We start from the raw sequence: 115343 nt of genomic DNA on the forward strand, positions 1-115343 counted from the left end.
GGCGGCCGGGGCCCGCGCCCTGGTCCTGACGGTGGACGCCCCCTACGTACCGCCGAGGGCCACGTCCGGGCTGCCGCTGCCGCTGCCCGAGGACGACGAGCTGTGCCGCGCGGTGGGCGTGGGGACGCGGCTGCCGGGCTGGGAGCAGGACCCGTCGCTCGGCCTCGACGCCATCGGGCGGCTGCACCGCATGTCGGGCGGCCTGCCGGTGCTGGTCAAGGGCGTGCTGCGGGCCGACGACGCGCGGGCGTGCGTGGCGGCGGGCGCGGCCGGCGTGATCGTCTCCAACCACGGCGGCCGGCAACTGGACCGGGCCGTGGCCCCGGCGGACGCCCTGCCCGCGGTCGTGGCGGCGGTCGGCGACGAGGTCCCGGTGCTCGTCGACGGCGGGGTGCGCACCGGCACCGACGTCCTGGTGGCCCTAGCCCTGGGCGCGCGGGCGGTGCTCCTCGGCCGCCCGGTCGTGTGGTCCCTGGCCCTGGGCGGCGCCGCGGGCGTGACCGCGCTGCTCGACTCGTACCGTACGCAGCTGTCGACGGCCATGGGCCTGGCGGGCTGCGCGCGGGTCACGGACATCGGCCCGGACCTGCTGTACGGCGGCGCCTGAACCGCCTCCGCCCGCGCACCGCTGCCGTCTCCCGGCCGGCCCCGGCCCCTGGGGCGGCGGCGGGCGGGGCGGCCCGGGCTTGCCCGGTCAGGGGCTGCCGAGTTCGCCGGTGAGGCGGCGGTGGAGGTCGGCGCTGGGGGCGTTGAGGCCGGTGATCTCGACGGTCTTGCCGCGCTGGGCGTACTTGTTCTCGATCGCGTCGAGGGCGGCGACGGAGGAGGCGTCCCAGATGTGGGCGGCGGAGAGGTCGATGACGACCCGGTCCGGGTCGCCCGCGTAGTCGAACTGTTCGACGAGGTCGTTGGAGGAGGCGAAGAACAGCTCCCCCGTGACCCGGTAGACGACGCGCCGGCCGTCGGCGTCGGGGACGGCCGCCACCTCGGCGAGGTGGGCGACCCGCTTGGCGAAGACGACCATGGCGGTGATCGATCCGGTGACGACGCCGACGGCGAGGTTGTGGGTGGCGACCACGGCCACGACCGTGACGGCCATGACGGTGAGTTCGCCGGCGGGCATGCGGCGGAGAGTCTTCGGGGCGACGGAGTGCCAGTCGAAGGCCGCGATCGACACCATGATCATGACGGCGACGAGCGCGGCCATGGGGATCTTGGAGACCACCGGGCCGAAGACGACGCACAGCACCATCAGGAACGCGCCGGAGAGGAAGGTGGAGAGGCGGGTGCGGGCGCCGGAGACCTTCACGTTGATCATCGTCTGGCCGATCACCGCGCAGCCGCCGATGCCGCCGCAGAACCCGGTGACGATGTTCCCGATGCCCTGGCCGATGGATTCGCGGGTCTTGTCGGAGGGCGTGCCGGTGATGTCGTCCACCAGCTTCGCGGTCATGAGGGATTCCATGAGGCCGACCAGCGCCATCGCGAAGGCGTAGGGGGCGATGGTCGTCAGGGTGTCCAGGGTGAACGGCACGTCGGGCAGGCCCGGCACGGGCAGGGCCGAGGGCAGGGCGCCCTTGTCGCCGACCGTCGGGACGGCGATCCCGGCGCCCACGGTGAACGCGGTCAGGGCGGCGATCGAGACGAGTGGGGCCGGCACGGCGGTGGTGATCCTCGGGAAGAACACGAGGAGGAGCAGCCCGGCCGCGATCAGCGGATAGACGGGCCACGGCACGTTCCGCATCTCGGGGATCTGCGCCATGAAGACCAGGATCGCGAGGGAGTTGACGAAGCCGACCATCACCGAGCGCGGGATGAACCGCATAAGCCGGGCCACCCCCAGCGCGCCGAGCACGATCTGGAAGACCCCGCCGAGGATCACCGCCGCGATCAGGTGGCCGAGGCCGTGCTCGCGGTTGAGGGGTGCGATGACGAGGGCGACGGCCCCGGTCGCCGCGGAGATCATCGCCCGCCGGCCGCCGACGACCGAGAGGGTCACGGCCATGGTGAACGAGGCGAAGAGGCCGAGCGCCGGGTCCACGCCCGCGATGATCGAGAACGAGATGGCCTCGGGGATCAGCGCGAGGGCGACGACCAGGCCGGCGAGGATCTCGGTGCGCCACACCTTCGGGTCGGAGATCCAGTCGGGCTTGAGCCGGCGCGGGCGCGCGGCGGGGGACACGGTGGCGGGGGAGGGCAAAGGAACGGACACCTGTCGGGGAGCGGGACGGCGGAGGGAGAGAGGGGGAGGAGGGGAAACCCAGAGCCTCGGCCTCGTACGGCGGGGGCGGAACGGCGGTGTCACGGCCCCTGGCCTCCGCCGAGTCTAACGGGGCGGGGTTGACCCCCGAGGGAGGGCGGCATAGCGTCACCAGCGGGCTGAGCGAGCGCTTAGGAGGGGCCACGTGAAGGCTGAGGCCGGTACGGAACCGGTGCGCGGAGCCGGTACGGAGCCGTCGGCGGGCGGGGCCGGTACGGGCCCCCGGGCCGCCGCCCCCGCCCCGTGGGCCGCCCGGCTGACCGCCGACGGTGCCCCCTTCGCCGTACGCGACGGGGTGTACGCCTCCGGGCCCCGCACCCTGCGCGAGTTCGTGGAGGCCGTCTGGGCCTACGGGGACCGGGTCTTCCTGGTGTCCGAGGACGCCCGCATGACGTACCGGGAGTTCTTCGACGCCGCCTGCGGCCTCGCCCGCCGGCTCGTCGGGGAGTACGGGCTCCGCCCCGGCGACCGGGCCGTCGTCGCCCTGCGCAACCACCCCGAGTGGCAGGTCGCCTTCTGGGCGGCCCAGCTCGCCGGGCTCGTCGCCGTTCCCCTCAACGCCTGGTGGACCGAGGACGAGTTCGCCTACGCGCTCGACGACTGCGCGCCGCGCGTCCTGCTGGTCGACGGCGAGCGGCTCCCGCGCGTCCTGGCCTGGGCCCGGCGGCACGCGGTGCCCGGGATCGTGTTCCACGGGGACGGCTCGGAGGAGGCGGAGGAGGGCTTCACGGCGTACGCCCCCGACACCGATCCCCACCTGGGACCGCCCGACGTGGAGGTGACGCCGGAGCAGGACGCGACCATCGTCTACACGTCCGGGACCACGGGGCGGCCCAAGGGCGCCGTGGCCACCCACCTCGCGCAGGCGGGCGCGGCCGTGAACCCGCGCTACTTCGCGGCGGCGGCCGCCCTGGCGCGCGGCGAGGTGCCGGGGACGGGCCCCGCGCCGGTGTCCCTGACGACGTTCCCCTTCTTCCACGTGGCCGCGTTCACCTCCTTCTACGCCGTGATGGCGGCCGGCGGCACGCTCGTCATGATGCGGAAGTGGGACGCCGGCCGGGCCCTGGAGCTGATCCGGGAGCACCGGGTGACCCACTACGCGGGCGTGCCGACCACCGCCCTCCAGCTCCTGGAGGAGGCCCGGCGCGCGGGCGACGGCCTGGACAGCCTGACGCTGCTGAGCACCGGCGGGGCGCCCGCCCCGCCCGGGATCGTGGCCGGTCTGACCGAGCGGTACGGGGAGCGGATCGAGCCCCGCAACGGTTACGGGCTGACCGAGACCTGCGGCGGCGTGCTGTCCCACGTGGGCGCCGAGTACCGCGCGCACCCCGGCAGCGCCGGCCGCCCGTCCCCCGTGACCGAGGTGCGGATCGAGGCGCCCGACGCCGGCGGCGTGGGCGAACTCCGGCTGCGCGGCCAGTCGCTGATCCGCGGCTACTGGGGCGACGACGAGGCCACCCGGGCCGCCTTCACCGACGACGGCTGGTTCAGGACCGGGGACCTGGCCCGGATCGACGAGGGCGGGCGGGTCACGATCGTGGACCGGCTGACCGACATGGTCATCCGCGGCGGCGAGAACGTGTACTGCGTCGAGGTGGAGCGCGTCCTCCAGGAGCACCCGGGGGTGGCCGACGCGGCCGTGCTCGGCCTGCCGCATCCCGTGCTCGGGGAGGAGGTCGCCGCCGTCGTACGGCTCCGGCCCGGCCGGGAGGCGGAGGTGGACGCCGAGGCGCTCCGGGCGCACGTGGCGGCGCGGCTCGCCGCCTTCAAGGTGCCGGCCCGGATCCTCGTGCGGACGGAGGAGCTGCCGAGGAACCCGACGGGCAAGCTCCTCAAGCGGGAGCTCCGCGCGTGCTTCACGGCCGGGGACGGCTGAGGCCGGCGGCTCGGCGGGCGCGGGGGGCTCAGGGCCGGGTGATGCGCACCCGGTAGGTGCCGGCCCCGTCCTCGTCCACGACGCCGATGCGGATGCCGTTCACGCGGTCGGTGAAGGTCTCGCCGGGGCGGTAGGGCGCGTCCGAGAGTTCCGCGTGCACGTTGGGGCGGCGCGTGCAGCCGCCGCTGGCCCGCTCGCTGTCGGAGACGGTCACCGGGCCGTGGCCGGTGTCGACGTCGGACTCCACCCGGTAGATGAGCACGCCCTCGTCGCAGACGGCCTCGTCGTTGCCGTCCTCGGTGCGGACCTCGACGGCGTAGCCGGAGGTGTCGGAGAGCGGCACGAAGGCCAGCTTGGGGCCGCCGGCGTGGGCCAGCGGGGTGAGCAGGTGCTCGCTGGTGCCGGTGGCCGAGGCGCAGCTCACCTGGTCGTTGTCGAGCCAGCCGAGCTTCCACTTGTGCCAGCCGAGGAGGTCGTTGTTGGCCCCCCAGTCCTCGGACATGATGTCCCAGTGGCCGACGGTCCCGCCGCCGTCGGCGGTGTAGAGGTCCGGCAGGCCGAAGACGTGCCCGTTCTCGTGGGGCAGGACCCGGTAGCCGGTCTCGGCGAAGCTGCCGGAGCCGTCGTCCTGGCGGCTGTAGACGAAGGACGTGTTGGCGAGGGGGACGCCGTCCGCGTAGGGGGCCTCGTCGTTGCCGGAGAAGGTCACGGACAGGACGGTGTCGAGGGCGGAGGGCCCGGCGTTCGGGGTGACGAGGACGTTGACCAGGTCGTAGGCGCTGAAGTCGACCTTCGGGTCGGCGGCCTTCACGATGTCCTCGACGAGGGAGCGGTAGCCCGGTTCGTACGGTGAGCCGCGCTCGATCCCGTACGAGGAGAACGGCCGCGGCATGCGCAGCCAGTCGGGTATGGGGGCTTCGGGCTTGTAGTGGAGGCGCCCGTAGGAGCTGGTGGCGAACCAGTCGGAGGTCTGCGGGAAGAACTCCCGGTAGCGGCTCATCGCCGTGCCCTCCCCGACCGCGTCGGGGAAGTCGATCATCAGGTTGAGGGCTTTGACGCGGCCCGTGGAACGGGCGTAGCCGGGGGCGGTCGGCATCCCCTCCGACATCTGCACGCCCATCGTGGTGGTGATCCGGCACGGTCCGAGCTGGGTGGTGCCCGGCGTGGTGGCCACGGGGCCGGCCGAGGCGGGGGCGGGTCCGGGGAGCGTGCTGCTCGCGGAGGCGAGCAGGGCGAGCGAGAGCGCCGTGGTCGCGGCCAGGGCGACGGGTCTGCGTATCCGCCGGCGGGTGTGCTGCATACGGTCGCCTCTCCGGTACGGGCAGGTCTGCGGCACGGGCCTGCCCGGACCGTCCCGTCGGGGGCGGGCGGAGATCGCGCCGTGCGATCAGCCTGGAACGACCGGTGCGGGGGCGCGCGCCGGGTGGCCCGATCGTGGGTATCCCGGCGGAGCCGACGGGATGTGACCCAGGTCACGACAGGGCCCGGAAATAACCGGGGAGCGCGTCCCCGTTTAGGAAGGTGTTCCGATGAAGTGGGGAGTCCTTCCCCGGTTGGCCGGAACGTGTGAGACCTGTGTGACGGGTGAGCCCGGTGTGACGCACCGGAGACCCGAGGGACAGGCGGGACGCGTGAGACTTGCGAGTCCCGACCGATGCCCGATGTCCGATGCCCGAAGACCGTCGACCGACCGAGGAGGTCGTGGCGTGACCAGCACCCCCGACGCGGCACGCGCCGGCGCCGCGCGCGCCGCGTCCGTACGAGGCGAATCCGTACGTCCCGGGCGCGTGTGCCCCGAGCAGGGTGCCGCGCCCGCCCGGCGCGTGCCGAAGCCCCGTGCCGACGCCCTCCGCAACCGTGAGCGGCTGGTGACGGCGGCCCGCGAGATGTTCGTGGAGTTCGGCCCCCAGGTGCCGTACGACGAGATCGCGCGCCGCGCCGGCGTCGGGAACGCCACCCTCTACCGGAACTTCCCCGAGCGGGCCGACCTCGTCCACGAGGTCGTCCTCTCCCTGATGGGGCGGGTCGCCGGGATCGCCGAACGGGCGATGGCGGAGGAGGCCGACCCCTTCGAGGCCGTCCGCCGCTTCACCCTCGCCGCCGCCGACGAGCGGGTCGGCGCCCTGTGCCCGATGCTCGACGGCGCCTTCGACAAGGAGCACCCGGACCTGGTCGTGGAGCGCGAGCGGGTGGAGGAGGCCGTCGCGGAGCTGGTCCTGCGCGCCCAGCGGGCCGGCCGGCTCCGCGCCGACGTCGGCGTCGGCGACCTGATGGTGGCCGTGTCGCAGCTCGCCCGGCCGCTGCCGGGCACCGCCGGTGACGCCTTCGCCCCCTTCGTACGCCGCCATCTCCTGCTGTTCCTCGACGGCCTGGAGGCGCCGGCCCGCTCCGAACTGCCCGGCACGCCCGCGACCCTGGAGGATCTGCGACGCGACACCTGTCCGGCGTCCTGACGGCCCGGCCGGCGGCGGCCCGGAAGCCTGCTTCTCACCGCTCCGGCGACGCTCCCTCCCCTTTCCTTTTTCCGTTTTTTGACATTTCGCGCCAAGAGGTGGCCACTCCCATGCCCAAAACGCCCGACACCGCCGTGACAGGGGCCGACCCGGCCCGCTGGAAGGCACTCGTCTTCATCGCGCTCGCCCAGCTGATGGTCGTCCTCGACGCGACGATCGTGAACATCGCCCTGCCCTCCGCCCAGCAGGACCTCGGCATCTCCGACGCCAACCGGCAGTGGGTCATCACCGCCTACGCCCTCGCCTTCGGCGGACTGCTCCTCTTCGGCGGCCGTATCGCCGACCTCTGGGGCCGCAAGCGGACCTTCGTGGTCGGTCTCGTCGGCTTCGCCGCCGCGTCCGCGCTCGGCGGCGCGGCCACCGGCGAGGGGATGATGCTGGGCGCCCGCGCGCTCCAGGGCGTGTTCGGCGCGCTCCTCGCGCCCGCCGCCCTCTCGCTGCTCGCCGTGACCTTCACCGACGCCAAGGAGCGCGCGAAGGCCTTCGGCATCTACGGCGCGATCGCGGGCGGCGGCGGCGCCGTCGGCCTGATCCTCGGCGGCTTCCTCACCGAGTACCTCGACTGGCGCTGGACCTTCTACGTCAACATTCCGTTCGCCGTCGTGGCCGCCCTCGGCGCCTACTTCGTGATCCGTGAGCCCGCGGGCGGCCGCAACCGCTCCCCGCTCGACATCCCCGGCGTGTTCCTCTCCACCCTGGGCCTGGTCGCGCTCGTGTACGGGTTCACGCGGGCCGAGACCGAGGGCTGGGGCGACACCGGCACGATCGGCCTGTTCGTCGGCTCGGCGGTGCTGCTCGCCGCCTTCGTGGGCACCGAGGCCTTCGTCAAGCACCCGCTGCTGCCGCTGCGGGTCCTGACCGACCGCAACCGCGGCGGCATCTACCTCTCCCTGGGCCTGGCCGTCATCGCGATGTTCGGCCTCTTCCTCTTCCTGACGTACTACCTCCAGGTCGTGAAGGGCTACTCGCCCGTCATGACCGGCTTCGCCTTCCTGCCGATGATCGCGGGCATGATCGTGGGCTCGACACAGATCGGTACGCGCCTGATGACCCGGGTCCCGGCGCGCCTGCTGATGGCGCCCGGCTTCCTGACCGCCGGCGCCGGCATGCTGCTGCTCACGCAGCTGGAGGTGGACACCTCGTACGCCGGGCTGATCCTGCCGGCGCAGCTGCTGCTCGGCCTCGGCATGGGCACGGCGTTCATGCCGGCCATGTCGCTGGCGACGCTCGGCGTGGACCCGAAGGACGCCGGTGTGGCCTCCGCGATGGTGAACACCTCGCAGCAGGTCGGCGGTGCCATCGGTACGGCGCTGCTGAACACGATCGCCGCCTCCGCGACGACCGCGTACCTGACGGACCACGCGGCGGGCGCGACCACGCCGGCCGCGCGGAAGCTGGTGCAGCTTCAGGGCATGGTCGAGGGCTACACGGCCGCCATCTGGTGGGCCGTGGGCATCCTGGTCGTCTCGGCGGGCATCGCCTTCGCCCTCATCAACGCCGGCAAGCCGGGGACGGGCACCGTCGCCGGGACCGGCGCGGACGCCGGCGCGCAGGACGAGGTCAAGATCCCCGTCATCGCCCACTGACCCCGCGGGGACGTGACCGGCCGGCCGGTCACGTCCCCGTTCGCCTGCCCTGGTTCCGCGCGTGCGCTCAGCGGAGCCAGGGCAGGTCCGCGTCCGGGTCCGAGGGCTGGAGCCCCTCGGCCATCACGCGCATGATCTCGCCGAGCTGGGCCACCTGCTCGGGGGAGAGCCGGTCGAACAGGGCCTGCCGGACGGCCGCGACATGGCCGGGCGCGGTCCGGCGCAGGACCTCCATCCCCTCCTCGGTCAGCAGGGCGTACTGACCCCGCTTGTCGGAGGGGCAGTCCTCGCGCCGTACCCAGCCGTTCTTCTCCAGGCGGGCGACGGCGTGGGAGAGGCGGGAGCGGGTGATCTTGGCGCTCCGGGCCAGTTCGGTCATCCGCAGGCGGCGGCGCGGGGCCTGGGAGAGCTGGACGAGCAGGCCGTAGTAGATGTGGGGCATCCCCGCGTCCCGCTGCAACTGGCGGTCGAGGTGGTCCTCCAGGAGCGTGGTGGCGTGGAGGTAGGCGCGCCAGGTGCGCTGTTCGTCGTCGCTGAGCCAGCGCGGTGCGGTCGTGTCTCCCATGGGCACCATCGTACGACTCGTCCTTGAAAGTTGAACTATGTAGTTTTATTCTGCATGGAGTAGGAGCTTGAACTTTCAAAGATCCAGTCGGCCGAGGACGTGACCGAGGATCACGACGGAAGGCGGAGGTCGTCGCCATGGACACCACCCCCGACAGCGGCACCACCGGCACCACCCCGGACCGGATGCCCGCGCTCTACCTCTCCCACGGCGCGCCGCCGCTCGCCGACGACCCCGTCTGGCCCGGCGAGCTGGCCGCCTGGTCGGCCGCGCTGCCCCGCCCCACCGCGATCCTCATGGTCTCCGCCCACTGGGAGGAGGCCCCGCTCGCGCTCGGCGCCACCGAGACCGTGCCGCTCGTGTACGACTTCTGGGGCTTCCCCGAGCACTACTACCGCGTCCGGTACGCGGCCCCCGGCGCGCCCGGCCTCGCCGCCGCCGTCCGCACACTGCTGCGCGCCCCCGGCACACCCGTCCAGGACATCCCCGACCGGGGACTCGACCACGGCGCGTACGTCCCGCTCGTCGAGATGTACCCCCGCGCCGACGTCCCCGTCCTCCAGATCTCCCTGCCCACCCTCGACCCCCGCCGCCTGATGGACATCGGCCGCGCCCTGGCACCGCTGCGGGACGAGGGCGTCCTGATCGTCGGCAGCGGCTTCTTCACCCACAACCTCGCCGCCCTCCGCCACCCGGGCGGCGGGGTGCCGGGCTGGTCCGCCGAGTTCGACGCCTGGGGGCGCGAGGCGCTCGCCGCCCAGGACGTCGACGCCCTCCTCGACTTCACGCACAAGTCCCCGGCCGGGCGCCTCGCGCACCCGCGCACCGAGCACTTCGCGCCGCTGTTCGTCGCCATGGGCGCGGCGGACGCCGCCGGCGACCTGGACCGCGGTCGGTCGGTCGTCGACGGCTTCTGGATGGGCCTCGCCAAGCGGTCCGTGCAGTTCGGCTGAACCGCCCGGGCCCGAGGCCTCGGCGGTGCGGCCGAGCGGGCCGGGCTCTAGAAGACGGGCGGGTTCAGTTCGACCGCGCGGACGGCGGCGGCCAGGGCGACGGGGTCGCCGACGTCGAGCGCCGTGTCCGCGAACTTGATCGTGTGGTCGTCGCCGTGCGCCGCCGCCCGCGCGAAGACCTCCTCGGCCGTGAGGGCGGTCGCCGTGTACGGCGCGGCCTCCCGGGGCGTGTAGGCCGCCGTCACCGCGGCCGAGGCCGCCCACGCGGCCGCCACGCTCGGCGCCCACAGCTCGCGCGGCAGGGCGGGCAGGGTCCGCAGGACGGCGTTCGGCGCGGTCGCCGCGTGCACCAGCATGATCGGCTCGCCGTGGCCGTGGGACGCGTACCGGTGCGTCGCGGCCGTCACGAGCTCGGTGAGCCGCGCCCGCGCCGTCTCCGGGTCCGGTGGCGCTCCGGCTCCCCAGGCGGGAAGGGCCGTCAGTTGGGCGAGACGGTCCCGGATCCCGCCCTCCTGTTCGGGCACGGGCGGTACGGAGTCGAGCGCGGCCGCCGCGTCCGGCGCGGCGGGCAGCGGCGCGACCGGCGGCAGGGGCTGGTGGCGGGCCGCCCAGTAGCCGAGGGCGTGCGCCAGCTCGGCGCGGCGCGGCGCCGTCTCCTCCGGGGAGGTGAGCAGGGTCCGTACGGCGTGCCCGGTACGGATCACGGGGTGGGTCGCCCCGCCCGCGATGCCCGGCAGCAGCCGGGGCCACCAGATGGCGAGCACCTCCCGCCAGGGGTGCTCGGCCAGCTCCCGCGCGAAGAACCGGGTCCAGTCGGTGATCCGGGCCGGGTCACCGAGCGCCTCGCGCCAGGTCGCCGAGGTCACCGGGGTGTGCGGGGAGGGCAGCTCCTCCAGCTTCGGGCCGTAGGTGTCGAGCCAGCGGTGCACGGCCGGGGCCTGGCCGTGGCGGACGAGGGCCTCGACCGCCATCGGGGCGTGGTTCGACAGCCAGCCGCCGTGCTCGGGGCCGGTGGTGTGGAGGCGTTCGAGCGCCTCGTCGAGGGTGCCGGAAAGGTCGTCGCTCATGGCACGGACGGTAGGCCGCCGCCCCCGGGTCGCGGAACGGGCGCGGGACCTAGGCTCCTGGGCCGAGACGGGGGACGGGGAGACGGAGGACCACCGGGGGCGCGGCCCGCCCCGGCCGTACCCCGGGCGGCGGGACTCCCGGCCCGGACGGGGCCGGGTGATTAGGCGCCGCGCGGCAGGTGAGACGGAGGGAGCAACCTCTGGGAGACGGAGAGGACACCCTGCCGGGAGAAGGGAAGGGGGCAACCTCCGGGCACCGGCCGGCGTCTCTCCGGGTGCACCGCGTGTGATCACGGTCTCACCGACGGCGCGGTCGGGGTTTCCGGGATCGGCGCCGCGCCCGGCCCCCGTACGGCTCCGACCTGCGTATCCGCTCTCCCGGCGGGCGCGGTGTCGCAGGGCCGCCCGGCGCGGCGGCGCGCAGGATACTGCATGATCGCGAAAATTCAGGTGCCCGGTGGGAATTCTGTCCTGATTCCAGTCGTTGTTTCCGTCGGATGCAGGGCACCCGCAAGGGTGTCGCGACCTACTCAGCAAGGGAGCACGCATGGCAACCCGTGCCGTCGCCCGTCGTCAGTCCTCCGCCGCGAGCGGGGGCGGCCGGGCAAGCAGCGTTCGCGCCGTGGGCGGGGAGATCGCCGACCGCGACCTGGTCGGCATGTACCTCGACGAGATCGCGCGCACGCCCCTGCTCGACGCCGCCAAGGAGGTCGAGCTCTCGCAGACCATCGAGGCGGGCGTCTACGCCCAGCAGATACTCGACGGTGAGGTGGAGAGCGAAGCGGGCGGGGCGACCCGCGAGGAGCTCGAGGCGCTGGTGGCCGAGGGCGAGCGTGCCAAGGACCTCTTCATCAAGTCGAATCTGCGGCTCGTCGTCGCCGTCGCCCGGCGCTACCCGCGCAGCGGCCTGCCGCTGCTCGACCTCATCCAGGAGGGGAACGCGGGCCTGGTCCGCGCGGTCGAGAAGTTCGACTACGCGAAGGGCTTCAAGTTCTCCACGTACGCGACGTGGTGGATCCGCCAGGCCATCACCCGCTCCATCGCCGACCAGTCGCGCACCATCCGCCTCCCCGTCCACCTGGTGGAGGAGCTCGGCCGGATCCGGCGCGTCCAGCGCGAGTTCAACCGGGAGAACGGGCGGGAGCCCGAGCCCGCCGAGGTGGCGGCCGAGCTGGGCACCACACCGGAGCGGGTCGTCGACGTCCTGGACTGGGCGCGCGACCCGGTCTCGCTGAACATGTCGGTGGACGACGAGGGCGAGACGCAGTTCGGCGACCTCCTGGAGGACACGTCGGCCGTCTCCCCGGAGCAGTCCGTGCTGACGCTGCTGCGCAGCGAGGAGCTGGACGACCTGATCGACAAGCTGGATCACCGTACGGCGTCGATCATCCGCATGCGGTACGGCATCGAGGACGGCCGCGAGCGGACCCTGACGGAGGTCGGCAAGGAGCACGGCCTGACGCGGGAGCGGATCCGCCAGATCGAGAAGCACGCCCTGCTGGAACTGAAGAAGATGGCCCGCGACACCGGCTTCGACGCGGTCGCCTGACCGCACGCCGCCAGGGGACACCGCCCGCGGGCCGTGCGCGCCACCGGAAAGGGCCCGGGGACACCGTCCCCGGGCCCTCCGCGTACCCGGTGCGGGCCGCCCGGTGGCGCCGGGGCCCGTCAGCCGGCCCGTGTGCCGCCCGCCCCGACCGCCGCCGTCAGACGGGCGGCCAGGTCCTCCACATGCGCCCGCAGCGGCGCGGGCCCGTGGACCGTGAAGGGGGCGTCGACCAGCGCCAGGCGCAGCGCCACCCACTCCACCGAGTCCGCCGAGCGGGTGCGCAGCCGGCAGCTGTGCTCACCGGTCGCCTCCGGGACGAGGTGCGAGGGCAGCCGGGCCGTCACGAAGGCGGCCGGCGCCGCGAAGGTGATGTCCAGGTCCAGTTCCCGCTGGGCGCGCGACATCGAGCGGGACAGCAGCTCGGCCGCGTCGCTCGCCGGCAGCTCGCGCGGTGTGAAGCGCGCCCCGGTGGCGAAGGGGTCGCTCACCCGGTCCACCCGGAAGGTGCGCCAGTCCTCGCGCCCCAGGTCGTACGCCACGAGGTACCAGCGGTGCCCGGTCGACACCAGCCGGTCCGGCTCGACCAGCCGCTTCGTCTCGGCGCCGTCCCCCGCCCGGTAGCCGAAGCGCAGCCGCTCCCGGGCGGTGACGGCGCCCGCCAGGGCGGTCAGGGTGGACGGGGCGACGGTGGCGCCGTCGCCCCGGGTGAGGGGGATCGTGGCGTTCTGCAGCGTGGAGACCCGGTGCCGGAGCCGGGCGGGCAGCACCTGCTCCAGCTTGGCCAGGGCCCGTACGGAGGCCTCCTCGACGCCCTCGATGGCGTGCCCGGCCCCGGCGCGCAGGCCGACGGCGATGGCGACGGCCTCCTCGTCGTCGAGGAGCAGCGGCGGCATCGCCGCCCCGGCGACGAGCCGGTAGCCGCCGGTGGCGCCGAGGGTCGCCTCGACCGGATAACCGAGGTCGCGGAGCCGGTCGATGTCGCGGCGGATCGTGCGCGGGGAGACCGCGAGCCGTTCGGCGAGCTCGCTTCCGGGCCACTCGCGCGGGGTCTGGAGGAGCGAGAGCAGGTTCAGGAGTCGTGCCGGGGTGTCCGTCGTCATGCTCTCCAGCATGAGGCCGAACTAGGACATCATCCGACCTATATGACTTCTATCTTCTCGGTATGAGTTCACACGGACACGACGCCGCAGCGGCGGCGGACAAGAGGCGCTGGATCGCGCTCGCCATCGTCATGACCGCCGCCTTCATGGACCTGGTCGACGCCACGATCGTCAACATCGCGATCCCGAGCATCGAGCGGGACCTCGGCGCCTCGTTCGGGGCGATCCAGTGGATCACCGCCGGGTACGCGCTGGCGTTCGCGGCCGGACTGATCACCGGTGGCCGCCTCGGTGACATCTACGGACGCAAGCGCCTCTTCCTCCTCGGCACCGCCGGCTTCACGCTCGCCTCGGCGCTCTGCGGCTTCGCCGCCTCGCCCGAGATGCTGGTCGGCTCGCGCCTCCTGCAGGGCGCCGCGGCGGCCATGATGGTGCCGCAGGTCCTGTCGATCGTCCACGTGACCTTCCCGGCCCACGAGCGCGGCAAGGTGTTCGGACTCTTCGGCGCGATCATCGGGCTCGGCGCGGTCTCCGGTCCGCTGCTCGGCGCGCTGCTCACCCAGTGGAACATCGCGGGCCTGGAGTGGCGCCCGATCTTCCTCATCAACCTGCCGGTGGGCGTGGCCGCGCTGTTCCTCGGCCGCAAGTTCATCACCGAGTCGAAGGCGCCGAAGGCGCTCCGTCTCGACCTGGTGGGCGTGCTGCTGGTGACGGCGGCCCTGATCCTGCTGATCTACCCGCTGACGCGCGGCCGTGAGCTGGGCTGGCCGCTGTGGGGCCACCTGATGATGGCCGGCAGCCTCGTCGTCTTCGGCGCCCTCGTCGCGTACGAGAAGTACAAGACGCGCAAGGACGGTTCGCCGCTGGTCGAGCTGTCGCTGTTCCGGGTCAAGAGCTTCGCGGCGGGCATCGCCGTCCAGCTGACCTTCGGCGTCGTGCTCGGCATCTTCTTCCTGGTCTGGACGCTCTACATGCAGATCGGTCTCGGCTGGACCCCGCTGAAGGCGGGGCTGACCGGGGTGCCGTTCTCGATCGCGGTCTCCGTGGCCGCCGGCATGTCCGTGCAGAAGCTGGTGCCGCGCTTCGGCCGCAAGGTGCTCCAGGCGGGTGCCCTGACGATGATCGCGGGCGTGCTCCTGTACCTCTTCGAGGCGGGCCGGTACGGGACGGGCATCGAGCCCTGGCAGATGGTGCCGCCGCTGGTCGTCATGGGCGCCGGCATGGGCCTGATCGTGGCGCCGCTGACGGACGCGGTGCTGTCGGAGGTCCCCAAGGAGCACGCGGGCTCCGCCTCGGGGCTGATCAACACGACCGGGCAGATGGGCAACGCGCTCGGCCTCGGCCTGGTGGCCGTGGTCTTCTACGGCTCCATCGACGACGAGCGCCTCGCCCAGGCCCCGGCCGAGGTGGGCGCGGCCTTCACCGACGCCTTCCAGAACTCGCTCGGCTGGGTCGTCGGCGTCCTCGCCGCGATCTTCCTGGTGATGTTCGCCCTGCCGGCGAAGCCGAAGCAGCACCTGGAGGGCGGCGCGGACGGGACGGATACGGACGGGACCGGCGCCGTGGTGGAGAAGGCCCCGGCCCTCGCCTCCTGAGGGACGGCCGTACGACGAGGGGCCCTGGTCCCGGGAGAACTCCCGGGACCAGGGCCCCGCCCGTGCCCGGACCCTGCCCGGACCGGGCGGGATCAGCGGACCCGGGCGCGGGACTCCATGGCCTCGCGGGCCGCGCTCTCCGTCTCGTACACCTCGCACATGTGCCGGCCGTCCGGGGTGGCGGTGTGCTCGACCTCCCACAGGCTGACCTCGCTGCCGTCGAGCAGCAGGAACTGGTGCTCGTACAGGGTGAAGCCGGCGTCCCGGCCTCCCTCCACCGGGCAGAGGCGGCCGAAGGCCTGGGTGATGTGGTGGGCGAAGGCGAGGCGCAGCCGGCGGGCCGTCCGCTCGCCGGGCCGGTCCGCGTTCTCCGCGCGGCGCAGGACGCGGCGCGCGTGGTCGGCGGAGTTGTCCGGCACGTACATCCGGGGCTGCGCCGGTATCGGACGGGCCAGGAGCGCGGCCATCAGCTCCAGGTCGTCGTCCTCCTCGCCTCCTCGGCCGTCGGCCCGCTCCGCCGTCCAGCCCGGCAGGGGTCCGGACGGCAGGCGGGAGGCGGCGAGCCGGACGTCCGACTCCTCGGTGTACAGCTCGTGCTGGTCGGCGCCGTCCCGGCCCGCGTTGTGCACGAGCTCCCACAGGGTGAGGGCGCTGCCGTCGGCGAGCAGATAGGTGTGGCGGTGGGTGGCGCGGTGCAGCGAGGCACTGTGGTGCGAGGAGTGCAGCGCGCTGGAGTGGGCCAGCGCCGTCTGCAGGCGCTCCACCACGGAGTCGGGCAGATCGAAGGAGTTGAGCGCCCTGCCGAGGAGCCGCTCAAGGTGCGTCTCGGTCGTCTCGTACGGATCGGAAGGATCCCGCGGATCGTTCAAGGGTGTCTCCAGGCCGTCGCCGCATGTCACTTGATGCTTGCTAAACGTAGTCCCTGGGTCCGACATCGTGACCGGGTTCCGGAAAACGAGGAACCGGCGCCCGGAGTTCCCGCAGGTCCGGCGTCAACTCCGGTACGGCGGCGGGCGGTACGGGCCCGCCCCGGCCCTCCGGATCAGCCGTCGTCACCGCCGTGCGGCCCGTACAGCTCGCGGTACGAGGGGAAGTCGCCGCCCGGGCCGCGCCGGCCCGCGGGGGCGGCGAGGACCGCCCGGACGATCGCCCGGGTCACCGTGTCGGCCGCCGCCGTCAGGATCGCGTTGAGAGCCAGGGGGCCCTCGTCGGACGGCAGTTCCCGCGCGCCGGTCGCGAGGGTGAAGACCGTGTCCCCGTCGTTCATCAGGTGCACCGGCCGCACGGCGCGCGCGATGCCGTCGTGCGCCGTGCCCGCGACCTTCTGCGCCTGCGGGCGGGTCAGGGCCGCGTCCGTGGCGACCACGGCGAGCGTGGTGTTCAGCGGGGGAGGGGCGGAGGCGGCCCGGGCCCGGGCGAGCCGTCGCCGTGCCGCCTCGTGGACGTCCCGGGGCGGCCAGGCGGGCCGGCCGCCCGCCCCGTACCGCCCGAACAGCACACCCGTCGCCGGGTCGACCGCCTCGCCCACCGCGTTCACGACGACCAGCGCGCCGACGGTGATCCCGGACTCCAGGACCGTGCTCGCCGTTCCGGTCCCGCCGCGCAGCCCGCCGACCACGGCCCCGGTGCCCGCGCCGGCCGCGCCCGTCTCCACCGGCGCGTGGTCGCCGCTCGCCCAGGCCGCCTCCACCGCCGCCCGGCCGGTCGCGGCGTCGGGCCGGGCCCGGAAGTCGCCGCCCCGGCCCAGGTCGAAGACGCAGGCGGCCGGCACGACCGGCACCACGTGCGCCGGGTCGGGGCCCACCCGGACGCCCCGGTGCCGCTCCTCCAGCCAGGCCATCACCCCGGCGGCCGACTCCAGGCCGTAGGCGCTGCCGCCGGTCAGGACGACCGCGTCGACGCGGCCCACCACGTTGCGCGGGTCGAGCGCGTCCGTCTCGCGGGTGCCCGGCCCGCCGCCCCGCACGTCCACGGCGGCCACCGCCCCGCCCTGCGGGGCGAGGACGACCGTGGTGCCGGAGAGCGCCCCGGGCCCGGACACGCGCGCGTGCCCCACGCGCACCCCGGCCACGTCGGTGATCGCGTCCCGCTGAGGTGTCATGTCCCCTGACTATCACGGGTGTCGGGGGTGTGCGGGCCCGTCCGGGACACCGGGCCGCGGGCGGTCAGGGTCACGCCGGTCGCGACGGTCAGCGCCGCGACGATCCCGGCCGCGAGTACCGCCCAGCGGCCGGCGAAGGAGCACAGCAGGATCGCCAGGGCCGCGACCGGCAGGACGAGCTGCTGCGCCGTGCCCACCTTGAAGTAGCGGGCGTGGAGCAACCACACCGACAGCAGGAACAGGGCCGACGGGATCGTCACGGCGGCCGAGGCGGCGAGGGTGGAGAGGTGCGCCTTGCCCACGGCCTGCTCGACGGCGATCTCGATGCCCGCGCCGATGGCGGCGGCCGAGGCGAGGATCAGGTAGTGGCCGTAGCCCCAGACGAAGCCGTTGCGGGCGGAGGTCAGCCGGTCGTGGGCGGGTACCACGAAGTAGATCCACCAGGCGGCGAAGACGAGGAGCAGACCGCCGGCGGCGATCGGCAGCAGCTCGCCGAGGGCGTCGTGTTCGGCGATGCCGGACTTCACTCCGACGGTCGCGGCGGCGACGGTCTCACCCAGCACGATGAGGGTGAAGAGTCCGAACCGCTCGGCGATGTGGTGCGGGTGCCAGCTGCTGGGGGCGGCCCGCTCCGCGAAGACGGGGACGGAGAGTTCGGCCAGGGCCATGACGAGGAAGACCCACGGGCGGACCGGGCCGGGGGCGAACAGCAGGCCCAGCCAGCCGGCCTGACAGGCGAGCACACCGCCCGCGTACCGCAGGCACATCGTCCGCTCGGCGGCGGAGGCGGCGTGCCGGGCGGCGCGCGTCCACTGGGTGGCGAGGGCCACGCGCATCACGACGTAGCCGAGGTAGACGACGAGGAAGTCGTGGCCCTCGAATGCCCGCGACACACCGGCGGCGAGGACGAGGACGCCGGCGATCTGGACGAGGGTGACGACCCGGTACGCCACGTCGTCGTTGTCGTACGCCGAGGCGAACCACGAGAAGTTCATCCAGGCCCACCACAGAGCGAAAAAGATCATCGCGTAGGTGACGAGCCCCTCCCCGGCGTGGCCCCCGGCGATGGCGTGCACCAGTTCCGCGCCCGCCTGGGCGACGGCGACGACGAAGCACAGGTCGAAGAAGAGTTCCAGGGGAGTGGCGGCCCGGTGGGACTCCTCGGGGGAGCGCGCGGTGAGCGGCAGCAAGGTCCGTGTCATCCCCCCAGGACAGCAGACCATCCCTGCCCGCCCCCTCGAGCCACGCGCACCCCGGGGCCGGGACGCCCGCCCACGGGCCCGCCCCGTCGGCCGTCCCGCGCCGGACGGGGAACATCTCCGCCCTTTGATCGCAAAACAGGGCCAACAGGTAAATTCGGTCTTATCGTGGCCGGGTGAGTGAGCCACCGCAGACCACCGCGCCCACCGCCTCCGCCCCCGGCGACGAGCCCACCGGGGCGGAGGGGGCCACCGTGGCGGCCGGGGCGGGCACGCCGGAGCGGCCCGGGGGCCGGGCGCCCGGGGCCGTGCGCCGCCGGGCCCTGCTCGCGGGCACCACCGTGTCCGTCCTCCTCGTCCTCGCGATCGTCCTCGGCAGCCGGTTCCTCCGGGACTTCGACTCGGCCCTCCTGCCCTACGCCGTCGCCACCGTCTTCCTCGCCTTCGGCGTCGCCCACCGCTACACCGTGTGGGTGTCCGCGCCCGCCGCCCGCCGTCTCTTCCGCCAGGGATGGCGCTCCTTCTTCTCCGTCGCGAACGCCCGCCGCGCCCCCACCGCCCTGCCGAGGATGATCGCCACCTACCTCGGCCTCCAGAAGTTCCTCGGGGCCCGCTCCCGCGCCCGCTGGGCCGCGCACCAGCTCCTCTTCTGGGGCTGTCTGCTGGCCGCCGCGATCACCTTCCCCCTCACCTGGGGCTGGTTCACCTTCACCTCCGGCACCGGCGCGGGCCCCGGGTACGAGATGCGGATCTGGGGCTTCAAGATCCTCGGATTCGACGCGCTCAGCCCCGTCGGCTGGCTCATGTTCCACGGCCTCGACGTCGCCGCCGTCCTCGTCATCGCCGGGGCCTCGTACTTCCTGTGGCGCCGGATGCGGGACCGGGGCGCCACCACCGGGCAGCGCTTCGCCTACGACCTCGTGCCGCTCATCGCGCTGATCGTGGTCTCGGTGACCGGGCTCCTGCTGACCTTCTCCTCGATCTTCCTGCACGGCGGCGGCTACGCGTTCCTGGCGATCCTCCACATGGTCGCGGTGGTCTTCACCCTCGTCTACATCCCCTTCGGGAAGTTCTTCCACATCGTGCAGCGGCCCGCCGCCGTCGGCATGCAGCTGTTCAAGTACACCTCCCGCCGCACGGACACCGACCTGCTCGCCTGCCGGCGCTGCCGGGAGCCGATCGACACCGCCCCGTACGTGGAGAACCTGCGCGGCACCATGCGGGACCTCTCGCTCGACTTCGACGCCTGGGCCGAGTACTGCCCCCGCTGCAAGCGCGTCCTGCGCGGCCAGGCCTACCTCACGCACGTCAAGAAGGGCTTCCAGTGAGCGCGACCGACCCCGCGAGCCCGCCCGCACGGGCGCTGCCGCTCGACCCCTCCGTCGCCCCGCCCGGCGCCCGCGCCTTCCGGGACGCCGGAGCGCTGCCCGCCGACCGGTGGCACGCCGACCAGCGCGGCGAGACCCTCGTCCCCACCCACTGCTGCTTCTGCGGGGTCCAGTGCGGCATGTACCTGCGGGTCGACCACGCCGGCAAGGTCTTCGGCGTCGAACCCCGCAACCACGACATCAACCGCATGCGGCTCTGCCCCAAGGGCATCAACGCCTACCAGCAGGTCAACCACCCCGACCGGCTCACCCGCCCGCTGCTCCGCCGCCACCGCGACGAGGAGTTCCGCGAGGTCTCCTGGGAGGAGGCCCTCGACCACACCGCCGCCGAGATCCGCCGCGTCCAGGGGGAGTACGGCAACGACGCCTTCGGCGTCCTCGGCGGGGCGAGCCTGTACTCGGAGAAGACCTATCTCGTCGGCAAGTTCGCCCGGGTCGCGCTGAAGACCCGGCACGTCGACTACAACGGGCGTCTGTGCATGGTCTCCGCCGCCGGTGCCAACAAGCTCGCCTTCGGCATCGACCGGGCCGGCAACCCCTTCTCCGACATCCTCCTCACCGACTGCCTCCTCATCGCCGGCTCCAACGTCGGCGAGTGCTTCCCCGTCATGACGCAGTACGTGTGGGGAGCCCGCGACCGGGGTGCCACCCTCATCGTCGTCGACCCGCGCGAGACGGCCGTCGCGCGCACCGCCGACATCCACGTCGCCCTCAGACCGGGGACCGACTCCGCCTTCTTCAACGCCGTCCTGCACGTCGTCGTCGCCGAGGGCCTCACCGACGAGGCCTACCTCGCCGCCCACACCACCGGCTGGGACGAGGTCAGGGTCACCGTCGCCCAGTACCCGCCGTCCCGCGCCGCGCGGATCTGCGGCGTCCCGGAGGAACAGATCGTCCAGGTGGCCCGCGTCTTCGCCGGCGCGGAGAAGGCCATGGCCTGGCACGCCCGGGGCATCGAGCACCACTCCCAGGGCGTCGAGAACTGCCTCTCGGTCATCAACCTCTGCGTCGCCACCGGCAACATCGGCCGGCCCGGCGCCGGCTACGGCACCATCACCGGCCAGGGCAACGGCCAGGGCGGCCGGGAGCACGGCCAGAAGTCCGACCTCCTGCCCGGCGGACGCTCCATCTCCGACCCCGAACACCGCCGCCAGATCTGCGAGATCTGGGGCATCGACGAGACCGAACTCCCGCCCGCCGGAACCTCCATGATGGAAATGGTCTGGCAGATGCGGCGCCAGGAGATCCGCGGCCTCATCGGCATCTGCAACAACCCCTTCGTCTCCCTCCCCCACCACGCCACCGTCAAGGAGGGCTACGACACCCTCGAGTTCCACGCCCAGCTCGACTTCTTCCTCTCCGAGACCGCCGCCAACGCCCACGTCGTCCTCCCCGTCACCGTCTGGGCCGAGGACGAGGGCGTCATGGCCAACGCCGAGGCCCGGGTCGTCAAGCACAACAAGGCCCAGGAGCCCCCGGCGGGCGTCCGCACCGACACCTGGGTCATCCGCGAACTCGCCCGCCGCCTCGGCGCCGGGGACAAGTTCGACTTCCCCGACTCCCGCTCGGTCTTCGAGGAACTCCGCGTCGCCTCCGCCGGCACCGTCAACGACTACTACGGCATCACCTACGAGCGTCTGGAGGAGACCGGCGGCATCGCCTGGCCCTGTCCCTCCACCGACCACCCGGGCACCCCCCGCCTCTTCGAGGACGGCAGGACCTATCACCCCGACGGCAAGATCCACCTCCAGGTCGTCGAATGGCACCCGCCCATGGACCCGTACAGCGAGGAGTTCCCGCTCTCGCTGACCACCGGCCGCACCGTCGCCCACTTCCTCTCCGGCAACCAGACCCGCCGTCTGGGCGCCCTCGTCGAACAGACCCCCCGCCCGTGGGTCGAGGTCCACCCCTCCCACGGCTTCGGCAACGGCGACCCCGTCCGCGTCGTCACCCGCCGCGGCAGCGCCGTCTTCCCCGCCCTGGTCACCGAGGCCATCCGCCCGGACACGGTCTTCGTCCCCTACCACTGGCCCGTCCCCACCGCCGCCAACACCCTGACCATCGACGCCCTCGACCCGCGCTCCAAGATTCCCGAGTACAAGGTGTGCGCCGCCCGCGTCGAACCGGCCGAACGCCTCGACCAGGTCCCCCCGCCCCCCACCGCCCCCGGGCGCACCGCCGACCCGGAGACCCAGGTCTCCCGCACCGACCCCCTGCCGCCCACGGCCCCGCAGGGCCGGGGCACCGCCGAGAGGAGCTGAGCCGCCGATGATGGGCCGCACCCTCTTCATCGACCCGGGCCGCTGCATCGGCTGCCAGGCCTGTGTCTCCGCCTGCCGGGAATGCGACTCCCACCGGGGGAAGTCGATGATCCACCTGGACTACCCCGACGAGGGCCGCTCCGTCGCCTCCCTCCCCACCGTCTGCATGCACTGCGAGGACCCGGTCGCCCCCTGCGCCGAGGTCTGCCCCGCCGACGCCATCCTGGTCACCGCCGACGGAGTGGTGCAGCAGGCCGACACCACCCGCTGCATCGGCTGCGCCAACTGCGTCAACGCCTGCCCCTTCGGCGTACCGAAGATCGACCTGGGCGCCAAGCTCCAGATGAAGTGCAACCTCTGCTACGACCGCACCTCCTACGGACTCGCCCCGATGTGCGCCACCGTCTGCCCCACCGGTGCCCTCTTCTACGGCACCCTCGACGAACTGCGCACCGAACGCCCCGGCGTCCAGGTCGCCGACTCCTTCACCTTCGGCTCGACCACCGTCACCACCGGCGTCGCCATGGTCGTCCCGGCCGACAAGGTCGAGTGGCCCGTCCCCGGCGGCCTGCCGGTCGTGGAGATCAACGGAAAGGACGTCCGGTGAGCGTGACCGACCCGCAGCCGCCGGCCCCGGGATCCGCCGACGCCGCGCAGGAGGCGCTGCACGACCGGATCGCCGCCGACTCCCTCACCACCCGCCGCGACTACCTGCGGATCGTCGCCACCGTCTCCGGCGGTCTGGCCGTCGGCGGGGTCGCCGTCGCCTCCGGCGTCCTCCACCGGCACGGCGACGCCGGGGGACCGCCCGAGCCGAGGAGGATCGCCGACCGGATCGAGCCGGGGGAGTCGCTCGCCTTCCGCTACCCCGGCGCCGAGGACCGGGCGATCGCCGTCCGCATGGACGACGGCACCCTCGCCGGCTACTCCGCCGTCTGCACCCACCTCGCCTGCGCGGTCCTGTGGCGCAGGGACCGGGGCGCCGAGGGCGAGTTGTACTGCCCCTGCCACGAAGGTGTCTTCGACGCCCGCACCGGAGCCGTCACCGCGGGCCCGCCGCCCCGCGCCCTGCCGAAGGTGCTGCTCCAGGAGCGGGAGGACGGCAGCGTCTGGGCCGTCGGCACGGCCCGCTCCGGCGAGGACGCCCGCGAGGCCCTCTGCCGGCAGCAGGGCGGCGACGCGGCCCTCTGCCGGAACGCCGCCCCGGCCGAGGGGAGCGACCGCCCGTGACCGCACCGCGCTTCCCCCGCGATCCGCGGGCCCCGCGCCCGCCCGCCTACACCCCCGGCAGCGCCGAGCCGCGCCTCAACCGGCCCGTCCGCGAACGCTATCCGCAGCTCCGGCCGACCAGCGGCTACGGCGACCCCCGGACCCGGCACACCGGGCCCGGCCCGGGCGCCGGCACGGAACAGGAGCCGGAGCGCTCCTCGAAACTGTCGGCCCGTCTGGCACTGGCGCTCACCGTGGTCGCCGGGCAGCTCTGGGGTCTGACGGTGGTGGTGGACGAGTGGATGGCCGGTGACACCGGCACCGCCTGGTGGGGCGCCGGCTTCCTCGTCCTGTCGTTCCTGGTGGTGCTCGGACTGTGGGCGCTCGACCCGGACGATCGCTGACCCGGACCGCACCGGCCGGGCGGGTGCGGGGCGGGACCCCCGGCGTACCCTGAAGACATGAGCACCGCCCCCGCCCACGGCCCGCGAGACGCGAAGCAGTCCGGCGAACACTCCGAGAACACTCCGAAGCCGGCACTCGTCTTCGACGATCCGCTGGACCAGCAGTCCGCGGACGACACGGACCGCGGGTGGGGCGAGCGGCCTCCCGCCGGCGGCGACAGCGCCGCCGACCTCGCGCGCTTCCTCGACGAGAAGCCGCCGCACCACCTCTGAGATCCGCGCGCCGCGCGGGTCAGGAGGTGGGGTGCGCCCCCGAACCCCCGGCGGAGCCGGTGCCCGGGCCCGAGCCCGTCCCCGGGACGGGACCGCGCTGGGCCACGAGGTGGTCGCGGATCTCCTTCAGGACCTCCAGCTCGCTGACCTCCAGGGTCTCCTGGACGCCCTCCTTCGCCTTGTCGTGCGCGGCGCGCCTGGCGAGGACCTTCGCCATCGGCAGGACCATCAGGAAGTAGACGACGGCCGCCGTGATCAGGAAGCTGAGGACGGCGCTGAGCACCGTGCCCCACATGATCGGGATGCCGGAGACCACGTTCCCCGCGTCGTCGATCCGGCAGGGCCCCTTCAGACAGGACTGGTAGCTCTCCAGGTCCTTCGTGCCGAAGGCCCCCACGAGCGGGTTGATGACGCCCTTGACCACCGAGTTCACGATGTTGGTGAACGCGGCACCGATGACGACCGCCACCGCGAGATCGATCACGTTGCCGCGCATCAGGAAGGCCTTGAAGCCCGCCATCACGCTTTCCTTCTTCTCGGCCACCAAGGTGCCTTTCGTCGCGAGTACTGCTGTGTGCGCAGTCATTAGGCCGCCTGGGCCGCAGAAACGTCCAATCCGTACACCCGTGAAGGTGAATCGACGGCGGGGCGACGGGCGTCAGCACAGAACCACCGCCAACGAGGACGTGACGCCGGCACCGGCCAGCGCCGCCGCCGTCGACCGCGGCACGGACAGGACGACCAGTGCCCCCGCGTCCGGCCGGGTCGCGTCGCCGGGCGGTACGGCCGCCACCCGGGCGCCCCGCGCCACCACCCGCGCCGCGCCGCCCCCGCCGAGGCCCGTCGGCGGCGCGGCGATCACGTCGACCCGGTCGCCGGGCCGCAGCAGCCGTACCGTCGCGGCGTCCGCGATCCGTACCGGCGCGGACACCGGCCGCGCGGCCCCGGACGCCCGGGCCGTGGGCACGGCGGCCGTCGCGGGCTCGGGCCCGGGCGGGGGAGGGAGGCTCCCGCCCGCGACGGCGAGGGAGGCGGCCGCGAGCGCCAGGAGCGCCGCCGGAAGCACCCGCCCCCGGCGCGGCCCCGCCCTGCCCGCGCCACCCCGCCCGAGCCCCGGCCGGCCCCGCCTCCCGCCCCGTACCCGCAACGGCGCGAAGGCCGGCACCGCGCACGGCGGCGGAACGGACGACGACGGGACGCCGAAGACGGAGGAGGCGAGCGGGGAGGACAGCGAGGAAGAGGAGAGCGAGGGGGACAGCGAGGAAGAGGAGAGCGACGACAGCGAGAAAGGGGAGGGCGAGGGAGGGGAACCGGGAAGGCCGGGGGTGAGGAGCTCGGGCTCCCCTGCGCGTACGGACACCACGGGGCACACCGCCTGTTCGGTCGGAGGAGTCGGGACGTACCGACGCACCGCCCGCACGGGCGGCCCGTCGTCGCCCTCACTCTCCTCGCCGCGCCCGGCCCCCGCTCCGGCCTGTGGACCGGCCCGCGCCTGTGGAAAACCCCTTCACCCGCAGGGGTGAAGGGGCGGAACGCCGAGGGCCCCGCCGCACGGTCGCGACGGGGCCCTCGGCAGGACGGGGATCGGCTCAGGCGGCCGAGGTGGAGCTGCTCGCGCCGGACGACGACGTCGACGCGGCCGGCTTGGCGTCCGAGGAGGACGAGGCCGACGGGGTCGAGGACGCCGAGCCCGTGGAGGACTTCGACGAGCCGGACGAGGCGGGCGAGCTGCTGGACGAGGAGCCGCGGCTGTCGTTCCGGTAGAAGCCGGAACCCTTGAAGACGATGCCGACGGCCGAGAACACCTTCTTCAGGCGGCCCTTGCAGCTGGGGCATTCGGTCAGCGCGTCATCGGTGAACTTCTGCACCGCCTCGAGGCCCTCGCCGCACTCGGTGCACTGGTACTGGTAGGTCGGCACGTGTCTTCCTCCTGGCACTCACACTCATCGAGTGCTAACGACGATCCATAGTGACGTATTCCGCCGGTTCAGTCCACCGTCACCGGGACTCGGTGACCGACACCACGTGCCGCGACCCGGCTCGCCTCGCGCGGCTTGAGCCGCGAGCGGAGCGCCAGCAGGGTCGCCAGGGCGAGCGCGGTGCCCGCCATCGGCACCAGGAAACCGGTGCTCGCGCCGTGGGCGTCGGCCAGGCGGCCGGCGACCGTGACGGCCGCGGCCTGGCCGAGCGCGACGGCGCCGGTGAGCCAGGTGAAGGCCTCCGTGCGGGCCGAGGCCGGGATCAGCGTCTCGACGATGGTGTAGCCGGTGATCAGGGCCGGGGCGATGCACAGGCCGACGACCAGGCCGAGCGCGCCGAGCAGCAGCACGGAGTGCGCCGTCCACAGCAGGGAGGCGGCGGCCGTGAGGCCCGCGTAGCCCAGGATCAGGCGGCGGCGGGGGCCGATCTTCCAGGCGATGGCGCCCATGGCGACGCCGGCGAGCATGTTGCCCGCGGCGAAGACGCCGTACAGCACGCCGTTGACGCCGGGGTTGCCGATCTCCTCGGTGAAGGCGGTCAGGGAGACCTGCATGCCGCCGAAGACCGAGCCGATGCCGAGGAAGGCGACGATCAGGACGCGGACGCCGGGGATGGACAGGGCCGAGCGGTGCGGCTCGTCGCCGTGCGCGGCCGCGGCGACCGCCCCGTGGGCGGGCTGGGTGGCGCGCTGGGCGGCGAAGAACAGACCGCCGACGAGGGTGAGGCCGGCCTCGGCGATCAGGCCGGCGGCCGGGTGGACGCCGGTGCACAGGGCGGTGGCGAGGACCGGGCCGACGACGAAGGTGAACTCGTCCGTGACCGATTCGAAGGCGGCGGAGGTCTGCATGAGCGGCGTGCCGTCGAGCTTGGCCGCCCAGCGCGCCCGGACCATCGGACCGACCTGCGGCACCGAGGCACCGGCGGGGACGGCGGCCAGGAACAGGACCCACAGCGGGGCGCCGCCCAGGGCGAGGGCGACGAGCAGGGAGACGGAGGCCGTATGGACGAGGACGCCCGGGATCAGGACGGCGCGCTGGCCGAAGCGGTCGGCGAGCTTGCCGCTCTGCGGCGCGAAGAGCGCCATGGAGACGCCGGTGGCGGCGGCGACGGCGCCCGCGCTGCCGTACGAGCCGGTGGTGTGCTGGACGAGCAGGACGATGCCGATGGTCAGCATCGCGAACGGCTGCCGGGCGGCGAAGCCGGGGATCAGGAAGGAGAGCGCACCGGGGGTGCGCAGCAGCTGCCCGTAGCCGGGCCGCTTCCCGGAGGAGTTGACCGTGGACGCCACGGTCCTTGCCTTTCTGCCGCCTGGTAGCGCGCCTGGCACGGTGGTGCCGATGTCGCCGAGAGCTGTCCTCTTGCGCGGAACTGCGGTAGATACCGGGCCGGCCCCACTGCGGGGAGGGGCGCCACGGCCGCCATACGGTCGCGCCAGCTCTGCGTCAGGCAGAGTTGGTTCGATCTGGTGTGCCTTCATGGTACAGGGAAAGTGCGTCTTCCGGCCTGGGAAACGCTCCCGCCCCTCTTTTCACACCTGGTTTTCGTGCCCGAATCCGGGGATGTGCGCCACCCCCGCCGTGGCGCACGTCACGCGGAGCCGGAAGGCCCGGACGAGCGCGGGCCCCGGGCGTTCCGTTTTCCCTGCCCCGCCTTCGGCGGCTTTCCGCGTCCGGCCTTCGACGGTTTCCGCCGGCGGGTGCCCGGCAGGCGGAAGCGGGTCGGGGTGGTCGTGACCTCGGTCCTGCCGTCGCCCGTGCCGAGCCAGCCGGCCAGCTTGCCGCCCTGTCCGACCGCCCGCAGCCGGCGCTCGGTCGCGTCCCGCACCGGGTCGGTGGCGACCACGAGGAGTTCGTCGCCGTGCCGCAGGACGGTGGTCGGCCCGGGCACGAAGCTGGCCTCCTCCCGTACGACGAGGGTGACGGCGGCTCCCGGCGGCAGGCGCAGTTCGCCGACCTCCACGCCGTGCATGCGCGAGCCGTCCGGGATCGCGACGGAGAGCAGGTGTCCGCGCAGTCGCTCCAGCGGGGCGGACTCGACGCCCAGGTCGGAGGCCCCGGCGTTGTCGCCGAGCTTGAGGGCCTTGGCGAGCCACGGCAGCGTCGGGCCCTGGACGAGGGTGTAGACGACGACGAGGACGAAGACGATGTTGAAGATCCGCTCGCTGCCCTCGATCTGCGCCACCATCGGGATGGTGGCGAGGATGATCGGCACCGCGCCGCGCAGGCCGGCCCAGGACATCAGCGCCTGCTCCTGCCAGGGGATGCGGAAGGGCAGCAGGCTGACCAGCACCTCCATGGGCCGGGCGACCATGGTCAGGACCAGGCCGATGACGACGGCCGGCCAGAAGTCGTTGATCAGCTCGTGCGGGGTGACGAGCAGCCCGAGCAGGACGAACATGCCGATCTGGGCGATCCAGCCGAGCCCCTCGGCGAACCCCCGGTTGGCGGGGGCGTGCGGCAGCTTGGCGTTGCCGAGGACCATCGAGGCGAGGTAGACGGCGAGGAAGCCCGACCCGTGGGCGAGGGCGCCGGCCGCGTAGGCGACGACGGCGATGGCCATGACGGCGATCGGGTAGAGGCCGGAGGCGGGCAGGGCGACGTGCCGGAGGCCGTAGGCGCCGAGGAAGCCGACCGCGAGGCCGATCGCGACGCCGATGGCGAGTTCGAGGGCGATGGTGCCGACGAGGACGTACCAGTGGTCGACCGGTCCCGCGGTGGAGAAGGCGACGACGAGGATGACGACCGGGGCGTCGTTGAAGCCGGACTCGGCCTCCAGGACACCGGTGACCCGCGAGGGCAGGGGCACCTTGCGCAGCACGGAGAAGACGGCGGCGGCGTCGGTCGAGGAGACGACGGCGCCGATGATGAGGGCCTGCCGCCACTCCAGTCCGACGAGGTAGTGGGCGCCCGCGGCGGTGATGCCGACGCTGACGGCGACACCGAGGGTGGAGAGGACGACCGCGGTGGGCAGGGCCGGCCGGATCTCCTTCCACTTCGTGCCGAGGCCGCCCTCGGCGAGGATCACGACGAGGGCGGCGTAGCCGATGACCTGCGTCAGCTCGGCGTTGTCGAAGGCGACACCGCCGACGCCGTCCTGGCCCATCGCGATGCCGATCCCCAGGTACAGCAGGAGGCTGGGGAGCCCGCTGCGGGAGGAGATCCGTACGGCCGCGACGGCGATGAGCAGCACGAGGGAACAGATGAGCAGGAGTTCGTTGAGCTGGTGGACAGTCAGTGCCGTTCCTTCCCCTCGCACGCCAGCCGGATCGTTCCTCCAGCGGCCGGTACTTCGTTACCTTACCTAATCTTTAACGGTTTCTTGACGCCGTCTTTGCCTACCCTCGCTCATCCGTACGGTTCTCTTCCTGACACCGCGTCCGAGGCGCGCGGGTGCTGCGCCTAAGGTTGCTCCCGTACTCCAGGACCACCCTGCCCCTCGAAGGACAGCGATGCCCTCCAACACGACCGCGCCCCCCGCCAAGAAGAAAGGGCGGCGTGCCCGCCTGCTCCTCCTCGTCCTGGTCCTCGCGCTGGTCGCGGGCGTCGGGGCCGGCGGGTACTGGGGTGTGAGCACCGTCCGGGGCTCGTTCCCGCAGACGACGGGCGAGATCCGGCTCGACGCCCTGTCCGGCGAGGTCGAGGTCAAGCGGGACGCCAACGGAGTCCCGCAGATCTACGCCGACAACGAGGCGGACCTCTTCCGCGCCCAGGGCTACGTCCAGGCGCAGGACCGCTTCTACGAGATGGACGTCCGCCGGCACATGACCGCGGGCCGCCTCTCCGAGATGTTCGGCGAGAGCCAGGTCGACACGGACGCCTTCCTGCGGACCCTCGGCTGGCGCCAGGTCGCGCAGGAGGAGTACGACAAGCGGCTGTCGCCGGAGACGAAGAAGTATCTCCAGGCGTACGCGGAGGGCGTCAACGCCTATCTCAAGGACCGGGACCCGTCCGACGTCTCCGTCGAGTACGCGGCGCTCTCCTTCTCCCACGACTACACCATCGAGCCGTGGACCCCGGTCGACTCGGTGGCCTGGCTCAAGGCCATGGCGTGGGACCTGCGCGGCAACATGCAGGACGAGATCGACCGCTCGCTGCTCACCAGCCGGCTGTCCACGGCCCAGATCAAGCAGCTGTACCCGGAGTACCCGTACGCCCTGCACCAGCCGATCGTCGACCGGGGCGCCGTCGACGAGTCGACGGGCGCCTTCGACCCGAAGTCCGGCTCCGGCGAGAACGGCGGCTCGGAGGACTCCGGCACGGGCACGGACAGCGGCATCGGTACGGGCACGGGCACCGGCTCCGGTACGAGCACCGACACCGGCGCCGGCTCCGGCTCCGGTTCCGACGTGCAGTCCCAGCTCGGCGCGCTCTCCGAGGTCCTCGACTCCGTCCCGGCCCTCCTCGGCCCGAACGGCAACGGCATCGGCTCGAACTCCTGGGTCGTCGCCGGGCGCTACACCACCTCCGGCAAGCCGCTCCTCGCCAACGACCCGCACCTCGCGCCGCAGTTGCCGTCCCTCTGGTACCAGATGGGCCTGCACTGCCGCTCCGTCTCGGCCACCTGCCGCTACGACGTCGCCGGCTACACCTTCTCCGGCATGCCCGGCGTGGTCATCGGCCACAACGACTCCATCGCCTGGGGCCTGACCAACCTCGGCGCCGACGTCACCGACCTCTACCTGGAGAAGATCGGCCCGAACGGCTACCTCGTCGACGGCAAGGTCCGCCCCTTCGCCACCCGCGAGGAGACGATCAAGGTCGCGGGCGGCGGCAGCCGTACGATCACCGTCCGCTCCACCGGCAACGGACCGCTCGTCTCCGACCGTTCCACCGAGCTGGAGAAGGTCGGCCAGACCGCCCCCGTCGGCAACTCCGCCCCGGACCGCGCCACCGGCTACGGCGTCTCCCTCCAGTGGACCGCGCTGCGGCCCGGCCGCTCCATGGACGCCATCTTCGCGCTCAACCGGGCGAAGGACTTCCCCGAGTTCCGGGCCGCCGCCAAGTTCTTCGAGGTCCCCTCCCAGAACCTGATCTACGCCGACACCGAGGGCAACATCGGCTACCAGGCCCCGGGCCGGATCCCCCAGCGCGCCAAGGGCGACGGCACCCTGCCCGCGCCCGGCTGGGACTCGAAGTACAAGTGGAAGGGCTACATCCCCTTCGAGCAGCTGCCCTACGAGTACAACCCGGACCGCGGCTACATCGTCACCGCCAACCAGGCCGTGATCGACCCGAAGTCCTACCCGGACCTGCTCACCAAGGACTGGGGCTACGGCGCGCGCAGCCAGCGGATCAACGACCTCATCGAGTCGAAGATCAAGGACGGCGGCAAGATCTCGCCGGACGACATGCGGACCATGCAGACCGACAACCGCAGCCAGATCGCGGCCCTGCTCAACCCGCTCCTGCTGAAGATCGACATCTCCGACCCGTACGTCCGCGAGGCGCAGAAGCTCCTGGAGGGCTGGGACTACACGCAGGAGCCGGACTCGGCCGCCGCCGCCTACTTCAACGCGGTCTGGCGCAACGTCCTCAAGCTGGCCTTCGGCAACAAGCTGCCCAAGGAGGTGCGTGCCGAGGGCGACTGCATCAACGTGATCCCGGCCGACGCCACCGGCCCGGTCGACGAGCAGCGCGAGCCGGTCCGCGAGTGCGGCGAGCGCGACGGGGACTCGGCGCAGCCGGACGGCGGCGACCGCTGGTACGAGGTGGTCCGCCCGCTCCTGAAGCAGGAGAAGAACGACTGGTGGAAGACGCCCGGCAGCCGTACCGACGCGGCCACCGAGACCCGTGACCAGCTCCTGGCCCGGGCCATGAAGGACGCCCGCTGGGAGCTGACCGCCAAGCTCGGCAAGGACGTCTCCACATGGAGCTGGGGCCGGCTGCACCAGCTGACGCTGGAGAACCAGACCCTCGGCACCGCCGGGCCCGGCGCCGTGCGCAAGCTCCTCAACCGCGGCCCCTGGAACCTGGGCGGCGGTGAGGCGGCGGTCGACGCCACCGGCTGGAACGCGGCCGGCGGCTACGAGGTCGTCTGGGTGCCGTCGATGCGGATGGTCGTCAACGTCGGCGACTGGGACAGGTCCCGCTGGGTCAACCTGACCGGCGCCTCCGGGCACGCCTTCCACGACCACTACACCGACCAGACGGACACGTGGGCGAAGGGCGAGCTGTACGACTGGCCGTTCGGCAAGGAGGCGGTCGCCGCGGCGGCCAGGGAGACGCTGACGCTGAAGCCGTAGGCGCGGCCGGGCGGTCCGGGCCGGGAACCACCGGCCCGGACCGCCCGGGGCCCCGGCGGCGAGCAGTCAGGCCGCCGGGCCCGCCGGCCGGAAGCGCGTCACCCCGTCGGGGGTGACCACCGCGTGCACGGGGTGGTCGTGGGGTTCCTCCGGAACCCGGGCGACCACCTCGTTCGCGTACAGGAGCACCACGAGGGCCGGGTCGGCGCCCGCCCGGGCGAGCCGGGCGAGAACCCGGTCGTACGAGCCGCCGCCCCGGCCGAGCCGCATGCCCCGCCCGTCCACGGCGAGCCCCGGCAGCAGCACGGCGTCGGCGGCGCACACCGCCTCGGGACCGAGCCGGGGGCCGGTCGGTTCGAGCAGCCCGCGCCCCGCCTTCGCCAGCGCCTCCGGTCCCTCGTACTCCGCCCAGTCGAGGTCGTTGTCGGGCAGCAGGACCGGCAGCAGGACCCGTACCCCGCGCTCGCGCAGCGCGTCGAGCAGGGCGCGCGTGCCGGGCTCGCGGCCCACCGACACATAGGCGGCGACGGTGGACGCCCCGGCCAGCTCGGCCAGTTCGAGGCCGTGCTCGGCGAGCGCCGCGGACGTCCGTCCGAGGGACTCGGGGGGCAGCGCGGCGCGCGCGTCGAGCAGGCGGCGGCGCAACAGGGTCTTCTCGGTCAACTCTGCGGTCATGACGGCCTCACGTGAACTTCGCGAACCTCTCGTAACTGTCTTTATGCGGGCGAAGTTAATCGGATCCACATCTTCCCCTCATTCCCAACCGTTAAGGTGCACGGCATGACTCAGTCGTTCCCCAGCCTCGGCCGGATCAGCAAGGCTGTCATCCCGGCCGCCGGCCTCGGCACCCGCTTCCTCCCGGCGACCAAGGCGACGCCGAAGGAGATGCTGCCGGTCGTCGACAAGCCGGCGATCCAGTACGTCGTCGAGGAGGCCGTCGCGGCCGGCCTCACCGACGTGCTCATGATCACCGGCCGGAACAAGCGCCCCCTGGAGGACCACTTCGACCGCAACTACGAGCTGGAGGAGGCCCTCAGCCGCAAGGGGGACGACGAACGCCTCTCCAAGGTCCAGGAGTCCAGCGACCTCGCGACCATGCACTACGTGCGCCAGGGCGCCCCCCGCGGCCTCGGTCACGCGGTGCTGTGCGCGGCCCCGCACGTCGGCGACCAGCCGTTCGCGGTGCTCCTCGGCGACGACCTGATCGATCCGCGCGATCCGCTGCTCGCGCGGATGGTGGAGGTCCAGGAGCGGGAGGGCGGCAGTGTGATCGCGCTGATGGAGGTCGACCCGGCGCAGATCCACCAGTACGGCTGCGCGGCCGTCGAGGCGACGGTCGACTCCGACGTGGTGAAGGTGACGGGCCTGGTCGAGAAGCCGGAGCCGCACGAGGCCCCCAGCAACTACGCGATCATCGGCCGGTACGTGCTCGACCCGGCCGTCTTCGGGATGCTGCGGGAGACCGAGCCGGGCCGGGGCGGGGAGATCCAGCTGACCGACGCCCTGCAGAAGCTGACCACGGACGAGAAGATCGGCGGGCCGGTCCACGGCGTCGTGTTCAAGGGCCGCCGGTACGACACCGGCGACCGGGGCGACTATCTGCGTGCCATTGTCAGACTCGCGTGCGAGCGTGAAGATCTGGGACCGGACTTCCGGGCCTGGCTCCGGAGATACGTCAGCGAGGAGATGTAGGACCTTGAGCAGCAGCACGGCACCCTCCCCCGGCCCCGCCCACGACCACGGGCACGACCACGGGCAGGGTGCCGCCGACCCGTGCGCCGGCCCGGCACGCGGGCTGTGGTCGGTGGACGAGCACCTGGCCGACATCCTCGCGACGGTCCGCCCGCTCGAACCGATCGAGCTCCAGCTGCTCGACGCCCAGGGCTGCGTCCTCGTCGAGGACGTGACGGTGCCCGCCGCGCTGCCGCCCTTCGACAACAGCTCCATGGACGGGTACGCGGTCCGGGTCGCCGACGTCGCGGGCGCCACCGAGGAGTTCCCCGCCGCCCTCACGGTGATCGGGGACGTCGCCGCCGGCGCGGACGGGCTGCCCACCGTCGGCCCCGGCGAGGCCGCCCGCATCATGACCGGCGCCCCGCTGCCCCCCGGCGCCGAGGCCGTCGTCCCGGTCGAGTGGACCGACGGCGGTACGGGCGGGGGCGCGGCCGCCGGCATGCGCTCCGCGCGCACCGACCCGGAGGGCGCCGGAGGCACGGTCCGGGTGCACCGCTCCGCCGAGGTCCGCGCCCATGTGCGCGCCGCCGGCAGCGACGTGAAGGCAGGGGAGCTCGCCCTCCCGGCGGGCACGGTCCTGGGGCCGCCGCAGATCGGGCTGCTCGCCGCCATCGGCCGGGGCACCGTGAAGGTCCGGCCGCGCCCCCGGGTGGTGGTCGTCTCCACCGGCAGCGAGCTGGTCCAGCCCGGCGAGGAGCTGGGGCCGGGGCAGATCCACGACTCCAACAGCTTCGCCCTCGCGGCGGCGGCGCGGGACGCCGGCGCCCTCGCCTACCGGGTGGGCGCGGTCACCGACGACGCCGACGCGCTGCGCGACATGATCGAGGACCAGCTGATCCGGGCCGACCTGATCGTCACCACGGGCGGCGTGAGTGTCGGCGCGTACGACGTGGTGAAGGAGGCGTTGTCCGCCGACGGACAGGTCGACTTCCGCAAGCTGGCGATGCAGCCGGGCAAGCCGCAGGGCTTCGGCGCGATCGGTCCGGAGCAGGTGCCGCTCCTCGCGCTGCCGGGCAACCCGGTCTCCTCGTACGTCTCCTTCGAACTGTTCGTGCGGCCCGCGATCCGGGCCCTGCGGGGCCTTGAGGACCTTCACCGGCCGCGCGTGCGGGCGGAGCTCGCCGCCGAAGGACCGCTGACGTCACCCGCGGGGCGCCGCCAGTTCCTCCGGGGGACGTACGACGCGGAGGCGGGCACCGTCACCCCCGTGGGGGGCGCGGGCTCCCACCTGATCGCGGCGCTGGCACGGGCGGACGCCCTGATCGTCGTACCGGAGGAGACGGAGTCGGTGGCGCCGGGTGAGGAGCTGGACGTGGTCCTCCTCGGCTGAGAAGGGGGAGGTGGGGGTACGGTGTCGTCCCACACAGCGACCGGGAGTGTCACGGCCATGAGCACGCAGCAAGGACTCACCCACATCGACGAGGCGGGTGCGGCCCGCATGGTCGACGTCTCCGCGAAGGACGTCACGGCCCGCACCGCGCGGGCCAGCGGACGGGTCCTCGTCTCGCCCCGCGTGATCGAGCTGCTGCGCGGCGAGGGCGTCCCGAAGGGCGACGCGCTCGCCACCGCCCGCATCGCCGGGATCATGGGCGCCAAGAAGACCCCCGACCTCGTCCCGCTCTGCCACCCGCTGGCCCTCTCGGGCGTCACCCTGGACCTGCGCGTCGCCGACGACGCGGTGGAGATCCTGGCGACGGTCAGGACCACGGACCGTACGGGCGTCGAGATGGAGGCCCTGACGGCGGTGTCGGTGGCGGCCCTGACCGTCGTCGACATGGTGAAGGCGGTCGACAAGGGCGCGGTCATCTCCGACGTGCGGGTGGAGGAGAAGACCGGCGGCAAGTCGGGCGACTGGACGCGGAGCGCCTCGTGACGCGGGCGGGCAGGGTCGCGGGCGCCCACGAGGAGCACACGCGGCCGGCCACCCCTTCGGAAGCCCCGGCCGCCGCCTACCGGGCCCTGGTGGTGACGGCCTCCAACCGCGCCTCGGCGGGCGTCTACGAGGACAAGGGCGGTCCGCTGATCGCCGAGGGCCTGAGCCGGATGCGGTTCGCCGTGGACGGCCCCCGGGTCGTCCCCGACGGCGCCCCCGTCGAGGCGGCCCTGCGCGAGGGTGTCGCCGCCGGGTACGACGTGATCGTGACGACCGGCGGCACGGGCATCTCGCCCACCGACGCGACGCCCGAGGCGACCCGCCGGGTCCTGGAGCGGGAGATCCCCGGCATCCCGGAGGCCATCCGCGCGTACGGCCGCGAGAAGGTCCCCACCGCCGCGCTCTCCCGGGGCCTCGCCGGTGTCGCCGGCCGCACGCTGATCGTGAACCTGCCCGGTTCGACGGGCGGGGTACGGGACGGGCTCGCCGTCCTGGAGCCGCTGCTGCGACACGCGGTGGACCAGATCCGGGGCGGCGACCATCCCAGACCGGAGGAAGCGGGCGCGACGTCATGATCCCGTCCTGGCCCGTGGTCCTGGTCGACGGCGACGTGCTGCTGCGCCCGATAAAGATGCGGGACCAGCGGGCCTGGCGCGAGGTGAACCGCCGTAACCGCGAGTGGCTGCGGCCCTGGGAGGCGACGGTGCCGCCGCCCGCGCCGGGCGCCCCGGCCGGCCGCCGTCCGACCTACCGTCAGATGGTGCGCCATCTGCGGTCGGAGGCGAACGCGGGCCGGATGCTCCCCTTCGTCATCGAGTACCAGGGGCGGCTCGTCGGCCAGTTGACGGTGGCAGGGATCACCTGGGGCTCGATGTGCTCGGGCCACGTGGGCTACTGGGTCGACCGCGAGGTCGCGGGGCGCGGGGTGATGCCGACGGCGGTGGCGCTCGCCGTCGACCACTGCTTCCGTTCGGTCGGACTGCACCGGATGGAGGTCTGCATCCGTCCCGAGAACGGGCCTTCGCGGCGGGTCGTGGAGAAGCTCGGATTTCGCGAGGAGGGGCTGCGTCCGCGCTATCTCCACATCGACGGGGCGTGGCGTGACCACCTGGTCTACGCGCTGACCGCGGAGGAAGTGCCGGAGGGGCTGGTGCGGCGCTGGCACCTGGCACGACGTCAGCACCCCGCACAATAAAATAAGTGTTCGAATTTCATCGTCAGTTGAACGCCAATCGATCTGAACAATCACAAAAAAGTTCAGTGATATCAGCCAGATCGTGCGACACACCGGGCCAATTGGCCGATGCCCGTCTCCGAACCCCTCTACGGTGTGAGACGTGAGCAGCAGCGGCCTCATCTACGCAGTCATCGTCGGGGCCTGGGCCGCCTACCTGGTGCCGATGTGGCTCCGCCGGCAGGACGAGCTGAACGAAGCCCGTCCCACGGAACGCTTCAGCACCGCCATCCGGCTGCTGTCCGGACGGGCGGGCATGGAGCGCCGGTACGCCAAGGAGCTCAGGGAGCGGGACCGGACGGCGGACGGAGCGGTGCCCGACGTGGACCCGGACGCGGTGACCGAGCATCTGAGCTCGGTCGACGTCCGGGCCTTCTCCGCGCCCGCGGCCAGGACCGAAGCGCGCCTGGAACTCCCGGAGCAGACCGGCCCCCCGGAGCCCGCCGAGCCCGAACCGGCCCGCGACCGGCCCGCCCGGCCCCGCCGTGGCGCCGCCGAACGCGCCCGCCGCGGCAGAGTCCTCGCCCGCCGCCGGCGCACCATCACGGTCCTCTTCGTCGCCTTCACCCTCGGCGCGATCGTCGCCGCGGTCGGCGGCGTCACCTTCCTGTGGGCCCCGGGCATCCCGGCGGTGCTGCTGAGCGCGTACATCGTGCACCTGCGCGTCCAGGAGCGCCGCCGCTTCGTGTACGTCATGGACCGGCGCCGCGCGGAGGCCGCCGCCGCCCGGCTCCGCGAGAGCCGCCGGCCCGCACCCGACCCCGCCCCGGAGGCCGAGGAGGCCCCGGCCCCGTCCGTCTCCCCGCAGGAGGCGGACCGGCGCGCCCTGGTCGAGCAGACGGACCACGCCGAGTGGGTGGACCAGCAGCGCGAGCGCGGCCCGGCCCGCGGCGACAGCTGGGACCCTGTCCCGGTGCCGCTGCCCACGTACGTCACGGCCCCGGTCGCCCCCCGCGCGTCGAGCGGCGTGGACATCACCGACCCGGAGACCTGGAGCGCGGCCCGCTCCTCCACCGCGGCCGACCCCACCCCGCCGCCCGCCCCGGCCCCGGAACGCCGCCCCGCCCCGCCCCGCCGCACCCGCGACCACGGCCGGACCCCCCTCTTCGACCAGTACGCGGACGACGACCGCCCCCGCGCCGCCAACGAGTGACCCGCCCGGCGGAGGCCCGTGACGGCCCTCCGCTGACCTGCGGCGGAAGCGATTTTTGTTCTCGCCGACGGGGATGCTAATGTTTCACACGTCGCAAGGGCCTGTGGCGCAGTCTGGTAGCGCACCTCGTTCGCATCGAGGGGGTCTGGGGTTCAAATCCCCACAGGTCCACAGACAGACGGAATCCCGTCCGATCGCAAGATCGGGCGGGATTCCGCCGTTTCCGGGCGCACTTCGCCGAGGTGGAGCACGGGCGTGGGCGGGGGATTCTTTTCCGGATGTGATCGCGTCGGCCGCCACCTGCGCGGTGCGCCGGAAGTTACTCCGGTATGAATCACGAGTCCTACTCCGCTCCCTGGCCCTTCCCGGTCGGGGTGAACCTCGCGCTGAACCCCCGTCACTTCTCTCAGGCTCCGCACGGTTGGGACGTGTCCGTGTCGGCGGTGGAGCTGGCCGGACTGGCGCAAGGGCCCGACGCCGTGAGGGCGCTCGGGGCCCGGCGGGGTTTCCTGGGCGAGACGCCGGCGAACCTGGAGCTCCGCAGGACCCTCGCGGAGCGGCCCGAGCACTTCGGGCGGATCCACCCGATCGTTCTCGGGGCCGACGAGGTGCACGTGCCGGGCCTCGCCGCGGCCCGGGGCGGGGTGGGTGCCCTGCATGTGTACGGGGTCGAGTGCATCGACGGGCTCCAGCGGCTGTGCACCGTCGCGGACGGGCTCGACCGCTGGGGGCCGGCGCACCTGGACCGGGCCACGGTGCGCCTGGAGATCCACTGCGGCCGGGCCCGTGATGTCGCGCGGGACCTGCACGACGCCGCGTACCGGCACGTCAACGCGCCGACGGCGCAGGACCGGCTGGTCCGGTGCCCGAACATCCAGCGGCTGATGAGGAGCGACTGGGAGAAGGAGGGGTCGTTCAGCCCGTGGCGGGGAGCGAGCGCGGGGCCGAGCAAGCGGCTCTACACGATGCCCGTGGTCACCCGGGGGCTCGCCTGTCTCTCGGCCGGGCCGGGGCCGGAGGCCGCGCACTTGGCGGCGACGGACGAGGGCCTCGAAGTCCTCTGGGGAAGCGTCGGTTCGGCCCTCTACTTGGAAATCTTCCACGACCGGATGAGCCCGCTCGGTGTCGTGCGGGCCGTCAAGGCCTACGAGGCGGCGCAGGCCGCGCTGCGGCGCCTGCCGGCCCGGGCCAGGGAACGGGCCGGTCATCTGATCTCGTACGCCCCCGACCTGGTCGCACGGGAGGCCTGCCGGAAGACCCTGCCCGTGGCCGGGCTGCACGACGAGCAGTCACGCTTCGACTGGCAGGGCGGGATCGAGCGGGACCTGCCCGCCGAGGTCGAGCGGACGGCTGCGGATCTCGTCCGGCGGTACGAGGCCGTCCACGCCCGCCTCGGGGGCAAGCACTACAAGGGGGAGGTGGAGCGGCTCGACGTCTGGCGGGCGATCCTGGCGGAAGGGTGACCCCTCAGGCCAGGGGCTTCGCGAAGCAGCGGCTGTTGGGGTAGTCGCGGTAGAGGCCGAACTTGGCGCAGGGCTCGTAGCCGCTGGAGGTGTAGAGGGCGATGGCCTCCGGCTGGGCCGTGCCCGTTTCCAGGACCATGCGGGTGCGGCCGGCCGCGCGGGCGTCCGCCTCCAGGGCGGCGAGGATGCGGCGGGCCAGGCCGAGGCCACGGGCCTCGGGGACCACGTACATGCGCTTCAGTTCCGCGTCGCCGTCCGCGTAGCCCTCGTCGTTCTCGTCCTGGGTGCGCCAGCCGCCGGTGGCGACGGGGCGGCCCAGCGGGTCGTAGGCGAGCAGGTAGAGGCCGTGCGGCGGGGTGAACATGGAGGGGTCCAGCGGTGTGAGATCGCCCTCGTCGTCGTAACGGGCGACGTACTCCAGCTGTACGGCGTCGTTGAGTTTGACGGCGTCGGGGTGGTCAAAGGGCAGCGGCTGGATGTTCATGCAGTGCATCGTACATGTATGCAGCATCCGCCTGTCGGTATCCTCCCGGGATGCTCACCGTCACGTCCGTGAATGTCAATGGTCTCCGTGCCGCCGCCAAGAAGGGCTTCTCCGAGTGGCTGGCCGGCAGCTCCGCCGACGCCGTCTGCCTGCAGGAGGTCCGCGCCGAGGAGGCCCAGCTGCCCGCGGAGGTCCGGGCCCCCGAGGGCTGGTTCACCTTCCACGCTCCCGCCGCCGCCAAGGGGCGGGCCGGTGTGTCCCTCTACACGCGGCGCGAGCCCGACGCCGTGCGCGTCGGCTTCGGGTCGAGCGAGTTCGACGGCAGCGGCCGGTACATCGAGGCCGACCTCCCCGGCGTCACCGTCGCCAGCCTCTACCTGCCGTCAGGCGAGGTCGACACCGAGCGCCAGGACGAGAAGTACCGCTTCATGGACGCCTTCCTGCCCTACCTCAAGGAGCTGAAGGAGCGGGCCGCCGCCGACGGCCGCGAGGTCGTCGTCTGCGGCGACTGGAACATCGCCCACCGCGAGGCCGACCTCAAGAACTGGCGGGCCAACCGCAAGAACGCCGGCTTCCTCCCCGAGGAGCGCGCCTGGCTGAGCCGCGTCCTCGACGAGAACGACGGCGGCTACGTGGACGTCGTCCGCGCCCTCCACCCCGACCAGGAGGGCCCCTACAGCTGGTGGTCGTACCGCGGACGCGCCTTCGACAATGACAGCGGCTGGCGGATCGATTATCAGATCACGACCCCCGGCCTCGCCGCGAAGGCCGTGAAGGCGTACGTCGAGCGGGCCGCCACCCACGCCGAGCGCTGGAGCGACCACGCGCCGGTCACCGCCGTCTACCAGCTCTGACCGGGGCGCCTACGGGGTGTCGTCCCGCAGTCGCCGGTCGAGGGCCATCGACAGTTCCGCCTCGACCACGCTCTTGGCGAGCGGGCGAAGGCGCTGCATGTCGCCGTCGCGGGCGTGGGCGCGGAGGAGGTCGGTGAAGAGGTCCGCGAGGGCCTCGGCGTGCTCGCGGACGCGGGCGCCCGCCTTGAGGACCTCGGCGAGCGGGACGCCCTCGCGGACGAGGGCGGCGGAGACGTCGAGCAGCCGGCGGCTGATGTGGACGAACTCCTCGCCGTCGGTGAGGACGTAGCCGAGGTCGAGGGCGGCCGCCAGGTTCTCGGGGGTGACCTCGCCGGCGAAGTGGTCGGCGAGTTCCTCGGGGGTGAGGCGGACCGGTTCCTCCTCGGTGGGCGCCGGGAGGGCGAGGACCTCGCGGACGTTGCGCCCGCTCTCGAAGGCGGCGGTGAGGTCGGCGATGCCGTTGAGGGTGTGGCCGCGTTCCAGGAGGGCGGCGATGGTGCGCAGCCGGGCGAGGTGGTGGTCGTCGTACCAGGCGATGCGGCCCTCGCGGCGGGGTGGCGGGATGAGGCCGCGCTCCCGGTAGAAGCGCAGCGTGCGGACGGTGATGCCGGCCGCGGCGGCCAACTCCTCCATGCGGTACTCGCGTACGGGGGTGCCCGCCGCGGTCTCCGCCGTCTCGCCCGGTCGGGTGCCTGATCCTTCTGCCACGGACGCCAGCCTATGTTGTACCGCCGGTAACTTTCCCGCGCCGGACCTCTACCGCTCGGTAGGGAGCTGCTCTACAGTCCCGACTGTGCCAGTGATTGCTGGCGGAATCTTGGCCGGGCGCACGGGAGGCGGCATGGCGAAGCACGAGCACGTACGGGTGGCGGTGATCGGATCGGGATTCGGCGGGCTCGGAGCCGCCGTCCGGCTGCGCCGCGAGGGGATCACCGACTTCGTCGTCCTGGAGCGGGCCGACTCCGTGGGCGGCGCCTGGCGCGACAACAGCTACCCCGGCTGTGCCTGTGACGTCCCGTCCCACCTCTACTCCTTCTCCTTCGCGCCCAACCCCGACTGGCCGCGCACCTTCTCCGGCCAGCGGCACATCCGGGCCTACTTGGAGCACGTCGCCGACACCTTCGGGCTCCGTCCGCACATCCGCCTCAACCACGAGATGCTCCGCATGGAGTGGGACGCCGAGGCGCTGCGCTGGGAGATCGAGACCAGCGCCGGCCGCCTCAGCGCCGATGTCGTCGTCTCCGCCGCCGGGCCGCTCTCCGACCCGCAGATCCCCGACATCCCGGGGCTCGCCGACTTCCCCGGCAAGGTCTTCCACTCCGCCCGCTGGGACCACGACTACGACCTCCGCGGCAAGCGCGTCGCCATGATCGGCACCGGCGCCTCGGCCATCCAGATCGTGCCCGAGATCCAGCGCGAGGTCGGCCGGCTGACCCTCTTCCAGCGCACGCCCCCGTGGGTCATGCCGCGCATGGACCGCTCCATCAGCGGCCCCGAGCGCTGGCTGCACCGCACGCTGCCCGTCACGGCCACCCTGCGGCGCGGCATCCTCTGGGGCATCCGCGAACTCCAGGTCGGCGCCTTCACCAAGCACCCCGGCGAACTCGGCCTGGTCGAGAAGCTCGCCAAGGCCAACATCGCCCGCTCCATCAAGGACCCGGAGCTGCGCGCGAAGCTGACCCCCTCGTACCGCATCGGCTGCAAGCGGATCCTGCTCTCCAACACGTACTACCCGGCGCTCGCCCAGCCCAACGTCGACGTCGTCGCCTCCGGGCTGCGCGAGGTCCGCGGCTCGACCGTGGTGGCCGCCGACGGCACCGGGACCGAGGTCGACGCGATCATCTTCGGCACCGGCTTCCACGTCACCGACATCCCGATCGCCGAGCGCGTGATCGGCGCCGAGGGGATCAGCCTCGCCGAGTCCTGGAAGGACGGCGTGCAGGTGCTGCGCGGAGCCACCGCGAGCGGCTTCCCCAACCTCATGATGATCATCGGACCCAACACCGGCCTCGGGAACTCCTCGATGATCCTCATGATCGAGTCCCAGCTGAACTACATGGCCGACTACCTGCGCCGGCTCCACGGCCTCGGCGAACGCGCCGCCCTCGCCGTGCGGCCCTCCGCCGTCGGCGCCTGGAACCGCAAGGTCCAGTCCCGCATGGAGCGGACCGTGTGGAAGTCCGGCGGCTGCGACAGCTGGTACCTCGACGCCAGTGGCCGCAACACCACCCTGTGGCCCGGCACGACGGCCGAGTTCCGGCGCGAGACCCGCAGGGTCGACCTCTCCGAGTACGAAGTGGTCCGCGCGCCCAGGCCCCTGAACCCGGCCGGGACCCCGGCCTCCCGCGCGAAGGAGGCGGCCAAGTGACGCTCCGCCGCATGCCGGTGCCCCGCGAAGTGACCGCCGTCTCCGCCGACGGCGCCCGCCTCCACGTCGAGGTGTACGGCCCCGAGGGCGCCCCCGCCGTCGTGCTCGCCCACGGGTGGACCTGCTCCATCGCCTTCTGGGCGGAGCAGATACGCGCCCTCGCCACCGACCACCGGGTCATCGCCTACGACCAGCGCGGCCACGGCCGTTCGCCGCTGCCCGGGCCCACCGGGCAGGGCTACTCGACCACGTCCCTCGCCGACGACCTGGAGGCGGTGCTCGCCGCCACGCTCGGCCCCGGTGAACGCGCCGTTCTCGCCGGGCACTCCATGGGCGGCATGACGATCATGGCCGCCGCCGGCCGGGAGGGCCTGCGGCAGCACGCCGCCGCCGTGCTGCTCTGCTCGACCGGGCCCTCACGGCTGACCGCCGAGGCCACCGTCCTCCCCCTGCGGCCGGGCGGTCTGCGGACCCTGCTGACCGGGGCGGTGCTCGGCTCCAAGGCGCCGCTGGGACCGGTCACGGTCCTTTCGAAGAAGATCCTCAAGTACGCCACGATGGGCCCCGGTTCGGCGCCCGACCGGGTCGACACCTGCGCCCGGATCGTGCACGCCTGCCCGCGCCCCGCCCGGTACGGGTGGTCGCAGGTTCTGGCCGGCCTCGATCTCCAGGCCGCCCTCGCGGACCTGCGGCTTCCGGTGGCGGTGCTCGTCGGCACCGCCGACCGGCTCACCCCGGCCGCCCACTCCCGGGCGATGGCGGAGGCGCTGCCGCACTGCACGGGCCTGGTCGAGCTGGCCGGCGTGGGCCACATGACGCCGGTGGAGGCACCCGAGGCCGTCACCGCGCAGATCCGCGAACTGACCCTCACCTACCTGGGGGCGAAGGAGGAGGCAGAGGCATGAGCAGGGTGAGCCTGGAAGGACAGGTGGCGGTCGTCACCGGAGGTGCGCGCGGCGTCGGAGAACTCCTCGCCCGCAAGCTCTCCGCGCGCGGCGCGAAGATCGCGCTGGTCGGCCTGGAGCCGGAGCTGCTGAAGGAGGTGGCGGGGCGGCTGCACACCGAGGCCGACTGGTGGCACGCCGACGTCACCGACCACGAGGCCATGGCCCGGGTCGCGGCCGAGGTGAAGGAACGGTTCGGGAAGGTCGACATCGTCGTCGCCAACGCCGGTGTCGCGGCGGGCGGTCCGTTCGTCGACTCCGACCCGGCCGCCTGGCGGCGGGTGATCGAGGTCAACCTCATCGGCGGCGCCGTCACCGGCCGGGCCTTCCTGCCCGTCCTGATGGAATCCCGCGGGTACTTCCTCCAGATCGCCTCGCTCGCCGCGATCACCCCGGCCCCGATGATGACGGCGTACTGCGCCTCCAAGTCGGGCGTGGAGGCCTTCGCGCACAGCCTGCGCGCCGAAGTGGCGTACAAGGGCGTGAAGGTGGGCGTCGGCTACCTCTCCTGGACCGACACGGACATGGTGCGGGGCGCGGACCAGGACGACGTGATGAAGGAGCTGCGGCAGCGGCTGCCGTGGCCGGCGAACCGCACGTACCCCCTCGGCCCGGCCGTGGACCGGATCGTGGCGGGCATCGAGCGGCGCTCGGCCCATGTGTACGCCCAGTGGTGGCTGCGCGGGATGCAGTCGGTGCGCGGCCACCTCCCGGGCCTGATCGCCACGGTGGGCCGCCGCGAGGTGGAGCGCTTCGGGCCGCGGCTCGGGACCGTCTCCAAGGGCCTGGTCGGCGCGGGCGGCGCGGCCGACGAAGCGGCGCGGGCGGAACGGGCCTGAGGGAGGGGCCCGGCCCGGGGCTGGGCCGGGACCCGGTCCGTTACGCACCGTGATGCTCCGACATGCGAAGTGTGTTCGCCCATGCGAATCTGGTCGTGCCCCCGGGGCCAACGGGCCCCGTCCCCCTCACACCCTTCTAGGAGTGAACCTTCATGGGCATGGACCAGTTCAAGGACAAGGCCGAGCAGCTCAAGGAGCAGGCCAAGCAGGCCGCGGGCAAGGCGAAGAACGAGGCGTCGGAGCGCGCCACCCAGGGCCGTGAGCGTGCGGCCCAGGGCCGTGAGCGCGCCGCGGAGCAGACGCGCCGCCCGCAGCAGGACGCCCAGCAGCGGAACCGGGACTACGAGTCCTGACCCCGCCGCCGTACGGCGCCCGAGGAGTCTGACGCCGCTCGGCGTCGGCCGTCCTTGAGGAAGGCGCACCCGGGACGCCGGGTGCGCCTTTCGCGTGTGATCTTGGCGCATAAGTCGCGCGCGTCCCGGGCCGGTTCTCCGTACCGTGGCGCCCATGGCCGTACTTGAGCGCATCCGATCCGATCACGGGCCCGCCCTGCTCGCCTTCGAGCGGGAGAACCGGGCGTTCTTCACCCGCTCGGTGCCCGACCGGGGCGAGGCGTACTTCGAGGAGTTCGACGCCCGGCACCGGGAGCTGCTGAAGGCGCAGGACGCCGGCGAGATCCACTTCCACGTGCTGGTGGCGGAGGGCGGGGAGATCCTCGGCCAGGTCACCCTGCTCGGCGTCGACCCGCGCGAGGGCACCGCCGAACTCGGCTTCCGGCTGGCCGAGAAGGCGACCGGCCGGGGCCTCGCCACCCAAGGCGTGCGGGAGGTGTGCCGGCTCGCCGTCGAGGAGTACGGGCTGCGCCGGCTCACCGCGGCCGCGGCCCTCGCCAACGACGCCTCCCGCGCGGTCCTCACCCGTGTCGGCTTCGGGGCCGTCGGCAGCGTCGGCCTCGGGCCCGGCGAGCCCGGCATCGCCTACGAGCTCGACCTCGGCGGCAGCTTCGGACGCGAGCGGTCCGGTACGTCCTCGTAGCCCGGGGGGCTCGCGGCCGGTGTCTTCTCCAGGAGCGCGAGCGCCACGTGCACGGCGTCGTCCAGCTGGGCGTGCCGGCCCTCGGCCCAGTCCAGGGGGGTGCGCAGGACCGCGAGGTCGGGTTCGACGCCGTGGTTCTCGACCGACCAGCCGTACTCGGGGAACCAGGCCGCGTTCATCGGTACGGTGATCTGCGTGCCGTCGCCGAGCCGGTGGCGGCCGGTCATGCCGACGACCCCGCCCCAGGTGCGCTGGCCGACCACGGGTCCGAGGCCGAGCAGCTTGAACGCGGCGGTGATCATGTCGCCGTCGGAGGAGGTGGCCTCGTCGGCGAGGGCGACGACGGGGCCGCGCGGCGCGTTCGAGGCGTAACTGACGGGCTGCGCGTTCCGGGTGAGGTCCCAGCCCAGGATCTTCCGGGTGAGCTGCTCGATCACCAGCTCGCTGATGTGGCCGCCCGCGTTGCCGCGCACGTCCACGATGAGCGCGGGCCGCGAGACCTCCATGCGCAGGTCGCGGTTGAACTGCGCCCAGCCGGAGCCGCCCATGTCGGGGATGTGGAGGTAGCCGCACCGGCCGCCGCTCAGCTCCCGGACCACCGCGCGCCGCTTGGTGACCCAGTCCTGGTAGCGCAGCGGGCGCTCGTCCACGAGCGGGACGACGGCGACCCGGCGGGCGCGGCCCTCGCCCTCGGCGGGCGTGAAGGTGAGCTCGACGGTGGTGCCGCCGGTGCCGGCGAGCAGCGGGTACGGCCCGGCCACCGGGTCCACGGGCCGGCCGTCGACGTGGGTGAGGATCGCGCCGGGGCGGATGCCGGTGCCGGCGAGCGGCGAACGGGCCTTGGAGTCGGAGGAGTCGCCGGGCAGGATGCGCTTCACCGTCCAGCCGCCCTCACGGGGCACGAAGTTGGCGCCGAGCAGGCCCTGCGGGCGCTGGTAGTGCGGCGGGCCCTCGTTGCGGCGGGCGGGGGTGACGTAGGCGTGCGAGGTGCCGAGCTCGCCCATGACCTCGCGCAGCAGATCGGCGAACTCGTCGGGCGAGGCGACCCGTTCGACCAGCGGGCGGTACTGGTCCAGGATCGCCGACCAGTCGACCCCGCCCATGCCGGGCTCCCAGAAGTAGGCGCGGACGATCCGCCCCGCCTCGTCGAAGGCCCCCCGCCACTCGGCGCCCGGGTCGACCTCGTGCAGGATGCGCCGCAGGTCCAGGTAGACGGTGGAGTCGCCGTCGCCGGGCTCGGTGGCGGGCACGGCCCGCAGCTCGCCCTCGTCCACGATCACCAGCCGGCTGCCGTCACCGCTGACGGCGAACCAGTCCAGGTCCTTGGCGAGTTCGGTGCGGCGCGCCCGGGTCACCGAGAAGTGTTCCAGGGTGGGGCGGCCCGAGGTGTCGGCCGGGTTGGCGAAGGTCTCGCCGAGCGCGCCCGAGATGGGCCAGCGCAGCCAGACCAGGCCGCCGCCGCTGACCGGGTGCAGGGCCGAGTACTTGGAGGCGGCGACCGGGAAGGGCGTGACCCGGTCGGCCAGGCCCTCGACCTCGACGGTGACCGTGCCGTCACCGGTGTCCACGGCGTCGTCGGGGTCGAGCCCGCCGGCCGCCGGCCGCCCGTCGGGGAGCAGCGCGAAGGGGGAGGGCGTGGCGGAGGAGAGCGGTACGAGGTAGGGGCGGCAGCCCAGCGGGAAGGACAGGTCGCCGGTGTGGACGTCGTACACCGGGTCGAAGCCCCGCCAGGAGAGGAAGGCCAGATAGCGGCCGTCCCGGGTGAAGACCGGGTTCTCGTCCTCGAAGCGGCCGTTGGTGACGTCGACGACGGTGGGGGCGCCGGGGCCGGCGATGCGGGCCATCTTGATGGAGCGCAGGGAGCGGCCGATACCGGGGTGGGACCAGGTCAGCCAGGCGCCGTCGGGGGAGAAGGCGAGGTCGCGGACGGGGCCGTTGACGGACCGGATGAGCTCGGTGACGCGGGCGGGCGCCGCTTCCGCGCCGGAGGCCTCGTCCGCGGCCCCGGCGCCTTCCGTGCCCTCGGCCCCATCCGTGCCCTCGGCCCCATCCGTACCTGAGGGCCGGTCCGTACCGGGGACCGCGGCTTCTTCCGTACCTCCGGCCCCTTCCGTACCGCCCGGCTCCTCGCCGGTGCCGGGGACGCCGATGCCGGCCGTGTCCTCACCGGTGTCGACCAGGAGCAGCCTGCCGTCGTGGGAGGCGACGGCGAGGCGGTCCCCGTCGGGGTCGGCGGCCATCTCCTCGACCCGGCCGAGCAGGCCCTGCGCGAGGCGGCGGGGCGGCCGGTCGCCGGTGGCGCGCGGCAGGTACGCCACCTCGATGGCGTCCTCGCCCTCGGCGTCGGTGACGTAGGCGATCCGGCCCCCGCTGCCGAGCATCTCGGGCAGCCGGACCCGCACCCCGGGGGTGTCGGTCAGGGCGCGGGCCGGGCCGTCGCGGTGGGTGAGCCAGTAGAGGCTGCCGCGCACCCCGACGGCGCTGGCCCGGCCGGTCTCGTCGACGGAGAGGGCGTCGACGTGGTGGGCGGCGGGCACCTGGTAGGGGCGGCGGCCCGCGCGCTGGCCGCCCAGCCGTACCTCCAGCTTGCGCGGCCGGGAGTCGGGGGTCAGGTCGTCCACGATCCACAGGTCGCCCGCGCACTGGTAGACGACCCGGCGGCCGTCGCTGGAGGCGTGCCGGGCGTAGAAGGCGTCGTGGTCGGTGTGGCGGCGCAGGTCGGTGCCGTCGGGCAGGCAGGAGTAGAGGTTGCCGATGCCCTCGTGGTCGGAGAGGAAGGCGATCCGCCCGCCGACGAACATCGGTGCGTCGAGCTGGCCCCCGAGGTCGGCCAGGAGCCGTTCGCCGTGCAGCCAGAGCCGGCCCGTGGCGCCGCCCCGGTAGCGCTTCCAGGCGGCGGGCTCGTGCGGCGGCCGGCCGGTGAGGAGGAGGGTGCGGCGCTCCCCGCCGGCCTGGTCGGAGCAGGCGATGTCGCTGACCGGTCCCCAGGGCATGCGGCCGCCGGGCGAGCCGTCGGTGGGCACGGTGTAGGCCCACGAGAAGTACGAGAAGGGCTGGCCGTGCGAGGAGACGGCGAGGATGTCGGAGCGGCCGTCCTTGTCCGGCGGCGTCCAGGAGCAGACCCGGGTGTCGGTGGAGCCCCAGTGCGTGAGCCGCCGGGCCGGTCCGCCGTCGACGGGCACGAGGTGGATCTCGGGGTCCAGGCTGCGCCAGCTCGTGCAGGCCACGTGGCGGCCGTCGGGGGAGAAGCGCGGCGGGCCGACGCGGGTGCGGTCGACCGTGAGCCGCCAGGCTCTGCCGGGCCGTTCGCCCTCGGGTACGAGGGGGGCGAGCCACAGGTCGTCCTCGGCCGCGAAGCACAGCAGGTCGTCGTGGAGGTGCGGAAAACGGAGGTAGGCCACGTCGTCGCTCACCCCCTCATGCTTTCCGCGCGAAGGGGGCGCGGCAACTCGTACGCGTGTCCACCCGCCGGACCCGTACGGGGGAGGGACGGTGCGGTGCCGGAGGCCGTGTGTCCCAGAACACGTACGAAACGGTTTCGTTTCGATGAGGGTGCGGGTAGGGTCGAGGTGTACGACACCGTTTCGATCGGACGGGAGACCGGTCATGGCACGCAGCAGGCTCACCCCCGAGCGTGAGTCCGAGCTGTACGAAGCCGTGCTCGACCTCCTCCGCGAGGTCGGCTACGACGCCCTCACCATGGACGCCGTCGCCGCCCGCACCCGTTCCAGCAAGGCCACCCTCTACCGCCAGTGGGGGAGCAAGCCGGAACTGGTCGCCCGGGCCCTGCGCCACAACAAGCCGGTCGATCTCGCCGAGATCGACACCGGCTCCCTGCGCGGGGACTTCCAGGCGCTCCTGGAGCGGACCGACGACTGCCAGATGGAGAAGGACGCCGCGCTGATGCGGGGTCTGGCCCATGCCGTCCACGACAACCCCGACCTGCACCAGGCCCTGCGCGAACTGCTCATCGCACCCGAGATGAACGGTCTCGCGGAAGTCCTCGGCCGGGCTGTCCGCAGGGGCGAGGTCGACGCCGGGAACCCGGCGCTCTCGCTCGTCCCGCACATGCTGATCGGCGCGTTCGTCGCCCGTCCGCTGATCGACGATCAGCCGGTCGACCACGCGTTCCTCAGCGCCTACGTCGACGCCGTCGTGCTCCCCTCACTCGGCGTCTGACAGCCGCTGTCCCCACAGCGGCCCGCACCACCCCGCACCACCTGACGCGTACCGCTCACGCCGTCGGGCCGGCTCCCCATGCCCTGTCCCAATCACACCGGGAGTACGTACCCGTGGCCACCTTCCTCTACAAGCTGGGCCGCTCCGCCTTCCGGCGCCGACGGCTCGTCGCCCTCCTGTGGGTGGCGCTCCTGGCGGTCGCCGGAGTCGGCGCCGCCACCGCGCCCACCGCCACCTCCAGCTCCTTCTCCATACCCGGCACCGAGGCCCAACGCGCCTTCGACCTGCTCGAAGAACGCTTCCCCGGCGCCGGCGCCGACGGAGCCACCGCCCGCGTCGTCTTCAAGGCCCCCGACGGCCGGAAGATGACCGACGCCGCGCACAAGGCCGTCGTCCAGGAGACCGTCGCCGTCCTGAAGTCCGGCTCGGACCAGATCGTCGCCGTCTCCGACCCGTACACCACGCAGGCCGTCTCCCGTGACGGCTCGACCGCCTACGTCTCCGTGACGTACGAGGTCAACGCGATGGAGCTGACCGACGCGACCCGGGACGCCCTCAAGGAGACCGGGCACAACGCGCAGGGCAAGGGGCTGACCGTCGAGATCGGCGGTGACGCGCTCCAGACCATGCCGGAGCAGGGCGCGAGCGAGGCCGTCGGCGTGGTCATCGCCGGCATCGTGCTCGTCCTCACCTTCGGCTCGCTCGTGGCCGCCGGACTCCCGCTGCTCACCGCGATCATCGGCGTCGGCATCGGCGTCTCCGCGATCACGGCCCTCGCGAACGTCCTGGACCTGGGCAGCACCACCTCCACCCTCGCCACGATGATCGGCCTGGCCGTCGGCATCGACTACGCCCTCTTCATCGTCTCCCGCTACCGCGCGGAGCTCGCCGAGGGCCGGGACAAGGAGGAGGCCGTGGGCCGCGCGGTCGGCACGGCGGGCTCCGCCGTCGTCTTCGCCGGTCTCACCGTCGTCATCGCCCTCGTCGGCCTGGCCGTCGTCAACATCCCGATGCTGACGAAGATGGGCTTCGCCGCCGCCGGCACCGTGGTGATCGCCGTCCTCATCGCGCTCACCCTCATCCCGGCCCTGCTGGGCTTCGCCGGCGACCGCATCGTCAGCCGGAAGGAGCGCAAGGCGGCCCGGGCCGCCGAGGGGACGGAGGCGGGCGAACGGGGCGCCGCCGCGACCGGGGCCCCGGCCAAGCCCAACGCGGGGACGCGCTGGGCCGGCTTCGTCGTCCGCCGCCCCCTGATGGTGCTGCTCGTCGGCGTCCTCGGCCTCGGCGCCATGGCCGTCCCCGCCGCCTCCCTGGAGATGGGCCTGCCGGACGACGGCGTCAAGCCGGTCTCCGCCACCGAGCGCCGGGCGTACGACCTGCTGTCCGACGGCTTCGGCCCCGGCTTCAACGGCCCCCTCCTCGTCGTCGTGGACGGCGACCGGGCCACCGCCGACCGGACCGTCTCCACGATCAAGGGCCTCGACGGCTGGGCCGCCGTCACCCCGGCGACCCCCAACAAGGCCGGCGACGCCGCCATGATCACCGTCGTCCCGAAGGACCGGCCCTCCTCGGCCGCCACCGAGACGCTGGTCCACGACATCCGGGACGCCACCGGCGACGAGGTCCTCGTCACCGGCGCCACCGCGATGAACATCGACTTCTCGCAGAAGATGAACGACGCCCTGGTGCCCTACCTCGCCCTGGTCGTCGGGCTCGCCTTCGTCCTGCTGACCCTGGTCTTCCGCTCCGTCCTCGTCCCGCTCAAGGCGGCCCTCGGCTTCCTGCTCTCGGTCGTCGCGGCCCTCGGCGCGGTCGTCGCGGTCTTCCAGTGGGGCTGGCTGGGCAGCCTGTTCGGCGTCGAGCAGACCGGCCCGATCATGTCGATGATGCCGATCTTCATGGTGGGTGTCGTCTTCGGTCTCGCCATGGACTACGAGGTCTTCCTCGTCACCCGGATGCGTGAGGCGTACGTCCACGGCGAGCGGCCCGCCCAGGCCGTCGTGACCGGCTTCCGGCACAGCGCCCGGGTGGTCACGGCCGCCGCCGTCATCATGATCGCGGTCTTCGCCGGCTTCATCGGGATGTCCGACCAGATGGTCAAGATGATCGGCTTCGGCCTGGCCGTGGCCGTCCTCTTCGACGCCTTCGTCGTCCGCATGGCGATCGTCCCGGCCGTCCTGGCGCTCCTCGGGGCCAAGGCCTGGTGGCTGCCGAAGTGGCTCGACCGGGCGCTGCCCAACGTGGACGTGGAGGGCGAGGGCCTGGCCGCCGCCCGCGACGCCGCGGCCGGGAGGCCGGAGACCGACCTCGTGAAGGCCTGACCGGCAGGGCGCGGGGCCTTCTTCCGAAGGCTCGCGCCCGTCCCCCGATACCCCGGGGCGGCCCCTGAGCGGGGGGCGTGCCCCGGACCGCGCCGGGACCTGTGGGGACGGGGAACCGACGCGGCAGGACGCCGTCGGCGTGTCGTTCAGCGATGCGCCGGCGGCGTCCGTGCGTCGCGGGACGCCGGGCAGGCCACGTGCCCGGGGTGGTGCTCCGGCCGGCCGGTGGTCAGTGACGCGCCGACGGTGTCCGTGCGCCGGTGCGCCGGGCCACGGCTTCGGCAGGGTCGGCCTCGGCGCGGGTGGGTTCCGTACGGGCGGAGCCGGCGCCGCGCGGCTCGGGGCCGCGGCCGCCCGCGTACGTACGGCGCAGGAAACGGACCAGGGCCGCGGTGTCGAACTGGACGACCGCGACGCCGTCCTCGCCGTGGAACTCCACGACCGTCTGCACCCGCCCGCACGGCCACACCGCCACATCGCCCCGGTGGGCGGGCACGCGCATCCCGTGCTCCAGCAGGGCGCGCGGGAAGGCCCACTCGACCTCGCCGGGGAAGATGAAGCGCACGGTGGCGGGGGAGTAGCCCGGGTCGAAGCGGAGGGCGACGGGGACGGGACGGGAGAGGGGGGCGTCACTGACGATCCGCCCCCGGGCCCGGTCCTCGACCGGGCGGCCGGCCGGCGGGAGGTGGTGCGCGGCGGGGCCGCCTGCGGCGTGCCCCTCCGCGGAATCCGCGGGGTCCATCGGAGAGCTCCTCACGTTCGGTCCTCTTCGGCCTCTTCGATCCCTCCCGTACAGGTCCTCCTTCCCGGAGCGCGCGCCGCGCATGCGCCGCCCCGGTGTCGCGCACGCCACTCCGTGCCGTTCTGTGATCCGTACGCTCTTGCAAGTGCTTTGCAGCAGCGTCCATCATTCGGGCGTGCATGTACCTGACGGATTCATCAACGCCCCCGTGTCGGCCGCCGCCGGTCTCGTCGCCGCCGGCGCCGTCGCCGTCAGCCTGCGCGGAGCCCGACGCGAACTCGACCAGCGCACGGCCCCGCTCGCCGGACTCGTCGCCGCCTTCGTCTTCGCCGTCCAGATGCTGAACTTCCCGGTCGCCGCAGGAACCAGTGGACACCTCCTCGGCGGGGCGCTCGCCGCGATCCTCGTCGGACCCTGGACCGGCGTCTGCTGCATCGCCGTCGTCCTGCTCATGCAGGGGCTCCTCTTCGCCGACGGCGGTCTCACCGCCCTCGGCGTCAACATCACCGTGATGGGCGTCGTCACCGTCGTCGTGGCCTACGCCCTCTTCCGCGGACTCGTCCTCGTCCTGCCGCGCACCCGCCGCTCGGTGACCGCGGCCGCCTTCGTCGCCGCGCTCGTCTCCGTGCCGGCCTCGGCCGCCGCCTTCACCCTGCTCTACGCGATCGGCGGCACCACCGACGTGCCGATCGGGACCGTCCTCACCGCCATGCTCGGCGTGCACGTCCTCATCGGAGTCGGCGAGGCCGCCATCACCATGCTGACCGTCGGCGCGGTCCTCGCCGTCCGCCCCGACCTCGTGTACGGCGCCCGCGGCCTGACCGCCCCGCTCAAGCTCCGCGTCGGCGGGGAGCTCGTCGACGCCCGGCCCGCCGCCGGCACCGTGGCGACCGCGCCGGCCTCCCCGGGTTCGCCGAAGAAGCTGTGGATCGGCGGCGTCGTCACCGCCCTGGTCCTCGCCGGGGTCGTCTCCTTCTACGCCTCCGCCAGCCCCGACGGCCTGGAGAAGGTCGCCGCCGACCAGGGCATCGACGCCAAGGCCGAGGAACACGCCGCCGCCGGTTCCCCGCTCGCCGACTACGGCGTCGAGGGCGTCGAGACCGAGCGCCTCTCGGGCGGCCTCGCCGGCGTCATCGGCGTGGGCGTCACGCTCGCCGCCGGCACCGGCGTCTTCTGGGCCGCACGCCGCCGCAAGACCCCCGCGGACGCCTGAGGTGGGCGCGGGGCACGCCCACCGGCTCCACCGGCCCGGCCGCTCCCCGGTCCACGAGCTGCCCCCGCACACCAAGCTCGTCGCCGTCCTCGGCTTCGTGGCCGTCGTGGTCTCCACGCCCCGCGAGGCCGTCTGGGCCTTCGCCCTGTACGCCCTGCTCCTCGCCGGCGTGGCGGGCGCGGCCCGCGTCCCGGCCGGCTTCCTGCTCAAGCGGCTGCTCATCGAGGTGCCGTTCGTCGCGTTCGCGCTGCTCATGCCGTTCGTGGTGCCCGGCGGGCGGACCGAGTTCCTCGGCGTCCCCCTGAGCGTCCCCGGCCTGTGGGGCGCCTGGAACGTCCTGGCCAAGGGCACCCTCGGCGTCGCCGCCTCCGTGCTCCTCGCCACCACCACCGAACTGCGGGCCCTGCTCCTCGGCCTCCAGCGCCTCCGGATGCCCCCGCTGCTCGTCCAGATCGCCTCCTTCATGATCCGGTACGGGGACGTCGTCACCGACGAGATGCGCCGCATGTCCGTCGCCCGCCGCTCGCGCGGCTTCGAGGCCCGGGGCGTGCGCCACTGGGGCGTGCTCGCCGGTTCGGCGGGCGCCCTCTTCATCCGCTCGTACGAGCGCGGGGAGCGGGTCCACCTCGCCATGGTCAGCCGCGGCTACACCGGCACCCTGCCGGTCCTCGACGAGACGCCCGCCACCCGGGCCGAGTGGGCGCGCGCCGCCACCCTCCCGCTCGCCGCGCTCCTGATCTGCCTCATCTGCCTCCTCGGACGGACCCCGTGACCCGCACCGCCCCGCTCCCGCCCTCGCTCGAGGTGACCGGCCTCGCCTACGCCTACCCCGACGGCCACCAGGCCCTCTTCGGCGTGGACCTCACCGTCGGACGCGGTGAACGGGTCGCCCTCCTCGGCCCCAACGGCGCCGGCAAGACCACCCTCGTCCTGCACCTCAACGGCATCCTCGCCGCCGGCGCGGGCTCCGTCACCGTCGCCGGTCTGCCGGTCGGCAAGCGGCACATGGCCGAGATCCGCCGCCGGGTCGGCATCGTCTTCCAGGATCCCGACGACCAGCTGTTCATGCCGACCGTCCGCGAGGACGTGGCGTTCGGCCCGGCCGCCGCCGGGCTGCGCGGCGCCGCCCTCGACGCCGTCGTGCACCGGGCGCTGGCACGGGTCGGCATGGCGGAGTTCGCCGACCGGCCCCCGCACCACCTGTCCTTCGGGCAGCGCCGCCGGGTCGCCGTCGCCACCGTCCTCGCCACGGAGCCGGAGATCCTCGTCCTCGACGAGCCGTCCTCCAACCTGGACCCGGCCTCCCGCCGCGAGCTCGCCGACGTGCTGCGCTCGCTGGACGTCACCGTCCTCATGGTCACCCACGACCTGCCGTACGCCCTGGAGCTCTGCCCGCGTTCGGTGATCCTCAGCGAGGGCGTGATCGCCGCCGACGGCCCGACCGGCGAGATCCTCGCCGACACGGAGCTGATGGCCCGGCACCGCCTGGAGCTGCCCTTCGGCTTCGTCCCCGGTTCCGTCGCCTGAGACCATGGGGGCCGTTCGTACGGTACGAGAGGAAGTGTGGGTCAGGTGGACGTCCAGGGCACGGTGGCGGCGGGCTGGGAGCCGGTCAGGGACGCGTTCCTGCGCAACTTCGAGGGGCGCGGCGAGCGCGGCGCGGCCGTCGCCGTCCACCACGACGGCGTGCCGGTGGTCGACCTGTGGGCGGGCACGCGGGACGCCGGCGGCGCGGAGGACGCCCACGGCAGGGACGGATCCGGCGGGCCCGCGCCCTGGACCGCGTCCACCGCGCAGGTCGTGCGCTCCGCCACGAAGGGCGTCTCCGCCGCCGTCCCCCTCCTCCTCCACCAGCGCGGCCTGCTCGACCTGGACGCCCCCGTCGCCACGTACTGGCCGGAGTTCAAGGCCGAGGGCAAGGACCGGGTGACCGTACGGCAGCTCCTCGCGCACCGCGCCGGCCTGCCCGTCCTCGACCGGCCCCTCACCCTCGCCGAGGCCGCCGACCTGCCCACCGCCACCGCCGCCGTGGCCGCGCAGGCGCCCGTCTGGGAACCCGGCACCGCCCACGGCTACCACCCCCACACCTTCAGCTGGCTCCTCTCCGGCCTGGTCCACCGGGTCACGGGCCGCACCGTCGGCCGCTGGGTCGCCGACGAGATCGCCGGTCCGCTCGGCCTCGACCTGTGGATAGGCCTGCCCGAGGCGGAGACGCACCGCGTCGGCCACCTCGGCCGCGTAGAGGAGACCGAACCCGCCGGCAGCGGCGCCCTCAGGCTCCGCCCCAAGCGCTCGGTCACCGCCGCGTACGAGGACCCGGGCTCGCTCACCCGCCGGGCCTTCGACGTCATCGCCCCCCGCCCCGACGAGAACGACCCCGCCTACCGGGCCGCCGAACTGCCCGGCTCCTCGGGCGTCGCCACCGCCCGCGCGCTCTCCCGCTTCTACGCCGCCACCCTCGGCCCGGTCGACGGGGTGCGCCTCTTCGCCCCGGCCACCGTCACCCTCGCCCGCACCGAGGAGTCCGCCGGCATCGACCGCACCCTCCTCGTCGGCACCCGCTTCGGCCTCGGCCACATGCTGCACGGCCCGGCCTCGCCCCTTCTCGGCCCCACCTCCTTCGGTCACCCCGGCCGTGGCGGTTCTCTCGGCTTCGCCGACGCCGAGTCGGGCATCGCCTTCGGCTACGTCACCAACGGCATGCGCCGGACGGTCACCGCCGACCCGCGCGCCCAGGCCCTGATCCGGGCCGTCCGCGACTGCCTCCCGGCCTGAGCCCCGCGCCGGGCCCCCGCGTCCTTGTGGCTCCCGTCCGGCGGGCCGGCCCTGGCGGGGGGCCGGGTTCGGTGCTGTGATCTCGGCATGGATCTCAGGACACGGTTCGAGGGGTACGGAGTCATGGTCACCGGCGCGGCCCGGGGCATCGGCGCGGCCGTCGCGCGGCGGCTCACCGCCGAGGGGGCCCGGGTGCTCGTCGCCGACGTGGACGAGGAGGGGGCGCGGGAGGTCGCCGGCGGCCTGCCCGGGGCGCTGGCCGTCCGCTGCGACATCGCCGACCAGACCTCGGCCGACGCGGCCGTGGCCCGCGCGGCGGAGGCCTTCGGCGGGCTGGACGTCCTCGTCAACAACGCCTTCGCCCCGGTCGAGCGGGACCGGGACCGCTTCGAGGACGAGCCCGACACCGGCTGGGAGCGGCAGCTGGACGTGACGCTGATGGGGGCCGTCCGGTGCGCCAGGGCCGCGCTGCCGCTGCTGGCGGCGGCCGGCGGGCGCGGGGCCGTCGTCACCGTGGGCTCCGTCAACGCCGAGATGGACTTCGGCGGCCACGCCTACAGCGCCGCCAAGGCCGCGCTCGGCTCCCTCACTCGCACCCTGGCGGGCGACGCGGCCCGCCGGGGGGTGCGCGTCAACCAGGTCAACCCGGGGACGATCGCCACGAGCAGCTGGGCGGGGCGCGAGGACGAACTCGCCGTCCTCGCCGAGCGCGTGTATCCGCTCGGCCGGGTCGGCACCCCCGAGGACGTGGCCGCCGCCGTCGCCTTCCTCGCCTCCCGCGACGCGGCCTGGATCACCGGGACGACCCTGCGGGTGGACGGCGGTGTGCTGGCGGTCAACACCCACTTCGGTGAGGTCCTCGGGCACTGAGCCGGGTCTTCCCGCACTTTTCCCGGCAGGTGGCGCAACCCCGGCGGGTGCCGCACGTCTGGAGGGGTGAAGGCGCCCTTCGGGAGGGCTGCGGAGTCCGGACTCCGCAGCCCTCGTCCACGTCCGTCACCGCATCGGGAGAACCCACCATGTCCAGCCACGCCAAGCGGAACCTCCGCCCCCGCCCCCGGGCCCTGGGCGTCCTCGCCGGGGCGGCGCTGCTCCTGGGCGGCGGCTTCGCCGCCCAGGCCGCCGCCGACTCCGCCCGCCCGCAGCCCGCACCGGCCGCTCCGGACCACCACTCCACCGCCCCGGAGGCGGCGCCCGCGCCGGCCCCGGCGGTGGAGGCCCCGGCCCCGGCGCCCGCCCCCGCGGTGAAGCCCGCGCCCGCTCCGGTACCGGCGCCCGCTCCGGCGCCCGCGAAGCCCGTGCCCGCCCCCGTCACGGCGCCCGCGCCTTCCCCCGTACCGGCGCCCGCTCCCGCTCCCGCGGTGAAGCCCACCCCGGTACCCGCTCCCGCCGAGGAGGCGCCGCGCGTGGCCGCACCGGGCACCGGCATCGGCAAGTAGAAGCACCAGCACCACCCCAGGAAGCGGGCCGGGTCGCCGTGGTGGCCCGGCCCGCCTCCCGCAACGGATCGAGGCCCATGCAGTACGCCCTTCCCGCAGCGCCGCCCCGCTGGTTCCGGCTGCTCGCCCGCCTGACCCGGCCCGAGGCCACGGAACGCCGCGAGGCTCCCGCGCGGGCCCGCAGGCTGCGGGTGGTCGACGGCCCGCCGTATCCGGAGGAGCCACCGCCCACGCTCACGGAGCTGTACCGGGCCCGGCGCGTCGATCTGGTGCGGCTCGCGGTCTTCCTGGTGGACGACCCGCACACGGCCGAGGACGTCGTACAGGACGCGTTCGCCGCCGTGTGCCGGGCGCACGGTACGTCCCTGACGGGTCTTCAGGACCCGGGGGCGTACCTGCGCACCGCCGTCGTGAACGCCTCCCGTTCCGTCCTGCGCCGGCGCCGTACCGCCCGGGCCTACACCCCGCCCCACGAGGGCGCGGGCCCGGCGGTGGACGAGCGGCTGCTGCTCGCCGAGGAACACCGGCTCGTGCTCGACGCGCTGGCGGGCCTGACGCGCCGCCAGCGGGAGGTGCTGGTGCTGCGTTACTGGTCGGAGCTGTCCGAGGCGGAGATCGCGCGGACGCTGGGCCTCTCGCGCGGCACGGTGAAGTCGACCGCGAGCCGCGCGCTCGACGCGCTGGAGAAGAAACTGGGGGAGGTCCGATGACTCCGCGCACGACTCCGTACGAGGAGGAGCGCCGCGCCGCGACCGAGGAACGGCTGCGCGCCGCCCTGACCGCCCGCGCCGCGCTCGTGACCCCGCACAGCCTGCGCCCCGGGGTGCCGCCGCAGGGCCCGCAGCGCGGGGCCCGCCGCACCCGCGCGTTCGCGTGTGCCGTCCTCGGCGCGGCGGCGGTGGTGGCCGTCTGCCTGCTGGCCCTCCTCCCGGCCGACCGCCCGGTCCCGCACCCCGCCCCCGTACGACCGGCAGGCCCCCCGCCGGCGAGCGAGCCACCCCTGCCCCGCCCCCTCACGCCCACCCCGGTTGCACCGGAGCCGCTGCCCGACCCCCCGACCGTCCGGCCCTCCTGGACGGCGCCCACCCCTGATCGGGCTCGGTGAACCGCGTGCGGAGACGCGGGTTCACCAGCCCCAGGTGTCGGGGGAGGTCGCGGTGGGCAGGACGCCGATGCCGTAGTCGCTGATGGTCACCACCACGTACCGGTCCCCGTCGAAGCAGTTCAGCTGGTACTGCCGGCCCCGCTCGCTCCAGCTCCACATGTCGTCGCGTCCTCGCTCGGGCGAGAAGGCCGCACGTCGCGACATGGCGCAGGGCTCCAGACCGTTGACGTCGATGTCCACGGTCCGACCGGCCCCGTTCCACGAGACCGTGCCCTTCAGGGGCTCCTTGGTCAGATTGAGAACGAAGAACTCGAACGTTCCGCTGTCACTCATGCTGTCTCCCGAGGTGCAAGGGAAGTGCCCGGCCGGCACCCGGTGCCGATCCTTCCGAGACCGTTCCGGCCTGCCCATCCCCCGGAGGAGTGCGGGGAGGGGCGTGCGGGAGCGTTGCGGGCGTAGGCGGGCCGCAGGATTGCGCCCGCCCCCACGTCCCGCTCCCGGCCCGCGCGGGACGGCGAACCTCCTAGGAGCGCTCCTCCGCGAGCAGACGCCCGGTGAACCCGGCGTCGCGCAGCCGCCTGTACGCCGCCGCCACCGGGGCGGGGATCTCCTGTTCGATCATGAAGCCGCGCGCGGGGTAGGCCAGCAGCCGCTGCACGGCTCCGACGAGCATGTCGAGCACGAGCCGGGGGTCCCCGATGCCCGCCACGTACGCGTCCAAGTCCGCTCCCGACGACGCGCAGACCACCTCGACCTCCGGCCACAGCTTCCGCGCGGTCGCATAGGCCCGCCGCTCCTCGTACGGCTTGCTGACGAGCAGGACGGACGCCACCCGGACGCCCCGCGCGGCGAGCAGTTCCCGGGAGAACCGGATGTTCTCCCCGGTGTTCCGCGCCGCACCCTCCACGAGCACCGCCTCCGCCGGCACGCCCATCTCCAGGGCCCGCTCCCGGTAGTGCTCGGCCTCGCCCCGGGGCATCCGCTCCCGCGTCGTCGGGCTGTTCGCCCCGGTGAACACGAGGAGCGGCACCAGCCCGCCCAGGTACATCCCCGCGGCCACCTCGGCCACCCCGAGATCGTGACTCCCGAGCCCCACGGCCACGGAACAGGGCCGGGGCGCGTGCCCCATCCGCTGGAAGTCCCAGAGCACCAGGGCGTCCGCCCGGTGGCGTTCGGAGATCACGGGTCCCTCCGGCTCCGGAGCCGTGAGGTCGTCAGCGCGCACGACGCCCACGCCTCCGCCCGGAAGAGGAGGCGGGGCCTGGCGGGGTTCCGGCTGTCGCGCACGGGGGCGGTGCCGACGAGGTGGTCCCGGACCTCGACGCATTGCCCGTGGCCGCTGCCGTGGCTTCCGCTTCGCCAGGCCGGACCGGCGGAGTACCGCTGCACGTCGGACACCTCCTCCAGTCCTGTGCTGCCGCAACCGTAACCCCGTGGTCGGCAGCCTGGCCGCCGCGTGGGGTGTCGGGAACCGGGAGGGGCCCGGGAAGCTGGTGTGGGCGGAGGTGGCCGTGGGGAGGGAGCAGGGGTGAACCGGGCGACGGAAGCGACGTGTGGGACCCCGCGGCGGGCGAGGCTCTGGGCCTTGCGGCCGGACCGGTCGGGCAGTGGGCCGATCACCGAGGCGGAGTGCACCACCTGCCTCGAAGGGTCCGGCGCGGCGGACGACGGACGGGGCCCCGCCCTGTGGTGCCTGGCGCACACGCAGGCGACGGGACACACCGGCTTCCGCCGCATCCGGACGGACTTCTTCCGCGCCGCCACCTCCTGAGGGCCGCCCCGCCCTCAACCGGCCGCTCTGTTCACACGGACGGTTCCCGGACGTCCGCCAGGGTGGCACCGGCGTGGGTGACCAGGGACTTCGGGTCCAGGGCGAAGACGGTGTGCGGGTTGCCCGCCGCCGCCCACACCAGGTCGTGGTCGAGGAGTCCGCGGTCGGCGATGACCCGGGTGCGGGTGCGGTGGCCGAAGGGCGGGACGCCGCCGATCGCGTATCCGGTGGTCTCGCGGACCACGCGCGCGTCGGCGCGGGTCACCTCGCCGGCCCCCAGCTCCTCGCGGACCCGCTCCACGTCGACCCGCGAGGCACCGTCCATGAGGACGAGGACCGGCACCCCGTCGGCGGCGAAGATCAGTGACTTGACGATCTCGGAGACCTCGCAGCCGATCGCCTCCGCGGCCTGCTGGGCGGTCCGCGTCTCGTCCGGGAAGCGCCGGATCTCCACGTCGAGCCCCAGCTCCCGGAGGGCGGCGGCGAATTGGGGGTGGGCGGCGGAAAGGTCGTCTGTGGCCATGGCGGCACGCTAGCGGGGGCCGGCCGAGCGGTGCGACCGGGTTTCACCCCGCACCGGCCCGCCGCCGGCGGACCGTGAACCCGGCGGGCTCCGGACCGCGCACCGGCACCCCCGCCCCCGGGCCGTCACCTTCCGGCCGTGAGGGGCGGGGGCACCCGGGAACTCAGCCCGCCTTCAGGACCCGGGCCACCACCCGGCCCGCCGCGTCCGCGCCGTGACCGCCGGACTCGACGACCGCGCCGGCCGCCAGGTCGCCGGAGTAGGCGGTGAACCAGCTGTTGGACATGTCCCGCCCGTCGACCTCGGCGGAACCGGTCTTCGCGCCCTTGGGCGCCGGCACCCCGGCCATCACGTCGGCGGCGGTGCCGCCCGGAGCGGTCGTCGCGCGCATCATCCGCCGCAGCCCGGAGGCGACCTCCGGGGAGAGCGGCCCGGTCGTGGCGAACTCCCGGTCGCCGACGCTCGCCGGGACCAGGTACGGCTGGAGGAAGCCGCCGTTGGCGACGGTGGCGGAGAGCGAGGCCACGTTCAGCGCGTTCATCGTGATCTTGCCCTGGCCGATGTACGAGGCGGCCGTCTCGACCCCGCTCGACTCGGGCACCGAGCCGTCCTCGGTGGAGACGCCCACCGACCAGGTGAGGCCGATGCCGAAGGAGTCGCGGGCGGTCTCACCGAGAGCGGTGTTGTGGACGCCCTTCGCCTTCAGGGGCGTGATGGCCTTGACGAAGGCGGTGTTGCAGGAGCGGCGGAACGATTCCGTGAGCGTGCCGTCCTTGATCTGGAACTTGTCGAGGTTCTGGATGGTGTAGCCGTCCCAGGAAGCGGTCGGCGGGCACTCGACCACCGTGTCGGGGCCCGCGACGCCGTGCTTCATCATCATCGCCGCGGTGACGATCTTCATCGTGGAACCGGGGGCCTGCTTGCCCTGGAAGGCGGTGTTGAAGCCTTGCGCGGGGCTGTTGGCGACGGCCCGTATCGCGCCGGTGGACGGCTCGATCGCGGTGACCGCCGCCTGGTCGTACGCCGCGACCGCCTTCTCGGCGGCGGCCTGCACGTCCGCGTCGATGGTGGTCCTCAGCAGCCCCGGTTCCCCCTTCGACAGGACGAGGAGGGTGGTGTCGGGCACGGACGAGCCGCCCGACTCGATGACGGTCTCGACACCGCCCTTGCCCCCGGCGGCCGCGCCGTACCGGCTGCGCAGCTGGTCGATGACCGGCCCCAGCGAGGGGTACTTCTCCGCCGTCAGCTCCTTGCCGTTCCGGTCGACGGCCTTGACCGGCCCGGTCTTCGAGGGGCCGGTGTGCAGGGTGCCGCTCGCGGTCAGCTTCGGGTGCAGGACGGACGGCTGCCACTTCACCAGCGGCCGGCCGGTGCTGAGCCCGCGCACCACCGTCAGCCGCGAGCTGTACGTCAGCGGCTTCGACAGGCCTTCGTACGTGACGGTCGCCCGCACCGTGAACGGCACCGTCGTCCCCGTCGCCGGCCCCGGCGTGATCTCGGCCGCCGAGACGGAGGCGCCGCTGCGGAAGCCTGCGAGCGCGGTCCCGGCGTTCACCGGGTCGTCGGTCAGCTGGGCCGCCCGGTCCGCCTCCCCGGCCGCCCAGGCCGCGAGGAAGTCCTTCGCGGTCGTCCCGGTCTCCTCCGGCGTGACGGGCCCCGACCTCGGCGCCTCCCCGGCCCGGGTCCCCACGGACGTGCTGCCGCCCGTGATGCCCGTCCACAGGTTGTAGCCCCCGTAGCCGACGCCGCTCGCCACGACGACGAAGACACCCCCCACGATCGCGACCTTGGCTCCACTGCGCATGGCTGCGCCTCCCCTCCCCAGGTGGACGAGAGAGTCAAACAGCCGTCAGATACGTGTGTCGAGCAACTTTCGACGCCTGTGTCACAACCGGTACCTCACCGACCTGTTCCGGCCACCCGGCCGCCGGTATGGCCGATCACCCCACCCCGACCATGATCCGCCGGAGCCGGCCCCGGCCGCGCCTCTTCACCGTTCCACGGTCCCCGCCTCCGCACGCAGGCGCCGCACGTCCCGTACGAGCGCGTGCAGGGCGCCGGCGAGGACGACCGCTCCGGCGGCGATCCAGAGAGCCGATGCCCCGGAGCGGTACTCGCGCACGGCGGCGACGAGCAGCATGGCGCCGGCGAGAACGCCGAGGGCCGAGATCAGAGTGCTGATGCGGTGAGCCACGCGGACATCATCACCGACGCCCTCGCCCCGGGGGAGTGGTGCGAACACATCGGTCTACACCCACGTGTCCAGCCACATCCTCGCCCGCCACTCGTCCAGCGGGATCGGCGTCGCCGTGTAGATCGGCCAGAAGTAGATGAAGTTCCAGACGATCAGCAGCACCAGGCAGCCGGCCGTCACCACGCCGATCGTGCGGCGGCGTTCGGAGGAGCCGCGGGGGCCGATGATCGCGCCCAGCAGCATGGCCACCGCCAGGCACAGGAACGGCACGAAGACGACCGCGTAGAAGAGGAAGATCGTGCGCTCCTGGTAGTGGAGCCAGGGGAGCCAGCCGGTCGCGACCGCGCAGGCGATCGCACCCGCGCGCCAGTCCCGGCGGAAGGCCCAGCGCCAAAGGACGTACAGGAGGGCGAAGCAGGCGGCCCACCAGAGGAGCGGGGTGCCGAGGGCCAGGATCTCCTGGGCGCACTTCTCCTTGGCGGTGGCCGGGCAGCCCGCGGTGCCGGGGGCCGGGGACTCGTAGAAGTAGGAGACGGGCCGGCCGAGCACGATCCACGACCACGGGTTCGACTCGTACGTGTGCGGCGAGGTCAGCTTCACGTGGAAGTCCCACACCGCGTACTCGTAGTGCCACAGGCTCCGCAGCCACTCCGGCAGCCAGCTCCAGAAGCCGCCGCCGTCCAGCTTGTCCTGGTCGGCCGCCCAGGTGCGGAAGTAGCCCTTGTCGGAGGCCAGCCAGCCCGACCAGGTCGCCAGGTAGGTGGCGAGCGCGACCGGCACCGTCGACACGAAGGCCGGGACGGCGTCCCGCTTGAGCATCGACACGTACGGGCGGACCGCGCCGGCCGTCCGCCGGGCGCCCACGTCCCACAGGACCGTCATCAGGCCGAACGCCGCCAGGAACGTCAGACCGTTCCACTTCGTCGCCGCGGCCAGGCCCAGCATCACCCCGGCCGCGATCCGCCACGGCCGCCACCCCAGGCCCAGCGTCTCCGCGATCTCCGCGTCCGGCCGCAGCACCCCTTCCTCGTCCTCCGGCAGCGCCCCGGCGAGGCGCCGCCGCGCCCGGTCCCGGTCCACGATCAGGCAGCCGAAGGCCGCGACCAGGAAGAACATCAGCACCTGGTCGAGGAGCGCGGTCCGGCTCATCACGAAGTGCAGGCCGTCGACGGCCAGCAGCAGACCGGCCAGGCAGCCCAGGAACGTGGAGCGGAACAGGCGCCGGCCGATCCGGCAGATCAGCAGCACGGACAGGGTGCCGAGCAGCGCCACCATGAAGCGCCAGCCGAAGGGCTCGAAACCGAAGATCTTCTCGCCGAGGCCGATGACCCACTTGCCCATCGGCGGGTGGACGACATAGCCGGGGTCGGTCGGAATCGGTACGGACCCGGGGTCGACGAGGATCTTCTTGTCGACGTCCTTCGGCCAGGCGCCCTCGTAACCCCGGTTGATCAGCGCCCAGGCGTCCTTGGCGTAGTACGTCTCGTCGAATATCACCGCGTGCGGCTTGCCCAGGTTCCAGAACCGCAGCACGCCGGCGATCGCCGCCACCAGCAGCGGACCGCCCCAGGCCGAGAGCCGCCACAGCCGTTCCGCCAGGGCCGGGCCGATCCCGAACAGCTGCCACAGCCGCTCCGAGGGCCGGGCGTACGGCGGGTCGAGCCGGTCCCGCAGGCCGATGGCGAGCGTGCCGGTGGCGGGCGGGCGGTAGCCGAAGCGCCGCAGCCTCTGCTGCCAGGAAGAGGGCTCTGCCACGGTCGGTGCCATGGGGTGCTGGCCCTCCAGGGCCTCGGGTGCGGTACTCGTCACCGCGCCATCGTAGGGAACGCTTCGGTGCGCGTCGCCTGTCCGGGCTGGGAGGATGACCCGTGTGACAGGAACGCTGGTACTCGCAGGGACCCCCATCGGTGACATCGCGGACGCCCCGCCGCGCCTCGCCGCCGAGCTGGAGAACGCGGACATCGTGGCCGCCGAGGACACGCGGCGGCTGCGCGGGCTGACCCGCGCGCTCGGCGTCCACACCAAGGGCCGGGTCGTCTCGTACTTCGAGGGCAACGAATCGGCCCGTACGCCGGAGCTGGTGGAGGCGCTCGCGGGCGGGGCCCGGGTGCTCCTCGTGACGGACGCGGGCATGCCGTCGGTCTCCGACCCCGGCTACCGGCTCGTCGCAGCCGCCGTCGAGCAGGACATCAAGGTGACGGCCGTCCCCGGCCCGTCCGCCGTGCTCACCGCCCTGGCGCTCTCCGGACTGCCCGTGGACCGCTTCTGCTTCGAGGGTTTCCTGCCGAGGAAGGCGGGCGAGCGGCTCGGCCGCCTCCGCGAGGTCGCCGGCGAGCGGCGGACCCTCGTCTACTTCGAGGCCCCCCACCGGCTCGACGACACCCTCGCCGCCATGGCGGAGGTCTTCGGCGCCGAGCGCAGGGCCGCCGTGTGCCGCGAGCTGACCAAGACGTACGAGGAGGTCCGGCGCGGGTCGCTGGGCGAGCTGGCGGCCTGGGCGGCGGAGGGCGTACGCGGCGAGATCACCGTCGTCGTCGAGGGCGCCCCGGAGCCGGGCCCGGCCGAGCTGGACGCGGAGGAGCTGGTCCGCCGGGTGAGGATCCGCGAGGAGGCGGGTGAGCGCCGCAAGGAGGCCATCGCGGCGGTGGCGGCGGAGGCGGGGATCCCCAAGCGCGAGGTGTTCGACGCGGTCGTCGCGGCGAAGACCGCGCGCTGATGGCGGGGGCGCCCCCGCCCGCCCCGTACCTCCCGGCCGCCGGGGCCCGGCCTCGCGCCTCGCGGGCCGTCGGGCCGGGAAAAGGGCAAAGAGTTAATCTGAAAGGCAAAGCCGAATCCGGCGCCGGGACTCTTCGCAGAGCGTTTCGGCAAGGGAAAGCCCAAGAGAATTCCACGGTTCTCCCCCCGCTGATGCGCTCCGGCCCGAAAAGGCGTCCACTGGACCCAGTGGAGAGGAGCTGGCATGACCGAGATCACCGGCACCGGCATATCCGTCGCCCATGAGGCGTACGCCTTCGCCTGTATGCGGTGCGGATACGGCTGGGAGCAGGCGTACGACATCGAGCACCACGTCGACGCGGCCGGCCAGGAATTCGTCGTCTACAAGGCCGGAGGAGAGCGGGTGCCGTCCCCGCTGTCCAGCCCCACCTGCATGAACTGTGGCGGGCACGTCGTCCGCATCATGCGCGCGGGGCAGGTCTCCTCGGTTCTGGACACGGTCGCCGCGACCGAGCGGCACCAGCCGGGTGTGCGGGCGGCCAAGCCCGTCTCGCCGGCGGGGCCGATCGGTCAGGAGCTGACCGAGGAGTACCCGGAGCGGCCCCCGGTTCCGCACCACTGGCACCTCGCGGATCTGCTGCGTCCTTTCCGCCACCGGGACAGGTAGCACCCGGGCCGCGCGGCGTCCGTGCCGCGCGGCCCTCGTACGATCGGGGCCATGAGTGCCAAGGACGCCCCGCCGCCACTGCCCGAACCGCTCCTCGTGGAGGTCGCGGACTCGCACACCCACCTGGACATGCAGTCGGGGACCGTCGAGGAGGCCCTGGCGAAGGCCGCCGCCGTCGGCGTCACGACCGTGGTGCAGGTCGGCTGCGACGTGAAGGGCTCCCAGTGGGCGGCCGAGACCGCCGCCGCCCACGCCCAGGTGCACGCGGCCGTCGCCCTGCACCCCAACGAGGCCCCGCGCATCGTGCTCGGCGACCCGGACGGCTGGTCCCGGCAGGGCGCCCGGGAGGCCGGCGGCGACGCGGCCCTGGACGACGCGCTCGCCGAGATCGACCGGCTCGCGGCCCTGCCGCACGTCCTCGGCGTGGGCGAGACCGGTCTGGACTTCTTCCGCACGGGCCCCGAGGGCATGGCCGCGCAGGAGCGTTCCTTCCGCGCCCACATCGAGATCGCCAAGCGGCACGGCAAGACCCTGGTCATCCACGACCGGGAGGCCCACGCCGACGTGCTGCGCGTCCTGGACGAGGAGGGCGCGCCCGAGCGGACCGTCTTCCACTGCTACTCCGGGGACGCCGACATGGCCCGGATCTGCGCGGCCAAGGGCTACTACATGTCCTTCGCCGGCAACGTCACCTTCAAGAACGCCCAGCCGCTGCGGGACGCCCTCGCCGTCGCCCCGCTGGAGCTGGTCCTGGTCGAGACCGACGCCCCGTTCCTCACCCCCGCGCCCTTCCGGGGCCGGCCCAACGCCCCGTACCTGATCCCGGTCACCGTCCGGGCGATGGCGGAGGTGCGGGGCACGGGGGAGAACGACCTCGCGGAGGCCATCGCCGTGAACAGCGCCCGCGCCTTCGACTACTGAGCCGCGCGGACTTCCATAACGGTTACGCCACGTAGCCGGGTCGTCATGCGGAGTGACCCGCCGAGGGGCTAGGGTCCCGGCCTCGTGAGCACTTCCCAGGGCAGTCACCGGGCCGGACGGCGCGGGGCCGGCGCGCCGGCCCTCCCCCTGCACGAGCAGCCGACGCAGGCCGCGCTGGTCCTCCCGACGGCTCCACCGCCTCCGCCCCCGCCCCCGCCCGTGGCCGCGCCCCCGTCGGCCGGTCCGGCCGCGCCGACCCTCCCGGCGGTCACCGTCCCGGCCGTCGTCCCGCACCAGGGCTCACGCGCCGGTTCCCGCCGGGCGGCACGGCGCCGCAAGGCCGCCGGGGCGGGCGCGGAGGGGCTGCGCCGGCTCGTCCCACAGGCCCTCGTCGTCGCCTTCCTCGCCGGCGGCACCAGCGCCTTCGTCGCCGACGACAAGGCGGTCCGGCTCTCCGTGGACGGCGTACCGCGCACCTTCCACACCTTCGCCGACGACGTCTCCGAACTCCTCACCGACGAGGGCGTCGCCGTCGGCGACCACGACATCGTCGCCCCGGCGCCCGGCCACGCCCTCACCGACGGGGACGAGGTCGTCGTCCGCTACGGCCGCCCGGTCACCCTCACCCTGGACGGCACCCGCCGCCAGGTGTGGACCACCGCGCGGACCGTCGACGGGGCCCTGCGCCAGCTCGGCGTCCGGGCCGAGGGCGCCCACCTGTCCGTCTCCCGCTCGGCCCCCATCTCCCGGCGGGGCCTCGCCCTCGACGTCCGCACGGAACGCGCGGTCACCTTCCTCGCCGACGGGCGCGAGCGGACCGTCCGCACCAACGCCGCCACCGTCCGCGAGGCCCTCGCCGAGGCCGGGATCACCCTCTCCGGCCAGGACACCACCTCCGTCCCGGCCGGGAGCTTCCCGCGCGACGGCCAGACGGTCACCGTGCTCCGCGTCACCGGTTCCCGGCAGGTCCGCGAGGAGGCGATCCCGTACGCCGTCGAGCGCGTCCGTGACCCGGACCTGTTCGCCGGCACGGAGGTCGTCGAACGCCAGGGCGTCCAGGGCGTCCGCCGCGTCACGTACAGCCTGAGGTCCGTCAACGGCGTCGCCCAGCGGCCGCGCAGGACCGGCGAGGAGATCGTCCGCGTGCCCGTCAGCCGCAAGGTCAGGGTCGGCACCCGGCCGCTGCCGCCTTCCGTCGCGGGCGCCGACGGCCTGAACTGGGCCGCGCTCGCGGCCTGCGAGTCCGGCGGACGCCCGGACGCCGTCGACCCCTCCGGCACGTACGGCGGGCTCTACCAGTTCGACCCCGCCACCTGGCGGTCCCTCGGCGGCGACGGCGTCGCGCAGGACGCGCCCGCCGCCGAGCAGACGTACCGGGCGAAGAAGCTGTACGTACGGCGCGGCGCGAGCCCCTGGCCGCACTGCGGTCGCCGCCTCCACGGCTGACCAAGCCTGTATCGGTCGGCCGCCCCAGGTGCCCCGCCCGCCCGCGCCGGAACCGCGTCCGGGTCGCGGGAGCCGCCGCCCCGCCCGCCGGCCGGTGAGCCGTAGGAGGCGCGCGCCCGTGCCCCGTAGGCTGTACCGGTGAGCACCACCACCGGCCCCGACGGCCCCGACGCCCTCCTCGGCCCCGCCGACATCCGTGAACTGGCCGCCGCCCTCGGCGTGCGGCCCACGAAGCAGCGCGGCCAGAACTTCGTCATCGACGCCAACACCGTCCGGCGGATCGTCCGCACGGCGGAGGTCCGCCCCGACGACGTCGTCGTGGAGGTGGGTCCCGGCCTCGGCTCCCTCACCCTGGCCCTCCTGGAGGCCGCCGACCGGGTGACGGCCGTCGAGATCGACGACGTGCTCGCCGCCGCCCTGCCGGCCACGATCGCCGCCCGCATGCCGGAGCGGAAGGACCGCTTCGCGCTGGTCCACTCCGACGCCATGCACGTCGAGGAGCTGCCGGGCCCGGCGCCGACCGCGCTCGTCGCCAACCTGCCGTACAACGTGGCCGTGCCGGTCCTGCTGCACATGCTCGACCGCTTCCCGACCATCGAGCGGACCCTCGTCATGGTCCAGGCCGAGGTCGCCGACCGGCTCGCGGCCCGGCCGGGGAACAAGGTGTACGGCGTGCCGTCGGTGAAGGCGAACTGGTACGCCGAGGTGAAGCGCGCCGGTTCCATCGGCCGCAACGTCTTCTGGCCCGCGCCGAACGTGGACTCCGGCCTCGTCTCCCTCGTCCGCCGCGCCGAGCCGGTGGCCACCACCGCCTCCAAGGCGGAGGTGTTCGCGGTCGTCGACGCCGCTTTCGCGCAGCGCCGCAAGACCCTGCGGGCCGCCCTCGCCGGCTGGGCGGGCTCCCCGGCCGCCGCCGAGGAGGCCCTCGTCAAGGCAGGTGTCTCGCCGCAGGCGCGGGGCGAGGCGCTGACGGTGGAGGAGTTCGCGCGGATCGCGGAGGCCAGGGCATGAGCGCGCCCACGAGCGTGACCGTACGGGTCCCGGCGAAGGTCAACGCGCAGCTCGCGGTCGGCGCCGCCCGCCCGGACGGCTTCCACGACCTGGCCAACGTCTTCCTGGCCGTCTCCCTGTACGACGAGGTGACGGCCACCCGCGCGGACGCGCTGACGGTCACCTGCGAGGGCCCCGACGCCGACAAGGTGCCGCTCGACCGCACCAACCTGGCGGCGCGGGCGGCCGAACTCCTCGCCGCCCGGCACGGCATCGAGCCGGCCGTGCACCTGCACATCGCCAAGGACATCCCCGTCGCGGGCGGCATGGCGGGCGGCAGCGCCGACGGCGCGGGCGCCCTCCTGGCCTGCGACGCGCTCTGGGGCCTGGCGACCCCGCGCGCCGAACTCCTGGAGATCTGCGCCGAACTCGGCTCGGACGTGCCGTTCAGCCTGGTCGGCGGGGCGGCCCTCGGCGTCGGGCGCGGCGAGCGGCTGACCGGCCTGCCCGTCGGCGGCCCCTTCCACTGGGTCTTCGCCGTCGCCGACGGCGGACTGTCCACCCCGGCGGTGTACGGCGAGTTCGACCGGCTCACCGAGGGCGTGGACGTCCCCGTGCCCGCCGCCTCACCGGCCCTCCTGGAGGCCCTGGTGACCGGTGACACCACCGCCCTCGCGGACGCCCTCGTCAACGACCTCCAGCCGGCGGCGCTCTCGCTGCGCCCCTCGCTCGCCGCGACCCTGGAGGCCGGCACCGGCGCGGGCGCCCTCGCGGCCCTCGTCTCCGGCTCGGGTCCGACGACGGCGTTCCTGGTGAAGGACGCGGACGCGGCGCGGACGGTGGCCGACGCCCTGATCGCCTCGGGCACCTGCCGCACGGCCCGGGTGGCGACCTCCCCGGCCCCGGGGGCCACCGTCCTGACGGACTGACACCCCGGCGTCCGGGGGTGGGTACTCAGGCGCGGGCTGAGTACCGGCGCCCTGTCGGCGGCCGGGCCGCGCTCGGCACCGTACCCCCATGGGAATCAGCGCACGCGACCTCGCCGCCGCCACCCCGGCGGGCCGCGACCGGTACGTCGACCTCCTGCGGGTGGCCTCGCTCGCCGTCGTGGTGCTCGGCCACTGGACGATGGCGGCCGTCACCCCCGACGGGCGGATCGACAACCTCCTCGCCGTCGTCCCCGGCCTCCAGATCGCCACCTGGGCCTTCCAGGTCATGCCCGTCTTCTTCTTCGTCGGCGGTTTCGCGCACGCCCTCGCGCACCGCTCCCGGCCCGGCTACGCCGACTTCCTCCGCGCCCGGCTGCGGCGGCTGCTGCGGCCCACGATGGTCTTCGTCGCCGTGTGGGGCGCCGCCGCGCTGCTGATCCAGCTGGCGGGCGCGGGCGGCGGGACGGTCGGAGCGGTGCTGCGACTGGTCCCGCAGCTGCTCTGGTTCATCGGGATCTACCTGGCGATGGTCGCGCTCACCCCGCCGCTGCTGCGGCTGCACGAGCGGTACGGCCGGGGGGCCTTCGCCGGGCTCGTGGCGGGGGCGGTCCTCGTCGACGTGCTGCGGTTCGCGGCGGACGTGCCGTACGTCGAGTTCCTCAACTTCGGCTTCGTGTGGCTCGCCGTCCACCAGCTGGGATTCCTGCGCGCCGACGGCATGATCCGCCGCCCGGCCCTCCTCGCCGGCACGGGCCTCGCGGGCGCCGCCGCGCTGGTCGCGCTCGGCCCGTATCCGCTGTCGATGGTCGGGATGCCCGGCGAGGAGGTGTCGAACATGGCCCCGCCGACCCTGGCGCTGCTCTGCCACGGCCTGTGGCTGGTCGGCGCCGTCGAGCTGCTGCGGGGCCCGGGGAGCCGGTTCGCGGCCCGGGCGGGGGTCTGGCGTGCGGTGGTCGCGGCGAACGGGATCGCGATGACCGCGTTCCTGTGGCACCTGACGGGCATGCTCGGCGTGTACGGCGTGTCGGCCGCCCTCGGCCTGGAACCGCCGGTCCCGGCCTCCGCCGCCTGGTGGGCCCGGCTGCCGGTCCGGCTGCTCGCGGCGGCGGTGCTCACGGGTCTGCTGGTGGCGGTCTTCCGCCGCTTCGAGGCCCCGGCGCCGTCCGCCCGGACCGGGGGGTCGGGCCCGCTGGCCGCGTTCGGCATCACCCTCGCCCTGCTGGGCGTCCTCGGCCTGTCGGCGGCGGGCTTCGCCGGGCTCCTGGAAGGCCACACGGCCACCCTGATCGCCGTGGACGTCTCGGCCCCGGCGGCGGTGACCCTGGCCCTCGCGGGATGGCTGCTGGTGGAAGGACCTCCGTCCCGCCGGCGCGGTGAGGCCGGAGCCGGACGGGACGGGGAGCCGGGCCGGTCGCGGTCCACCGGTCCGTGACGGGACCCCTGCCCTCTCGTGACCAGGAGTGACCATCCACGCCACGGTCTACCCTGGACACCGATCGATCACCCCTTACAGGAGTCAACGTGGCCGTCAACCTGGTCAATGTCGAGAACGTCAGCAAGGTGTACGGCACCCGTGCGCTGCTCGACGGCGTGTCGCTCGGCGTCTCCGAGGGGGACCGGATCGGGGTGGTCGGGCGCAACGGCGACGGCAAGACGACCCTCATCCGGATGCTGGCCAAGCTGGAGGAGGCCGACACCGGCCGGATCACCCACAGCGGCGGGCTGCGGCTCGGGGTGCTCACGCAGCACGACTCGCTCGACCCGGCGGCGACCATCCGCCACGAGGTCATCGGTGTCATGGCCGACCACGAGTGGGCCGGCAGCGCCAAGATCCGCGACGTGCTCACCGGCCTCTTCGGCGGCCTGGACCTGCCGGGCTTCGAGAAGGGCCTGGACACGGTCATCGGCCCGCTGTCCGGTGGTGAGCGGCGCCGGATCGCGCTGGCCAAGCTGCTCATCGAGGACCAGGACCTGCTCGTGCTCGACGAGCCCACCAACCACCTGGACGTCGAGGGCATCGCCTGGCTCGCCCGCCACCTCCAGAACCGGCGTTCGGCCCTCGTCTGCGTCACCCACGACCGGTGGTTCCTCGACCAGGTCTGCACCCGCATGTGGGACGTGCAGCGCGGTGACGTGTACGAGTACGAGGGCGGCTACTCCGACTACGTCTTCGCGCGGGCCGAGCGGGAGCGGATCGCCGCCACGGAGGAGGCCAAGCGGCAGAACCTGGTCCGCAAGGAGCTGGCCTGGCTGCGGCGCGGTGCCCCGGCCCGTACCTCCAAGCCCCGGTTCCGCATCGAGGCCGCGAACGCGCTCATCGAGGACGTGCCGCCGCCGCGCGACACCAGCGAGCTGATGAAGTTCGCGGGCGCCCGCCTCGGCAGGACGGTCTTCGACCTGGAGGACGTGACCGTCACGGCGGGACCCAAGACGCTGCTCCAGCACCTCACCTGGCAGCTCGGCCCCGGCGACCGCGTCGGTCTCGTCGGCGTCAACGGCGCGGGCAAGACCTCACTCCTCCGGGCGCTCGCGGACGCCGCCACCACCCAGGGCGAGAAGCAGCCGCCGCAGGGCCGGATCGTCGTCGGCAGGACCGTCCGCCTCGCCTACCTCTCCCAGGACGTCACCGAACTCCCGGCGACCCTGCGGGTCCTGGAGGCCGTGCAGCAGATCCGCGACCGCGTCGACCTCGGCAAGGGCCGGGAGATGACGGCCGGCCAGCTCTGCGAGCAGTTCGGTTTCGGCAAGGAGAAGCAGTGGACGCCGGTCGGTGACCTGTCCGGCGGTGAGCGGCGCCGTCTGCAGCTGCTGCGCCTGCTGATGGACGAGCCGAACGTCCTCTTCCTCGACGAGCCCACCAACGACCTCGACATCGAGACCCTCACCCAGCTGGAGGACCTCCTCGACGGCTGGCCGGGCTCGATGGTCGTGATCTCGCACGACCGGTTCTTCCTGGAGCGGACCACGGACCGCACCTTCGCGCTCCTCGGCGACCGGGCGCTGCGGATGCTGCCGCGCGGCATCGACGAGTACCTGGAGCGGCGGCAGCGGATGATCGAGGCGGCCGTCCCGGCGCCCGCCGCCGCGCCCGCCGCCCCGGCGAAGCAGGGGCCCTCGGCGGCCGACGCGCGCGCCGCGAAGAAGGAGCTGCAGAAGGTCGAGCGGCAGCTCGACAAGGTCTCCGAGAAGGAGGCGAAGCTGCACGCGCGGATCGCGGAGAACGCCACCGACTTCGAGCAGGTGGCGAAGCTCGACGCCGAACTCCGCGCGCTCGCGGGGGAGCGCGAGGAACTGGAGATGCGCTGGCTCGAACTGGCCGAGGACGCATAACGAGGGCATCACGGGCCGGTCCTCCCTTGGGCACAAGCGGCGGACCGGTCGCTTTTGCGCCAGCGAGTGAGTGGTAGAAAGACAACCCGCTCACGTCAAGGGGGAAACGCTGATGACCCAGCCGCCCAGCAACCAGCCGCCGGGGGGCTTCGGAGCTCCTCAGGACCCGAACCAGGGCCCCGGCGTTCCGCCGGTACCGCCGCAGGCCCCGCAGATGCCGCCGGTCCCGCCGCAGGCGCCGCAGACCCCGCCGGGTCCGCCGGCCGGCGCCCCGGGACCGTACGGCCAGCAGCCGCAGCCCGGTTACGGATACCCGCAGCAGCCCCAGCCCGGCCCGTACGGGTACCCGCAGCAGCCCCAGCCCGGTCCGTACGGCCAGCCGGCGGCGGCGCCCGGCCCGTACGGTCAGCAGCCCGGCCCCTACGGCCAGCAGCCGGGTCCGTACGGCTACCCGCAGCAGCCGGGCCACCCGGGTGGCCCGACGCCGCCCGGTACCCCCGGCGGCCCCGGCGGCGGCGGCCCGTTCAAGGGCAGGACCGGTCTGGTCGCGGCGATCGCCGCGGGCGCCGTGCTCGTGGCCGCGGTGACCACCTGGGCCGTGGTCGGCGGCGGCGACGACGAGGAGCCGGTCGCCCGGCCGACCGCGACGGCCTCCGGCTCCGCCTCCGGTTCGGCCGGGCCGAAGCCGAGCGAGTCGGTCGACCAGGGCGACGGCAGCGGCGACGGGACCGGCGGGAGCGACGACCTCAACGCCGACCGCAAGCCCGGCGAGGCCAAGGTCGACTGGCTGCTGAAGAACGACGTCGACCTGCCCCGCAACGGCGCCGACGTGCACGGCCCGTGGATCGTCGGCGACACCGTCGTCAAGGCGATGTACAAGGGCGTCGACGGCTACAGCCTCAAGGACGGCAGCCCCAAGTGGCACGTCGACCTGCCGTTCGAGCTGTGCGCGGTCCCCGCGCAGCCCTCCGCCGACGGCCTGATGGTCTTCGGCTACGCGGAGAGCGCCAAGGACGGCGCCAAGTGCACCCAGCTCCAGCAGATCGACCTGAAGACCGGCAAGACGGGCTGGAAGAAGGCCGTCCCCAAGCCCAAGGGCCTCTTCGCCTTCTCCGACAACACCCTCGCCATCGGCGGCAACACGGTGACCGCCTCCGGCAGCAGCAGCGCCTACGGCTTCTCCCTGACCGACGGCCGCCAGCTGTTCGCCTCGCCCGACAGCGGCTGCAAGCCCTTCGCGTACGCGGGCGGCCCGGCCAAGCTCATCGGCGCCTACAACTGCCCCTCGGGCGACGTGAACAAGAAGGTCCAGTCGGTCAGCGAGGTCGACCCGAACACCGGCAAGCCCAAGTGGACCTTCAAGCTCCAGCCCAACTGGGAGGTCGACAAGGTCTACTCGGTCGACCCGCTGGTCATCTCCGCCACCCAGCGCGAGGAGAAGAAGTGGACCGTCTTCGCGCTCAACCCCAACGGTTCGCTGCGCTCGCAGATCCAGGGCGGCAAGGACAAGTTCGCCCCCTCCTGCGGCGGCGGCTTCGTCATCTTCGGCCGTAACCTCCAGGGCTGCACCGGTGTCGCCGCCGACGCCCGGTACTTCTACATGGCGACCGAGACCGCCTACGGCGTCCCCAACGAGGTCATCGCCTTCGACCTGAAGAACGGCAAGGCCGCGTGGCGTTCCAAGGCGCCCGGTGAGCAGACGATGAAGCCGCTGCGGATGGAGGGCGGCGAGGTCCTGGTCTACATCGAGCCGCGCTACGACGCGGGCGGGGCCGTCGCCACCATCGCCCCGACCGGCGGTGCTCCGAAGATCCAGCTCCAGCACCCGGTCGCCACCTCCCAGATCGAGGGCAGCTTCTACAGCGCCGGCTATGCCTACGGCGGTGGCACCTTCGTGGTGGCCAGCGGACGCGTCTCCGCGTCGAACGACAAGGACGAGAAGCAGGTCAAGACGATGATGGCGTTCAGCAAGTAGTGAAGGACACGCACCGATGACGCAGCCACCCCCGCCGCCGGCCCAGCCGCCGGATCCGCAGCACCAGGGCGGCTTCGGCGCGCCGACGCCCCCGCCGCAGCAGCCCCCGCAGGCACCGGGGTACGGATACCCGCAGCAGCAGCCGGAACCCGGCTACGGCTACCCGCAGCAGCCTCCGCAGGCCCCGCAGCAGCAGCCCGGCCCGTACGGCGGCGCCCCGCAGCAGCCGCCGGCGCAGCCCCCGTACGGCTACCCGACCGCGCCCCAGCAGGCCTACGGGCAGCCGGGGTACGGGCAGCAGCCCTACGGTCAGCAGCCGGGCCACGACCCGCAGGCCTACGGGCAGCAGCCGACGGTGGCGGTGGCTCCCGTGGCCGGGCGCAAGAAGCTGTCGGCGCAGATGCAGATCGTCCTCGCGGCGGCCGTGGCCGTCGTCCTGATCATCGGCGCAGGCATCTGGTACGCCTCCTCCGAGGGCGGCGACCCGGCGCCCGACGCCAAGGGCACGACCGGCGCCACGCAGGGCTCCGGCGGCGGGGACGGCGGAGCCGGCGGGAACGGCGGCCTCGGGGGCGGCGGCACGGAGAAGGCGCCGGCCGACGCGCAGGCCAAGCTGGCCTGGTCGGTGCCGGAGCCGAAGGTTCCCGACGTCACGGACGTCTCCGGTTCGTGGGTCACGGACAAGGCGTTCGTGAAGCCCGGTGTCAACTCGCTCGTCGGCTACGACCTCGACAAGGGCACGGTCCTGTGGACCCTGCCCCTGACCGGCCAGGTCTGCGGCGCCTCGCGCCACAAGAGCGCCGACAACAAGGTGCCGATCCTCTTCGAGGCCACCAAGCGGGTCCCGCCGCGCTACTACCAGCCGTGCACCGAGGTCGGCCTGGTCGACCTGAACACCGGCAAGCTGGTGTGGTCGACCTCGGTCACCGGCGGCACCGCCGGCGACGCGAAGGCCCGGTTCAGCGAGGTCACCCTCAGCGGGGCGACCGTCGCGGCCGGCGGCACCGACGGCGGCGCCGCCTTCGACCTCGCCAACGGCAACCCGCGCTGGAAGCCGCAGGCCAACGACGACAACTGCTACGACCAGGGCTACGGTGGCGGCGAGGGCCTCGTCGCGGTCCGCAAGTGCGGCGGGTACGACGTCCAGTCGGTGACCGTCCAGAACATCGACCCGGCCTCGGGCGCGGTCCTCTCGCAGTACAAGATGCCCACCGGCGTCAAGTACGCGGCGGTCGTCTCCACCAAGCCGCTGGTCGTCGCGGCGGACGTCGGTGAGAGCGCCGGTGACGGCAGCGGCATCTCCGACTTCTTCTCCATCGACGAGAAGACCGGCAAGCTCAAGGCGAAGATCACCGCGGACGCCGCCCAGTACGCGGGCCACTGCAAGGCCACCAAGGTCGAGGCCTGCTCGCGGGTGCTCGTCGGCAACAACCGTCTCTACGTGCCGACCGAGGAGCACGAGGGCAGCACCGGCGAGTACGGCGACGAGACCAACGAGATCATCGCCTTCGACCTGACCACGGGCCGTACGGTCCCGGAGAAGGCCGACGCCGGCGACCGGTACACGCTGGTGCCGCTGCGCATGGACGGCGGCGACCTCATCGCGTACAAGGAACCGCCCTACGACAAGGGCGGGCGGATCGTCTCCATCAACGGCGGCACGATGAAGGAGACCCTGCTGCTGGAGAACCCGGGGGAGCGCTCGATCCGGAACGTGGAGACGAGCTTCAGCCTGACGGGTGCCGAACTCCGTTACGAAAGCGGCCGGTTCTTCATCTCCGCCAACCTGGTCAGCAAGACCCGCGAGTCGGACACCACCAAGAACTACCTGGCCGTCTCCTTCGCCGTACCGCGCTGACGGCCCCGGCCGAGACGCGCCCCGAGGGCTCCCCCGGACATCCGGGGGAGCCCGCGCGCGTTTCCGGGCGCGCACCGGGGCCGGTGGTTGGGGTCTCGTGGAGCGGGGGAGCGTGTAGCTTGCCGGGTCAGGGTGGCCGGGGAGCGGCGGGCCCGGAGGAGGGGGAGGCCGGATGGGCGTACGCCTCGTGGTGGTGGACGAGCACCGTCTGCTCGCGGAGGCGCTCGCCTCGGCGCTGAAGCTGCGCGGGCACCGGGTGCTCGCGGCGGCCGCGCCGGTGGCGGGAGCGGTGGACCTCGTGATCGGCCGGGCGCCGGAGGTGTGCCTGCTCGGCACGGCGGCGCCGGCCGCGCCGGGCGCCTTCGACCCGGTCGTACGGATCAGGCGGGAACGGCCGCAGGTGGCCGTGGTGGTGCTGGGGCCCGTGCCGTCGCCGCGCGGGATCGCGGCGGCGTTCGCGGCCGGGGCCGCGGGCTACGTGCGGCACGACGAGCGCATCGAAGGGGTGGAGCGGGCGCTCCTGAAGGCGCGGGCGGGGGAGGCGGCGGTCGCGCCGCTGCTGCTGCAGGGCGCCTTCGCGGAGCTGCTCAACCCGTCGGCGCGGCCGGACGACGAGGGGCAGCGGCTGCTGCGGCTGCTGACGCGGCGTGAGGTGGAGGTCCTCGTCCGGGTCGCGGAGGGCGAGGACACCCGGTTGATCGCGGCCGGGATGGGCATCGCGCCCAGCACGGCCCGGACGCACGTGCAGCGGGTGCTGATGAAGCTGGGGGTCGGTTCGCGTCTGGAGGCGGCGGCCCTCGCGGCGCGCACGGGACTGCTCGACCGGGTGGTGCCGGGGCCCCGGCACGCCCTCTGACGCCGGCGCCGGATCCCTCCGGCACGAGCACCGGAACCGCGGGGGCGACGGCCCCGGGGCGGTCCGGGGTTCCGCCATTGACGGCGATGTTGGATTGTGATTACTTGTGCGTGGTTCTGTTCGATCCCGCGGAGGGCCTCCCGTGAAGAAGACCGTCACCACGCTCGCCGACGGGCGTGAGCTGATCTACTACGACGGACGTGACGACGCCGTCCGCACCGCCACCGACCCGCGCCCCCTGACGGCCGTGGTCTCCCGCTCCGAGATCCGGCTCGACGAACTCACCGGCGACCCGGTCACCGTCGCCTCCCACCGGCAGGCCCGCACCTACCACCCGCCGGCCGACGCCTGCCCGCTCTGTCCGGCCACCGGCGGCCGCGAGAGCGAGATCCCCGAGGAGGCGTACGAGGTCGTCGTGTTCGAGAACCGTTTCCCCTCCCTCTCCGGCGGCGTCGGCCGCTGCGAGGTCGTCTGCTTCACCGACGACCACACCGCCTCCTTCGCCGACCTCACCGAGGAACGGGCCCGCCTCGTCCTCGACGCCTGGACCGACCGCACCGCCGCCCTCTCCGCCCTCCCCGGCGTCCAGCAGGTCTACTGCTTCGAGAACCGGGGCCGGGAGATCGGCGTCACCCTGCCCCACTCCCACGGCCAGATCTACGCCTTCCCCTTCGTCGCGCCCCGCACCGCCGCCACCCGCCGCCGCGTCGACGAGCACCGCCGCGCCACCGGCCGCAACCTCTTCGACGACCTCGTCGCCCGCGAACGCGCCGACGGCGAGCGGATCGTCCTGGAGACCGACCACTGGACCGCCTTCGTGCCCTACGCCGCCCACTGGCCGTACGAGGTCCACCTCCACCCCCGCCGCCGGGTGCCCGACCTGCTCGCCCTGGACGAGGCCGCCCGCGCCGGCTTCGCCCCCGTCTACCTGGAACTCCTGCGGCGCTTCGACCGGCTCTTCGGCCCGGACCAGCCGCCCACCCCCTACATCTCCGCCTGGCACCAGGCCCCCTTCGGCGACCCCCGCCGCGAGGACTTCGGACTCCACCTGGAGCTGTTCACCGTCCGGCGCGCCCCCGGCAAGCTGAAGTTCCTCGCCGGCACCGAGTCCGGCATGGGCGCGTTCATGAACGACGTACGGCCCGAGGACGCGGCCCGACGACTCCGAGAGGTGGCGAGCGCATGACGACCGCGCGGAAGAAGTACCTGGTGACCGGGGGAGCCGGCTACGTGGGCAGCGTGGTCGCCGCCCACCTCCTGGAGCGGGGCCACGCGGTCACCGTCCTCGACGACCTCTCCACCGGTTTCGCCGAGGCCGTCCCCGAGGGCGCGGAGTTCGTGGAGGGCCGCGTCCAGGACGCCGCCCGATGGCTCGACGGCACGTACGACGCCGTCCTCCACTTCGCCGCCTCCTCGCAGGTCGGCGAGTCCGTCGTCCACCCGGAGAAGTACTGGGAGAACAACGTCGGCGGCACGATCGCGCTCCTCGCCGCGATGCGCGCGGCCGGAGTGCGCCGCCTCGTCTTCTCCTCCACCGCCGCCACCTACGGCGAACCGGTCTCCGTCCCGATCACCGAGACCGCCCCCACCGCGCCCACCAGCCCCTACGGGGCGACCAAGCTCGCCGTGGACCACATGATCGCCGGGGAGTGCGCCGCCCACGGCCTCGCCGCCGTCTCCCTGCGCTACTTCAACGTCGCCGGGGCGTACGGCTCCCACGGCGAGCGCCACGAGCCCGAGTCCCACCTCATCCCGCTCGTCCTCCAGGTCGCCCTCGGCCGGCGCGAGGCGATCTCCGTGTACGGCGCGGACTACCCGACCCCCGACGGCACCTGCGTCCGCGACTACCTCCACGTCGCCGACCTCGCCGAGGCCCACCTGCTGGCCCTCGACGCCATGGCGGCGGGCGAGCACCTCGTCTGCAACCTGGGCAACGGCAACGGCTTCTCCGTCCGCGAGGTCGTCGACACCGTCCGCGAGGTCACCGGCCACTCCGTCCCCGAGATCACCGCCCCGCGCCGCCCCGGCGACCCGGCGGTCCTCGTGGCCTCCGCCGACACCGCCCGCGAACGCCTCGGCTGGCGGCCCACCCGCACCGACCTGGCGGCCGTCGTCGCCGACGCCTGGGACTTCGCCCGCGCGCGCCACGAGGAGGACCGGACATGAACGTCGCCACCGGCTTCGAGGCGCTGTACGGCAGCGCGCCCGAGGGGGTCTGGGCGGCCCCCGGCCGGGTCAACCTCATCGGCGAGTACACCGACTTCAACGACGGCTTCGTGCTGCCGCTCGCCCTGCCGCACACCACCGTCGCGGCCGTCTCCCGCCGGGACGACGGCGTGCTGCGGCTGCACTCCGCCGACGCCGACGGCGGTGTCGTCCAGCTGGCCACCGACACCCTCGCACCGCTCTCCGGCGGCGGCTGGGCCGCCTACCCGGCGGGCGTCGTCTGGGCGCTGCGCGCCGCGGGCCACCCGGTCACCGGCGCCGACGTCCACCTCGCCTCCACCGTGCCCACCGGCGCCGGACTCTCCTCCTCGGCCGCCCTGGAGGTCGTCACCGCCCTCGCCCTGAACGACCTCTTCGGCCTCGGCCTCAGCCGGCCCGAACTCGCCCGGATCGCCCAGCGCGCCGAGAACGCCTTCGTCGGCGTGCCCTGCGGCGTCATGGACCAGATGGCCTCCGCCTGCGCCGAGGAGGGCCACGCCCTCCACCTCGACACCCGCGACCTCACGTACCGTCAGGTCCCCTTCGACCCGGCCCGCGAAGGGCTCACGCTGCTCGTCGTGGACACCCGGGTCAAGCACGCCCTCGGGGACGGCGCGTACGCGGAGCGGCGCGCCGGTTGCGAAGCGGGCGCGCGGGCGCTCGGTGTGCGGACCCTGCGCGAGGTGAGCGCCGCGCACCTGCCGGAAGCGCTCGCCCGGCTGGGCGGGGGGACGACGGCGCGATACGTCCGGCACGTGGTCTCCGACAACGACCGGGTGGCCCGGACCGTCGCGCTCCTGGACGCCGGAAGGACCCGGGAGGTCGGACCGGTCCTCACCGAGGGCCATGTCTCGCTCCGCGACGACCTGCGGGTCTCCTGCCCGGAACTGGACCTGGTGGTCACGGCGGCGAACGCGGCCGGGGCCCTCGGCGCCCGCATGACCGGCGGCGGCTTCGGCGGCTCGGCGGTCGTCCTGGTGGAGAGCGCCGGGGCGGACGCGGTCGCCACCGCGGTGCGGGAGGCCTTCGCCGGCGCCGGCCACACCGCGCCCGGCGTCTTCCCCGCCGTCCCCTCGGCGGGCGCGCGGCGCCTCCTCTGAACGCGCCACCGCCCACCGTCTTCGGACAGTTCCGCCAATCGGCCCCCGCCGTGCCGCCCCGCCCCTACTCTGTTGGGCAGCACCGGTGGGGGCCGGTGCCGTTTCAGGGGTCGAGAACCGCCGGGTACGGCGCCCGGAGAGGGGTAGCAGTCCGTGCACGGCGGCGGCCGTGCGACGGACGACCCACCTCCGGCGCCGTGCCCGCGCCGGTCCGTTCCTCGACGCATGGGGGTTGTCCGTGGCACGTATCCGGGTCCTGGTGGTGGACGACCACCGCGTGTTCGCCGAGTCGCTGGCCGCCGCTCTCGCGGCCGAGCCGGACGTCGACGTGGCCGCGGCGGGCACCGGCCAGGCCGCGCTGCGCTCCCTGGAGCGCGCCGCCGCGGAGGGCCGCAGGTTCGACGTGCTCCTCGTCGACGCCGACCTCGGTGTGACCCCCGGTCCGGGCCCGGCGCCGCTCATCGGTACGGGCGCGGGCGGGCCGTCCCTGCCCGGGCCACGGGCGCCGGGGGACGGCACGGCCGGCGGGCCGGCGGACGGGATCGCCCTGGTGGCCGGGGTGCGCGGCACCCATCCCGCCGTGCGCACCGTGGTCCTCGCGGAGCGGGACGACCCCCGCAGGGCGGCGCTCGCGCTGCAGGCCGGGGCCTCGGGCTGGGTCGCCAAGGACTGTTCCCTGCAGCGGCTCCTCGCCGTGGTCCGGGGGGTGCTGAGGGACGAGACGCATCTGCCGCCCGCGCTGCTCACGGGCGTGCTGCGGGAGCTGACGGAGGCCCGGCGGCACCGCACCGAGAGCGAACGGCTCGTGGAGTCGCTGACCCCGCGCGAGCGGGAGGTGCTGCGCTGCATGGTGGCGGGCCTGGGGCGGAAGGCGGTGGCCGAGCGGCTGTTCCTGTCGCCGCACACGGTCCGTACCCACATGCAGAACGTGCTGGGCAAGCTGGGCGTGCACTCGACGCTGGCGGCGGTGGCGCTGGCCCGGCGGGCGGGCGTCGGCCCGGCGCCGCTGGAGGCTCCGCTAGCCGGGGACGTTGTCGAACGGGGCGGTCAGCCGGCGTAGCAGCGCGGCCAGCTCGCCGCGCTGGGTGCGGGAGAGCTGGGAGAGGATCGCCCGCTCCTGGGCGAGCAGTCCGGCCAGCGCCTCGTCGGCGCGGTCCCGGCCCTCGGGGGTGAGCCGGACGAGGACACCGCGCCGGTCGCTGGGGTCGGGGAGCCGTTCGACCAGGCCCTTCTTCGCCAGCCGGTCGATACGATTGGTCATGGTGCCCGAGGTGACCAGGGTCTGCGTGAGCAGCTGACCGGGGGAGAGCTGGTAGGGCGCTCCGGCGCGGCGCAGGGAGGTCAGGACGTCGAACTCCCAGGGCTCCAGCTGGTGCTCGGAGAAGGCGATACGGCGGGCGCGGTCGAGGTGGCGGGCGAGTCGCGAGACGCGGCTGAGCACCTCGAGCGGTTCCACGTCGAGGTCGGGGCGCTCGCGGCGCCATGCAGCGACCAGACGGTCGACCTCGTCCTCCATGTGATCAGTGTAGAGGGTCTGTTGACATAAAGTCTCTTCGGTTCGAGTTTCTTGTGGTCAAGATTCTTGACTTCAAGAAATATTCCGCTGGACCATGGGGAAGGGACCCGGCCGGAACTCCGTTCCGCTTCGGCAACTCGTTCCAGCAAGGGGGCTTCGAACATGTATTCCGTGGAATCCGCGGCAGCACCGACATGGGATCCGCAGCAGTATCTCCGCCACTCCGGCCATCGCACCCGTCCCTTCCTCGACATGCTCGCCCGAATACCGGACCTGCCCGCCCAAGGCCGGCCCGCCCGGATCGCGGACCTCGGCTGCGGCCCCGGCAACGTGACCACCCTCCTCACCGACCGGTGGCCCGACGCCCACATCACCGGCTTCGACCTCTCCCCCGACATGCTGGAACGGGCCGAGAAGGACTGGTCGGGCACCACCCGCGGCGGCGGCTGGATCGACTTCCGGCCCGCCGACGCCGCCCACTGGACCCCCGACGAGCCCTACGACCTCATCGTCTCCAACGCGGCCCTCCAATGGGTCCCCAACCACCCCGAGTCCTTCCCCTCCTGGATCGACGGCCTGCGCCCCGGCGGCGTCCTCGCCTTCCAGGTCCCGGCCAACTTCACCTCGCCCAGCCACGCCCTCCTCGGCGAACTGTGCGACACCCCCGAGTGGCGCTCCCGCCTCGGCGACCAGGGCCGCCGCTTCGTCCACATCCTCGGCGCCGCCGACTACCTCACCCGGCTCACCGACCTCGGCTGCGAGACGGACGTCTGGGAGACCACGTACTGCCAGCTCCTCCAGGGCGAGGACCCGGTCCTCGAATGGGTCAAGGGCACCGCCCTGCGCCCGGTCCTCACCACCCTCGACGGCGACCAGGAAGCCATCGACGCCTTCCTCGCCCAGTACCGCGACCGGCTCCGCGAGGCCTACCCGCCCGGCCCCCACGGCACGGTCTTCCCCTTCCGGCGCATCTTCGCCGTCGCCCGCAAACCCGCCTGAACGCACGGGCGCCCCGCACCGGTCCCGGTGCGGGGCGCCCTGCCGAAGGCCCGGAGGCCGTCAGGACATCGCGTTGTAGATCCCGTACCCGTAACCGATCTTCGCCCGGCCCGAGAACTTCGACGGGGCGACGTTGAGGTAGCGGTACAGGTCCCCACCGGAGGTGACGCCCAGCAGGTCGCCCTTGCCGTCCGCGTTCAGGTCACCGGGGGCGACCAGGTGCTTGTACGTGTTCCAGCCGGTGCCGATCTTCTGCCGGCCCTTGAACGGCGAGGTCGCCGAACCCGTACCCGCGTACAGGTACAGGTCACCGCCCGACGTGCGCGCGAGCAGGTCCATGCGGCCGTCACCCGTGTAGTCACCGGCGCCGAGCAGCTTGTTGTAGACGCCCCAGCCGCTGCCGACCTTGATCCGCGCGGCCATCCGGGCACCGTCGCCGTAACCCCGGTACAGGTACAGGTTGCCGGAACGGTCCCGGGCCAGCAGGTCGCCCTTGCCGTCACCGCTGAGGTCACCGGGGCCGACGAGGGCGTTGAAGGCGTTCCAGCCGGAGCCGAAGTACGAGCCCTCGATGTAGAGGCCGCCGTCGTAGATCTCGGCGATGTCGGACGAGCCGTCCGGGTTCATCGACGAGAAGTGGGTGAAGTTCGCGCCGGCCCAGCCGCCGGGGTCGCTGGCCTCCGCCCGGGGGGCCAGCTTGTCGGTGGCGGTGTTGCCGTACCAGTACAGCGTCCCCTGGGAGTCGCGGGCGACCATGCCGTCCTTGCCCGTGTACGGGATGTTGCCCGCGCCGGCGAACTGCGCCACATAGCGGTAGTCACCCGTGGAACCGGACTTGACGGGAGCCGCCAGCGTGCCGTTGCCGCGGGGGGCGTAGTAGTAGCCGCTTCCCGAGTTGTCCCGCCCGAAGACCCCGCCGTTGTCGGTCGGGACGATCTGGTTGTAGACGCTCCAGCCGGTGCCGACGAGGACCCGTCCGCCGAACGGCCTGGTGGAGATGCCGGTGCCCCGGTAGATCCACAACTTGCCGGCGGTGTCGCGGGCGTACACGTCACCGTGGCCGTCACCGTTGGCGTCGTTCAGGCCGACGACCTGGTCGTACATGTTCCAGCCGCTGCCCACCTTGGCCCGGCCGTAGAACGGGCGGCTGATGTCACCGGTGGACACGTACACGTACAGCGAGCCGTCGTGGGCGCGGGCCAGGACGTCGGCACGCCCGTCGGCGTTCAGGTCACCCGGCGACACGATCTTGTTGTAGCCCTGCCAGCCGCCCCCCACCGTCGTCTCGTACGAGACACCGGTCGGGTGGGCGTCGACGTACATCTTGAGGGTGCCGTCCTCGGACGGTATGAGCACCTCGGGACGCGAGTCGCCGACCTGGTTGCCGATCGGGATGATGTCCTTGGCGACCTCGCCGTAGCGGTACGTCTCGAAAACGCCGCCGCCGCCCGTGGTCGTGCCCGAGTACAGGTCGTTGTTCATGGTGCGGTAGAGGGCGTCCTCGTGGCCGTCACCGTCGAGGTCCGACAGCAGCAAGGAGGCATCCGTGGCCGCCGCCGCCCCGGCCCTGGCCGGCTCCTGGACCGGGAAGGCCTTCGGCGGCGTGAACGTCGGCGTCGGCTTCGTCAGCGAAGGACGCGGCGCCGGCTCCTCGGCCGACGCGGGGGTGGCCAGCAGCATGCCGGCGGAGAGAGCGAGAGCGGTGCACGCGGTGACGCGGCGGCCACGCCCGAAGAAAGCGGAACGCAAAGAGAATCCCCCCCTGGGGACGCAAGAAATGGGTACCGGGGCAGGGGTTCGCACCGCCTCCGCGCGTCCCGCGCGCGGAGGGCGAACGCCCTTCCGGATGTGATCGGGAGTGTATCCCTGTTCGAACGCGAAAGGACCAGTGGATTTCCGACCTCATCGGGTCGGAGAACCCACCGGTCCTCCCGTACGGGGACATTCCCGTCAGCTCTTGCGGTGCCCTATCAGCCGGGGCTTCTGCTCCAGCCCGTCGAGGCCGTGCCACGCCAGGTTCACCAGGTGCGCCGCGACCTCCGCCTTCTTCGGCTTGCGGACGTCCAGCCACCACTGGCCGGTCAGCGCCACGCTGCCCACCAGGGCCTGCGCGTACAGCGGGGCCAGCTTCGGGTCGAAGCCGCGGGCCTTGAACTCCAGGCCCAGAATGTCCTCCACCTGCGTGGCGATGTCGCTGATCAGCGAGGCGAACGTACCCGTCGACTGGGCCACCGGCGAGTCCCGTACGAGGATCCGGAAGCCGTCCGTGTAGTTCTCGATGTAGTCGAGCAGCGCGAACGCCGCCTGCTCCAGGAGTTCGCGGGGGTGCCCGGCGGTCAGCGCGCCCGTCACCCCGTTGAGCAGCTGGCGCATCTCGCGGTCGACGACGACCGCGTACAACCCCTCCTTGCCGCCGAAGTGTTCGTACACCACCGGCTTGGAGACCCCGGCCTTCGCCGCGATCTCCTCCACCGAGGTGCCCTCGAAGCCCTTCGCGGCGAACAGCGTGCGGCCGATGTCCAGCAGTTGCTCACGGCGCTCGGCGCCCGTCATCCTGACCCGCCGGCCGCGCCGGGGCTTCTGTTCGCCCGCGCTGCCGCCGGTCCCGCTGGTCCTGCCGTCGATCGCCACGTCGTCCATCATGCCGCGTCTGCGGACGCGGACCGGCGCCGGGCGTCGATACGGGAGGCCGCGGGCCAGCGCACGTCGTACGCCCAGCCCGCCTGTTCGAACCAGCGGATCAGGCGCGCGCTGGAGTCGATCTGGCCGCGCAGCACCCCGTGCCGGGCCGAGGTCGGTTCGGCATGGTGCAGGTTGTGCCAGGACTCGCCGCAGGAGAGGACGGCCAGCCACCAGACGTTGCCCGAACGGTCCCGGGACTTGAAGGGGCGCTTGCCCACCGCGTGGCAGATCGAGTTGATCGACCACGTCACGTGGTGCAGCAGCGCGACCCGGACCAGCGAACCCCAGAAGAACGCCGTGAACGCGCCCCACCAGGACATCGTCACCAGACCGCCGACCAACGGCGGGATCGCCAGGGAGAGCATCGTCCAGAAGATGAACTGACGCGAGATCGCGCGGATCGCCGGGTCCTTGATCAGGTCCGGCGCGTACTTCGCCTGCGGCGTCCGCTCCTCGTCGAACATCCAGCCGATGTGCGCCCACCACAGGCCCTTCATCAGCGCCGGCACCGTCTCGCCGAACCGCCACGGGGAGTGCGGGTCGCCCTCCGCGTCCGAGAACTTGTGGTGCTTGCGGTGGTCCGCCACCCAGCGGACCAGCGGGCCCTCCACCGCGAGCGAGCCCATGATCGCCAACGCGATGCGCAGCGGCCGCTTCGCCTTGAACGAGCCGTGCGTGAAGTAGCGGTGGAAGCCGATCGTGATCCCGTGGCAGCCGATGAAGTACATCGCCGTCAGCAGCCCCAGGTCGAGCCAGCTCACCCCCCATCCCCACGCGAGCGGCACCGCCGCGAGCACGGCCAGGAACGGCACCGTGATGAACAGCAGGAGGGTGAGCTGCTCGATCGACCGCTTGCTGTCGCCGCCGAGCGTGGCGGAGGGCAGGGCCTCGGCGTCGACCGGCGCGGTGCCGGTCCCGGGCGCGGAGGTCATCTGGGGGCTTGTGGTCATGAAGGTCCCTGGGGGGTGAGGAAGCGGAAGGAAGGGCCGGGGGGAGTCCCCGGCGCTCCCGGGGCCGGGAAGGCCGGGGAGCGGGGCCCGAAGGGCCGGGGGGTGCGAGGTACGGGGCCGGCGGGGAGCGCCGGGCGAACGGCGGCCGGGAAGGCCGGGCGAACGGGCCGCGAGGGCCGGGGTGACGGGGCCGGGAGGGCGGGAGCGATGGGGAGCGGAGGAACGGGACGGACGTGCACCAGGCTACGCCTCCGTAACCTACGCCATCGTAAGTATGGCAGTGCCGCGGCGCCAGGCAAGAGGGCACGAGCGGGGGCGTGGCCCCCACGGAGCACACGGGCACCTATCCTGGGGGCGTCGGACAGCGCGGTCCGCAAGCCTCCAGTACCCCTCCAGACGTGCTCAAACACTGCAAGGAGCCACACCTGTGAGCAGTGCCGACCAGACCCCCACCACCAACGCCGAGCTGCGCGCCGACATCCGCCGCCTGGGTGACCTGCTGGGCGAGACGCTCGTCCGCCAGGAGGGCCACGAGCTCCTCGACCTCGTCGAGAAGGTCCGCCGGCTCACCCGCGAGGACGGCGACGCGGCCGCCGAGCTGCTGCGCGGCGTGGAGCTGGAGACCGCCGCGAAGCTCGTGCGTGCCTTCTCCACCTACTTCCACTTGGCGAATGTCACCGAGCAGGTTCACCGCGGCCGTGAACTCCGCGAGAGGCGCGCCGCCGAGGGCGGACTCCTGGCCCGCACCGCGGACATGCTGAAGGACGGGGACCCCGCGCACGTACGCGAGACCGTCAAGAACCTCAACGTACGCCCCGTGTTCACCGCCCACCCCACCGAGGCGGCCCGCCGGTCCGTCCTCAACAAGCTCCGCCGGATCGGCGCCCTCCTGGAGACCCCGGTCATCGAGGCCGACCGGCGCCGCCACGACCTGCGGCTCGCCGAGAACATCGACCTCATCTGGCAGACCGACGAACTCCGGGTCGTCCGCCCCGAGCCCGCCGACGAGGCCCGCAACGCCATCTACTACCTGGACGAGCTGCACGCGAACGCCGTCGGCGACGTCCTGGAGGACCTGGCCGCCGAGCTGGAGCGCGTCGGCGTCGAACTGCCGTCCGGCACCCGCCCGCTGACCTTCGGCACCTGGATCGGCGGCGACCGCGACGGCAACCCCAACGTCACCCCGCAGGTCACCTGGGACATCCTGATCCTCCAGCACGAGCACGGCATCACCGACGCCCTCGAACTGGTCGACTTCCTCCGCGGCCTGCTGTCCAACTCCATCCGCTACACCGGGGCCACCCAGGAACTCCTGGACTCCCTCCAGCGCGACCTGGAGCTCCTGCCGGAGATCAGCCCCCGCTACAAGCGGCTCAACGCCGAAGAGCCCTACCGGCTCAAGGCCACCTGCATCCGCCAGAAGCTCGTCAACACCCGCGAGCGCCTCGCCAAGGGCACCCCCCACCAGGAGGGCCGCGACTACCTCGGCACCGCCGAGCTGCTGCGCGACCTCACCCTCATCCAGACCTCGCTGCGCGAGCACCGCGGCGGCCTCTTCGCCGACGGCCGCATGGACCGGGTCATCCGCACCCTCTCCGCCTTCGGCCTCCAGCTCGCCACCATGGACGTCCGCGAGCACGCCGAAGCCCACCACCACGCCCTCGGCCAGCTGTTCGACCGGCTCGGCGAGGAGTCCTGGCGGTACGCGGACATGCCGCGCGACTACCGGCAGAAGCTGCTCGCCAAGGAGCTCCGCTCGCGCCGCCCGCTCGCCCCCACCCCCGCGCCGCTCGACGCCGCCGGAGAGAAGACCCTCGGCGTCTTCCACACCATCAAGGAAGCCTTCGAGCGCTTCGGCCCCGAGGTCATCGAGTCGTACATCATCTCGATGTGCCAGGGCGCCGACGACGTCTTCGCCGCCACCGTCCTCGCCCGCGAGGCCGGCCTGATCGACCTGCACGCCGGCTGGGCCAAGATCGGCATCGTGCCGCTCCTGGAGACCACCGACGAGCTCAAGGCCGCCGACGTCATCCTCAACGACATGCTGGCCGACCCCTCCTACCGGCGCCTCGTCTCCCTCCGCGGCGACGTCCAGGAGGTCATGCTCGGCTACTCCGACTCCTCCAAGTTCGGCGGCATCACCACCTCCCAGTGGGAGATCCACCGCGCCCAGCGCAGGCTCCGCGACGTCGCCCACCGCTACGGGGTCCGGCTGCGCCTCTTCCACGGCCGCGGCGGCACCGTCGGCCGCGGCGGCGGCCCCTCGCACGACGCGATCCTCGCCCAGCCCTGGGGCACCCTGGAGGGCGAGATCAAGGTGACCGAGCAGGGCGAGGTCATCTCCGACAAGTACCTCATCCCGTCCCTCGCCCGCGAGAACCTCGAACTGACCGTCGCGGCCACCCTGCAGGCCTCCGCCCTGCACACCGCGCCCCGCCAGTCCGACGAGGCCCTCGCCCGCTGGGACGCGGCCATGGACACCGTCTCGGAAGCCGCCCACACCGCGTACCGCAAGCTCGTCGAGGACCCGGACCTGCCGACGTACTTCCTGGCCTCCACCCCCGTCGACCAGCTCGCCGACCTGCACCTGGGCTCCCGCCCCTCCCGCCGCCCCGGCTCGGGCGTCTCGCTCGACGGACTGCGCGCCATCCCGTGGGTCTTCGGCTGGACCCAGTCCCGGCAGATCGTCCCCGGCTGGTACGGCGTCGGCTCCGGCCTGAAGGCGCTGCGCGAAGCGGGCATGGAAGGCGCCGCCGTCCTCGGCGAGATGTACGAGCAGTGGCACTTCTTCCGCAACTTCCTCTCCAACGTGGAGATGACGCTCGCGAAGACCGACCTGCGGATCGCCCGCCACTACGTCGACACCCTCGTCCCCGACGAGCTCAAGCACGTCTTCGACACCATCGAGGCCGAGCACGCCCTCACCGTCGCCGAAGTCCTCAAGATCACCGGCGGGGAGAAGCTCCTCGACTCCCACCCGGTCCTCCAGCAGACCTTCGCCATCCGCGACGCCTACCTGGACCCGATCTCCTACCTCCAGGTCTCCCTGCTCGCCCGCCAGCGGGCCGCCGCCGAGCGCGGCGAGGACCCGGACCCGCTCCTCGCGCGGGCCCTGCTCCTCACCGTGAACGGCGTCGCCGCCGGCCTGCGCAACACCGGCTGACACCCGCCCGCACCACGCGACGGTGCCCCCACGGGATCTCCCGTGGGGGCACCGTCATGACGGGGTACGTCAGTGCTGCTGGGCCTTGCGGCGACGGCTCACCAGGAACGCGCCGGCACCCGCGAGGGCGACGGCGACGGCGGCGAGGACGCCGACCGGGGCGCTGGAGCCGGTCTCGGCGAGGTCACCCTCGGCCGAGCCGCCCGTGGAGGACGAACCCGACGCGCTCGGCGCCGGCTGGCCCGCGCTCTCGGAGGACGTCGAGGTGGGGGAGACGCTCTCGCCCGGGGTACCCGTGGTCGGGGCGCCGGTGGTCGGGGTCCCGGACGGGGTGGTGCTCTCGGACGGGGTGCCCGAGGGAGTGCCGGTGGTGGGCGTGCCCGTGGTGGGCACGTCCGTGGTCGGCGTGCCGGTCGGCGTCCCGGTGGTCGGGGTGTCCGTCGGCGTCGGCGCGGTGGTGGTGGGCGTGCCGGTCGGCGTGGGCTTGGCGCTCGCGGGGCAGGTGTGCGAGAGGTTGAAGAAGTTCTTCTTCAGCTCACCATTGATCTCCGCGGTGGCCGAGATCAGCTCGGCGCCCGGCTCGGAGGCCACGTAGGCGTGCTTGTCGCTCGGCGGGCCGAAGACCGTGACGGTCTGGATGCCGCCCGGCTTGAACTCGACCGTCAGCTTGGTGAAGACCGCGCTGTCGTCCTTGCCGCTGCCCGGCAGCACGAAGTGCCAGCCGTCCTTGTCGGACGCAACGGGCGGGCAGTCGCCCTTCTCGTACTCGCCGGCCGAGATCGGCAGCTGCTCCTGCTGGTTGAACTCGGGGTTCGGGCGCTCGGAGGCCGAGGCGGCCGGGGCCAGGACCAGGGAGCCCGCCATGGCCGCGACAAGCGCGCCGGCGGAAATCAGGGATCGTCGCATGTGCAGTCGTCCATCTGGGATGAGGGATGCCGTGGGAGGTGGCGGGGGCAGCCTATCCGTCGCCTTACGTCACCCTTAACCCAGAGGTTCATAACGATCGCGCAGGACCCGCCGGTATCAACGGCTATGCGTCACAACGCGAAGAACGCCGCCACCAGCAGCGCACCCCCGGCACCCGCCAGCGACCACGCCACCCGCGACATCCGCAGCCCGCCCGCCACCACCGGAGCCGCCAGCAGCAGCGCACCCCCCAGCGGCAGCCACGCGTGCAGACCACCACCCCAGCCCGCCCGCACGCCCTCGTCCGTCCCCGGCTTCACCACCACCGGGATCGTCACACCCTTCTCCGCCGCCACCGAACGCTCGATCACCAGCGTCCGCCGCGTCACCGACGGATCCTCCGGCACGTACCGCCCGCTGCACCGCTCCTCCGTGCAACCCGTCACGGTCAGCGTCCCGTGCTCCCGCCCCTTCGACAGCAGCACGTGCTGGGCCGACCCCCACGACGCCCACACCCCCGCGACGACGAGCAGCAGGACGACCAGGGCCATGGCGGCGTTACGGAGGTGCGTCATGACCCGCGATCGTACCGTCGTACGAACACGCCGAGGCGCCTAGGAGTTGTACGCCGACTGCGCCCGCTCCAAACCCTCCGCCACCAGGCACTCAACCGCGTCCGCCGCCCGGTCCACGAACCAGTCCAGATCCTTGCGCTCCGCCGACGAGAAGTCCTTCAACACGAAATCCGCCACCTGCATCCGACCCGGCGGCCGCCCGATCCCGCACCGCACCCGGTGATACTCCGGACCCATCGCCTTCGTCATCGACTTCAGACCGTTGTGCCCGTTGTCCCCACCGCCCAGCTTCAACCGCAGCACCCCGTAATCGATGTCCAACTCGTCATGGACCGCCACCACATGGGCCGTCGGCACCTTGTAGAAGTCCCGCAACGCCATCACCGGACCACCGGACAAATTCATGTACGACATCGGCTTCGCCAGCACCACCCGGCGGTTGGCAGGCCCCGGAGGACCCATCCGGCCCTCCACCACCTGCGCCTGCGCCTTCTGGGCCCGCTTGAACTTCCCGCCGATCCGCCCGGCCAGCAGATCCACCACCATGAAGCCGACGTTGTGCCGGTTGCCCGCGTACTCCGGGCCAGGATTGCCGAGGCCGACGATCAGCCAGGGCGCGTTCGCGTCGTCCGTCATCCGCTCCACGTCTCCTCGTGCGCGTACAGAGAGAAAAAGGAAAACGGGGTGACGGGCCGCACGGCCCGTCACCCCGTCACGTCAGGCAGAGCCTACGGCTCAGGCCTCCGCACCCTCGGACTCGGCAGCCTCGGCCGCCGGCTCCTCGGCCTGCGCGGCCAGGATCTGGATGACGACAGCCTCGGGGTCCGTCACCAGAGCGGTGCCCTTCGGCAGCGCGATGTCCTTGGCGTGGATCGCGTCACCGGCGGACAGACCGGCGATCGAGACCGTGACGGACTCCGGGATGTGGGTGGCCTCGGCCTCGACCGACAGCGTGTTCAGCACGTTCTCGACCAGGAAGGCACCCGGAGCCAGGTCACCCTCGGTCTCGACGACGATCTCGACGGTGACCTTCTCGCCACGCTCGACCAGGAGCAGGTCGACGTGCTCCAGGAAACCCTTCAGCGGGTCACGCTGCGCGGCCTTCGGGATCGCCAGCTCGGTGCCGCGGCCCTCGATCTCCAGGGACAGCAGAACGTTCGGCGTACGCAGCGCCAGCGCCAGGTCGTGACCCGGGAGCGTCAGGTGGACCGGCTCCGTGCCGTGACCGTAGAGGACACCGGGAACCTTGTTGTCACGGCGGATCTTGCGGGCGGCGCCCTTGCCGAACTCCGAACGGACGGACGCGGCGAGCTTGACCTCGGACATGTGCACTCCTCGTATGGGTGGTGACGGATGCGACTGTCACCCGGCCACGACTGGCGATGGCCTGCTACGAAGAGCGCGTCGATAACGGACCGCCGGACCCGGAACGGGCCGGCCTCCCTCGCCGAGCAACCACGACAGTCTAGCCGCCCCCCGGGAACCGCCCAAATGGATCACCCCGCACCCCGGCACGCCGAAGGGCCGCCTCCCCCGGGGAAGCGGCCCTCACGTCAACCCTGAGCGGTCGAAGCTCAGTGCTCCTCGAACAGGCTCGTCACCGAACCGTCCTCGAACACCTCACGCACCGCACGCGCGATCGTCGGCGCGATCGACAGCACCGTGATCTTGTCCAGCTCCAGCGCACCCGGAACCGGCAGCGTGTCCGTGAACACGAACTCGCTCACCTTCGAGTTCTTCAGACGGTCCGCCGCCGGACCCGACAGGATGCCGTGCGTCGCCGTCACGATGACGTCCTCCGCACCGTGCGCGAACAGCGCCTCCGCCGCCGCGCAGATCGTGCCACCCGTGTCGACCATGTCGTCCACCAGGACACACACACGGCCCTCCACGTCACCGACGACCTCGTGCACGGTGACCTGGTTCGCCACGTCCTTGTCACGACGCTTGTGCACGATCGCCAGCGGCGCGTCCAGCCGGTCGCACCACCGGTCCGCCACCCGCACACGGCCCGCGTCCGGAGACACGATCGTCAGCTTCGTACGGTCGACCTTCGCACCCACGTAGTCCGCCAGCACCGGCAGCGCCGACAGATGGTCCACCGGACCGTCGAAGAAGCCCTGGATCTGGTCCGTGTGCAGGTCCACCGTCAGAATCCGGTCCGCACCGGCCGTCTTCAGCAGATCCGCCACCAGACGCGCCGAGATCGGCTCACGACCGCGGTGCTTCTTGTCCTGACGGGCATACCCGTACGACGGAATGATCACGGTGATGCTGCGCGCGGAAGCCCGCTTCAGCGCATCGATCATGATCAGCTGCTCCATGATCCACTTGTTGATCGGAGCCGTGTGGCTCTGGATCAGGAAGCAGTCCGCGCCGCGCGCCGACTCCTGGAAGCGGACGTAGATCTCACCGTTGGCGAAGTCGAACGCCTTGGTGGGAACGAGGCCGACACCCAGCTGGTGCGCGACCTCCTCGGCCAGCTCGGGGTGGGCGCGGCCGGAAAAGAGCATCAGCTTCTTCTCGCCGGTCGTCTTGATCCCGGTCACAGCACTGTCTCCTCAGACGTGTTCCCTGGCCGCGACCCCCGCGCTCCCGTGCGCGTGTGCGAACCAGCCGAATTTGTGTGCACGTATCACGGTACGCCGAGTTCGACGTACCCGTTTCCGGTCAGCTTTCGCCGACAGAACCCTCCGACGCCGCCTGAGCGGCCTGCGCGGCAGCGCTGCCGGGCCGCTTCCGGGCGACCCAACCCTCGATATTCCGCTGCTGGCCACGGGCGACGGCCAGTGCACCGGCCGGCACGTCCTTCGTGATCACGGACCCGGCCGCGGTGTACGCCCCGTCCCCGATCGTGACAGGAGCCACAAACATGTTGTCCGAGCCGGTCTTGCAGTGGGACCCGACGGTCGTGTGGTGCTTCGCCTCGCCGTCGTAGTTCACGAACACACTGGCCGCGCCGATGTTCGTGTACTCACCGATCGTCGCGTCACCCACGTACGACAGATGGGGGACCTTCGTACCCTCGCCGATCGTCGCGTTCTTCATCTCGACGTACGTGCCGGCCTTCGCCTTCCGCCCCAGCTCCGTCCCCGGACGCAGGTACGCGTACGGGCCCACCGAGGCACCCTCACCGACGACCGCCGAGTCCGCCACCGTGTTGTCCACCCGGGCACCCCTGCCCACCCGCGTGTCCTTCAGGCGCGTGTTCGGACCCACCTCGGCGTCCTCCGCGACGTGCGTGGCACCCAGCAACTGCGTACCCGGGTGGATCACCGCGTCCGGCTCGAACGTCACCGTCACGTCGACCAGGACCGACGACGGATCCACGACCGTCACACCGGCCAGCATCGCCGCCTCCAGGAGCCGCTGGTTCAACAGCGCCCGCGCCTCCGCCAGCTGCACCCGGTTGTTGATGCCCAGGATCTCCCGGTGATCGGCCGCCACCGACGCGCCGACCCGGTGGCCCGCCTCACGCAGGATCGACAGCACATCGGTGAGGTACTCCTCCCCCTGGCTGTTGTCCGTCCGCAGCTGCTTGATCGCCTCGGCCAGCAGCTTCCCGTCGAACGCGAACACGCCGGAGTTGATCTCCCTGATCGCGCGCTGCTCCTCGGAGGCGTCCTTGTGCTCCACGATCTCGGTCACCGCACCGGAGGCGTCCCGGACGATCCGGCCGTAGCCCGTCGAGTCCGGCACCTCGGCGGTCAGCACGGTCACGGCGTTGCCGTCGGCGGCGTGCGTGGCGGCGAGGGCGCCGAGCGTGGCGCCGGAGAGCAGCGGAGTGTCGCCGCAGACGACCACGACGGTCCCCTCGGGCGCCTCGCCCAGCTCCTCCAGCGCCATCCGCACCGCGTGCCCGGTCCCGTTCTGCTCCTCCTGCACGGCGGTCCGGGTCCCCGCGTAGTGCTCCTCCAGGTGCCCCCGCACCTGCTCACGGGCGTGCCCCACGACCACGACGAGGTGCTCGGGCTCCAGCTCCCGGGCGGCGGACACGACGTGCCCGACGAGCGAACGCCCGGCGATCTCGTGGAGGACCTTGGGAGTCTTCGACTTCATGCGGGTGCCCTCACCCGCTGCGAGGACGACGACGGCTGCCGGGCGGTTGGCGCTCACGGGTATGCCCTTCGGCTTTGGGTGGTGGACGCACGAAGGATACCGGGGGGTCGGGGGCCGGACATGAGCGCGGGTCCTGACCAGGGAGGTCAGGACCCGAACCGAGCAGCTCCGCCGGCTGGACTCGAACCAGCACTGCAAGGTTCCAAAGACCTGCGGGCTGCCATTACCCCACGGCGGATCTGACTCAGACCTTACCGGAGTGATCCGCCGCCACGAATGCCGCGGACGACTTCACCATGCCCTGCCACCAGCCCTCGACGCGGCGGTAGAGATCGGCACCCTTGGAGACTCGGATGACCAGGCACCCCCGGTAGCCGTCGCCGATGTTCTTGCGGACCGTTTTGGGGTTGTGCCGCTTGAGCGTCGTCCTCTGGAAGGCATCCGGAGTGACGCCGACGAGGTCCGCCCAGTAGCGTTTCGCCCCTTCGATGTCCGCCGACTCGTGGATCATGACGCGGAACGCCAGACGGTCGGGGTCGACCTCGAGCAGGCGCAGCCAGGCCAGGAAGAGCTGGATGACTCCGGGGTCGCTGTTGACGAAGAGGACGTTCTCGCGGCGGTCGTACGACTTGTCCTTGGCGCCTTCGGCCCAGTAGAGGGCGACGCCTGCGAGCAGGAGCTCCCTGTCGGACAGGGAGCCGATCGCGCTCTCCGCCTCTGCCTTGGTCTTGCGACGGGCTTCGTCCCGAACCGCCAGTTCGTACTCCCAGCGCTTGCGGGCCGCCAGCTTCGCCTGCTCCGACGGATCGCGGCGTTCAGGCCTCGGCAGGTCCCGGACCCACAGCGAGATCGAGCTCTTCGAGCAGCCCAGTTCGACCTGGATCCGGTCGTAGGTCATGCCCTGGAGGCGGAGCTCGCGGGCGCGGGCGCGGAGGTCGTCCTTGGCGTTGGGGCGTTTGGTCCACGCCGGGGCGGGTTCGCCTTCGAGGAGGCGGTTGAGGATGTCGTTGTTGTACACGCGCAGCCGGTCGCGGATCCGGCGGCGGCTGAGGCCCTCGCGGCGCAGCGCGACCGCCTGGGCGCGCAGGTTCTCGAAGTCCGCGGACGTGGTGGTGATCGCTGTCATGTGTCGACCTTCGTCCGGAATGCGGACGTCCGGGTCGAAAACTCTCGCGATTCAGCAGTTCGAGGGACTGGTGTGCGGGACGTTGACGTCGCGCGTCCCGGGAGGGGGGCCACCCGTAGGGTGGTGGGCATGACCGCAACGGGGGCAGATCAGGACGCGCCGGGCGCCGGCGCGCGGGGCTGGTGGTGGTGGGAGAGACGGCGGGGGGCCGTCCTGGACGTGGGGCTCGCCGGGGTGTCCGCGGTGGAGTGCGCGGCGGAGGGGGCCGCCTTCGCGGACCGGGCGGGGACGCCCCTGGCCGTCGGGGTGCTGTTCGGTTTCGTGGTGGGGGCCGTGCTCCTCGTGCGGCGCCGGTGGCCGATCACCGTCGTTCTGGTCTCGATCGCCGTGACGCCCGCCGAGATGGGCTACCTCATGGGGATCGTCGGCCTGTATTCGCTCGCGGCCTCCGAGGTGCCCCGGCGTGTCACGGCCGTCCTGGCCGGGATGTCGACCGCGGCCGTGTTCGTCGTGACGGTCGTGCGGCTGCGCCAGGACGTGGCGCAGGCCGACGTCGACCAGCAGGACTTCGATCCGAGCGGCTGGTACGTGCCGCTCGTGTCGGCCTTCATGACGCTGGGCCTCAACGCCCCGCCCGTCCTCTTCGGCCTCTACATAGGGGCGCGGCGCCGGCTGATGGAGAGCCTGCGGGAGCGGGCCGACAGCCTGGAGCAGGAGTTGTCGTTGCTGGCCGACCGGGCGGAGCAGCGGGCGCAGTGGGCGCGGCAGGAGGAGCGGCGGCGGATCGCGCGCGAGATGCACGACGTGGTGGCGCACCGGGTGTCGTTGATGGTGGTGCACGCGGCGGCGTTGCAGGCGGTGGCGTTGAAGGATCCGCAGAAGGCGGTGAGGAACGCGGCGCTGGTGGGGGACATGGGGCGGCAGGCGCTGACGGAGCTGCGGGAGATGTTGGGCGTGTTGCGGGAGGAGGCGCCTCCTCCCGTTGCGTCGGGGGTGCCGTTGGCGGCGGTGGGGCGTGCGGCGGCGGCCGCGGCGGAGGCGGCGGCCGGTGGCGATGGTGACGGTGGTGAGGGTGAGGACCGGGACGGGCCGTGTCTGGACGCGGTGGAGGCTCTGTGCGAGCAGTCGCGGCAGGCGGGTGCGGCGGTGGAGCTGGTGGTGCGGGGTGAGGTGCGGCGGTATGCGCCGGAGGTGGAGCGGACGGCGTACCGGGTGGTGCAGGAGGCGTTGACGAACGTGCACAAGCACGCGGCGGGTGCGGCGGTCGTGGTGCGGCTGGCGCATCGGGAGGCCGAGGTCGCGATGCAGGTGGAGAACGGTCCTTCGGACGCGGCGGTGGCGGACGCGCATCTGCCGAGCGGGGGGAACGGTTTGGTGGGCATGCGGGAGCGGGTCGGCCGGCTCGGTGGTGTGTTCGTGGCGGGGCCGACGGACGCGGGGGGTTTCCGGGTGTCGGCGGTGCTGCCGACGGCGCCGGCCGACCCGCCGGCCGCGTCCGTGGACGGTTAGCGCCTCACGTCCCGATGGACGCGCCGTGGGCGGTCGGCCCTGGCGTCCCGGCGGGCGTGCCGGTCAGGGCAGGGTGGTGAGGCGGGTGGGCTGGGCTCCGGTGACGAGGGTGGCGAGGGCGGCGTCGATGTCCTTGCCGAGGTACCAGTCGCCGGCGTGGTCGAGGCTGTAGACGCGGCCTTCGGCGTCCACGGCCAGGACGGCCTGGTGGTCGCCCTCCTCGCCGAGCGGCGCGAGTTCGGTGTCCAGGGCACGGCCGAGGTCGCCGAGGGTGCGGGCGAGGTGGAGTCCGGCGAGGGGGTCGAAGCGTACGGTCGCGGGCGCTATCTGGCGGCCCTGTCCGGGGGCGGTGACGGTCAGGCCGCCGAATTCGGCCCAGGCCTCGACGGCGGCCGGGAAGACGCTGTGGCGGTGGCCGGCGGGGGAGACGTGGGCGCGCAGGGCGTCGGCCCATTCCTCGGCGAGTTTGATGTCCCAGCGGCCGGGCTGCCAGCCGGCCTCGCGGAGGGCGGCGTCGACGTTGACCGGGAAGCGGGTGGTGTCGGGCATGCGCGGGGTCAGCCGTTCTGGGCGGTCGGGTCGACGGTGCGGACGCCGAAGTGGGCGAGCATCGCCGTGCAGGAGCGGCAGGGTGCGGCGTAGCTGCCGTGGAGCGGGTCGCCGTCCTCGCGGATGCGGCGGGCGGTGAGTTTGGCGTGCTTGAGGGAGCGGCGGGCCTCGCCGTGGGTGAGCGGTTTGCGCTGGGCGCGCCGGGAGCGTCCGTTCTCGGTGGCGGTGAGGTGCCGGGAGAGCAGGATGGCTTCGGGGCAGCGTCCGGTGAAGCGTTCCCGCTGGCCGCTGGTGAGGGTGTCCAGGAAGTCCTGGACGAGCGGGTGGAGGGCGGGCGGGCGGTCGCCGCGGCCGGCCGTGCAGGTGAGGGTTTCGCCGCGGACGGAGAGGGCGGCCCCGACGGTGGGGAGGATTCCGTCGCGCCGGTGACGCAGTAAGGGCGCGCGGGTGGCGTCGGCGTCGCTGCTCCAGTTGAGGCGCGGGTCACCCTGTGTGGGTGTTGTTGCGGTGTGCATCGTGTCGGTCTTCCCCTCCTGCAATCCCCCGAGTTGCGTGGACAGCCTGCCAAATAGGGAGCCATATGGGGAAGCTGGGGCGGCCAAACGCGCTGTCGGTGTGTCGGAATCGTGGGGGGCCTGTCATGGCGTGGTGACACGGGGTGACGGTCGGGGTGGGGGCGGACGGGGCCCGTCCGGAGGGTGGTGGCAGCGCATAGGCTGTGCGGGATCAGTCGGTAGGAGCAGTCAGCAGTCAGCGACGCCAGTGCAGGGGGCAACCGCCATGACGACAGGTCGGCTCGGGCAGGACACCGCGCCACCGAACGCGGCCTACGCCGGGCAGGTCGTGCATTTCCCGGACCCGGTGCGGGCCGCCCGTCACCCGCGAGGGGTGCGGGTGGACGAGCGGGGTTACCCGGATTTCTCGCCGTACGCGCGTGCGGCGGCGGAGATCGCCGATCCGCCGGAGGGTTTCGGTGTCGACGAGCTGAGGCTCACGGACTACGTGTCGGCGAACGCGGCGATGGCGGCGACCGGCCACGAGCTGTGGGACGCGATCCCGTCGGTGGCGACCCCGCACGGCTGGACCTGGCATCACGTGGCGCACAGCCGCCGGATGGAGCTGGTTCCGGTGGAGGTGAAGGCGCTGCTGCGGCATCACGGCGGGGTGGCGACGGCGGCGGTGGACCAGTCGAAGCGGGGGACGCGTCCGCTGCAGGAGACCCGGCCGGCGCATTTCGGGGTGCCGAGGACGCTGGTGTCGGTGTCGGAGCAGCAGTTGCAGGGTGTCGAGGAGGACCTCGGGTACCGGCTGCCGGGGGCGTACCGCTCGTTCCTGAAGGCGGCGGGCGGGTGCGCGCCGGTGGGCGCGGCGCTGGACGCGGAGCTGGGGCTGCTGGTGGACCAGCCGTTCTTCACGGTGCGGGACGCGGCCGGGGTGAACGATCTGGTGTACGTCAACAAGTGTCTGCGGGATCACCTGACGAAGGACTACCTGGGGGTGGCGTTCGTGCAGGGGGGTCTGATCGCGGTGAAGGTGCGCGGTGAGGCGGTCGGTTCGGTGTGGTTCTGCGCGTACGACGACGCGCGGGACGGCGGCGAGGTGGCGGCCGGCTGGTCGGTGGGTGAGCGGGTGGAGCGTCTGCTGCTGCCCTGTGGTGAGGATTTCGACGCTTTCCTGGCGCGTCTGGCGGGTAATCCGCCGGAGCTGGAGACGGTGGCGAATCTGATGGTGGACGGTGGCTTCGCGCGTGCCGTGCCCGTGGTCCCGGTGGGGGAGTGAGCTGGCTGTGGTGACGTTCGCGCAGGCGCAGGAGCGTGCCGAGGAGTGGATCAACGGTGACCTGCCGGCGTATCAGCACCGTGAGGTGCGGGTGCGGGAGTTCGAGCTGGGTTTCGTCGTGTGGGCGGAGGACCGTGAGGGCGGTCCGGTCTCGGACGGGGGCCGGCAGCGGCTGGTGATCGCGCGGGACAGCGGGGAGGCGACGCTGTGGCCGGGACTGCCGGTGGGTGAGGTGATCCGCCGGTACGAGGAGGAGTACGGCGCGGCTGCGGAGGCGGCCGTGGTGCCGGCTCCGGCGGCGCGGGTCGATCTGAACCAGACGTCGTTCCTGCTGAGTCCGCCGGAGTGGCTTCAGGACGCGGCGGACCGGATCGGTCTGCCGAAGGAGCCGAACGTGTCGCAGGAGGAAGGGGGCGCGGTCGCGGCGCCGTCCTCGTCCTCCACGTCGTCGCCGTCGCCCTCTTCGGGGTTGCAGGACGCGTCGGAGGTGGCGGACGTACCGGAGGCGCCGAGTGTCTCGGAGGCCTCGTCGTCCTCGGCGACGCCGCTGCCGGAGCCGGTGGTTTCCGCGGACGGTCCGGACCGTGAGCCGACGGCGATGGACGGGGTGCCGGCGCGTCCTTCGGACTCCTCGTCGGCGGACTCCGCGGGTTCCGCGGCGGCTGCGGCGGCGGACAGTCCGTGGGTGGACGCCAACGCGAGTTCCGGTGGGGCGGACGGGGCCGTGCCGTTGCCGGCGACCGTTTTCGCGCCGCCGCTGTCGGGTGCGGACGACGAGGACGCGCCGCCGCCGGTGGTGGGCGCGGACGCGCCGACGGCGCTGATGCACGGGGGCAGCGCGTTGCCGCCGACCGCCGTGGCGACCCCGGCCCTGGACCCGAACGCGCCTCCGCCGGGCCCGGTGCCGCCGGCGGTGACGCCGCCTTCCGCCCCGGCGCCCGCGCCGACGCCGCCTCCGCCGTCCGCGCCGCCCGCCCCGGGTGCGCGGCAGGCGGGGGACCTCGCGGACGCGGCGACGAGCAAGGCCCGGCTGACGCCGCCGGGCGGACCGACTCCGCCCCCGCCGCCGGGTGCTCCCGGTGTGCCGGGTGCCGGTGGTACGGGTGGGGGTGGCGGTCTCGCCTACGTGCCGACGCAGCTCGTGTCGCAGCTCGCGCCCGACGCGGGCCCGCCCGCGCCGCCGGGTCCGCCCGGGGTTCCCGCGCCGCCCGGGCCTCCCGGTGCGCCGGGTGCTCCCGGTGGTGTGACGCCGCCGCAGCCGGTGCACCAGGCGGCGACGATGCTGGCGCACCCCGGTCCGAGCGGGCCGGGCGCGCCTCCGCCGCCTCCGCCGCCGCCCGGGGTGCCGGGCACGCCGCCCGGCGGGGTCGCGCACGCGGCGACGATGCTGGCGCACCCGGGGCCGGGTGGTCCCGGTACGCCGCCGCCCCCGCCCGCCCCGGCGCCGCCGGTGCACGGCGGGCACACGCCGCCGCCGGCTGCGGGGCCGGTGCCGCCGCCCGCGTACGGTTATCCGCAGCAGCCGCCGGCCGGGGTGCCGACGGTCGGCCCGGGGTACCAGGCGGTGCTGCGCTACCGTGCGCCCGACGGCTCGGAGGCGCAGATCATCCGGCGTTCGGCGCCGGGCACCCCGCATCCGGAGTGGCAGATCCTGCACGAGCTGCGGGCCATGAACGTGCCGCCGCAGCAGGTGCTGGAGCTGCACACGGAGCTGGCGTCCTGCGAGCTGCCGGGCGGTTACTGCGCCCGGATGATCCGGGAGACCTGGCCGCAGGCGCGGATCACGAGCATCGCCCCGTACGGCCGTGACCACGCGGGCCGGCAGCAGGGAATGCGCCAGTTGCTGACCCATCAGGGCGAGCTGCACCAGGTGGCGGACGGTCCGGCGCGTCCCGCGCCGGTGCGGGCGCCGCTGCCGCAGGTGCAGCCCGCCCCGCCGCTGCCGCCGGAGGCGGTGGCGCAGGAGCTCGGCGGGGCGTTCGGTCCGGGCATCCTCCGTTTCGATCAGCGGGCGGTGTCCCGGCAGGGCGTGCCCGAGCTGGTGGCGCGGACGCTGGTGTGGGCGGGGCTGCCGGCGGACTTCGGTCCGTTCTTCTGGGCGCAGCCGGCGGTGCCGGTGGTGCCGACGCTGGCGGAGCTGGCCGCGCAGCGGCAGGTGCAGCCGGCCGCGGACGCGGGTTCTTACCTGGTGCTCGGGTCGGACTTCGGGCGGGCGATCTGTGTCCAGTACGGGACCGCGCACATCGTGGCGGTGCCGGTGGAGGCCGGTCCGGGCGGGCAGCCGGTGCCGCCGCAGTTCGTGAACACCGGTCTGCCGGAGTTCGTGCGGTGCATGGCGTTGCTGGGCCGGATGTGGCGGCTGCGGTTCGGTCTGAACCCGGAGCAGGCGGGCCGGTGGACGGTGGACTTCCAGGCGCAGCTGGCGATGCTGGACCCGGCGGCGCTGTCGTCGCCGGAGAACTGGTGGTCGGTGCTGCTGGAGCAGATGTGGGACGGCCTGCTCTGAGGACGGACCGGCACGACAGGATGTGATCAAAGGCGCTCGACGTGTGTTCACGTCGGGCGCCTTTTGTCCGTTCTCATGGAGCATCCTTGATGCTCGAGTCCATACGGAAGGGGCGTCAGGGATGAGTTTCGCTGTCGGACGGGGCCGCGGGTACCGGCCGGAGCAGGTCGACCGCTTCCTCGCCGCGCTCTCCGGGGAACGCGACGGCGCCTGGGAACGGGCGGCACGGCTCACCGTCCTCGAGAAGGAGATGGAGGCCGAGGTCGCCCGGCTGCGGGCCGAGGCGGAGGCGCTGCCGCCGCAGCGGTACGAGTCGCTGGGCGAGGCGGCGCAGAAGATCCTGGAGCTCGCCGAGCAGGAGGACGAGCGGCTCGTACGGGCCGCCGAGGCCGAGGCGCAGGCGCTCGCGGAGGCCGCCGCCGAGGCGGCCCGGGAGGTGGCGGAGTCGGCCCGGACGTACGCCGAAGGGGTACGGGAGGAGGCCGAGGCGACGGCCCGCGCGGCCCTGGAGGAGGCCCGCCGCCGGGCCGGGGAGCTGCGGACGGTCGCCCTGCGGGACGCCGAGGGTGCCAGGAACGCGGCCCGGGAGGCGTACGAGGAGACCGTGGCCCGCGCGGAGGCGCTCCTGGCCGAACAGCGCGCCGAGCAGGCGACCGTACGGGAGGAGGCCGAGCGGGCGGCCGAGGCGCGGGCGGCCGAGCTGGACGCCCGGCACGAGGAGCAGTTCGCCCGGGCCGAGGAGCGCCTCGCGGAGGCCCGCCGGACCCTGTCCGCGACCGAGGAGCAGGCCCGGCACGGCCAGGAGGACGCGGAGGCCCGCGCGGCCGAGCTCCTCGCGGAGGCCCGCCTCAAGGCGGAGCGGATCGAGCGCGCGACGGAGCGGGTGCTGCGGGAGCACGAGGAGGCGCGCGACGAGATCCACTCCCACATGGAGCACATCCGCAACTCCCTCGCCGCCCTGACGGGCCGCCCGGCCGCGCTGGACGACGACCGGAAGCGGGCGACGGCGAAGGACGGGGAGGACCGCGAGGACGGGGAGGACCGGACGGACCGACAGGCCCCGAAGGCCCAGGGCACGGCGGACTAGGCCGTGTCTTTCGGATCTTGCCGGGCTCGCGGCGCCTGGCACCGCGCCTCTCCCCCGTGGCCCTTCGGGCACGGGAGGTGCCCCCAGCGTTGTCGTCGGTCGCCGATGCTCCGCATGGACTCCCTCCTCCGCCTTGCGATGCACGGCGCCAGACGCCGCTCCCTGATCCGGCCTGATCCAAAAGACACGACCTAGGCCCTCTTCTCCCGGGCCCGGCACGATCGGCGATACACCCCTAGGCTCCCGGTCATGCGGATGGCACTGACGGCGGTCACCCTCGACTGCGCCGACCCCCTGGCCCTCGCCGACTTCTACCGGAAGGCGACCGGGCTCTCCCTGCACGAGCGTTCCGACGGCGGGTTCGCGGCGCTGCGGGGGGAGCACGGGCTGGTGATCGGCTTCCAGCGCGTCGACGGGTACCGCCCGCCGTCCTGGCCGGAGGGGGAGGTGCCGCAGCAGCTCCACCTCGACTTCGCCGTCGACGACCTGGACGGGGCCGAGGCGGAACTGCTCGCCCTCGGCGCCGGGAAACCCGAGCGGCAGCCCCGACCGGACCTGTGGCGGGTCCTCACCGACCCGGCCGGTCACCCCTTCTGTCTCACCCCGCGCCGGGACGGCTCGTAGGCGCGGCCGCAACGCTCGCTCCCCCGCCGGACGTTCGCCGCCGGGCAGCCGCTACTCTCCTCTCCTCCAGGAGAGGAAGATCATGATGCGTATACGCACGTCAGGACGGCGTCTCACGGCCGCGGCCGTCACCGTCGTCCTCGCGGCCACCGGGGGCGTCGTGGCCGCGGTCCCGGCGACCGCGGCCCCCGCTCCCGCCGCGGTGGCCGCCGGGGCGGCGGAGGAGTCCCCCGTACGGTTCCCGGTGAACGCGGAGATCGTCGGCGCGGGCACCACCGGGTTCCTGACGCGGACGAACGTGACCGGCACCGCCGCCCCCGAGTACCGCTGGACGCGCTTCGCGGACGGCTCCTCCACCGTCCTGCCGCCCGCCGCCCTGGTGACCGGCGGGGTCTCGGACGTCGTCGTGACCGGCGAGGCGGCCGAGCCGTCCGACAACCGGGTCCTGACCCTGCACGACATGGCCGCCCCGTCGGCGGCCCCGGTGCGCGTCGACCTCGACCTGCTGGGCGCGAACCACTACTTCAGCGGCGCCGTCGGCTCGACCCTCGTCGTCCTGGTGGACGACGAGGAGGTGGGGCCCTGGAAGCCGCACCTCGTCACCGTCGAGGACGGCAAGCCCGTCGCCCGCCCGGTGACCGGCCTGCCGGACACCATCTGCGACCTCAACGTGAGCGCGTACGCCACCGGTACCGCCGTCCTCGACTGCGGCCTCGGCATGAACGAGCCCCGCTCGCGGGCGGTCGTGGACCTGGCGACGGCCGCGGTCGTCTCGGCCCACCCGAACGGGTACCGGATGCCGGAGTCCGCCGTCTCCGCCACCCATGTCGCCTGGGAGGAGTCCGACGGGCGCACGGCGTGGGTCCAGGCGGCCCGCATCGGCTCGGCGGAGAGCAGGCGGATCGAGACGAACGGCTTCTGGGACGACGGCTTCCAGCTCCTCGGCGGCTGGCTGGCCTACGGCGAGCCCAGCCGCATCGACGAGGGCCAGGACACCTACGGCGGTACGGCGCCGCGCGCCCCCCGGCCGTACGTCGCCCGCTCGCTCGACACCGGCGAGAAGGTCCCGCTCCTCACCCACTACTCCTCCGCCGTCCCCGCCCCCGACGGCTCCCTGCTCGTGCGGGGCGGCAGCCCGGCCACCGGCGAGGGCCTCTACCGTGTGGCACCCGGCGCAGACGGCAGGCCGGCCGCCGCCCTGGTCGCGCCGACCGGGCAGGCCACCGCCGTCACCCTCCTCGGCACCACCGCCCCGACCGCCCTCACCGGCGCGCAGCTCGCCGGTGGCGTCGGCATGACCTGGGACCTGTCCCGGGGCGACGTGTTCGCCTGGGTGACGCTCGTCCACACGCGGACCGGCCAGCGCCAGCAGTGGCCCCTCGTCACCGCCCCGGCCGCCTCCGCGCCGCACACGGTCTCCTGGCGCTGGAACGGCAAGGAGCTCACCCACCCGGAAGCCACCCGCCCCGCGCTCAACGGCGAGTACACCTGGGAGCTCCAGGCCCTCCCCGACGACGGCATCGGACCGGAGCTGCGGGCCACCGGCCGCTTCACCGTCACCCGGCCCGCCGGCGCGCACGACTACGACGACAACGGCACCGCCGACGTCTTCGTCCGCGACAACTCCGGCGGCCTGGCGCTGGTCGGCACGCAGCCCGCACCGGCCGGCGACAACCTGGTCCACGCCGGCGCGTGGAAGGTCGGCACCGGCTGGCAGATCTACGACCGCGTCGAGTCCGCGGGCAACGTGGCCGGCACCCCGGCCCCGGACACCCTCGCCCGTGACACCGCCGGCGACCTGTGGCTCTACCAGGGCACCGGTGACGGTGCGAAGCCGCTGTCGGGGCGGACCCGCATCGGCACGGGCTGGGGCGTCTACCAGCACATCGCGGGCGGCAGCGACCTGACCGGCGACGGCCGCGCGGACCTGCTCGCCACCGACAAGGCGGGCGGCCTGTGGCTCTACCCCGGCACCGGTAACGCCACCGCGCCCCTCGGCCCGCGCAAGCAGATCGGCACCGGCTGGGGCATCTACAACCAGCTCACCGCCACCGGGGACCTCGCCGGCGCCTCGGCCGGCGACCTCCTGGCCCGCGACGCGGACGGCGTCCTGTGGCTGTACCTCGGCAAGGGCGACGGCACCTTCGCGCCGCGCGCCCGGCTCGGCGCCGGGTGGAACGCGTACACCGACCTCGTCGGCATCGGGGACGGCAACGGCGACGGGCGGGCCGACCTGCTCGCCGCCAACGGAAAGGCGTACTTCTACGCCGGTACGGGCGACTGGTCGGCGCCCTTCAAGCCGGTGAAGGCGAACGACGTGCTGCCGGCCGACCTCGGGTACAACACCGCCTTCTGACGGCGGACGGCACCCGGTCAGTCCCGCTCCGGCCCGGGCCGCTTCTCCTCCTCCAGGACGGGGAATCGGCGCGGGGCCAGGGTGAGGAGGGCGAGGAGCGCGAGCCCGGCCGCCACCGCCGCGCCCAGGTAGACGGAGTCCACCGCCGCGTCGACCGCCCGGCGCAGCCGGTCGGTGGTCTCGGCGGTGAGGGAGCCGGGGGCGTCGAGGGCGCGGGCCAGGGTGTCCAGGTCGGTGCCGCCGCCGAGCCGGGAGGCGAGGACCGTGTTGGCGACGGCGCCGAACAGGGCGGCGCCGACGCTCTGCCCGACCTGCCGGCAGAAGAGGACGGAGGCGGTGGTCGTGCCCCGCTCCTCGTACGGGACGGTGGACTGCACGCCCACGATCAGCGGCAGCTGGAAGAGGCCGAGCGCCCCGCCGAGCAGCAGCATGAGGAGCGCGGGCTGCCAGGGCTCGCCGGGGAACGGCAGGAACGGGAAGGCGAGCAGCAGCACCAGCGCCAGGGACATGCCGAGGACGGCGGTGAGCCGGAAGCCGACGCGGGTGTAGACGCGGCTGGAGAGCGCGGCGGTGACGGGCCAGCTGAGGGTCCAGGCGGAGAGGACGAAGCCGGCGGCGATCGGTCCGAGGCCGAGGACGGACTGGGCGTAGGTGGGCAGGAAGACGGCCGGGGCGACCATGAGCAGGCCGAGGGCGCCGAGGGCGAGGTTGACGGCGGCGATGGTGCGGCGGCGCCAGACCCAGCCGGGGATGATCGGTTCGGGCGCGCGGCGCTCGATGACGACGGTGAGCGCGGCGAGGGCGGCGGCCCCGCCGAGCAGGCCGAGGGAGGGCGCGGAGAGCCAGGGCCAGGCGACACCGCCCTGGACCAGCGCGGTGAGCAGCAGGACGCCGGTGGCGAAGACGGCGAGGGCGCCGGGCCAGTCGACCTTCACGCGCGCGCGTGCGCCTGTCCCGGCGGTCCCGGGCGGGTTCCCGGCGGAGGCGTCGCGGGCCGGTTCCGTGAGGTGGCGGACGATCAGCCAGAGGGCGAGGAGGCCCAGCGGCAGGTTGATCAGGAAGATCCAGCGCCAGTCGGCGTACCCGGCGAGCAGGCCGCCCACCGCCGGGCCCGCCACCGAGGAGGTGGCCCACACCGAGGACAGTTTCGCCTGGATCCGGGGCCGCTCCTTCAGGGGGTAGAGGTCGGCGGCGATGGTCTGGACGGTGCCCTGGAGCGCGCCGCCGCCGAGTCCCTGCACGACGCGGAAGGCGATCAGGGAGCCCATGTCCCAGGCCAGGGCGCACAGCAGGGAGCCGGCGAGGAAGAGGACCGTGCCGGCGACCAGGACGGGTTTGCGGCCGAAGGTGTCGCTGAGTTTCCCGTACACCGGCAGGGTGACGGTCACGGCCAGCAGGTAACCGGAGAACAGCCAGGAGAAGACGGAGAGCCCGCCGAGGTCGCCGACGATCTGCGGGACGGCGGTGGCGACGACGGTGCCGTCGAGGGCGGCGAGCGCCATGGCGAGCATCAGCGCGGCGACGACGGGTCCGCGGCGGCCGGTGGGGGAGTCGGTGGGGCTCGGGGCCGGTCCGGTCCGGGTCGTCGGCTGCTCCACCACCACAGGGTCCTTTCTTCGTACACCTAAATGGGCGCGGACAGGGTCTCACCCCGGCCGGGCCGGGAGGAACCCCCCGGCCGCCCGTCCTCCTGCGGCCGGTGACATGATCCGGCCGCCCCCGGGGGTGACCGCATGCCCGCGCCCGGTGGCCGTCGTACGCTGGGCACCCCGGCCCGTGCGACGTGTCGGGCCGTTCGCGTTGTGTCCGCTCTCCAGTACGTACCGGGATGGAAAGCCCCATGAGCCTGCACGGTCTTCTCGACCTCGTCGTCAAGGACGCGGCCCTCGCCGAGGCGGTGAGGGCGGCCGCCGACGGGCACCGCCCGCACGTGGACCTCGTCGGACCTCCCGCCGCCCGCCCCTTCGCGGTCGCCGCGCTCGCCCGGGACTCGGGGCGCCCCGTCCTCGCCGTCACGGCCACCGGCCGCGAGGCGGAGGATTTGGCCGCCGCGCTGCGGTCGCTGCTCGACCCCGACACGGTGGTCGAGTACCCCTCCTGGGAGACCCTGCCGCACGAGCGGCTCTCGCCCCGCTCCGACACCGTGGGCCGCCGCCTCGCCGTGCTGCGCCGGCTCGCCCACCCGCGGGACGACGACCCGGCGGCCGGGCCCGTCTCGGTCGTCGTCGCGCCGGTCCGCTCCGTGCTCCAGCCGCAGGTCAAGGGCCTGGGCGACCTGGAGCCGGTGTCGCTGCGGTCGGGTCGGTCGGCCGATCTGAACGAGGTCGTCGAGGGGCTGGCCGCCGCCGCGTACTCGCGGGTGGAACTGGTCGAGAAGCGCGGCGAGTTCGCCGTGCGCGGCGGCATCCTGGACGTCTTCCCGCCCACCGAGGAGCACCCGCTCCGCATCGAGTTCTGGGGCGACGACGTCGAGGAGATCCGCTACTTCAAGGTGGCGGACCAGCGGTCCCTGGAGGTCGCCGAGCACGGTCTGTGGGCACCGCCCTGCCGCGAGCTGCTGCTGACCGACTCCGTACGGGAGCGGGCGGCGGCGCTGGCCGAGGAGCACCCGGAGCTGGGCGAGCTGCTCGGCAAGATCGCGGAGGGGATCGCCGTCGAGGGCATGGAGTCCCTCGCGCCGGTGCTCGTGGACGACATGGAGCTGCTGCTCGACGTCCTGCCGCAGGGCTCGATGGCGCTGGTCTGCGACCCCGAGCGGGTACGGACCCGGGCCGCCGACCTGGTCGCGACGAGCCAGGAGTTCCTCCAGGCGTCCTGGGCGGCCACGGCGGGCGGCGGCGAGGCCCCGATCGACGTGGGCGCGGCCTCCCTGTGGGGGATCGCGGACGTACGGGAGCGGGCGCGGGAGCTGGGCATGGCCTGGTGGTCGGTGTCGCCGTTCGCCGCCGACGACGCCGAGCGGGAGGCCGACACGCTCACCCTGGGCATGCACGCCCCGGAGTCGTACCGCGGTGACACGGCCCGCGCGCTCGCCGACACCAAGGGCTGGCTGTCCGACGGCTGGCGCACGGTGTACGTGACGGAGGCGCACGGTCCCGCCGCCCGGACCGTCGAGGTCCTCGGCGGAGAGGGCATCGCCGCCCGGCAGGCCGCCGACCTGACCGGCCTCACCCCGTCCGTGGTGCACGTGGCCTGCGGTTCGATCGACCACGGCTTCGTGGACCCCGCGCTGAAGCTGGCGGTCCTGACGGAGACGGACCTGTCGGGCCAGAAGGCGGCCGGCAAGGACGGGCAGCGGATGCCCGCCAAGCGGCGCAAGACGATCGACCCGCTGACCCTGGAGGCCGGCGACTACATCGTGCACGAGCAGCACGGTGTCGGCCGCTACATCGAGATGGTGCAGCGGACCGTGCAGGGCGCCACCCGCGAGTACCTGCTGGTGGAGTACGCCCCCGCCAAGCGCGGCCAGCCCGGCGACCGCCTCTACATCCCCACCGACCAGCTGGAGCAGGTCACCAAGTACGTGGGCGGTGAGGCGCCGACGCTGCACCGGCTCGGCGGCGCGGACTGGACGAAGACGAAGGCGCGGGCGAAGAAGGCGGTCAAGGAGATCGCCGCCGACCTCATCAAGCTGTACTCGGCGCGCATGGCGGCCCCCGGCCACGCCTTCGCCCCCGACACCCCCTGGCAGCGGGAGCTGGAGGACGCCTTCCCGTACGCGGAGACGCCCGACCAGCTGTCCACCATCGCCGAGGTGAAGGAGGACATGGAGAAGACGGTCCCCATGGACCGGCTGATCTGCGGCGACGTCGGCTACGGCAAGACGGAGATCGCGGTGCGGGCCGCGTTCAAGGCGGTCCAGGACGGCAAGCAGGTCGCGGTCCTGGTGCCGACCACGCTCCTGGTCCAGCAGCACTTCGGGACCTTCTCCGAGCGGTACGCGCAGTTCCCGGTGAAGGTCCGGGCGCTGTCCCGCTTCCAGACGGACACGGAGGCGAAGGCGACGCTGGAGGGCCTGCGCGACGGCTCGGTCGACGTCGTCATCGGCACCCACCGCCTCTTCTCCTCCGAGACGAAGTTCAAGGACCTCGGTCTGGTCATCGTCGACGAGGAGCAGCGCTTCGGCGTCGAGCACAAGGAGCAGCTGAAGAAGCTCCGCGCCAACGTCGACGTGCTCACCATGTCCGCCACGCCGATCCCGCGCACCCTGGAGATGGCGGTCACCGGCATCCGCGAGATGTCGACCATCACCACGCCTCCGGAGGAGCGGCACCCGGTCCTCACCTTCGTCGGCCCGTACGAGGAGAAGCAGATCGGCGCGGCGATCCGCCGCGAACTGCTCCGTGAGGGCCAGGTGTTCTACATCCACAACCGGGTCGACTCCATCGACCGGGCGGCGGCCCGGCTGCGCGAGATCGTCCCCGAGGCGCGGATCGCCACCGCCCACGGCCAGATGGGCGAGTCGGCCTTGGAGCAGGTCGTGGTCGACTTCTGGGAGAAGAAGTTCGACGTGCTGGTCTCCACCACGATCGTGGAGTCCGGCATCGACATCTCCAACGCGAACACCCTGATCGTGGAGCGCGGCGACAACTTCGGGTTGTCGCAGCTCCATCAGCTGCGCGGCCGGGTGGGCCGGGGCCGGGAGCGGGGTTACGCCTACTTCCTCTACCCGCCGGAGAAGCCGCTCACCGAGACCGCCCACGAGCGGCTCGCCACCATCGCCCAGCACACGGAGATGGGCGCGGGCATGTACGTGGCGATGAAGGACCTGGAGATCCGCGGCGCGGGCAATCTGCTCGGCGGCGAGCAGTCCGGTCACATCGCGGGCGTCGGGTTCGACCTGTACGTACGGATGGTGGGCGAGGCGGTCGCGGACTACCGGGCGCAGATGGAGGGCGGCGCCGAGGAGGAGGCGCCCCTGGAGGTCAAGATCGAACTGCCGGTCGACGCGCACGTCCCCCACGACTACGCGCCGGGCGAGCGGCTGCGCCTCCAGGCCTACCGGGCCATCGCCTCCGCCAACTCGGAGGAGGACATCAAGGCCGTACGGGAGGAACTCACCGACCGCTACGGCAAACTCCCCGAGCCGGTCGAGAACCTCCTCCTCGTCGCCGGCCTGCGGATGCTGGCCCGCGCCTGCGGAGTCGGCGAGATCGTCCTCCAGGGCCCGAACATCCGCTTCGCCCCGGTGGAGCTGCGCGAGTCGCAGGAACTCCGTCTCAAGCGCCTCCACCCGCGCACGGTGATCAAGCCGGCCGTCCACCAGATCCTGGTCCCGCGCCCGACGGCGGGCAAGATCGGCGGGAAGCCGGTGGTGGGGCGGGAACTGCTGGCGTGGACGGGGGAGTTCCTGACGACGATCCTGGGGTGAGGGCGGCGGGGGCCGGTGGGCCGGCCCCCGCACCGTCCGGTGCTCGCGGGTCAGAGCACGTCGAGGTCGACCGCGTCGGCCATCGCGCGGTAGCCGGCGTCACCGGGGTGGAGGTGGTCGCCGGAGTCGTAGGCGGGGCGCATGCGGTCGGGGTCGGCGGGGTCGGCGAGGGCCCGGTCGAAGTCGATGTACGCGTCGTACGCGCCCGACGTGCGGATCCAGTGGTTGAAG

At 73.4% G+C, this 115343-nt stretch carries 102 protein-coding genes and 2 tRNA genes (2 of these 104 only partly in view); 63 read left to right on the forward strand and 41 right to left on the reverse strand.

Annotation, left to right across the window (positions count from 1 at the left end; genetic code table 11):
- On the forward strand, positions 1-607 hold the 3' portion of the coding sequence (locus ACFY60_RS25270; protein WP_388616578.1) for an alpha-hydroxy acid oxidase. Its footprint begins 557 nt before the window's first position; the window shows 607 of its 1164 coding nt (coding positions 558-1164); its start codon lies beyond the left edge, outside the window; the stop codon is at positions 605-607.
- A gap of 87 nt (positions 608-694) precedes the next feature.
- Here the strand turns inward: ACFY60_RS25270 and ACFY60_RS25275 are convergent, their stop codons facing one another.
- Positions 695-2182, reverse strand: a complete 1488-nt coding sequence (locus ACFY60_RS25275) for a SulP family inorganic anion transporter (RefSeq protein WP_388616820.1) — start codon at positions 2180-2182, stop codon at positions 695-697.
- A 223-nt stretch (positions 2183-2405) separates the two neighbouring features.
- Here ACFY60_RS25275 and ACFY60_RS25280 point away from each other — a divergent pair, with 223 nt between their 5' ends.
- On the forward strand, positions 2406-4136 hold the full coding sequence (locus ACFY60_RS25280) for a class I adenylate-forming enzyme family protein (protein WP_388616575.1): 1731 nt from the start codon (positions 2406-2408) through the stop codon (positions 4134-4136).
- 28 nt (positions 4137-4164) lie between these two features.
- On the opposite strand, the gene ACFY60_RS25285 is transcribed toward ACFY60_RS25280, so the two are convergent.
- The gene (locus ACFY60_RS25285) at positions 4165-5436 is read right to left on the reverse strand and encodes a M6 family metalloprotease domain-containing protein (protein ID WP_388616572.1); all 1272 of its coding nucleotides are present in this window, start codon (positions 5434-5436) and stop codon (positions 4165-4167) included.
- A gap of 406 nt (positions 5437-5842) precedes the next feature.
- Between ACFY60_RS25285 and ACFY60_RS25290 the strand changes: the two genes are divergently transcribed.
- On the forward strand, positions 5843-6589 hold the full coding sequence (locus tag ACFY60_RS25290) for a TetR/AcrR family transcriptional regulator (protein WP_388616569.1): 747 nt from the start codon (positions 5843-5845) through the stop codon (positions 6587-6589).
- Positions 6590-6699: 110 nt separating this feature from the next.
- Positions 6700-8235, forward strand: coding sequence for an MFS transporter (locus tag ACFY60_RS25295; RefSeq protein WP_388616567.1), 1536 nt, complete (start codon positions 6700-6702; stop codon positions 8233-8235).
- Positions 8236-8302: 67 nt separating this feature from the next.
- Here the strand turns inward: ACFY60_RS25295 and ACFY60_RS25300 are convergent, their stop codons facing one another.
- Positions 8303-8809, reverse strand: a complete 507-nt coding sequence (locus tag ACFY60_RS25300) for a MarR family winged helix-turn-helix transcriptional regulator (protein WP_388616564.1) — start codon at positions 8807-8809, stop codon at positions 8303-8305.
- 128 nt (positions 8810-8937) lie between these two features.
- Here ACFY60_RS25300 and ACFY60_RS25305 point away from each other — a divergent pair, with 128 nt between their 5' ends.
- Complete coding sequence (locus ACFY60_RS25305) at positions 8938-9753, forward strand: dioxygenase (protein ID WP_388616561.1); 816 nt, start codon at positions 8938-8940, stop codon at positions 9751-9753.
- A gap of 47 nt (positions 9754-9800) precedes the next feature.
- On the opposite strand, the gene ACFY60_RS25310 is transcribed toward ACFY60_RS25305, so the two are convergent.
- On the reverse strand, positions 9801-10820 hold the full coding sequence (locus ACFY60_RS25310) for a questin oxidase family protein (RefSeq protein ID WP_388616558.1): 1020 nt from the start codon (positions 10818-10820) through the stop codon (positions 9801-9803).
- A 547-nt stretch (positions 10821-11367) separates the two neighbouring features.
- Here ACFY60_RS25310 and ACFY60_RS25315 point away from each other — a divergent pair.
- Positions 11368-12369, forward strand: coding sequence for an RNA polymerase sigma factor RpoD/SigA (locus ACFY60_RS25315; RefSeq protein WP_388616555.1), 1002 nt, complete (start codon positions 11368-11370; stop codon positions 12367-12369).
- Between the two features lie 119 nt (positions 12370-12488).
- Here the strand turns inward: ACFY60_RS25315 and ACFY60_RS25320 are convergent, their stop codons facing one another.
- Complete coding sequence (locus ACFY60_RS25320; protein ID WP_388616552.1) at positions 12489-13469, reverse strand: helix-turn-helix transcriptional regulator; 981 nt, start codon at positions 13467-13469, stop codon at positions 12489-12491.
- Positions 13470-13531: 62 nt separating this feature from the next.
- On the opposite strand from ACFY60_RS25320, the gene ACFY60_RS25325 reads away from it, so the two are divergent.
- Positions 13532-15064 (forward strand): MFS transporter, encoded by a 1533-nt coding sequence (locus tag ACFY60_RS25325; RefSeq protein WP_388616550.1) that lies wholly within the window; start codon positions 13532-13534, stop codon positions 15062-15064.
- 92 nt (positions 15065-15156) lie between these two features.
- Here ACFY60_RS25325 and ACFY60_RS25330 read toward each other — a convergent pair whose 3' ends face one another.
- The 3 genes from ACFY60_RS25330 to ACFY60_RS25340 form a co-directional block, all read right to left on the reverse strand.
- Positions 15157-15999: a DUF6227 family protein gene (locus tag ACFY60_RS25330; protein WP_388616548.1), complete on the reverse strand. Its 843-nt coding sequence runs from the start codon at positions 15997-15999 to the stop codon at positions 15157-15159.
- A 107-nt stretch (positions 16000-16106) separates the two neighbouring features.
- Positions 16107-17165: a P1 family peptidase gene (locus ACFY60_RS25335; RefSeq protein ID WP_388616546.1), complete on the reverse strand. Its 1059-nt coding sequence runs from the start codon at positions 17163-17165 to the stop codon at positions 16107-16109.
- The gene (locus tag ACFY60_RS25340; RefSeq protein WP_388616543.1) at positions 17162-18367 is read right to left on the reverse strand and encodes a low temperature requirement protein A; all 1206 of its coding nucleotides are present in this window, start codon (positions 18365-18367) and stop codon (positions 17162-17164) included. Before ACFY60_RS25340 ends, ACFY60_RS25335 begins: the two co-directional genes overlap by 4 nt.
- 251 nt (positions 18368-18618) lie before the next feature.
- Here ACFY60_RS25340 and ACFY60_RS25345 point away from each other — a divergent pair, with 251 nt between their 5' ends.
- The 6 genes from ACFY60_RS25345 to ACFY60_RS25370 are packed head-to-tail and all read left to right on the forward strand — an operon-like array spanning position 18619 to position 23899.
- Complete coding sequence (locus tag ACFY60_RS25345) at positions 18619-19692, forward strand: MFS transporter (protein ID WP_388616817.1); 1074 nt, start codon at positions 18619-18621, stop codon at positions 19690-19692.
- The gene (locus ACFY60_RS25350) at positions 19689-22013 is read left to right on the forward strand and encodes a molybdopterin oxidoreductase family protein (RefSeq protein WP_388616540.1); all 2325 of its coding nucleotides are present in this window, start codon (positions 19689-19691) and stop codon (positions 22011-22013) included. The genes ACFY60_RS25345 and ACFY60_RS25350 overlap by 4 nt, the downstream gene beginning before the upstream one ends.
- A 7-nt stretch (positions 22014-22020) precedes the next feature.
- Positions 22021-22620, forward strand: coding sequence for a 4Fe-4S dicluster domain-containing protein (locus ACFY60_RS25355; RefSeq protein WP_388616538.1), 600 nt, complete (start codon positions 22021-22023; stop codon positions 22618-22620).
- A complete protein-coding gene (locus ACFY60_RS25360) occupies positions 22617-23243 on the forward strand; it encodes a ubiquinol-cytochrome c reductase iron-sulfur subunit (protein ID WP_388616535.1) in 627 nt (208 codons plus the stop codon). Before ACFY60_RS25355 ends, ACFY60_RS25360 begins: the two co-directional genes overlap by 4 nt.
- On the forward strand, positions 23240-23626 hold the full coding sequence (locus tag ACFY60_RS25365; RefSeq protein ID WP_309050239.1) for a hypothetical protein: 387 nt from the start codon (positions 23240-23242) through the stop codon (positions 23624-23626). Before ACFY60_RS25360 ends, ACFY60_RS25365 begins: the two co-directional genes overlap by 4 nt.
- Before the next feature lie 57 nt (positions 23627-23683).
- Positions 23684-23899, forward strand: a complete 216-nt coding sequence (locus ACFY60_RS25370; protein ID WP_309050238.1) for a hypothetical protein — start codon at positions 23684-23686, stop codon at positions 23897-23899.
- 19 nt (positions 23900-23918) lie between these two features.
- On the opposite strand, the gene mscL is transcribed toward ACFY60_RS25370, so the two are convergent.
- The 5 genes from mscL to ACFY60_RS25395 form a co-directional block, all read right to left on the reverse strand.
- Positions 23919-24443, reverse strand: a complete 525-nt coding sequence (gene mscL, locus ACFY60_RS25375; RefSeq protein WP_388616531.1) for a large conductance mechanosensitive channel protein MscL — start codon at positions 24441-24443, stop codon at positions 23919-23921.
- 114 nt (positions 24444-24557) lie between these two features.
- Positions 24558-25259, reverse strand: coding sequence for a hypothetical protein (locus ACFY60_RS25380; RefSeq protein WP_388616528.1), 702 nt, complete (start codon positions 25257-25259; stop codon positions 24558-24560).
- Between the two features lie 229 nt (positions 25260-25488).
- Complete coding sequence (locus ACFY60_RS25385) at positions 25489-25818, reverse strand: FmdB family zinc ribbon protein (protein WP_388616526.1); 330 nt, start codon at positions 25816-25818, stop codon at positions 25489-25491.
- Positions 25819-25886: 68 nt separating this feature from the next.
- Positions 25887-27167, reverse strand: a complete 1281-nt coding sequence (locus tag ACFY60_RS25390) for an MFS transporter (RefSeq protein WP_388616523.1) — start codon at positions 27165-27167, stop codon at positions 25887-25889.
- A gap of 299 nt (positions 27168-27466) precedes the next feature.
- Positions 27467-29068 carry a potassium/proton antiporter gene (locus ACFY60_RS25395; RefSeq protein WP_388616815.1) on the reverse strand — a complete coding sequence of 534 codons (1602 nt, stop codon included), beginning with the start codon at positions 29066-29068 and terminating at the stop codon, positions 27467-27469.
- A 259-nt stretch (positions 29069-29327) separates the two neighbouring features.
- Between ACFY60_RS25395 and ACFY60_RS25400 the strand changes: the two genes are divergently transcribed.
- Complete coding sequence (locus tag ACFY60_RS25400) at positions 29328-32120, forward strand: penicillin acylase family protein (RefSeq protein WP_388616522.1); 2793 nt, start codon at positions 29328-29330, stop codon at positions 32118-32120.
- 66 nt (positions 32121-32186) lie between these two features.
- Here ACFY60_RS25400 and ACFY60_RS25405 read toward each other — a convergent pair whose 3' ends face one another.
- The gene (locus ACFY60_RS25405; RefSeq protein ID WP_388616036.1) at positions 32187-32795 is read right to left on the reverse strand and encodes a 5-formyltetrahydrofolate cyclo-ligase; all 609 of its coding nucleotides are present in this window, start codon (positions 32793-32795) and stop codon (positions 32187-32189) included.
- A 105-nt stretch (positions 32796-32900) separates the two neighbouring features.
- Between ACFY60_RS25405 and galU the strand changes: the two genes are divergently transcribed.
- The 8 genes from galU (at position 32901) to ACFY60_RS25445 (ending at position 39577) form a co-directional block, all read left to right on the forward strand.
- The gene (galU, locus tag ACFY60_RS25410; RefSeq protein WP_388616033.1) at positions 32901-33812 is read left to right on the forward strand and encodes a UTP--glucose-1-phosphate uridylyltransferase GalU; all 912 of its coding nucleotides are present in this window, start codon (positions 32901-32903) and stop codon (positions 33810-33812) included.
- Positions 33813-33915: 103 nt separating this feature from the next.
- Positions 33916-35184: a gephyrin-like molybdotransferase Glp gene (gene glp, locus ACFY60_RS25415; RefSeq protein ID WP_388616119.1), complete on the forward strand. Its 1269-nt coding sequence runs from the start codon at positions 33916-33918 to the stop codon at positions 35182-35184.
- 57 nt (positions 35185-35241) lie between these two features.
- Positions 35242-35727, forward strand: a complete 486-nt coding sequence (gene moaC, locus ACFY60_RS25420; RefSeq protein ID WP_309050230.1) for a cyclic pyranopterin monophosphate synthase MoaC — start codon at positions 35242-35244, stop codon at positions 35725-35727.
- Complete coding sequence (locus ACFY60_RS25425; protein ID WP_388616029.1) at positions 35724-36302, forward strand: molybdenum cofactor biosynthesis protein B; 579 nt, start codon at positions 35724-35726, stop codon at positions 36300-36302. Before moaC ends, ACFY60_RS25425 begins: the two co-directional genes overlap by 4 nt.
- Complete coding sequence (locus ACFY60_RS25430) at positions 36299-36922, forward strand: GNAT family protein (RefSeq protein WP_309050229.1); 624 nt, start codon at positions 36299-36301, stop codon at positions 36920-36922. Before ACFY60_RS25425 ends, ACFY60_RS25430 begins: the two co-directional genes overlap by 4 nt.
- 142 nt (positions 36923-37064) lie before the next feature.
- Complete coding sequence (gene glpR / locus ACFY60_RS25435) at positions 37065-38114, forward strand: gephyrin-like molybdotransferase receptor GlpR (RefSeq protein ID WP_388616026.1); 1050 nt, start codon at positions 37065-37067, stop codon at positions 38112-38114.
- Positions 38115-38211: 97 nt separating this feature from the next.
- A tRNA-Ala gene (locus ACFY60_RS25440) sits at positions 38212-38285 on the forward strand.
- 257 nt (positions 38286-38542) lie between these two features.
- Positions 38543-39577: a hypothetical protein gene (locus tag ACFY60_RS25445; RefSeq protein ID WP_388616023.1), complete on the forward strand. Its 1035-nt coding sequence runs from the start codon at positions 38543-38545 to the stop codon at positions 39575-39577.
- A gap of 4 nt (positions 39578-39581) precedes the next feature.
- On the opposite strand, the gene ACFY60_RS25450 is transcribed toward ACFY60_RS25445, so the two are convergent.
- Positions 39582-40061, reverse strand: a complete 480-nt coding sequence (locus ACFY60_RS25450; RefSeq protein ID WP_309051769.1) for a GNAT family N-acetyltransferase — start codon at positions 40059-40061, stop codon at positions 39582-39584.
- Between the two features lie 50 nt (positions 40062-40111).
- On the opposite strand from ACFY60_RS25450, the gene ACFY60_RS25455 reads away from it, so the two are divergent.
- Entirely contained in the window at positions 40112-40915 is an 804-nt protein-coding gene (locus ACFY60_RS25455; RefSeq protein WP_388616020.1) for an exodeoxyribonuclease III, read from the forward strand.
- 9 nt (positions 40916-40924) lie between these two features.
- Here the strand turns inward: ACFY60_RS25455 and ACFY60_RS25460 are convergent, their stop codons facing one another.
- A complete protein-coding gene (locus tag ACFY60_RS25460; protein WP_388616116.1) occupies positions 40925-41548 on the reverse strand; it encodes a MerR family transcriptional regulator in 624 nt (207 codons plus the stop codon).
- 208 nt (positions 41549-41756) lie between these two features.
- On the opposite strand from ACFY60_RS25460, the gene ACFY60_RS25465 reads away from it, so the two are divergent.
- From ACFY60_RS25465 to ACFY60_RS25485, 5 genes are all read left to right on the forward strand, one after another.
- Positions 41757-43283: a flavin-containing monooxygenase gene (locus ACFY60_RS25465; protein WP_388616017.1), complete on the forward strand. Its 1527-nt coding sequence runs from the start codon at positions 41757-41759 to the stop codon at positions 43281-43283.
- Positions 43284-43294: 11 nt separating this feature from the next.
- Complete coding sequence (locus ACFY60_RS25470) at positions 43295-44188, forward strand: alpha/beta fold hydrolase (protein ID WP_388616114.1); 894 nt, start codon at positions 43295-43297, stop codon at positions 44186-44188.
- Entirely contained in the window at positions 44185-45066 is an 882-nt protein-coding gene (locus ACFY60_RS25475) for an SDR family oxidoreductase (RefSeq protein WP_388616014.1), read from the forward strand. The genes ACFY60_RS25470 and ACFY60_RS25475 overlap by 4 nt, the downstream gene beginning before the upstream one ends.
- 158 nt (positions 45067-45224) lie before the next feature.
- On the forward strand, positions 45225-45419 hold the full coding sequence (locus tag ACFY60_RS25480) for a hypothetical protein (protein WP_388616012.1): 195 nt from the start codon (positions 45225-45227) through the stop codon (positions 45417-45419).
- A gap of 154 nt (positions 45420-45573) precedes the next feature.
- Positions 45574-46101 carry a GNAT family N-acetyltransferase gene (locus ACFY60_RS25485; RefSeq protein ID WP_388616009.1) on the forward strand — a complete coding sequence of 176 codons (528 nt, stop codon included), beginning with the start codon at positions 45574-45576 and terminating at the stop codon, positions 46099-46101.
- Here ACFY60_RS25485 and ACFY60_RS25490 read toward each other — a convergent pair.
- Positions 46044-49514 carry a S41 family peptidase gene (locus ACFY60_RS25490; RefSeq protein WP_388616006.1) on the reverse strand — a complete coding sequence of 1157 codons (3471 nt, stop codon included), beginning with the start codon at positions 49512-49514 and terminating at the stop codon, positions 46044-46046. The two genes, ACFY60_RS25485 and ACFY60_RS25490, sit on opposite strands and share 58 nt — an antisense overlap.
- 193 nt (positions 49515-49707) lie before the next feature.
- Here ACFY60_RS25490 and ACFY60_RS25495 point away from each other — a divergent pair, with 193 nt between their 5' ends.
- Both ACFY60_RS25495 and ACFY60_RS25500 read left to right on the forward strand, forming a co-directional pair.
- Complete coding sequence (locus ACFY60_RS25495) at positions 49708-50280, forward strand: TetR/AcrR family transcriptional regulator (protein WP_309057562.1); 573 nt, start codon at positions 49708-49710, stop codon at positions 50278-50280.
- A gap of 113 nt (positions 50281-50393) precedes the next feature.
- Positions 50394-52601 (forward strand): MMPL family transporter, encoded by a 2208-nt coding sequence (locus tag ACFY60_RS25500; RefSeq protein ID WP_388616002.1) that lies wholly within the window; start codon positions 50394-50396, stop codon positions 52599-52601.
- Between the two features lie 229 nt (positions 52602-52830).
- Here ACFY60_RS25500 and ACFY60_RS25505 read toward each other — a convergent pair whose 3' ends face one another.
- The gene (locus ACFY60_RS25505; RefSeq protein WP_388615999.1) at positions 52831-53343 is read right to left on the reverse strand and encodes an SsgA family sporulation/cell division regulator; all 513 of its coding nucleotides are present in this window, start codon (positions 53341-53343) and stop codon (positions 52831-52833) included.
- 175 nt (positions 53344-53518) lie between these two features.
- On the opposite strand from ACFY60_RS25505, the gene ACFY60_RS25510 reads away from it, so the two are divergent.
- The 8 genes from ACFY60_RS25510 to ACFY60_RS25545 all read left to right on the forward strand — a co-directional run bounded on the left by ACFY60_RS25510 (position 53519) and on the right by ACFY60_RS25545 (position 59875).
- The gene (locus ACFY60_RS25510; protein WP_388615996.1) at positions 53519-54556 is read left to right on the forward strand and encodes an energy-coupling factor ABC transporter permease; all 1038 of its coding nucleotides are present in this window, start codon (positions 53519-53521) and stop codon (positions 54554-54556) included.
- 1 nt (position 54557) lies between these two features.
- Complete coding sequence (gene cbiQ, locus ACFY60_RS25515) at positions 54558-55328, forward strand: cobalt ECF transporter T component CbiQ (protein WP_388615993.1); 771 nt, start codon at positions 54558-54560, stop codon at positions 55326-55328.
- A complete protein-coding gene (locus ACFY60_RS25520; protein ID WP_388615991.1) occupies positions 55325-56083 on the forward strand; it encodes an energy-coupling factor ABC transporter ATP-binding protein in 759 nt (252 codons plus the stop codon). Before cbiQ ends, ACFY60_RS25520 begins: the two co-directional genes overlap by 4 nt.
- Positions 56084-56128: 45 nt before the next feature.
- A complete protein-coding gene (locus ACFY60_RS25525; RefSeq protein WP_388616111.1) occupies positions 56129-57331 on the forward strand; it encodes a serine hydrolase domain-containing protein in 1203 nt (400 codons plus the stop codon).
- A gap of 87 nt (positions 57332-57418) precedes the next feature.
- Positions 57419-58201, forward strand: coding sequence for an SDR family NAD(P)-dependent oxidoreductase (locus ACFY60_RS25530; RefSeq protein WP_388615988.1), 783 nt, complete (start codon positions 57419-57421; stop codon positions 58199-58201).
- A gap of 149 nt (positions 58202-58350) precedes the next feature.
- A complete protein-coding gene (locus tag ACFY60_RS25535; RefSeq protein ID WP_388615986.1) occupies positions 58351-58770 on the forward strand; it encodes a hypothetical protein in 420 nt (139 codons plus the stop codon).
- Positions 58771-58847: 77 nt separating this feature from the next.
- The gene (locus ACFY60_RS25540) at positions 58848-59480 is read left to right on the forward strand and encodes a sigma-70 family RNA polymerase sigma factor (RefSeq protein WP_388615984.1); all 633 of its coding nucleotides are present in this window, start codon (positions 58848-58850) and stop codon (positions 59478-59480) included.
- Positions 59477-59875, forward strand: coding sequence for a hypothetical protein (locus ACFY60_RS25545; protein ID WP_388615982.1), 399 nt, complete (start codon positions 59477-59479; stop codon positions 59873-59875). The genes ACFY60_RS25540 and ACFY60_RS25545 overlap by 4 nt, the downstream gene beginning before the upstream one ends.
- Before the next feature lie 21 nt (positions 59876-59896).
- On the opposite strand, the gene ACFY60_RS25550 is transcribed toward ACFY60_RS25545, so the two are convergent.
- From ACFY60_RS25550 to ACFY60_RS25560, 3 genes are all read right to left on the reverse strand, one after another.
- A complete protein-coding gene (locus ACFY60_RS25550; RefSeq protein ID WP_388615979.1) occupies positions 59897-60208 on the reverse strand; it encodes a hypothetical protein in 312 nt (103 codons plus the stop codon).
- A gap of 190 nt (positions 60209-60398) precedes the next feature.
- Positions 60399-61004 (reverse strand): YdcF family protein, encoded by a 606-nt coding sequence (locus tag ACFY60_RS25555; protein ID WP_388616108.1) that lies wholly within the window; start codon positions 61002-61004, stop codon positions 60399-60401.
- Positions 61005-61054: 50 nt separating this feature from the next.
- Positions 61055-61513 (reverse strand): DUF397 domain-containing protein, encoded by a 459-nt coding sequence (locus ACFY60_RS25560; protein ID WP_389459470.1) that lies wholly within the window; start codon positions 61511-61513, stop codon positions 61055-61057.
- On the opposite strand from ACFY60_RS25560, the gene ACFY60_RS25565 reads away from it, so the two are divergent.
- Positions 61461-61646: a hypothetical protein gene (locus ACFY60_RS25565; RefSeq protein WP_388615974.1), complete on the forward strand. Its 186-nt coding sequence runs from the start codon at positions 61461-61463 to the stop codon at positions 61644-61646. The genes ACFY60_RS25560 and ACFY60_RS25565 overlap by 53 nt on opposite strands.
- A gap of 31 nt (positions 61647-61677) precedes the next feature.
- On the opposite strand, the gene ACFY60_RS25570 is transcribed toward ACFY60_RS25565, so the two are convergent.
- The 4 genes from ACFY60_RS25570 to ACFY60_RS25585 all read right to left on the reverse strand — a co-directional run bounded on the left by ACFY60_RS25570 (position 61678) and on the right by ACFY60_RS25585 (position 66172).
- The gene (locus ACFY60_RS25570) at positions 61678-62169 is read right to left on the reverse strand and encodes a YbaK/EbsC family protein (protein ID WP_388615971.1); all 492 of its coding nucleotides are present in this window, start codon (positions 62167-62169) and stop codon (positions 61678-61680) included.
- Between the two features lie 163 nt (positions 62170-62332).
- Complete coding sequence (locus ACFY60_RS25575) at positions 62333-63973, reverse strand: penicillin-binding transpeptidase domain-containing protein (RefSeq protein ID WP_388615968.1); 1641 nt, start codon at positions 63971-63973, stop codon at positions 62333-62335.
- A 186-nt stretch (positions 63974-64159) separates the two neighbouring features.
- The gene (locus ACFY60_RS25580) at positions 64160-64363 is read right to left on the reverse strand and encodes a hypothetical protein (protein WP_388615965.1); all 204 of its coding nucleotides are present in this window, start codon (positions 64361-64363) and stop codon (positions 64160-64162) included.
- A gap of 54 nt (positions 64364-64417) precedes the next feature.
- On the reverse strand, positions 64418-66172 hold the full coding sequence (locus tag ACFY60_RS25585; protein ID WP_388615962.1) for a dolichyl-phosphate-mannose--protein mannosyltransferase: 1755 nt from the start codon (positions 66170-66172) through the stop codon (positions 64418-64420).
- Positions 66173-66233: 61 nt separating this feature from the next.
- Here ACFY60_RS25585 and rsmI point away from each other — a divergent pair, with 61 nt between their 5' ends.
- The 15 genes from rsmI (at position 66234) to ACFY60_RS25660 (ending at position 84415) form a co-directional block, all read left to right on the forward strand.
- Positions 66234-67079 (forward strand): 16S rRNA (cytidine(1402)-2'-O)-methyltransferase, encoded by an 846-nt coding sequence (gene rsmI, locus ACFY60_RS25590; protein WP_388615959.1) that lies wholly within the window; start codon positions 66234-66236, stop codon positions 67077-67079.
- A 243-nt stretch (positions 67080-67322) separates the two neighbouring features.
- The gene (locus ACFY60_RS25595) at positions 67323-67745 is read left to right on the forward strand and encodes a hypothetical protein (protein WP_309050305.1); all 423 of its coding nucleotides are present in this window, start codon (positions 67323-67325) and stop codon (positions 67743-67745) included.
- A gap of 51 nt (positions 67746-67796) precedes the next feature.
- The gene (locus tag ACFY60_RS25600) at positions 67797-68666 is read left to right on the forward strand and encodes a TatD family hydrolase (protein WP_388615956.1); all 870 of its coding nucleotides are present in this window, start codon (positions 67797-67799) and stop codon (positions 68664-68666) included.
- Between the two features lie 84 nt (positions 68667-68750).
- Positions 68751-70112, forward strand: a complete 1362-nt coding sequence (locus tag ACFY60_RS25605; RefSeq protein ID WP_388615953.1) for a ubiquitin-like domain-containing protein — start codon at positions 68751-68753, stop codon at positions 70110-70112.
- A 138-nt stretch (positions 70113-70250) separates the two neighbouring features.
- A complete protein-coding gene (rsmA, locus tag ACFY60_RS25610) occupies positions 70251-71123 on the forward strand; it encodes a 16S rRNA (adenine(1518)-N(6)/adenine(1519)-N(6))-dimethyltransferase RsmA (protein WP_388615950.1) in 873 nt (290 codons plus the stop codon).
- Positions 71120-72031: a 4-(cytidine 5'-diphospho)-2-C-methyl-D-erythritol kinase gene (locus ACFY60_RS25615; RefSeq protein ID WP_388615947.1), complete on the forward strand. Its 912-nt coding sequence runs from the start codon at positions 71120-71122 to the stop codon at positions 72029-72031. Before rsmA ends, ACFY60_RS25615 begins: the two co-directional genes overlap by 4 nt.
- Before the next feature lie 88 nt (positions 72032-72119).
- On the forward strand, positions 72120-73463 hold the full coding sequence (locus ACFY60_RS25620; protein ID WP_388615945.1) for an acyltransferase: 1344 nt from the start codon (positions 72120-72122) through the stop codon (positions 73461-73463).
- Between the two features lie 89 nt (positions 73464-73552).
- Entirely contained in the window at positions 73553-75361 is a 1809-nt protein-coding gene (locus ACFY60_RS25625; RefSeq protein WP_388615942.1) for an ABC-F family ATP-binding cassette domain-containing protein, read from the forward strand.
- A 112-nt stretch (positions 75362-75473) separates the two neighbouring features.
- Positions 75474-77336, forward strand: a complete 1863-nt coding sequence (locus ACFY60_RS25630; RefSeq protein ID WP_388615940.1) for a PQQ-binding-like beta-propeller repeat protein — start codon at positions 75474-75476, stop codon at positions 77334-77336.
- A 16-nt stretch (positions 77337-77352) separates the two neighbouring features.
- Positions 77353-79194: a PQQ-binding-like beta-propeller repeat protein gene (locus tag ACFY60_RS25635; protein ID WP_388615937.1), complete on the forward strand. Its 1842-nt coding sequence runs from the start codon at positions 77353-77355 to the stop codon at positions 79192-79194.
- A gap of 172 nt (positions 79195-79366) precedes the next feature.
- Positions 79367-80050 carry a LuxR C-terminal-related transcriptional regulator gene (locus tag ACFY60_RS25640; protein ID WP_388615932.1) on the forward strand — a complete coding sequence of 228 codons (684 nt, stop codon included), beginning with the start codon at positions 79367-79369 and terminating at the stop codon, positions 80048-80050.
- A gap of 142 nt (positions 80051-80192) precedes the next feature.
- Positions 80193-81236, forward strand: coding sequence for a galactose-1-phosphate uridylyltransferase (gene galT / locus ACFY60_RS25645; protein WP_388615929.1), 1044 nt, complete (start codon positions 80193-80195; stop codon positions 81234-81236).
- Positions 81233-82216: a UDP-glucose 4-epimerase GalE gene (gene galE / locus ACFY60_RS25650; RefSeq protein ID WP_388615927.1), complete on the forward strand. Its 984-nt coding sequence runs from the start codon at positions 81233-81235 to the stop codon at positions 82214-82216. Before galT ends, galE begins: the two co-directional genes overlap by 4 nt.
- Positions 82213-83355: a galactokinase gene (gene galK, locus ACFY60_RS25655; RefSeq protein WP_388615924.1), complete on the forward strand. Its 1143-nt coding sequence runs from the start codon at positions 82213-82215 to the stop codon at positions 83353-83355. Before galE ends, galK begins: the two co-directional genes overlap by 4 nt.
- Positions 83356-83593: 238 nt before the next feature.
- Positions 83594-84415 carry a LuxR C-terminal-related transcriptional regulator gene (locus tag ACFY60_RS25660; RefSeq protein ID WP_388615921.1) on the forward strand — a complete coding sequence of 274 codons (822 nt, stop codon included), beginning with the start codon at positions 83594-83596 and terminating at the stop codon, positions 84413-84415.
- On the opposite strand, the gene ACFY60_RS25665 is transcribed toward ACFY60_RS25660, so the two are convergent.
- Complete coding sequence (locus ACFY60_RS25665; RefSeq protein WP_309058293.1) at positions 84374-84871, reverse strand: MarR family transcriptional regulator; 498 nt, start codon at positions 84869-84871, stop codon at positions 84374-84376. The two genes, ACFY60_RS25660 and ACFY60_RS25665, sit on opposite strands and share 42 nt — an antisense overlap.
- Positions 84872-85033: 162 nt before the next feature.
- Between ACFY60_RS25665 and ACFY60_RS25670 the strand changes: the two genes are divergently transcribed.
- Entirely contained in the window at positions 85034-85870 is an 837-nt protein-coding gene (locus ACFY60_RS25670) for a trans-aconitate 2-methyltransferase (RefSeq protein ID WP_388615918.1), read from the forward strand.
- Between the two features lie 60 nt (positions 85871-85930).
- On the opposite strand, the gene ACFY60_RS25675 is transcribed toward ACFY60_RS25670, so the two are convergent.
- The 3 genes from ACFY60_RS25675 to ACFY60_RS25685 all read right to left on the reverse strand — a co-directional run bounded on the left by ACFY60_RS25675 (position 85931) and on the right by ACFY60_RS25685 (position 89502).
- A complete protein-coding gene (locus ACFY60_RS25675; RefSeq protein WP_388615915.1) occupies positions 85931-87619 on the reverse strand; it encodes an FG-GAP-like repeat-containing protein in 1689 nt (562 codons plus the stop codon).
- A gap of 201 nt (positions 87620-87820) precedes the next feature.
- Complete coding sequence (locus ACFY60_RS25680; RefSeq protein WP_388615913.1) at positions 87821-88513, reverse strand: TetR/AcrR family transcriptional regulator; 693 nt, start codon at positions 88511-88513, stop codon at positions 87821-87823.
- Entirely contained in the window at positions 88510-89502 is a 993-nt protein-coding gene (locus ACFY60_RS25685) for an acyl-CoA desaturase (RefSeq protein WP_388615911.1), read from the reverse strand. The genes ACFY60_RS25680 and ACFY60_RS25685 overlap by 4 nt, the downstream gene beginning before the upstream one ends.
- Before the next feature lie 427 nt (positions 89503-89929).
- Here ACFY60_RS25685 and ppc point away from each other — a divergent pair, with 427 nt between their 5' ends.
- Positions 89930-92665, forward strand: coding sequence for a phosphoenolpyruvate carboxylase (gene ppc, locus ACFY60_RS25690; RefSeq protein WP_388615909.1), 2736 nt, complete (start codon positions 89930-89932; stop codon positions 92663-92665).
- A 69-nt stretch (positions 92666-92734) separates the two neighbouring features.
- Here ppc and ACFY60_RS25695 read toward each other — a convergent pair whose 3' ends face one another.
- The 8 genes from ACFY60_RS25695 to ACFY60_RS25730 all read right to left on the reverse strand — a co-directional run bounded on the left by ACFY60_RS25695 (position 92735) and on the right by ACFY60_RS25730 (position 99331).
- Positions 92735-93571: an LPXTG cell wall anchor domain-containing protein gene (locus ACFY60_RS25695; protein WP_388615906.1), complete on the reverse strand. Its 837-nt coding sequence runs from the start codon at positions 93569-93571 to the stop codon at positions 92735-92737.
- A 131-nt stretch (positions 93572-93702) separates the two neighbouring features.
- On the reverse strand, positions 93703-94146 hold the full coding sequence (locus tag ACFY60_RS25700) for a hypothetical protein (protein WP_388615903.1): 444 nt from the start codon (positions 94144-94146) through the stop codon (positions 93703-93705).
- A gap of 39 nt (positions 94147-94185) precedes the next feature.
- Positions 94186-94782 carry an aminoacyl-tRNA hydrolase gene (pth, locus tag ACFY60_RS25705; RefSeq protein ID WP_388615902.1) on the reverse strand — a complete coding sequence of 199 codons (597 nt, stop codon included), beginning with the start codon at positions 94780-94782 and terminating at the stop codon, positions 94186-94188.
- A gap of 99 nt (positions 94783-94881) precedes the next feature.
- Positions 94882-95472: a 50S ribosomal protein L25/general stress protein Ctc gene (locus ACFY60_RS25710; protein WP_388615900.1), complete on the reverse strand. Its 591-nt coding sequence runs from the start codon at positions 95470-95472 to the stop codon at positions 94882-94884.
- A 248-nt stretch (positions 95473-95720) separates the two neighbouring features.
- Positions 95721-96695: a ribose-phosphate diphosphokinase gene (locus tag ACFY60_RS25715; protein WP_345285280.1), complete on the reverse strand. Its 975-nt coding sequence runs from the start codon at positions 96693-96695 to the stop codon at positions 95721-95723.
- A 121-nt stretch (positions 96696-96816) separates the two neighbouring features.
- Positions 96817-98262: a bifunctional UDP-N-acetylglucosamine diphosphorylase/glucosamine-1-phosphate N-acetyltransferase GlmU gene (gene glmU / locus ACFY60_RS25720; protein WP_388615897.1), complete on the reverse strand. Its 1446-nt coding sequence runs from the start codon at positions 98260-98262 to the stop codon at positions 96817-96819.
- A gap of 109 nt (positions 98263-98371) precedes the next feature.
- Positions 98372-98443, reverse strand: a tRNA-Gln gene (locus ACFY60_RS25725).
- A gap of 6 nt (positions 98444-98449) precedes the next feature.
- Complete coding sequence (locus tag ACFY60_RS25730; protein ID WP_388615895.1) at positions 98450-99331, reverse strand: hypothetical protein; 882 nt, start codon at positions 99329-99331, stop codon at positions 98450-98452.
- A gap of 129 nt (positions 99332-99460) precedes the next feature.
- Here ACFY60_RS25730 and ACFY60_RS25735 point away from each other — a divergent pair, with 129 nt between their 5' ends.
- A complete protein-coding gene (locus ACFY60_RS25735) occupies positions 99461-100840 on the forward strand; it encodes a sensor histidine kinase (protein WP_388615892.1) in 1380 nt (459 codons plus the stop codon).
- Positions 100841-100903: 63 nt separating this feature from the next.
- On the opposite strand, the gene ACFY60_RS25740 is transcribed toward ACFY60_RS25735, so the two are convergent.
- Both ACFY60_RS25740 and ACFY60_RS25745 read right to left on the reverse strand, forming a co-directional pair.
- A complete protein-coding gene (locus ACFY60_RS25740; RefSeq protein WP_388615890.1) occupies positions 100904-101389 on the reverse strand; it encodes an SUKH-3 domain-containing protein in 486 nt (161 codons plus the stop codon).
- Positions 101390-101397: 8 nt separating this feature from the next.
- Entirely contained in the window at positions 101398-101904 is a 507-nt protein-coding gene (locus ACFY60_RS25745) for a YwqJ-related putative deaminase (RefSeq protein ID WP_388615887.1), read from the reverse strand.
- A gap of 265 nt (positions 101905-102169) precedes the next feature.
- Between ACFY60_RS25745 and ACFY60_RS25750 the strand changes: the two genes are divergently transcribed.
- The 5 genes from ACFY60_RS25750 (at position 102170) to ACFY60_RS25770 (ending at position 109741) form a co-directional block, all read left to right on the forward strand.
- A complete protein-coding gene (locus ACFY60_RS25750; RefSeq protein WP_388615885.1) occupies positions 102170-103168 on the forward strand; it encodes an SMI1/KNR4 family protein in 999 nt (332 codons plus the stop codon).
- Positions 103169-103175: 7 nt separating this feature from the next.
- Positions 103176-105674: an SUKH-4 family immunity protein gene (locus tag ACFY60_RS25755; RefSeq protein ID WP_388615882.1), complete on the forward strand. Its 2499-nt coding sequence runs from the start codon at positions 103176-103178 to the stop codon at positions 105672-105674.
- A gap of 121 nt (positions 105675-105795) precedes the next feature.
- Complete coding sequence (locus ACFY60_RS25760; RefSeq protein WP_388615880.1) at positions 105796-106761, forward strand: cellulose-binding protein; 966 nt, start codon at positions 105796-105798, stop codon at positions 106759-106761.
- 249 nt (positions 106762-107010) lie between these two features.
- A complete protein-coding gene (locus ACFY60_RS25765) occupies positions 107011-107385 on the forward strand; it encodes a VOC family protein (RefSeq protein WP_388615878.1) in 375 nt (124 codons plus the stop codon).
- Between the two features lie 82 nt (positions 107386-107467).
- A complete protein-coding gene (locus ACFY60_RS25770; protein WP_388615877.1) occupies positions 107468-109741 on the forward strand; it encodes an N-acetylmuramoyl-L-alanine amidase in 2274 nt (757 codons plus the stop codon).
- Between the two features lie 17 nt (positions 109742-109758).
- Here the strand turns inward: ACFY60_RS25770 and ACFY60_RS25775 are convergent, their stop codons facing one another.
- The gene (locus tag ACFY60_RS25775; protein ID WP_388615875.1) at positions 109759-111342 is read right to left on the reverse strand and encodes an MFS transporter; all 1584 of its coding nucleotides are present in this window, start codon (positions 111340-111342) and stop codon (positions 109759-109761) included.
- 239 nt (positions 111343-111581) lie between these two features.
- Here ACFY60_RS25775 and mfd point away from each other — a divergent pair, with 239 nt between their 5' ends.
- Positions 111582-115112, forward strand: coding sequence for a transcription-repair coupling factor (gene mfd / locus ACFY60_RS25780; protein WP_388615872.1), 3531 nt, complete (start codon positions 111582-111584; stop codon positions 115110-115112).
- Between the two features lie 50 nt (positions 115113-115162).
- Here mfd and ACFY60_RS25785 read toward each other — a convergent pair whose 3' ends face one another.
- On the reverse strand, positions 115163-115343 hold the 3' portion of the coding sequence (locus ACFY60_RS25785; protein ID WP_388615869.1) for an SGNH/GDSL hydrolase family protein. 1109 nt of this gene lie beyond the right edge of the window; the window shows 181 of its 1290 coding nt (coding positions 1110-1290); the start codon falls outside the window, past its right edge; it ends in the stop codon at positions 115163-115165.

Origin of the sequence: Streptomyces sp. NPDC012827 (assembly GCF_042900905.1) — a bacterium.
Lineage (GTDB): Bacteria > Actinomycetota > Actinomycetes > Streptomycetales > Streptomycetaceae > Streptomyces > Streptomyces gulbargensis.

Coding starts and splice junctions, on each gene's coding strand:
- ACFY60_RS25285 (WP_388616572.1), bottom strand. CDS start 5,436: ATGCAGCACACCCGCCGGCGGATACGCAGACCCGTCGCCCTGGCCGCG.
- ACFY60_RS25295 (WP_388616567.1), top strand. CDS start 6,700: ATGCCCAAAACGCCCGACACCGCCGTGACAGGGGCCGACCCGGCCCGC.
- ACFY60_RS25300 (WP_388616564.1), bottom strand. CDS start 8,809: ATGGTGCCCATGGGAGACACGACCGCACCGCGCTGGCTCAGCGACGAC.
- ACFY60_RS25305 (WP_388616561.1), top strand. CDS start 8,938: ATGGACACCACCCCCGACAGCGGCACCACCGGCACCACCCCGGACCGG.
- ACFY60_RS25310 (WP_388616558.1), bottom strand. CDS start 10,820: ATGAGCGACGACCTTTCCGGCACCCTCGACGAGGCGCTCGAACGCCTC.
- ACFY60_RS25315 (WP_388616555.1), top strand. CDS start 11,368: ATGGCAACCCGTGCCGTCGCCCGTCGTCAGTCCTCCGCCGCGAGCGGG.
- ACFY60_RS25320 (WP_388616552.1), bottom strand. CDS start 13,469: ATGACGACGGACACCCCGGCACGACTCCTGAACCTGCTCTCGCTCCTC.
- ACFY60_RS25325 (WP_388616550.1), top strand. CDS start 13,532: ATGAGTTCACACGGACACGACGCCGCAGCGGCGGCGGACAAGAGGCGC.
- ACFY60_RS25330 (WP_388616548.1), bottom strand. CDS start 15,999: ATGTCGGACCCAGGGACTACGTTTAGCAAGCATCAAGTGACATGCGGC.
- ACFY60_RS25335 (WP_388616546.1), bottom strand. CDS start 17,165: ATGACACCTCAGCGGGACGCGATCACCGACGTGGCCGGGGTGCGCGTG.
- ACFY60_RS25340 (WP_388616543.1), bottom strand. CDS start 18,367: ATGACACGGACCTTGCTGCCGCTCACCGCGCGCTCCCCCGAGGAGTCC.
- ACFY60_RS25355 (WP_388616538.1), top strand. CDS start 22,021: ATGATGGGCCGCACCCTCTTCATCGACCCGGGCCGCTGCATCGGCTGC.
- ACFY60_RS25370 (WP_309050238.1), top strand. CDS start 23,684: ATGAGCACCGCCCCCGCCCACGGCCCGCGAGACGCGAAGCAGTCCGGC.
- ACFY60_RS25400 (WP_388616522.1), top strand. CDS start 29,328: ATGCCCTCCAACACGACCGCGCCCCCCGCCAAGAAGAAAGGGCGGCGT.
- ACFY60_RS25405 (WP_388616036.1), bottom strand. CDS start 32,795: ATGACCGCAGAGTTGACCGAGAAGACCCTGTTGCGCCGCCGCCTGCTC.
- galU (WP_388616033.1), top strand. CDS start 32,901: ATGACTCAGTCGTTCCCCAGCCTCGGCCGGATCAGCAAGGCTGTCATC.
- moaC (WP_309050230.1), top strand. CDS start 35,242: ATGAGCACGCAGCAAGGACTCACCCACATCGACGAGGCGGGTGCGGCC.
- ACFY60_RS25430 (WP_309050229.1), top strand. CDS start 36,299: ATGATCCCGTCCTGGCCCGTGGTCCTGGTCGACGGCGACGTGCTGCTG.
- ACFY60_RS25450 (WP_309051769.1), bottom strand. CDS start 40,061: ATGAACATCCAGCCGCTGCCCTTTGACCACCCCGACGCCGTCAAACTC.
- ACFY60_RS25455 (WP_388616020.1), top strand. CDS start 40,112: ATGCTCACCGTCACGTCCGTGAATGTCAATGGTCTCCGTGCCGCCGCC.
- ACFY60_RS25460 (WP_388616116.1), bottom strand. CDS start 41,548: ATGGAGGAGTTGGCCGCCGCGGCCGGCATCACCGTCCGCACGCTGCGC.
- ACFY60_RS25465 (WP_388616017.1), top strand. CDS start 41,757: ATGGCGAAGCACGAGCACGTACGGGTGGCGGTGATCGGATCGGGATTC.
- ACFY60_RS25470 (WP_388616114.1), top strand. CDS start 43,295: ATGCCGGTGCCCCGCGAAGTGACCGCCGTCTCCGCCGACGGCGCCCGC.
- ACFY60_RS25475 (WP_388616014.1), top strand. CDS start 44,185: ATGAGCAGGGTGAGCCTGGAAGGACAGGTGGCGGTCGTCACCGGAGGT.
- ACFY60_RS25480 (WP_388616012.1), top strand. CDS start 45,225: ATGGACCAGTTCAAGGACAAGGCCGAGCAGCTCAAGGAGCAGGCCAAG.
- ACFY60_RS25485 (WP_388616009.1), top strand. CDS start 45,574: ATGGCCGTACTTGAGCGCATCCGATCCGATCACGGGCCCGCCCTGCTC.
- ACFY60_RS25495 (WP_309057562.1), top strand. CDS start 49,708: ATGGCACGCAGCAGGCTCACCCCCGAGCGTGAGTCCGAGCTGTACGAA.
- ACFY60_RS25505 (WP_388615999.1), bottom strand. CDS start 53,343: ATGGACCCCGCGGATTCCGCGGAGGGGCACGCCGCAGGCGGCCCCGCC.
- ACFY60_RS25530 (WP_388615988.1), top strand. CDS start 57,419: ATGGATCTCAGGACACGGTTCGAGGGGTACGGAGTCATGGTCACCGGC.
- ACFY60_RS25535 (WP_388615986.1), top strand. CDS start 58,351: ATGTCCAGCCACGCCAAGCGGAACCTCCGCCCCCGCCCCCGGGCCCTG.
- ACFY60_RS25540 (WP_388615984.1), top strand. CDS start 58,848: ATGCAGTACGCCCTTCCCGCAGCGCCGCCCCGCTGGTTCCGGCTGCTC.
- ACFY60_RS25545 (WP_388615982.1), top strand. CDS start 59,477: ATGACTCCGCGCACGACTCCGTACGAGGAGGAGCGCCGCGCCGCGACC.
- ACFY60_RS25550 (WP_388615979.1), bottom strand. CDS start 60,208: ATGAGTGACAGCGGAACGTTCGAGTTCTTCGTTCTCAATCTGACCAAG.
- ACFY60_RS25555 (WP_388616108.1), bottom strand. CDS start 61,004: ATGGGGCACGCGCCCCGGCCCTGTTCCGTGGCCGTGGGGCTCGGGAGT.
- ACFY60_RS25570 (WP_388615971.1), bottom strand. CDS start 62,169: ATGGCCACAGACGACCTTTCCGCCGCCCACCCCCAATTCGCCGCCGCC.
- ACFY60_RS25575 (WP_388615968.1), bottom strand. CDS start 63,973: ATGCGCAGTGGAGCCAAGGTCGCGATCGTGGGGGGTGTCTTCGTCGTC.
- ACFY60_RS25595 (WP_309050305.1), top strand. CDS start 67,323: ATGACCGAGATCACCGGCACCGGCATATCCGTCGCCCATGAGGCGTAC.
- ACFY60_RS25600 (WP_388615956.1), top strand. CDS start 67,797: ATGAGTGCCAAGGACGCCCCGCCGCCACTGCCCGAACCGCTCCTCGTG.
- ACFY60_RS25615 (WP_388615947.1), top strand. CDS start 71,120: ATGAGCGCGCCCACGAGCGTGACCGTACGGGTCCCGGCGAAGGTCAAC.
- ACFY60_RS25620 (WP_388615945.1), top strand. CDS start 72,120: ATGGGAATCAGCGCACGCGACCTCGCCGCCGCCACCCCGGCGGGCCGC.
- ACFY60_RS25630 (WP_388615940.1), top strand. CDS start 75,474: ATGACCCAGCCGCCCAGCAACCAGCCGCCGGGGGGCTTCGGAGCTCCT.
- ACFY60_RS25635 (WP_388615937.1), top strand. CDS start 77,353: ATGACGCAGCCACCCCCGCCGCCGGCCCAGCCGCCGGATCCGCAGCAC.
- ACFY60_RS25640 (WP_388615932.1), top strand. CDS start 79,367: ATGGGCGTACGCCTCGTGGTGGTGGACGAGCACCGTCTGCTCGCGGAG.
- galE (WP_388615927.1), top strand. CDS start 81,233: ATGACGACCGCGCGGAAGAAGTACCTGGTGACCGGGGGAGCCGGCTAC.
- galK (WP_388615924.1), top strand. CDS start 82,213: ATGAACGTCGCCACCGGCTTCGAGGCGCTGTACGGCAGCGCGCCCGAG.
- ACFY60_RS25665 (WP_309058293.1), bottom strand. CDS start 84,871: ATGGAGGACGAGGTCGACCGTCTGGTCGCTGCATGGCGCCGCGAGCGC.
- ACFY60_RS25670 (WP_388615918.1), top strand. CDS start 85,034: ATGTATTCCGTGGAATCCGCGGCAGCACCGACATGGGATCCGCAGCAG.
- ACFY60_RS25680 (WP_388615913.1), bottom strand. CDS start 88,513: ATGATGGACGACGTGGCGATCGACGGCAGGACCAGCGGGACCGGCGGC.
- ACFY60_RS25685 (WP_388615911.1), bottom strand. CDS start 89,502: ATGACCACAAGCCCCCAGATGACCTCCGCGCCCGGGACCGGCACCGCG.
- ACFY60_RS25695 (WP_388615906.1), bottom strand. CDS start 93,571: ATGCGACGATCCCTGATTTCCGCCGGCGCGCTTGTCGCGGCCATGGCG.
- ACFY60_RS25700 (WP_388615903.1), bottom strand. CDS start 94,146: ATGACGCACCTCCGTAACGCCGCCATGGCCCTGGTCGTCCTGCTGCTC.
- pth (WP_388615902.1), bottom strand. CDS start 94,782: ATGACGGACGACGCGAACGCGCCCTGGCTGATCGTCGGCCTCGGCAAT.
- ACFY60_RS25710 (WP_388615900.1), bottom strand. CDS start 95,472: ATGTCCGAGGTCAAGCTCGCCGCGTCCGTCCGTTCGGAGTTCGGCAAG.
- ACFY60_RS25730 (WP_388615895.1), bottom strand. CDS start 99,331: ATGACAGCGATCACCACCACGTCCGCGGACTTCGAGAACCTGCGCGCC.
- ACFY60_RS25735 (WP_388615892.1), top strand. CDS start 99,461: ATGACCGCAACGGGGGCAGATCAGGACGCGCCGGGCGCCGGCGCGCGG.
- ACFY60_RS25740 (WP_388615890.1), bottom strand. CDS start 101,389: ATGCCCGACACCACCCGCTTCCCGGTCAACGTCGACGCCGCCCTCCGC.
- ACFY60_RS25745 (WP_388615887.1), bottom strand. CDS start 101,904: ATGCACACCGCAACAACACCCACACAGGGTGACCCGCGCCTCAACTGG.
- ACFY60_RS25750 (WP_388615885.1), top strand. CDS start 102,170: ATGACGACAGGTCGGCTCGGGCAGGACACCGCGCCACCGAACGCGGCC.
- ACFY60_RS25760 (WP_388615880.1), top strand. CDS start 105,796: ATGAGTTTCGCTGTCGGACGGGGCCGCGGGTACCGGCCGGAGCAGGTC.
- ACFY60_RS25765 (WP_388615878.1), top strand. CDS start 107,011: ATGCGGATGGCACTGACGGCGGTCACCCTCGACTGCGCCGACCCCCTG.
- ACFY60_RS25770 (WP_388615877.1), top strand. CDS start 107,468: ATGATGCGTATACGCACGTCAGGACGGCGTCTCACGGCCGCGGCCGTC.
- mfd (WP_388615872.1), top strand. CDS start 111,582: ATGAGCCTGCACGGTCTTCTCGACCTCGTCGTCAAGGACGCGGCCCTC.